This window comes from Blastococcus sp. SYSU D00695 (genome assembly GCF_054050555.1).
The window spans coordinates 1-110826 of record NZ_JBJGZP010000009.1; the positions used below are offsets into that span (position 1 = coordinate 1).

Sequence of the window (110826 nt, forward strand, 5' to 3'; positions counted from 1 at the left end):
CCCCGGCCCGCCGGCACCCCCACCCCCACCCCCCCCCCCCCCCCCCCCCCCCCCCCCCCCCCGCCCCCCCCCCCCCCCCCCCCCCCCCCCCCCCCCCCCCCCCCCCCCCCGGCGAGCTGCGCGTGGTCGTTGACGACGGCGACGGCGTCGCGGTCGACGTCGAGGCGGTCGCCGCGGGTCACCTGCCGCATCCACCCGCTGCCGTACGGCGTGCCGATCCACAGCGCCCGGTCGATGCCCATGGCGTCCAGGCCGAGGGTTCCCCAGTGCAGGAACACGTCCTGGCTGGTGTGCGCGCCGAGGCTCTCGCCGAACAGCACCACGCGCGGCCGCGGGCCCGGGCGGTCCCGCAGCCCCTCGAGGACCCGCAGCCACAGCAGCCGGTTCTGCTCCCGGGCCCGGCGCACCATGCCCAGCGACAGCGGCGACGGACGCCCGGAGTACTGCAGCGTCACCGTGGCGACGTCGCCCAGGGCGAGGTACTGCAGGGCGGCGGTGGCGACGTAGTTGACGTAGCCGGTGCCCGTGGGGGAGACGAGGACGAGCAGCGACCGGTCGAGGGCGCCGGTGCGCTCGATCTCGGCCATCGCCAGGTCCACCCGCGCGCGGGGGGTCGGGGCGTTGTCCAGCCCGACGTACACCTGCACCGGCTCGGAGCGGGCCGGCTCGCCCATGACGGTCTCGACGGACAGGTCGGGCACGCCCTCGGGGCGGACGGCCAGCGGCCGCGGGCGGACGGACGCGAGGGCGTGCAGCCGGCCGTCGCGGCCCAGGCCCGACCAGGACACCAGGCTGCCGGGGCCGCCGCTCACCGTCGCCGGCACCAGGCTGTCGTCGGCGCCGCCCTCGAGGACCGGCACGCTGGCCGAGGTCAGGGCCTCCACGCGCCGCATCGCCCGGTGCCAGACAGCGGTGGCCGCCGACCCCAGCCCGGCGAGGACGCCGGCGTGACCGGCCAACCGCCAGAGCGCGGGCGGCCCCGGCAGCACCGCGGCGAGCCGGCGGGCGGCCCGCCCGGTCAGGGCGTGCTCGCCGTAGGCGGCGCCGGCCAGCCCGCCGACGACGGCGCCCGCGACGCCCAGGGACGACAGCGCCGGCGCGGCCACCGGACCGCGTCCTCCCGCCCCGGCGCCCGCGTGCGCCCGGTCCACCACGGCGGCGACCCCGAGGCCGACGGGCACGGCGAGCGGGACGGCGGCCAGCCGGCCGCCGAGCCGCAGCCGGGCGTCGAGGGCCCGCACGCCGGCCTCGGCGACGCCCAGCGCGGCCCCGCCGAGCCCGGTCGCGCCGAGCCGCCACGCGGCCTGGCGGACGGCCCCGCGCAGCGGGTCGTCGGTCCGCGGCGGGAGGGCCCGCAGCACGGCCAGTCCGAGCGGCACGGCGGCGGCGTCGACCGCGACCGCGAGGGCGCGCGGCACGGCCGTGGACGGCGAGGCGCCGGCGAGGAACCGCGCGGTGGCCTCCAGCACCTCCTGCGCCCCGACCGCCAGGAGGTAGTGGGTGCCCGTGGCCAGCCCGGTCACCAGGCCCTGGTCGACCGCGCTGCGGGCCGACAGCGAGGGGGCGAACGTGCCGGGGACCGTCGCCGCCGCCACCACCAGGCCGACGCCGGGGGCGGTGCTGCGGGGTGGGGACCCGTGGTCCTGCCGTCGTCGCGCGTGTCGCATCCCGGGATGGTCGGACCGGACCCGGGCGGCCCGACTCATCCCGGCGAGGGGAATCCGGGCCGCCCGGACGACCCCTAGGCTCGGGCCGGCGACGAGGGGAGCGGGCATGACGGTCGACCCGACGGCGAGGTCCCTGCCGGCGGATCCGGACGCGGCCCCCGCGCCGCGTGCGGTGACCACGCCGCCGGAGTCCCCGCCCGAGTCCCCGCCGGAGTCCCCGCCCGGCCCTCCCGCGCCGGCCGCGTCCCCCGGGGCGTCGCCGCGCCGTGCCGGGTGGCGGCGCTGGCTGCCGCGCTACACCTGGAGCGGCACGGTCGGGGCGCTGCTGCTGGGTGGCGCCTCCCTGACGCCGTCGCTGCTGCCCCGCGGCTGGGTGCTGCAGGGGCTGATCACCGGCATCACCGCGGCGATCGGCTACGGCGCCGGGGTGACCGTCGCGTGGTTCGTCGCGGAGGTCACCCAGAGCCGGCTGTCGGCCGGCTTCCGGCGCCGGGCCTGGCAGGTCCTCGCCGTCCTCGGCACGGCCTTCGCGCTCGTCATGCTGTGGCTCGGCGCCAGCTGGCAGCGCGAGGTCCACGAGCTCATGGGGGTGCCCCCGCAGGCGCGCGCCTCGTCGCTGGGCATCGTCGTCGTGGCCGCCGTGCTGTTCGCCGTCCTGGTCGGGATCGGGCGGGGCATCCGCTGGCTGGCGCGCGGGCTGGTGCGGCTGCTCGGCCGGTTCCTGCCGCGGCGGATCGCCCGGCCGCTGGGCGTCGTCGCGGCCGCCCTCCTGGTGGTCTTCCTGCTCAACGGCGTCCTCTTCCAGGGCCTGGTGGACGCGATGAACTCCGCGTTCAGCGTCCGCGACGACGGCACCGAGTCCGGCGCCGTCGAGCCCGCCGCCGCCGAGCGCTCGGGCAGCCCCGCGTCGCTCGTGCCGTGGGACGACCTCGGTCTGCAGGGCCGCAACTTCGTCGGGAAGGGCCCGACCGCGGCGGAGCTGTCCGCCTTCTCGGGCGAGCCGGCGCTCACCCCGGTCCGCGCCTACGCCGGGCTCGCGTCGGCCGCGGAGGTCGACGACCGCGCCGCGCTCGCCGTCGCGGACCTGCAGCGGGCCGGGGGCTTCGACCGCGCGGTCCTCGTGGTGATGACGACGACGGGCACCGGCTGGGTGGACCCGGCGGCCAGCGACGCGCTGGAGTACGAGTTCAACGGCGACACCGCGATGGTGTCGATGCAGTACTCCTACCTGCCCAGCTGGATGTCGTTCCTGGTCGACCAGGCGAAGGCGCGCGACGCCGGCCGCGCGCTGTTCGACGCGGTCTACGGCGTGTGGGCGCAGCTGCCGGCCGAGACCCGGCCCGCGCTGTACGTCTTCGGCGAGAGCCTCGGCACGTTCGGCGGCGAGGCCGCGTTCAGCGGGATCGCCGACATCGTCAACCGCACCGACGGGGTGCTGTGGGCCGGTCCGCCGAACTTCAACGACCTGTGGCGGCGGCTCGTCGGGGACCGCGACGAGGGCTCCCCGGAGTGGCGGCCGGTCTACGAGGACGGCCGCACCGTGCGTTTCGCCGACGAGGCCGCCGACCTCGGCTCGCCGCCGGACCCGTGGGGCGAGCCGCGGGTCGTCTACCTGCAGAACGGCTCCGACCCGATCGTCTGGTGGTCGCCGCAGCTGATCCTGGGACGCCCCGACTGGCTGGAGGGCGAGCGGGCGCCCGACGTCTCCGACAGCATGGTGTGGCTGCCGTTCGTCACCTTCTGGCAGGTCACGGCGGACATGGCGTTCTCCACCGGCGTGCCCGACGGGCACGGGCACAAGTACGAGGCCGACTACGTCGACGCCTGGGCGGCCGTCGCCCAGCCGCCCGGCTGGACCGACGCCGACACCGCCCGGCTGCGCCAGCTGATCGGTGAGCGCTGACCCGGCCGGCGGGGCCGCTCCGGCGACGGCGTCCCCGCCCACCCCGGCGCACTGCCGGCGGGTGTCCGGCGGCCTGGTCGCCGTCCTCGCGGCGGTCAACGTGGTCGACAACGTGTGGCACCCGCCCTGGTGGGTCCGCGCGCTGGAGGGGGCCGCTCTGCTCGCCTGGGCGCGCTGGTGGGAGGGACTGACCTGGCCGCAGCTCGGTCTGGGCCGCGCCACCCTCCGCGCCGGCGTCCGGTGGGGGCTCGGCGTGGTCGCCGTCGTGGCGGGCGTCTACGTGGTCGGTCTCCTGCTGCCGGTCACCCGCCCGGCGTTCCAGGACGTCCGCTACGACGTGTCGCTCCCGGAGGGGCTGTACACGGCGTTCGTCGTCATCCCGCTGGGCACCGTCGTGCTCGAGGAGCTCGCCTTCCGGTCGGTGCTGTGGGGCGTGCTCGCCCGGCACCTGCGGCCCTGGCAGGTGCTCGTCGGCACCTCGGTGCTGTTCGGGCTGTGGCACGTCCTCCCGTCGCTGCACCTGGGCGAGAGCAACCGCGGCGTCTCCGACGCGGTCGGCGGCGCGGGCACCGCCGTCGTCGTCGCCGGGACCGTCGCCTTCACCGCGATCGGCGGTCTCGTCTTCGGCGAGCTGCGCCGGCGCACCGGCAGCGTGCTGGCCAGCGCGGCGGCGCACTGGGCGACGAACGCGCTGGGGGTGCTGTTCGGTCTCGCGGCCTGGCGCCTGGACCGGGCGGGCTGAGCCGAGCGGCCCCGGCCGGGTCCCCGGCCCGACCTCAGCCCTCCCGGGACTCCGACGTCGGCTGCCGCTCCTCGGGCGCCGGCGTCCGGGGTGCGGGGGCCGGGGGAGCGGGGGCCGGGGGAGCGGCGCCCGCCGGCCGGGACGGGGCGGGGACGGCCGCCGGCGCCGTCCGGCCGACGGCGAGCGCCCACAACCCGGCCCAGTGCACCCGCGGCTTCGGCGGGCGCACGCCCGGCCGGTCCCGGGGCAGCCGCACCCGCAGGACGCCCGGCCGGATGGCGCACCGCACCGGGGTGGTCATCCGCACCGTCTCGCCGTCGATGCCGACGGGGACGTCGGCGGCGTCCGCGGTCACCACGACCTCCGCCGCCTCCACCAGCCGCAGCCCCTGCTGGTGCGCGCCGTTGAGCAGGCCGACGGCCTGCCGCGCGCTGTCCACCCGGACGGCGACGACCCCGAGCACCCCGAGGTCGAGCCGGGCCCGCCGCCCCGCCTCGGCGAGGTCGGGGGCCGCGTACGGGTTGTTGCTCACCAGCAGGGCCTGCGGCGCGTCCAGCGTCACCCCGGCCGCCTCGGCGACGAGGTGGGCGCCGCGCCGGCGGGCCAGCAGGTCCGGCAGGGCGTCCAGCGTCGTGCGGCGCTTCTCCTCGCGGTAGCCGGGGGTCTCGACGATCTCCGCGTACGCGCCGAAGGAGGCGTTGTTCACGAAGGTGCGGCCGTTGATGTCGCCGAGGTCGATCCGCGTCTCCACCGCGTCGCGCAGCCCGTCCAGGCAGCGGGCGGGGTCGTCGCGGTCCAGGCCGAGGTCGAGCGCGAAGTGGTTGCGGGTGCCGGCGCTGATCACCAGGAACGGCACGTCGTGCTCGGCCGCGACCTGGGCGACGAGGGCCTGGGTGCCGTCGCCGCCGGCGACGCCGAGCAGGTCGGCGCCGCGGGCGAGGGCCTGCCGGGCGAGTTCCTGGACGTCGGTGTGCGGCCGGTCCAGCAGGGCCACCTCGGCACCGAGGGCCTCGGCGCGCTCGCGCAGCCGGAAGCGGTCGACCTTGCCGCCGCCGGAGCGCGGGTTCATCACCAGGAACGGGTGCCGCGGGTCCGGGGCGTCGGCGACGGCCATCGTCCAGCGCGAGCGGTCGGGCAGCAGCGCCACGCGCGCGGCCGCGACCGCGGCGGCGACCAGCAGCGCGGCGACGACGGCGACCCAGAGCAGGTCGGCGACCGCGAACGTGACCAGCAGCGCCACGGGCACGGCCACGGCGAGCGCGGTCGCCAGCCAGCGCACGGGGCCGCGGTGGAGCAGCGCCCAGTAGGCGGCGGCCACGACCACGCCGGCCGCCACGACGGTCAGCAGCACCAGCCACAGGCCGCCGTCCCCGGCGAAGGAGAGCAGCAGCACCACGGCGGCCGCGACGAGCAGCAACGACAGCCGGGCGGACCACCGCCGGGCACGCATCGAGTCCACGGCACCCTCCCAGCGCACGTCCGAGGCGTCGCCGATGGTGGTCCTCCCCGGCCGCCCGGGGGATCACCCCTGCCGGACGGTCACTCCTCGCGGGGCCGGCGGGGCGCCGGGACCAGCTCGCCCGGGGAGTCCGTGGTCGCCACCGGCCCGCGGGCGACGGGGGGCGTCGCCGGGTGGGCGAGCCCGAGGTCGTCCATGGCCCGCTCGAAGCACTCGTGCAGGACGGTCAGCCGCTCCACGAGGCGCCGCGCGTAGGCCCGCGGGGTGGCCGGCGAGGCCGGCTCGGCCATCGAGTCCCAGAACAGCTGGGAGAGCGCGCCGCTGCGGCCGGACCACGTGCCCGCGCCCAGCGAGCGGGCCGGCCCGACCGTGGCGACGAACCGCCGCGTCGCCGCCCGGCGGAGCGTGGCGGTGCGCTCGCGGTGGGGCGCCAGCACCTCCCGGCGGTGCCGCAGTGCCCCGCGGCGCAGGCCCCGCGGACCGGGCGGCGGGGGCTCCACCACGAGCCCGATCGCGCGCCCGAGCAACGGGACGAGGAGGGGACGGTCGGCGTCGGACAGCCTGTCGTTGGCGCTGCGCAGCACGTCGCCGAGCTCCGCGTCGACGCAGCGGGGCCGGTCGCTGAAGGGCTCGCCGGCCAGCAGGGACGTGTACTCCATGAAGCACGCGCCCCGGGAGGGGTTGGTGTGCTGGCCACGGCTGAGCACCGGCATCGCATCCGGCACCGGCGTCGCTGCGGTGCGGCGGGGCTCGAGTTCGCTCATGGTCTCCGCTCCTGTTCACGAGACGCTGTGGCGGCCGCCCGGTCCATCGGGACCGTCAGCGTCGTGCAGCCGGCACCGGCCTCCCTCATCCGCCACGGGTGAGTCGGCCCGCGGGGCGGGGGCTCCCACCGAGCGCGCCGCTCAGCGGACCGGACCCGGCCGTCGCTCGTGCAGGACGTGCCCCACCACGGGGCCGCCGAGCAGCACGAGGCTGTACCAGGTCAACCAGGACATGAGCACGAAGACGACGCCGATGGGCCCGTACCGCTCGGCGTTCCAGACGACCGCGCGGGACAGGTACAGGCTCGAGGCCACGCTGGCCGCGGCCAGCCCCGCGACGGTGACGACGGCGCCCGGCAGCAGCGCCCGCGCGGGCACCCGCCAGGCGAGCAGGAACCCCTGCATCCACCAGGCCCACAGCAGCAGCAGCGGCGAGCAGAGCACGGCGGTCACGACCGCGCCGGAGACCCCGCCGGCGAGGGTGCTGACGGCGCCGACGACGACGACCGTCACCAGGAGCGTGGCCAGCCAGACCAGCGGGCGCCACAGGTGCCGCCTGCCCAGGCGTGGCACCCCCCACACGGCGGCGTAGAACCGCTGCAGCTCGGCCGGCCAGGCGAAGGCGGCGCACACCGTGACGACGGCGCCGGCGGCCGTCGTCGGCGTGTGGACGACGTCGGACGAGACGAACAGCTGCCGCACCACCGTCCGGGCCTCCTCGGAGAGCGCCAGGTGGTGGGCCATCCGGTCGGCGAGCCCGCGCTCGCGGCCCAGCGGCAGCACCGCGGCCAGGGTGATCACGGCGGGGACGAACAGGACCATGCCCAGCGCGGCGAACACCAGTGCGTGGTGGCGCACGTCCAGGTCCCGCACCCGCGTCTGCACGGAGCCGACCGTGCCCGCCCGGACCCGGGCCGCGCGGGCCCGACCCCACGCGGCGGCGGCGTCGGCCGCCCGCACCCGGCGGGCCGGCCGCGGAGGGGGGACCGCCGGGGTCTCGCGCGGTGTCTCCGTGCGCACGGCCTCGTCGCCCGCCGGGGCGGCCCCCGCGGCATCGCCCGGCCGTCCGCCGGGACCGGCGCTCCCCATGGGCCGCAGCCAAGCCCAGCGGGACGCCGCTGGGATCCCCCCGGTGGGAGGACCGCGACCGGGATCTCCCCGGCGCCGAACTCACTCGGGGGGGACGATGCCCGGCCCCCGGGCCGGTCCGACGCTGGGCCGGCAGCCACCACGACCCGCGGAGGGACAGGCCATGACGAACACCTCGGACCAGAGAGCCGCGCAGACCCGCGCCCGCTACCCCGAGCCGATGTCGGCGTGGGCGGGGTGGGTGGTCTTCGGCGGCGTGATGCTGGTCCTGCTCGGCGCCTTCCAGATCATCGAGGGACTGGTGGCGCTGTTCGACGACGGGTTCTACGCCGTGTCGTCCTCGGGCCTCGTCGTCGACGTCGACTACAACACCTGGGGCTGGGTGCACCTGGTCATCGGCATCGTCGCCGTCCTCACCGGCCTCGGGCTCCTGGCCGGCAACATGCTGGCGCGCGTCGTCGGGGTCGGCATCGCGATGCTGGGCGCGATCGTGAACCTCGCGTTCCTCTCCGCCTACCCGATCTGGTCGACCCTCATGATCGCCCTCAACGTGGTGGTGATCTTCGCGATCGTCGTGCACGGCCGGGAGCTGAAGGACCGCTGACGGTCGCCCGGCCCTCCCGGGAGCCGGCACCCGCCCGGACGGCACGCCGTCCGGGCGGTTGCCGGCGTGCGCGGCGGCCGCCGGCGACGGGGACCCGACTCCTCCGCCGCGGGTGACGTGCGGCGGCGCGCGGGCGGGCAGCGTCGGCGGCGTCCGCTCTCGATCCTCGTCCGTTGGGGGACCCATGTCCGCAGACCTCGAGCAGGCCGCCGCACTCGACCAGATGGGCCCGATCGACTACGTCGTGGTGGCCTTCCCGACCGACCGCACGAACGGCGAGGCGCTCCCGCTGCTGGTCGACCTCGTCGACCGGGGGATCATCCGGATCCTCGACCTGGTCTTCCTGCGCAAGGACGACGACGGCGTCGTCACGACGCTCACCCAGGTCGACCTGGAGCGCATGCAGCTGCTGGAGGCCGCGCTGTTCGACGGCGCCGCCACGGGTCTCCTGGACGCCGACGACGTCGCGGCGGCCGCGGCGGCACTCGACCCCGGCACCGCGGCCGGCGTGCTCGTCTACGAGAACACCTGGGCGACGCCCTTCGCCGCCGCGCTCCGCCGCTCCGGCGGCCGCCTCGTGGCCTCGGGGCACGTCCCCGTGCAGGACCTCGTGGCCGCCCTCGACGCCGCCGAGGCCGCGGAGGCGGAGGCCGCGGCCGCCGTGCCGCCCGCGCCCCGCACGCCCGGGAGCTGACCGGCGACCGACCGGGGCCCCGGCCGCCCGGAGCGGCCGGGGCCCCGGCCTGCGGTCCGGACGAGCCGCTCAGACGAGGGCGCGCCGCTTCAGCTGCTCGAACTCCTCCTGGCTGATGGCGCCCTCGTCGAGCAGGTGCTTGGCCCGCGCGATCTCCTCGACCCCGCGGAAGCCGGGGGCGGCGACGGCGCGGATGTGGGCGTCGTCGGCCTCCTGCTCCTGGCGGAGCCGCCGGATGTCGCGCCCGGCCATCCCGTGGCCCTGGGAGACGAAGTAGGTGAGCGAGCCGATCAGCGGCAGCACCAGGAGGAAGACGATCCAGCCGGTCGTGGCCCAGCCGGACAGGTCCCGCCGGCGGAACAGGTCGGTCAGGGCGACGACCAGCAGGAAGAAGCACAGCACCAGCGCGAAGAGCAGCACGAGGGTCCACAGCAGGTCCAGCAGCGGGTAGTCGACGTCCTCGGCAGCCGTGCCCATGGCCCACCTCCGGGGGTCGGCGGTCGCGTCCAGGGTGGCGGGCCGGACCGTCGCTCCCCATCCCCCTCCCCGGATGACCGGGGGCGCCGCGCCGGTCCTCTCCTCCCGGGGTCCGGCCGGGCCGGGGGCCCGGGTGGCGCGCGGACCGTGCCCCTCTCATCCGGCCGGGAGGAGGCCGGATCGCCTCCGGGCGGCCGACCCTCGGTGCGTCGGATCGGACCCGCCACGAGCCTGATCGGGCGCTGCGGCGCCCCGGCCGTCCGCGGGCTGCGGGACAGGGCCCGGCGGGCCGGTGTCCGGACCGAGCAGTGGGGAGCGCGCGGAGATGGGACCTCAGGTGTACGAGCTCAGGGTGCGTGGACCGGTGCCGGCCGAACTCCTGGAGGAGATCGGCGCGGAGGACCTCGGCGAGGAACCGCCGCTGACCATCCTGCGGACGGCGCCCACGGACCAGTCCGGCCTGCACGGGGTCCTCCAGCGGCTGCGCAGCCTCGGGCTGGACCTGATGGAGGTCCGTGCCGCGGCCGTCCAGGCGACGGACGCCGACTCGCCGTGAGCCGGCTCCCCGCCGGCAGCGGTCGTCCGGTGGCCCGGCCGCAGGTCACCCCGGCGGGGTGATGATCGCGGGCGCGGGGCTGACCAGGGTCGGGTCCACCATCCGCCCGGAGGAGGACCCATGCCCCTGCTCGACCTGTTCTGGACCGCGTTGATGATCTTCTGCTGGGCCCTGTGGTTCCTCCTGCTGTTCCGCGTGTTCGGTGACCTGTTCGGCCGCGACGACATCGGCGCCTGGGCGAAGACCGGCTGGGTCGTCGTCACCCTCCTGCTGCCCTTCCTCGGGGTCTTCGTCTACCTGGTCACCCAGGGCCGCGGGATGGCCGAGCGCTCCGCTGCCGCGGTCGAGCGGCGGCGGCAGGCGGCCGACGCCCACATCCGGGCCGTCGCCGCCGGGGCGGAGGCCGACCAGCTCGCGAAGGCCCGCGGGCTGCTGCGGGACGGCGCCATCACGCCCGACGAGTACCGCCGGATGGTGCCCTCCACGCACGCCTGACCGTCCGCCCGGCGCGGGGGGCCGGCGCGGTCACCTCCGGTCGGCGGACTCCTCGGTGCGGCGCCGTCCCCGGTCCACCGCACCGAGGAAGGCGCGCAGCACCAGCCCGACGAGCACCAGGTCGCCCACCATCTGGATCGTCGTGAGCACCCGCGCGGTGGAGCTCACGGGCGCGATGTCCCCGAACCCGACCGTGGCGAAGACGGTGACCACGAAGTACAGCCCGTCGACCCGGTCCACCGGCTCGGTGAACGCGTGGTCGGTGGACGCCGACAGCACGACGTACGCCGCGGCGAACAGCACCAGGAACAGCGGGAGGGACAGGCCGGCGGCCTCCACCGCCCGCAGCGCGGGGTGCGGGGCCCGCATGATCGCCCGGACCTGCCAGGAGGCGATCAGTCCGGTCGCGACCAGGCCCGCGGCGAGCAGCAGCCACGTCCGCCCGTCGAACGAGCCGTCCAGCGGCAGGACGGCGTAGAGGGCGAGCACGGCCAGGGAGGTCAGGACGGTGCGGCCGAGGGCGACGGTGACCGCCCGCCGGCCGGGGGCCGGGGGTTCGAGGGGCGGGACGTCCACCGCGCGATGCTCGGCCCCGGCGGGCGGGGTGGGCCTCACCCCGCCCGGGTGAGCCGGTCAGACGTCGAGCTCGGCCGGCACCCGGCCGCTGGACACGGCGTCCGCCAGCTGGGCGTGGTCGGCGTCGTTGACGTCGGCATAGGCCTCGCCGAACTCGGCGAGGGCCTCGTCGAAGGCGGTGGACGAACCGAGGTACCCGGCGATCGCGATGCGGTCCCCGGAGCGGGCGTGCGCCCGGGCGAGGCACCACGCGCAGAGCTCGCCGTAGCTCTTCAGCCCCGGCGGGCGCAGCTGGTCGACCTCGACCGTCCCCTTCCAGTCGCGCAGCTGCCGCACGTAGAAGTCGTGCTGGCCGCCGTCGACGCCGGTGGTCCGCTGCCAGCCGAGGAAGATGTCGGACGCCTGCTGCATCAGCCGCTGGCCGGTGACCACGCGCTGGCCCTGGTTGGCGTACCTGCTGCGGCCGACGTACTCCGCGTGCACCGACCGCACGGCCTCCTTGACCTGGAGCAGCAGCGGGTCGTCCGCGTCCCGCCCGACCAGGAGCACCACCCAGCAGCGGGTGCCGACGCTGCCCACGCCGACGACCTTGCGGGCCATGTCGACGAAGGCGTAGCGCTCCAGCAGGGTGCGCCGGTCGGCCTGCAGCGAGCCCCGGTACTGGCGGATGATCTCCGGGAAGGCCTCGGCGAAGTACTGCTCCTCGGCCTGGCTGACGAGCTCGCGCAGGGGGACCACCAGCGGCGGGTCGGCGCGGATCTGCAGCCTCCCGTCCGCCACGTCGGTGAGCTTGCCGAACGCCTGGAGGGTGTCGCGGGTCCGCGCCTTCTCCAGGGCCTGGGCCAGGCGCTTGCGGGGCTTGGGGTCCAGGTCGGGGGCCAGCTGGGCGTTGATCTCGTCGGCGTCGACGTGGGAGTACCAGACCTCGATGTCGCGCATGCCGGCGAACCGGGCCATGGCGGTCCGGTAGGCCGCGACGGCGCCGGCGGCGAGCGCGTGCCGCTGCCGGCGGCCCATGCCCTTGGCCCGCGCCGCGATCACGAGGCTGGCGACCAGCCGCTTGACGTCGTGCTCGAACGGGCCGGGCAGCGTCTCGTCGAAGTCGTTGGTGTCGAACACCAGCCGGCGCTCGGGCGAGGCGAACAGCCCGAAGTTCGACACGTGCGCGTCCCCGCACATCTGCACGGTCAGCCCGGACCGGGGCGCGCCGGCCAGATCGGCGGCCATGACCCGGGCCGCGCCGCGGTAGAAGGCGAACGGGGACTGCAGCATGCGCCCCCACCGGATGGGCAGGAGCTCGGGGACCCGGTCGGCGCCCTGCTCCTCGAGCAGCGTCAGCGGGTCCTTCGCCCCCGGCCTCCGGGTGAAGGCGGCCTGCGCCTCCAGCGGGACCTCCTTGCGCAGCGCCTTGCCCGCCGCCCGCCGCTCCTGCGGGGACGGCCGGGGGGTCGCCGTCACCGCGACGGTGGGGGCCTGCGCCCGTTCCTCGGTGGTCAGCACGTCGAGGTCACCTCCTGCACCAGCGAGTCGGCACCGCTCAGGAAGTCCCCGACGGCGGTGGCCACCGCGCTCAGCGACGCGGCGGACGGGCTGGCCGTCGCCGCGCTGAGCGAGCTCTGGACGGCGTCGGCGTCGCTCTGCACCGCGTCCACCTCGTCGCCGTACTGGTCGCGCGCGGCGTCGGCGACGCCGGACCAGGCGTCCTGCACCGAGTTCCAGGCCGTCTCGACGGCGGCGGTGCCCTGCCGGACGACGTCGACGTCGGTCAGCCCGGTCAGCGACGTGCGGAACGCGTCGGCGGCGCTGCACAGGTCACCGCCGGTGGTGCTCGTCGCCGAGCCCGAGCCGGTGGCCGTCGAGGTCCCCGCGGAACTGGCCGACGAGCTCGCCGACGGGCTCGCCGCGGCGGAATCGGAGTCCGAGTCGGGGTCCGAGGAACACGAGGCGAGCGCGAGAGCGGCGAGCGCGGCCACCGCGGCGAACGTGCCTGCGCGATTCGACATGGGCCCGACGGTGCCGGTCGCGGTCGCACCCCGGCGTCATCCGCTGGGGGTGAGGACGCCCCCGGCCCGGCGGCGGGAGGGTCGGCGCCGACCGATCGGTCCGCATGAAGGAGCCGGCATGACCGCGAACGTCTCGCGTCCCGCCGTGGGCGCGACGCCGAGCCGGCACGCCGGCGCCCGCACCGCGGTGGGCCTGCTCGGCCTCGTGGTCCTCGTGCTGGGCGTCGTCCTGCTGTTCCAGCCGGTGGCCGCGGCCCGCACCCTGGCCCTGCTGGTCGGGATGTCGTTCATCGCCGGTGGCCTGCTCGAGGTCGCCGTCGGCTCGGCGGGGAGCGGCGGGCGGCGGGGGAGCTCCGTCGTCCTCGGCGCCGTCCTCGTCGTCGGCGGGGTCCTGGCGATCGCCTGGCCCGGGGTCACGCTCTGGGCGCTGGCGCTCATCACGGGGCTGTCGCTGATCGTCCACGGCGCGGTGCGGGCCGGTCTCGCGGTCGTCGCTCGGCACGAGGTCCCCGGCTGGGGCTGGCTCGCGCTCGCCGGCGGGGTGAACGTGGTCCTCGGCGTCCTCGCGATCGCCTGGCCCCAGGCCACCGTCCTGGTCCTGTCGCTGGTCCTCGGCATCCAGATCGCCGTCTTCGGGCTGCTGCTGGTCCTCGCCGCGTTCTGGCACCCGACGGCCCGCGAGGCCGCCCTCGCCTGATCCCACCCCGCGGCGCCGCCCGGCGCCGCCCGACCCCCTCAGGAGTCGTCATGCCCCTGCTCCGCGGGATGGCCCGCACCGCCGTCATCGCCGGCACGGCCACCGCCGTGTCCAACCGGGTGTCCCGTCGCCAGGGCAACCGCTGGGCGCACCAGGAGGCCCAGCAGCAGGCGCAGTACGCCGAGCCCGCCCCGGCCCGCACCGACACGAACACGAAGCTCGCGCAGCTGCGCGAGCTGGGGCAGCTGAAGGACTCCGGCGTGCTGGACGAGGCCGAGTTCGAGCTCCAGAAGAACCAGATCCTCAACTCCTGACCCCGCCCCAGACCCCGGACCGACCGGCTCCGGCGCCGCAACCCGAGGAGAGATCGATGGCCACGATGACCGTCTGGAAGTTCCCCACGCCCAACGGCGCGGCGATCGCCGAGGAGACGCTCAAGGACCTGCAGCGCAGAGAGCTGATCACCATCCACGACGCCGCCGTCGTGTCCTACCCCGAGGGCGCGAGGAAGCCGAAGACCCGGCAGCTCACCAGCCTCACCGGCGCCGGGGCCCTGGGCGGCGCGTTCTGGGGGATGCTCTTCGGGCTGATCTTCTTCGTGCCGCTGCTCGGCATGGCCGTCGGTGCGGGCATGGGCGCCCTGTTCGGCAGCATGACCGACGTCGGCATCGACGACTCGTTCATCAAGCGGATGCGCGAGGAGATCCAGCCGGGGACCTCGGCGCTGTTCGTGCTCTCCTCCGGCGCGGTCGTCGACCGGGTGCGGGAGGCCTTCGAGGGCCAGCACATGGTCCTGGTCGAGACCAACCTCAGCAACGAGGAGGAGAGCAAGCTGCGCGAGGTGTTCGCCGAGGACGAGCCGGCTCCCACGACCGCCGGCTGACACCGCCACCGGCCGACACCGCCACCGGCGGACCGGGGCCCGCTGCGGCAGCGGCCGGCCCCGGTGCCCGCCCGGTGCGGGGGAGGGGGAGAGGGGATGGTCCCCGTCCTGGCGGTCGTCGGCGCGGCCCTGGTGGCCGCGGCGACGACCGTCGTCCTGATGGTCTGGGGGCGCCTGCGGTACGCCCGCCGGTTGCCGTCCTTCCGCTGCCGGGTCGGCTCCGCCGGCCCGCCCGGCTCCCGCCGCTGGTCGCGGCGGCTGACCCGTGCCGCGTGGGCCGGGGACGTGCTGCTGATCCGCTCCGGGCTGCTTCGGCTGTGGCTGACCCCGGTGCCCGCGGGCGTCGCCGAGGACTCGACGGTCCGCCGGCTGCAGCCCGACGAGGTGCGCGGCCTGGGCCTGCACCCGGTGGTGCTGCGCATCTGCGGGCCGGACGGCCGGCCCTGGGAGGTCGCCGTCGCCCGGCAGGACGCCGACCGCCTGATCGGCCCGTTCCTGACCACCGCCCTGTCCGGCCTGCCGCGGGCGCCCCGGGAGCGCGGCGCGCCCTGACGGCGGGCGTCGCACGGGGCGTGCATGCGGACGGGCGCGACGGGTACCGGACGTCCGTCACGCCCAGGCCTCGAGCGTGCCGCCGGCGCCGTGCGAGGAGAGGGCGACGTGCCAGGGAAGAAGGACGACGGGCGGGCCGCGGCGATCGCCGCGGAGCTGGAGCCCGACGAGTGGCGAGGGCTCACCGGCCCGATGCTCGCCCGCCGCGCGGTGGGCGCGGTCGACCACGACGGCGTGCTGCGCCTGGTGGCCGCGGTGCCGGGGACACAGGTCGGGCCGTTGCACCCGGTGGAGGCCGCCGAGCGGGGCGACCCGCGGGTCGACGCGCTGGTGCAGGTCCTGGAGACCCGGCGCTGGCGCTCGTCGTCGCTGCACCGGCTGTGCGCCGACCTGGTGCTGGCCCTCGACGCCTGGGCGGTCGGCCGGCTCTCCGCCGGACGCGGTCCCGGCGACGGCTGACCCGCCCGTCAGGGCGCGGTGCCGTCCGGCGGCACCGCCGGTGACGCCGCCGGCGGGGTGGCGGGCGGTGCCGTGCGGCCGGCGTCGCGCTCGGGCAGCCAGTCCTCGCCCAGCGTGCCCTGGGCCGCGTCCCGGCCGCTGTGGCCGCCGCCGGTCCCGCGGAGCACGAACGCGAACGCCACCGCGATGATGGCGCCGACGAGCGGGCCGAGCAGGTAGGCCCACCACGACGTCCAGTCCGTCAGGACGAGGGCCGGGCCGAGCGACCGGGCGGGGTTCATCGACGCGCCGCTGACCGGCGACCCCCACAGCCCGGCGAGCGCGATGTAGCTGCCGACGCCGAGGGCGGCGATCGGCCCCAGCTGCTGGGCGCCGGAGGAGACCCCGAGGATCGTGCTGACCAGGCCCGCCGTGAGGACGATCTCCCACAGCATCGCCGTGGTGGTCGAGATGCCGGGGCCGGGCAGGGTCAGGCCGGCGTCCCCCTGCTCCCCGATCAGGCCCCGCAGCAGCAGGGTGGCCAGGACGGCGCCCAACAGCTGCGCGACGACGTACGCGGGCACCCGGCGCCACGGGAAGTCGCCCCGCAGCGCGAACGCCACGCTCACCGCGGGGTTCAGGTGGGCGCCCGAGACCGCGCCCATGAAGAGGATGATCGCCGCGACCATGAGCGCGGGGGAGACCACGAGCGCGCCGTAGGGCACGGCGGAGCCGCCGAAGCGCGCGTTCACCATGCCCCCGCCGACGGCGACGAGCACCAGCAGGAAGGTGCCGAACAGCTCGGAGAACAGGCGCCGCCCCTCGTAGCGGCCGTCCCAGAAGTCGAACTCGTGCAGCACCGAGTTCGGCGTGCCCAGCGAGCGCATGAGCCTCCGGCGTTGCGCGTCGGCGCTCCTGGTCGCGATGTCGGGCGTGGTGTCGTGCGCCATGGCCAACCTCCGGACGTCGGCATCGGGCCGGACCCCGGCACTGTGGACCGGCGCGTGCCGCGGCACCCCACCCCGGGCGGATGAGGGCCGCCGCGCCGGGCCCGCGCCGTGCCGCGGTCCCGCTCAGCTGACGATGAGGTAGAGGCCGTACCCGACGACCAGCCCGGCGGCGAGCAGGCAGAGCGCGGCGACGGCCGTGCCGACGGCGGTGTGCCCGCCGTCGGCACCCACCGCGCCGGGGGCCCGCCGCGCGGGGCGGCCGGACCAGCCGACGAGCGCCAGCGCGACGAGCAGCACGACGGTGAGCGCGGCGGCGGCCGCGACGACCACGATCTCGGCGAGGGTGCCCCAGTCGACGTGCACGGCGGTCCCCTCCCGCTCAGGCGGCCATGTCGGGAACCGTGGCGGCCGGCGCCGGGCCCGGGACGTGGGTGACGTTCGCCGCGCTGACCCCGTCGCTGCGGGAGGCGGCGTAGATGCCCGCCGCGAGCGCGATCGCGACCACCGCGACGACGACGACCCCCGCCGTGCCGGTGGCGGCGCACCACGAGGCGCCGGCGCCGACGAGCGCGGCCGAGGGCAGGGTGAAGGCCCAGGCCAGCGCGATCCGGCCGGCCACCCCCCAGTGCACGACCGCGAGCCGCCGCCCCGCCCCGGCGCCGAAGATCGAGCCGGTGCAGACCTGGGTGGTCGACAGCGGCAGTCCCAGGTGGGTGGAGGCGAGGATCACCGCGGTGCTCGTCGTCTCCGCGCTGAACCCCTGGGGAGGCTCGATGTCGCTCACCCGCGTGCCGAGGGTGCGGATGATCCGCCAGCCGCCCATGTAGGTGCCGGCCCCGATGGCCAGCCCCGCCGAGACGACCACCCAGGTCGGCGGGCCCGAGCCGGGGGCCAGGCTGCCCCCGGTGATGAGGGCCAGCGTGATCACGCCCATGGTCTTCTGCGCGTCGTTGGTGCCGTGCGCCAGCGCCAGCATGGAGGAGGAGATCCGCTGCCCGGCGCGGAAGCCCGGGGTCACCCGGCCGGGCTCGACCGGGGCGGTCAGCCGGTAGGCCAGGAACGTCGCCGTCAGGGCGATGAGCGCGGCGATCACCGGCGCGAGGACGGCGGGGAGCACGATCTTGTTGAGCACCGCGTCGAAGTCGATCGCCCCGGCCCCGCCGGCCACCCAGACGGCGCCGATCAGCCCGCCGAACAGGGCGTGCGAGGAGCTGGACGGCAGCCCGAGGTACCAGGTCACCAGGTTCCACAGGATCGCGCCGACCAGGCCCGCGAAGATCACGACCGGGTCGATGAGCGAGTCGTCGACCAGGCCGCCGGAGATGGTCCGTGCCACCTCGACCGACAGGAAGGCCCCGAGGACGTTCAGGCAGGCCGCGACCACGACGGCGGTGCGCGGCCGGAACGCGCCGGTCGCGATCGCCGTGGCCATCGCGTTCGCGGTGTCGTGGAAGCCGTTGGTGAAGTCGAACAGCAGCGCCGTCAGCACGACCACCACGACGATCAGCGATGCGTCCATGGACCGTGCCTCCGATCCGTCGGCGGGGCCGGCCGGGTGGGGGCCGACGGGGCGCCGCTGGTGATCGCTGCAGGGTGGTGGCCCGCCGGCGGGGCGGCATCATCCGTCCGGGACGACCGCGCCGGTCCGCGGGGGATCGGCCGCCGGCGCGGCGTGCGGCGCCGGCGCGCCCGCCCTCCCCGCTCGGCGGGCCAGGGCCACGAGCAGCCCGGAGCCGGAGACGGCGAGGTGGGCGGTGACGACCGCGACGGCCACGGGCGCGAGCTGCAGCGCCCCGATCTGCGTGGTGAGGCCGGCCAGGAGGATCAGCGTGAACGGGGCCGCGATCAGCGCGCCGAGGATGGCGGCGAACATGGTCGCGAAGGCGAGCCCGGCCGGGATCCCCGGGATCAGCAGGTGGGTGACCGTCCCGGCGGTGCCGCCGATGAACAGCATCACCAGGATCGGGCCGCCGATGAAGCCGGTGGCCTGGCAGAGCGCGAAGACCAGGATCTTCGCGAGCAGGACCGCGATGAGCAGGCCGGCCCCGAGCGCGGCGCCGTCGTGGATCACGGTCGTGAGCTGGTCGGTGCCGGTGAACATGGTGAGCGGCAGCGCGACGGCGACCAGCCCGAACGCGATCCCCCCGAGCGTGGCGCGCAGGACGGTCCGCGCCGCGAGCGGCGCCAGGAGCTTCCGCACGAGCCCGGTGACGGCCATGGTGAGCAGCGCCAGGACCCCGGCGGCCAGGCCGAGGGGGACGGCGGCGGCCAGCTGCCAGTCCTCGTACTCGAAGGACGGCAGGGAGTAGAGCCCGAGGAAGGTGCTCCCCGCGACGGGGAAGTAGACGGCGAAGGCCACCGTCGACGACACCAGGGCCGCGACGAGGGCGGTGGTGGGACGCGCGCGCCTCGGGCGGCCGATCTCGACCACGATGGCCGTCGCCAGGATCGGGGACGACAGCAGGCCGCCGTACGCCGCGGACATCCCGCTCAGCGCGTTCGTCGCGCTGGTGCTCTCGTCGAGGTGCCGCCGCGCGGAGATCCAGGTCCCGAAGCCGCCGCCCATCTTGCCCAGCGCGTCCTCGGGTCCGAGGCTCGCGCCGCCGATCAGGGACACCAGCGAGACGGCGACCGCCTTCGGCACCGTCGACGGCTCGACCCGCTCGTCGTGGAGCTCGTCCAGGACGCCGGGCAGCCGGGGTGGGAGCCGGGAGAGACGCCGCAGCAGGCCGACGAGCAGCCCGGCGCCCGCCGTCACGCCCACCCACCAGAGGCTGCCGGAGAACCAGTCCGGGTGGTCGGGCAGCGTGAACCACAGGTCCGACCCGCCGTCGACGGCGCCCAGGAACAGCAGGCTCACGACGGCCAGCAGGACCCCGGACGCGACCGCGAGACCGATGCTCGTCCAGAACCCCGGGGACCGGTCCGGTGCCCCGGGCGCGGGGTCACCGCCGTGCACGCCGGGGGGACCGGCCGGAGGGGCGGTGCCCCGGCCGGTCTCCGCCCGGGCGCTCATGCCCCACGGTCGGTGCGCCCGGGCGGCGCCCGCATCGTCTGGTCAGGGTGATCCGGACGGCACGCCGGGGCGGGTCGGGGGACCGCTCACGGAGCGGGGGTGCCGCGCCCGGCCTCAGCGCCCCGTCAGGCCCCGGCGCGTCAGCACGCGCCGCTCCAGCGGGGCGAAGACGAGCAGCTCGATCGCGATGCCGACGGCGAGGATCAGCGCGATCGCGGTGATCACCAGCGACATCTGGGACAGCTCGCGGCCGAGGTTGAGCAGCTGCCCCAGCCCCTGGCCGAGCTGGGGCGCGTAGGTGATCAGCTCGGCGGCCATCAGCGACCGCCACGCGAACGCCCAGCCCTGCCGCAACCCGCCGAGGTAGCCGGGCAGCGCGGCCGGCAGCAGGACGTGCCGCGTCCGCCCGAGGGCCGACAGCCCCAGCACCCGGCCGACCCGGTCGAACAGCGGCGGGACCTGCCGCATCCCGCCGAGCAGCCCGTTGGCGATCGAGGGGACGGCGCCCAGCAGGACCACCGTGTAGATCGCGGCGTCGGTGAGTCCGAACCAGATGATCGCCGCCGGCACCCAGGCGACCGAGGGCAGGCTCTGCAGCCCGCTGACGATCGGCCCGATCCCGGCGCGCAGCCAGCGGCTCCACCACATGGCCAGGCCCAGCAGCGTGCCGATGACGACGGACAGGCCGAAGCCGACGGCACCCCGGCTCACGCTCGTCCAGATCGCCTCGAGCGCCCGGCCGTCGGTCACCGAGTTCCAGAACACCTCGGCGACGTCGGCGGGGGAGGGCAGTGCGTACGACGGCTTGATCCCGGCCGAGTACGCCAGCTGCCAGGCCCCGACCAGGGCGGCCAGGAAGACCACCGGCGGGAGGACCGAGCGCACGAAGCGCTTCGCCGGGCCCGGGCCGGGCGGCAGCGTCGCCGCGGTGTCGAGCGCGTCCAGCCCGGCCTCCAGGGCGCGGGTGCGCTCGTGGGACCCGCCGGCCGGCCGGCCCCCGGGCGCCTGCGTGCTAGTTGCCATGGCGGCTGATCTCCCGGTGCAGTTCGGCGGTGATCTCCGTGGCCAGCTCGCCGACCCCCGGCGACTCGATGGTCCGCGGCTGGGGCAGGTCGACCGGCCACTCCCGGACGACCCGGCCGGGCCGCGAGCCCATCAGCACCACCCGCGTCCCCAGCCGCACCGCCTCGCGGACGTTGTGCGTCACGAAGACGACGGACAGCTGCTGCTGGGCCCAGATGCGCGCCAGCTCCAGGTGGAGGACGTCGCGGGTGATGGCGTCCAGCGCGGCGAACGGCTCGTCCATCAGCAGCACCGAGCTGTCCTGGGCCAGCGCCCGGGCGAGGGCGACCCGCTGGCGCATGCCGCCCGAGAGCTCGTGCACCCGCTTCCCCCGGTGCTCGGCCAGGTTGACCAGCGACAGCAGCCGGGCGGCCTCCGTCCGTCGCGCGGCCCGTCCCACGCCCCGCGCCCGCAGGGCCAGCTCGACGTTGCCGCTCGCGGTCAGCCAGGGCAGCAGGGCCGGCTCCTGGAACATCAGCGCCGGCCGGCGGGCGCTGACCGCCACCTCGCCCGCGGTGGGCTCGATCAGCCCGGCGAGCAGGGTGAGCAGCGTGGACTTGCCGCACCCGGAGGCGCCCACGAGGCAGACGAACTCCCCGGGCGCCACGGTGAGGTCCACGCCGTCGAGCACCGGCGGGCGGCCGCGCTCGAAGACCTTGGAGACCCCGGTCACCCGCACCGCGGCGGGCCGGGAGGGGGCGGGCCTGCCGGGCCCCCCGGGGGTTCTCCGGGGGGCCTCGGCGGTCGTCGGTTCAGCGGTCACGGTGGCGCTCCCTGGTGGGCGGGTCAGGCCTGGCCCAGGCCGCCGGCGTCGACCGGCTCGAGGCCGAGGCCGGTGAGGACGGCGTTCAGCGGGCGCAGGTCGTAGATGCCGTCGATGTCGACGAGCTCCTGGGTGGTGCCGGCGTCGAAGCCGTGCTGCGCGGACTCCTGGAGGGTGGCGGCGAGCGGGTCCCAGGTGACGGTCAGGTTGCCCCACGCCCGGTCGAGGACCGCCGCGTCGAGCGCGGAGCTGCCGGCGTCCTCGAGCCCGGCGTTGACGGCGGCCTTCGCGGCGGCCGGGTCGTCGGTGGCCTCCTGGACCGCCGCCACGTGACCGCGCAGCAGCGCCTCGACGGTCTCCGGGTGCTCCTCGAGGTAGTCCGTGCGGACGATCAGGTTCGTGGTCACGAACTGTCCGTCCGGCCACAGGTCGCGCTCGTCGACGAGGACCTGCGCACCGGCCTCGAGCACCAGCCGCGAGGCCCACGGCTCGGGCAGCCACGCACCGTCGAGCTCCCCGGAGCGGAACAGCGCCAGGGTGTCGGCGTTCGCGGTCGGGGCGATCGTGACGTCCCCGCCGCCGTCGATGCTGTTCTCCAGGCCCTGGTCGGTGAGCCAGGTGCGCAGGGCGACGTCCTGGGTGTTGCCCAGCTGCGGGGTGGCCAGGGTCGTGCCGCGGAGGTCCTCGGGCGAGTCGATGCCGTCGCGGACGACCAGCTGGGCGCCGCCGGACGCGGCGCCGGAGACGATCCGGACGGCCTCGCCGTCGCTCTGGCCGTAGGCGTTGATCGCGGGGCTGGGGCCGATGTAGGCGGCGTCGAGGGCGCCGGCGAAGACGGCCTCGACGACGTCCGGTCCGGCGTTGAACACCTGGGTGGTCAGCTCCGTGTCGCCGAGCTCGTCGGCGATCAGGCCCTCCTGGACGCCGATCAGCGCCGCGGCGTGGGTGACGTTGGCGAAGTAGCCCAGGCGCAGCTCGGCGGCGGGGCCGGAGCTGCCCGGGTCGGCCGAGCCGCTGGAGTCGTTGGAGTCGTCGCCGCAGGCCGCGAGGGCGAGCGCGAGGGGCACGAGGGCCAGCAGTGCGGTGGTGCGGCGGGTCCTGCGGGAGGTGGTCATGGGTCCTCGTCTGGATGGAGGCGCACGCCGACGACGCAGGGGGTACGGGCGCGCGTCGTCGGACCGCGCGCCCGGGATGGGTCAGGGAGCGGCGGCGTCAGGCCGCCGTACAGAGGGTGCTGCTCAGCCGACCGTGGTCGACGTGGCGGCAGGCCACCAGCAGAGGGAGGGGAGGCATGCGCGCAGGTTAGTGCACCAAGTCCACCGGGTCACTAGGGTATGGCGCGCGGTCGACCCGCGCACCCCGGCCGGGGCTGGACCCGCGGCGGTCAGTCGCCGGCGCCGAGCGGCGGGTGCTCGAGCACCCGCGGCCGGTACTCGGTCATCTGGATGCGGCCGTCGAAGAGGCGGTGGTCGACGACGTCGAGGGCGACGTCCGGGTAGCCGTCGTAGATCCGCTCCTCGCCCGTCACGCCGGTGATCACCGGGAACACCCCGACCCGGAAGCGGTCGACGAGACCGGCGCGCAGCAGTGACCGGCACAGGCTGAGGCTGCCGATCGTGGCGAGGACCCCCGGGCCCTGCTCCTTCAGCGCGCGGACCGCCGCGACGGCGTCACCGCGGACGAGGGTGCTGTTCGCCCAGGTCAGCGGCTCCTCGAGCGTGGAGGAGAACACCACCTTCGGCGCCCGCGTCAGGTCGTCGACCGACGCCTCCTCCTCGGGCCGGAACTCGTCCTGGCCATCCGGGACCGCGCCGGCGGCGAAGCCCGACATCAGCCGGTAGGTGGTCGCGCCCATGAGGTGGGTGACGGGGGGCTGCTCGCCGAGCCAGGCGAGGTACTCCGGCCCCTCCAACCCCCAGAACCCGGGCCAGCCCCTCCCCGAGGCGCAGCCGTCGAGCGAGGTGATGAGGTCGACGAGCAGCTCGGCCATGGCGGTGTCCCTTCGTCCGTCGTCCCGAGGTCCGACCGGCCGCGGGCACCGAACTCATCGGCCCGCGCGCATCCCCGGGGGACAGGTACGACCGGAGCCACCGGGGGACGCCGCCGGCGACGGCGCCCGCCCCGCTGCGTGCGGCGGACATCGGGAACCCTGCCGTGCTCGAACCGCGTGACCGGGGTCGTGCCCTCTCCTATGCTCTGCCCGGTCGTGACGTCGTCGACGCCAGCAGCGCTCGCCACGGACACGGGTCCCACGACGAGTGCTCGGCCGGCGCGTCGCGCCGACCGGTGACCTGCGTCCGCCAGGAGGGTGCCGTGAGCACCACGACCGTCGCTCCCACGCCCGCCACGTCGGCTTCCCCCGGGGTGCACTCCGAGGTCGGGGTGCTGCGCAAGGTCCTGGTCTGCGCCCCCGGCCTGGCGCACTCCCGGCTGACGCCCCGGAACTGCGACGACCTGCTCTTCGACGACGTCCTGTGGGTGGACAACGCCCGCCGGGACCACGCCGACTTCGTCGCCGGGATGCGTGACCGCGGGGTCGAGGTCCTGGAGCTGCACGACCTGCTGACCGAGACCATGGCGGTCCCCGGGGCCAAGGACTGGCTGCTGGACCGCAAGGTCACCGCCGACCAGGTCGGCCTCGGCCTGGTCGACCCGACGCGTGCCTTCCTGGAGTCGCTGGACGACCGGCGGCTGGCCGAGTTCCTCGTCGGCGGGCTGGCGACGGTCGACCTGCCCGGGGACTACCGGCCCGGCTACGTCGCCCTGGCCCGCGAGTCGACCGGCGTCCGCGAGTACCTGATGCCGCCGCTGCCCAACACGCTCTACACGAGGGACACCACCTGCTGGGTGTACGGCGGGGTGACCCTCAACCCGCTGTACTGGCCGGCGCGGCACGACGAGACCCTGCTGTACAAGGCGGTCTACGCCTTCCACCCGGACTTCGCCGGGTCGACGGTCTGGTGGGGCGACCCCGAGCGGGACCACGGCATGGCCACCCTGGAGGGCGGCGACGTCATGCCGATCGGCAACGGAGCCGTCGCCATCGGCATGAGCGAGCGCACCTCCCGGCAGGCCATCACCCAGTTCGCCGCCGCCCTGTTCGAGCACGGCGCGGCCAGCCGGGTGGTGGTGGCCGGCATGCCGAAGCTGCGCGCGGCGATGCACCTGGACACGGTGTTCACCTTCGCCGACCGCGACGTCGCCACCGCCTACCGCGAGATCGTCGACGGCATCCACACCTTCAGCCTGCGGCCCGGCGACAGGGAGCCGGTCGAGGTGACCGAGGAGAAGGCGTCCTTCCCCGACGTCGTCGCCGACGCGCTCGGCCTGACCGAGCTGCGGGTGCTGGACACCGGCGGGGACGCCTACGCCAACGAGCGCCAGCAGTGGGACAGCGGCAACAACGTCGTCGCCGTCGAGCCCGGGGTGGTGTTCGCCTACGACCGCAACACCCACACCAACGCGGTGCTCCGCGAGGCCGGCATCGAGGTGATCACCATCGTCGGCGCGGAGCTGGGCCGGGGGCGGGGTGGCGGCCACTGCATGACCTGCCCGATCGTCCGCGACCCCGTCACGTCCTGAGGCCGGGGCCGACGATGGTCGACACGATCCCCCCGCAGCGGGTCGCCGACGCCCCGGCCGACCGGGCCGCGGCCGCGGCGCCGGGGAAGATGAGCCTGCCCACCCTCACCGGCATGGTCGTGGGCAGCATGGTCGGCGCGGGTGTGTTCTCGCTGCCGGCGCGGTTCGGCGTCGCCACCGGCGTCCTCGGCTCGCTGATCGCCTGGGCGATCGCGGGCACCGGCATGCTGATGCTCGCCTTCGTCTTCCAGAACCTGGCCATCCGCAAGCCCGAGCTGGACTCCGGGGTGTTCATCTACGCCAAGGCCGGCTTCGGCGACTACGTCGGGTTCAACTCCGCGATCGGCTTCTGGGCCAGCGCGGTCGCCGGCAACACCTTCTACTGGGTCTTCATCAGCGCCACCCTCGGCGGCTTCGCCGGGGTCTTCGGCGACGGGGACACCGTGCTGGCCGTCGCGGTCTCCACCGTCGGCGTCTGGTTCTTCCACGCCCTGATCGCGCGCGGGGTCCGGGACGCCGCGGTGATCAACCGGATCGTCACCGTCTTCAAGATCCTGCCGATCCTGACCTTCATCGTCGTGCTGTTCGTGTCGTTCGACGCCGGGGTCTTCGCCGACAACTGGATCGCCACCGGTTACGGCGACCTCGGCTCGCTCGACGAGCAGGTCCGCAACACGATGATCATCACGACGTTCGTGTTCATCGGGATCGAGGGCGCCAGCGTCTACTCGCGCTACGCGAAGCGGCGCGCGGACGTCGGCCGCGCCACCGTCCTGGGCTTCCTGAGCGTGCTGTCGATCTTCGCCCTCGTGACGCTGTCCAGCTACGCCGTGCTGGCCCAGCCGGAGCTCGCCGCGACCCGGCAGCCCTCGATGATCGGCGTGTTCGAGTCCGTGGTCGGTGAGTGGGGGAGCTGGTTCATCAGCGCGGCCGTCGTCGTCTCGGTGCTGGGGGCCTACCTGGCCTGGACGCTGATGGCCGCCGAGGTCATGTACATCCCGGCCCGCAACGAGGACTTCCCGGCGTTCCTCGGCCGGGAGAACGACAAGGGCACGCAGATCACTGCCCTCGTCGTCACCTCGCTGGCGGTCCAGGGCCTGCTGGCCGCGACGCTGGTCCTGACCGACGCGCTGAACTTCATGCTCGACCTGAGCACCAGCCTGGCGCTGATCCCGTACCTGCTCGCGGCCGCGTACGCGCTGAAACTCTGCCTGACCGGAGAGTCCTACGAGGGCGTCCCGGCGCGGACGCGGCGCCGGGAGGCGATCGTCGCGGGGGTCGCCACCGCGTACACGCTCTTCCTCTTCGAGGCCGCCGGCCTCGAGTTCCTGCTGCTCGCGACGGTGCTCCTCGCGCCGGCGACGCTGCTCTACGTGAAGGCGCGCAGCGAGCGGGGCCGCCGGCTGTTCAGTCCCGTGGAGATGGTGCTCTGCGGCGTGATCGTGGCTGCCGGGATCACCGGCGTCGTCGGCCTGTCGACCGGCTTCATCGCCCTCTGACCGGGAGGTCGGCATGCACCGCACCAGAGTCGTCGGCACGCTCCTGCTCGCCCTGCTGGTGGTCGCCGGCTGCGCTGTCGGGCAGACGGGCTCCCCGGACCTGGACCGGGCCCGGATCGGGCTCGACAGCGTGGACGGGCGGGTCGGCCCGCTCCGGTTGCTCAGCGTGTCCGTCGCCTCCCCCGGGACGCGCGGCAGCCTGCGCGTCGCCGGGGACAGCGCCGCGCTGCTGCTGACGATCGCGAACGACGGCGAGGAGGACGACGTGCTCACCGGGGTGACGACCGACGTCGCCGACGAGGTGGTCCTCCGGGACGGCGACCGGGACGACGACGAGTCGACCGCGAGCGGGGAGGTCTCCGTGCCGCCCGGCGAGGTCGCGGTGCTCCGCGAGGTGTCGGGACCGCACCTGGAGCTGGCCGGGCTGCACGAGGTCCTGCGCAGCGGCTTCAGCGTCCCGGTCACCTTCGACTTCCGCGGCGCCGGCACGGTGACCCTCCAGGTCCCCGTCCGCACCTACACCGACGTCCGCCCGGACAGGTTCAGCACGACGAGGTGACGCCCCGCCGACCGGTGCCGGACCTCGGCCCGGGGAGGTCGGAGCGCCGCCTCGCCGGGTGGATCCGCGATCGTGACCGGTGGGGCGGGTGGGGCTCGAACCCACGACCCAGGGATTATGAGTCCCATGCTCTGACCGGCTGAGCTACCGCCCCGGGCGCCGGCGCGCGGCCGTCGCGCGGACAGCCTGCCACGGCGGTGGGCGGGCCCGGTGCGGAGGGCAAGTCGGCGACAAGCCCGTGACAAGGGCCCGGCGGGACGGTCCCCGGCATGACAGCCACCACCGCCCTGCCCTTCCCCGTGACCCCGCGCCGCACCCCGGACGAGCCGGAGGCCGACCTCTTCGGCTTCGCGCTCGTGCACCGCTCGCTGCGGTCGGGCTGCCGGCTGCTCGCCGACGCCCTCACCTCGGTCGCCGCCGGCGCCGCGTGCGACGAGGCCCGCCGCCGGGCGATCGTCGCCTTCGCCGGCCACATGCTGCACGAGGTGCACGTCCACCACTCGCGCGAGGACGACGTGCTGTGGCCGGTGATCGCGGCGTCCGCGGGCGCCCACGTCGACCTCGCCCCGCTCACCGACGACCACGTCGCCCTGCAGTCGGTCCTCGACCGGTCCGAGCGCCTGCTGGGCGACTTCGCCGCCCGGGGCCCGGCCGCGGCCGGACCGCTCGCGGCCGTGCTCACCGAGCTCGCCGACTCCCTCGACGAGCACATCGAGGAGGAGGAGCGCGACGTCTTCCCCGTCGTCCGCCGCTACGTCTCCGCCGGCGACTTCACCCGGGTGGAGACCCGCTTCCGCAAGGGCACCAGCCTCCGGCACATGGTGTTCGTGCTGCCGTGGGTCGTCGACTCCTGCCGCACGCCGGAGGAGCGCGCCCGGCTGCTCGGCTCGGCGCCGGCTCCGCTGCGGCTGCTGCTCCGCGTCGTCCACACCCGCTGGGTGCGCCGCCGGGACCTGGTCCGCGGTCCGTGACCGGCGTCCGGGACGGCGACGTCGTCGGGGCGGCGGCTCAGTCCAGGGCCCGGCGCGCCGCGGCCGCCCAGCCGGGGTGGCCGAGGCGCTCGGCGAGGGCGACCGCCTGCTGCCGGTACGCCGCGGCCGCCGCGTCGTCCCCGCGGTGGGCGGCCAGGCGGGCCAGCAGCGTCGCCGTCGGGCCGGCGGTCACCGAGCCGCTCTCGATCCCGCAGAGGGTGTCGGCGTACGGGGCCAGCCCGGCCAGCGCCTCGGCCACCCGCCCGTCGTCGCCGATGCCCAGCCCCACCAGGCCGCGGTTGTAGAGGAACAGCGGCCCGAACGGGTCCCGGCCGTAGCGCGGGCGCGGGGGGCCGACCTGCCGCGCCTCCTCGACCCGGCCGGCCACCACCAGCGTCGCCGCCCACATCTCCCGGAGGTCGTCGGGCGCCGCGGAGGAGACCGCCGACACCCGCTCGGGGATCCCCGGGTCCGGGACGCCCGCGGCCAGCGCGAGGCAGAACGCGCCGATCACCCGGAACGACTCGCCCACGTCGCGGTACCAGCCGGCGGCCACCAGCGCCTCGACCGCCTCGTCGTAGGCCTCCTGCGCCTGCGCCGGCCGGTCGGCCAGCAGGTGCCGCAGCCCGCGGTAGGCGTGCGCGATGCCCTGCAGCAGCCGCAGGCCGTGGCTGCCCGCCAGCCGCTCGGCCTCGGCGGCCTGCACGTCCGCGTCGGTGAAGTCCATCCGGCCGCACGCGTCCTGCAGCAGCACCAGCCGGGCGACCGTCTCGAACGCCCCGAGTCCCTCCCGGCGGGCCAGCTCCAGCAGCTCGGCGCCGATGGCGGCGCGCTCGCCGCCGTCGGAGTCGCGGTGGGTGTGGATCGCCCGCGCCGACAGGGCGTGCGCGAGCGTGCTCGGGTCGCCGGCCGCCCGCGCGATGCGCACCGCCTCCCGCGACGCCGCCGGGCCGCGCGGTTCGTGCCGCTCCTCGAACTCGGTCGCCAGCGCGGCCAGGAGCTGGGCCCGCAGCGGGTCGGCCGAGGGGAGGGCGTCGATCGTCGTCTCCAGCCGGGCCACCACGGCGTCGTCCACCGGGTCCACCCGGGCGTTCCAGAAGGTGGGGACGTCGGAGCAGAGCAGCACTCGCGCGACCTCGCGCGGGTCGGCGTCGTCGGGCAGCAGGCCCAGCGCCTCGGCCCGCAGGGCCCGGGCCGGGCCGCTCGCGCCGGCCAGCGCGGTGGCCCGGGCCTGGGCGGCGAGCAGCCGCGCGGTGCCGGGGGAGTCCTCCGCCGGCAGCGAGCGGGCGGCGAGCACCGCCCGCCGCCACCACCGCGCGGCGTCGGCGTGCGCGAACCGGCGTTCGGCCAGCCCGGCCGCCGCCCGGCACCACCGCAGCGCCGCGGCCGCCGAGCCCGGGCCCGCGGCCGACGTGTGGTGGGCCAGCCCGGTGACGTCGCCGGGGCGCACCCGCTCCAGGACGGCGGCGACGCGACCGTGCAGCCGCGTGCGGCGCAGCGACGACAGGTCCTCGTAGAGCGTGTCGCGCACCAGCGCGTGCACGAACCGCAGCCGCCCCGGCCCGGGCTCGACCAGCAGCCCGCTGACCAGCGCCGTCTCCAGCGCGTCGATCGCGGCCTCCTCGTCGGTGGCGCCCCCGTCGGCGGCGGCCAGCAGCACGTCGACCTCGACGTCGCGCCCGCAGACGGCCGCCAGGCGCAGCAGCGACGCCGTCGTCCCCGGCAGGGTGCCGACGCGCTGGCGGACGACGTCGCGCACCGTGCTCGGCACCTCCGCGACGTCGGCACCCGAGTCGACCAGCCGCAGCAGCTCGCGGACGTAGAAGGGGTTGCCGTCGGTGCGCTCGGCGATCGCCGCCCGCGTCGCGGCGTCGACCGGGCCCAGCGCCCACCCGTCCACGAGGCGGTCCACCCCGGCGGCGTCCAGGCCGCGCAGCCGCAGCGACACCGGCGACCGGCGGGCCAGCCCGGCCAGGACGTCGGTGAGCCGGCCGGTCTCCTCGACGCGGTGCCCCACGACCACCAGCGCCGGCGCTCCCGACAGCGCGCCCACCAGGTCGGTCAGCAGCGCCGCGGTCTCCTGGTCGGCGCGGTGCAGGTCGTCGACGACCAGGAGCAGGGGCGCGCGCCCGGCGACGGCGGCCAGCCAGCGGCCGACGGCCTGGTGCAGCCGGAAGCGGTTGCCCGCGGCGTCGCCGTGCCGCTCGGCGGTGGTGCCGTCGGCCAGCAGCGGCGCCAGGGGAGCGGCGTCGTCGGGCGGCGCGACGGCGGCCAGCGCACCCAGCGCCTCGGTCCACGGCCAGGCGGGGGGAGCGCCGTCGCTCTCCGGGCAGCGGACGCCGACCGCCGTCCACCCCTCGCCGGCCAGCCGGGCGCTCAGGTCCTCCAGCAGCGTGGTCTTGCCGCTGCCGGCCTCGCCGGACACGACGGCGACGCGCAGCTCCCCGCGGGCGGCCTCCCGCGCGGCCTGCAGCAGGGCCGCCCGCTCCCGGTCGCGGCCGACGAGCGCCTCGGCCCGGCCGGGCGACGGCTCGGGCGCCGGCCGGCCGACCGCGGGTGCCGGCAGCCGCACCGGGTCCAGGGACGGCGCCTGCGCCAGCACGTCGGCCTCCAGGGCGCGCAGCGCCGGGCCGGGGTCGGTGCCGAGCTCCTCGGCCAGCCGCGCCCGCGCCTCGCGCAGGGCCGCCAGCGCGTCACCCTGGCGCCCCGCCCGGTACAGCCCCAGCGCGAGCAGCCGCCAGCCCTCCTCGCGCAGCGGGTGCTCGGCGACGTGCGCGCGCAGCCCGAGGAGCGGGTCCCGCCCGGACGGGACGGCCAGCGCCGCCGCGGCGCGCCGCTCGACGGCGATCAGCCGCAGCTCCTCCAGCCGCGCGGCCTCCGGCCGCGCCCACGGCTCGTCGGCGTAGTCGGCGTAGGGCGGTCCCTGCCACAGCTCCAGCGCGGCGCCGTAGCGCTCGCCGGCCGCCGCCGGGTCGCTGCCCACCAGCCGGTCGCCCTCGTCCAGCAGCCGGACGGCGACGGCGGCGTCGACCGAGTCCGCGTCGGGGCGCAGCGCGTAGCCCGGCGGGGAGGTGACCAGCACCCGGGCGGCGGTGCGCGGCGGCCGGTCGGGCTCCAGGGTGCGCCGCAGGTGGCTCACGTGCGCCTGCAGGGAGCTCATCGCGCTGGGCGGGGTCTCGGCGTGCCACAGGTCGGCGATCAGCACCTCGACCGGCACCACCCGGCCGGCGGCGACCAGCAGCCGCGCCAGCACCGATCGCTGCCGCCAGCCGCCCAGCTCCAGCGGGACGCCGTCCCGGGTGGCGCCCACGGACCCCAGGACGCGGAAGGAGAGCTGGCCCATCGCGGCCCGAGCATAGGTGCCGCCGGCGACCCGCACCGCTCACCCGTCCGGGCAAGGAGGCGCGCCGGAGGTGTTACCCGACCGTGACCGCGGCGGTGCGTCCCCCGTACCGTCGTCCCCGGCCCTGCCGGGCCGCGCCCCGCCCCCGGGGACCCAGCACCCCCGGCCCGCTCGACCCCCGAGAACGGAGCGCCCCAGCGTGGCGAGACCGCACCACCCTGCCCGACCGCGCCGCGGCGGGCTGCGCGCCGTCCTGCTCGCCGGCGTGGCCGCGCTGACCGTCGTCGGCCTGCCGGCCGCCCCCGCGCTGGCCGACACCGCGGACGACGTCGCCGCGGCGCAGGCGGCCCAGGACGCGGCCGCCGAGCAGGTCGCCGCCGTCTCCGCCGAGGTCCGGGCCGCCGAGGAGCAGCTGCAGCGGATGACCGTGGAGGCCGAGGCGGCCGCGGACGCGGCCCTGGTGGCGCAGGCCGAGCTGGCCGCCGCCCAGGCCGCCGCCGACGAGGCGGCCGCCCGGCTCGACGCGGCGCGGGCCGCCGTCGCCGAGGCGCAGGACGAGGTGGCCGACGTCGGCCGGGAGGCCTACATGGGCGCCGGCGACGTCTACGGCGGGGCCGCGGTGCTGCTGGACTCGGCCGGTCCGGAGGACCTGCTGCAGCGCGCCGCGACCCTCGAGCTCCTGGGTGACCAGCGCGCCGCGGTGCTCCGGGCGCACGAGGACGTCGAGCTGGCGCAGACCCGGGCCGACGCCGAGGCGCGCGCCGCGGTCGCCGAGCGCGACCGGGCCCGGGTGGCCGCCGACGCCGCCTCCGAGGCCGCCGCGCAGCACGTCACCGGCGCGCAGGGCGAGCTGGACGCCCTCGCCGCCCGCCGGGCCGAGCTCGACGCGCAGTTGCACGCGGCCAACGTCGAGTTCCTGCGCCTGCAGGGCGTGGCCGACGCCGAGGCCGCCTACGCCGCCCAGGTGGCCGCCGCGGGCGCCAGCACCGTGTCGGCCGCCCCGGGTGCCGTCGCACCGGCCACCGGGCGGATCAGCTCTTGCTACGGCAGCCGGTGGGGTGCCATGCACTACGGCGTCGACATCGCCGCGCCGATCGGCACCCCGGTGTACGCGCCGGCGGGTGGCGTCGTCCTGCAGGCCGGGCCGGCGAGCGGCTTCGGGCTGGCCGTCTACGTGCAGCACCCCGACGGCTCGATCACCGTCTACGGCCACGTGAACCAGTTCTTCGTCGCGGCCGGGGACGTCGTCGCCGCGGGGCAGCGGATCGCCGAGGTGGGCAACCGGGGCCAGTCGACCGGCCCGCACCTGCACTTCGAGGTCCACCGGGGCGGGCTGTACGCCAGTCGGGTCGACCCCGTGCCGTGGCTGTCGGCGCTCGGGGTGTCCCTGGGCGGCGCCTGCTAGCCGGTCGCCGTCCCGGGACCACCGGATCGATCACCGAGCGTGACGGCTCAGCCGGGCGTGCTGCCTCGGCGTGTCGGCGTGCTGACACGCCGTGTCGGTGGCACCTTGGGCGTGCGGAGTCGCGCGGGGAGCCGGTGGACTCCGCCGTGGAGGGCGTGGTATGGCCGCTGACCTGCGACGAGTGCGCAATCCGGTCACGAACAGTCACATGTGACCCAACCTCCCCACCCGGGCTGGCGCGACCGGGGGCCCGTCGTGCACACTGGACGAGGAAGCCCTGAGTCGCCGCTTCACGAACACAGCCAGTCACCGAGTCGATCGTCCGTTGGGGAAGACGAGACCGATCGAGTCGATGGAGGTGCCCCGTGCAGCGACGGTCTACCCAGGGTGTCGTCTTCGTGCACGCGTGCCCGAAGGCGCTCTGCCAGCACGTCGAGTGGGCGCTCGAGCGCGTCGTCGGCGCGCCGGTCTCCCTGTCGTGGGCCGACCAGCCCGCGGCACACGGTTCCTACCGTGCCGAGGTCGCCTGGACGGGTGCCCCCGGCACCGGAGCCAAGCTGGTCGCCGCGCTGCGCGCGTGGCCGATGCTGCGCTTCGAGGTGACCGAGGAGGCCAGCCACGGCAACGACGGCGAGCGCATGTCCTACGTGCCCGGGCACGGGGTCTTCCGCGCGCCGACGAGCGCCAACGGCGACCTGATCGTCACCGAGCAGCAGCTGCGCCACCTGGCGGCCACGGCGACCTCCGCCGAGGCCTTCCGCCACGGTGTCGACCAGCTCCTCGGGGCCGCGTGGGACGCCGACCTCGAGGTCTACCGGCACGCCGGCGACGGCAGCCCGATCACCTGGCTGCACCAGGTCGTGTAGCCGGTCACGATCCGGTCGCGACGGCGTGAGGTCACCGGCCCCGCCGTCGTAGGCTCGGCACAGACCGTTCGGGCGTCGTCGGGGAAGCGGCGCCCGGACGGTCTTCGTGCGTCCGCGCCCTCCCGCTGCGCCCACGTCCCGCCGCGATCATGGTCTCGTTGCCGTCGACACGCGCCGACGCGCCGTCGGGAGCGGCAACTCGCCCATGATCGCGGGGGAGGGCCCGCCGACCCGGGTTACAGCGGGATGTTGCCGTGCGCGCCGCGCCCGGGGCGGGCCTCGGCCAGCGCCCGCACCAGCCGCCGCCGGGTCTGCGCCGGCTCCACGACCTCGTCGACGACGCCGATCTCCAGCGCGCGGTTCACCCCGCCGGCGATCCGCTCGTGCTCGGCGGCCAGCTCGGCGTGCAGGGCCTCGCGCTCGGCCGGGGGCACCGCCGCCAGCTTCTTGCGGTGCAGGATGCCGACCGCGGCCTTCGCGCCCATGACGGCGACCTCGGCTCCCGGCCAGGCGTACACCGCGGTGGCGCCCAGCGAGCGGGAGTTCATGGCGATGTAGGCCCCGCCGTAGGACTTGCGGGTCACCAGGGTCACGCGGGGGACGACGGCCTCGGCGAAGGCGTGCAGCAGCTTCGCGCCGCGGCGCACGACGCCGTCCCACTCCTGGCCGACGCCGGGCAGGTAGCCGGGGACGTCGACCAGCACGACCAGCGGCAGCCCGAAGGCGTCGCACATCCGCACGAAGCGGGCGGCCTTCTCCGCCGACGCGGAGTCCAGGCACCCGCCCAGCCGCAGCGGGTTGTTGGCGATCACGCCGACGCTGCGCCCGGCCAGCCGGCCCAGCACGGTCACCACGTTCGGGGCCCAGCGGGGGTGCAGCTCCAGCCCCGGCTCGTCGAGCACCGCGGTGACCACGGGCTTGACGTCGTAGGCGCGCTGCTTCTGCTCGGGCAGGAGGGCGGCGAGGTCGACGTCGGGGGCGTCCTCGGCGGGGGCGAAGGCGCCCGGGCGCGCCAGCAGGTCGACGGCCTGGCGGGCCGTGGCCAGCGCCGCCGGCTCGGTGTCGGTGACCACGTGGACGACGCCGCTGCGCCGACCGTGGGTGTCCGGGCCGCCGAGCGTCTCCTGGTCGACGTCCTCGCCGGTGACCGAGCGGACGACGTCCGGACCGGTCACGAACACCCGGCCCGCCGGACCCATGATCACCAGGTCGGTGAGCGCGGGGCCGTAGGCGGCGCCACCGGCGGCCGGGCCCAGCACCACGGAGATCTGCGGCACCCGGCCGGAGGCGCGCACCATCGCGGCGAACACCTCGCCGACGGCGTGCAGAGCTGTGACGCCCTCGGCCAGGCGCGCGCCGCCGGAGTGCCAGATCCCGACGACCGGCACGCGCTCGCGCAGCGCGGTGTCGATGGCGTCGACGATGTGCCGGCAGCCGTCGAGCCCCATCGCGCCGCCCATGACGGTCGCGTCGGTGCAGAAGGCGATCGCGGGCGTCCCGGCGACCGTGCCGCGCGCGGCCAGGGCGCCGGAGGTGTCGCGGGCGGCGAGCAGGCTCATCGACCCCTCGTCGAAGAACCGCTGCAGGCGGTCCTCGGGGTCGCGGGGATCGGGGACGGTCGGGGTGGGAGCGGCGGAGAGCGTCGTCACGGGATCCCCCTGGTGAGTGGATGGAACGGCCCGGTCGCGGCGGCCCGCCGCGGACGCGGCGGGCCGGCGACGGTCCGTCTACGTGGTGAAGACCAGCGCGATGTTGTGGCCGCCGAAGCCGAAGCTGTCGTTGACGGCGGCGGAGAAGGTGGCGCGCCGGGGCTCGCGGCGCACGATGTCGAGCGCCTGCACCGCCTCGTCGTCGTCGGGGTCGTCGAGATTGGCCGTCGCCGGCACCACCTGGTCGCGCAGCGCCAGGATGGTGAAGACCGACTCGAGGGCACCGGCGGCCCCGAGCAGGTGGCCGGTCTGGCTCTTGGTGGCCGTCACCAGGACGTGCTCGCCGAGGGCGCCGCGGATGGCCGCGGCCTCCGCGGTGTCCCCGACGGGGGTCGAGGTGGCGTGGGCGTTGACGTGCCCGACGTCGCCGGCGGACAGGCCGGCGTCGCGCAGCGCGGCGGCGATGGCGCGGCCGGCGCCCTCGCCCTCGGGGTGCGGGGCGACGAGGTCGTAGCCGTCGGCGGTGGCGCCGGCCCCGGCGAGCCGGGCGTGGATCGTGGCGCCGCGGGCGCGGGCGGCCGACCCGCGCTCGAGCACGAGGGCGGCGGCGCCCTCGCCGAGCACGAAGCCGTCGCGGCCCTTGTCGAACGGGCGGGAGGCGCGCTCGGGCTCGTCGTTGCGGGTCGACATCGCCCGCATCGCGGCGAAGCCGGCCATCGGCAGCGGGTGGACGCAGGCCTCGGCGCCGCCGACGAGGACGACGTCGGCCCGGTCGAAGCGGAGCAGGTCCAGGCCCCAGCGGATGGCCTCGGCGCCCGAGGCGCAGGCGCTGACCGGGGCGTGCACGCCGGCGCGGGCGCCGATCGCGAGGCCCACCGCGGCCGCCGGCCCGTTGGGCATGAGCATCGGGATGGTGAAGGGGGAGACCCGCTTGGGGCCCTTCTCCTCCAGGACGTCGTCCTGGCCGAGCAGGGTCAGCGCCCCGCCGATGCCGGTGCCGAAGACGACGGCGACCCGCTCGGGGTCGACACCCGCGTCGGCCGCGCCGGAGGAGCGCCACGCCTCCTCGGCCGCGACGACGGCGACCTGCTGGCTGCGGTCGAGGCGGCGGGCGCGGACGCGCTCGAGCCGCTCGGCCGGGTCCTCGGCCAGGCGGGCGACGAGCTGGGCCGGGAACTCGGTGACCCAGTCGTCGGTGATGCGGCTGATCCCCGACCGCCCGGCCAGCAGCGCGTCCCAGGTGCTGGCGACGTCGCCACCGAGCGGCGTCGTGGCGCCGAGTCCGGTGACGACGACGTCGTCGGTGGTGCTCATGGACGGTTCCTCCCTGGGAGCGTGCGGGTCGGGCGGCCGGGGGACCGGCTCAGCCTCGGTTGGCGGTGATGTAGTTGATGGCGTCGCCGACGGTCTTGATGTTGGCGAGCTCGTCGTCGGGGATGGCGACGCCGAACTTGTTCTCGACCTCGGTCGCGATCTCGACCATCGACAGCGAGTCGACGTCGAGGTCCTCCGTGAACGACTTCTCGGGGGTGGCGTCGGCGGGGGCGACCCCGGCGACCTCCTCCAGGATCTCGGCCAGACCAGCCTGGATGTCCTCGCTCACGCTGAGGTCCTCTCTCTCGTTCGTGCGTCGGCGTGCGGGTCCGCGTCGCCGGCCCGGGGTGTCCGGGGGTCAGTGGGTGCCGGTCGGGGACCGGTCAGGGGAGGCGCAGCACCTGGCCGGCGAAGGTGAGGCCGGCGCCGTAGCCGAGCACCAGGGCCAGGTCGCCGCTCTTGGCCTCGCCCGACTCCAGCAGGGCCTCCAGCGCCAGCGGGATGGACGCGGCCGAGGTGTTGCCGGTGCGGACGATGTCGCGGGCGACGACGGTGCGGTCGCCGAAGCCCAGCCGCTTGTGCATGAGCTCGATGATCCGCAGGTTGGCCTGGTGCGGCGCGAACACGTCGATGTCCTCGGGCCCGACGCCGGCGGCCTCCATGGCCTCGGTCAGCGTGGCGGTCAGCCGCGTGGTCGCCCAGCGGTAGACGGCCTGGCCGGCCATCACCATCTTGCCGGTGCCGCCGACGATCTCGATCGCGGAGTACTGGTCGCCGTCGCTGCCCCAGGCGACCGGGCCGATGCCCGGCTCGTCGGCGGCGCCGACCACCGCGGCCCCGGCGCCGTCGGCGAAGATCACCGCGGTGGCCCGGTCGTCCATGTCGGTGACGTCGGTGAGCCGCTCGGCGCCGACGACGAGCACGTTGCGCGCCGCGCCGGCCCGGATGGCGTTGCTGGCCATCTCCAGGGAGTAGCAGAACCCGGCGCAGCCGGCGTTCAGGTCGAAGGCGCCGGGGCGGGGGATGCCCAGCCGGTCGGCGACCTGCGGGCCGATGCCCGGGATGGGGTGGCGCAGGCTGGCACTGGCCAGCACGACCATGCCGACCTCGTCGGGGGCCAGGCCGGAGGCGGCCAGCGCCTTGCCGCCGGCCGCGACGGCCATCTCGACGAGCGTCTCGTCCTCCGACGCCCAGCGGCGCTCGGCGATGCCGACCCGGGTCTGGATCCACTCGTCGTTGGTGTCCATGACCTGCGCCAGCTCGTCGTTGGTGACCCGGCGCCGGGGGCGGTAGCCGCCGAAGCCGAGGATCCGGGCCCCGGGGGCGCCGGTCTTCAGGCGGATGGTGGTCATGCCGGCACCTCCGGGTACAGACGGGCGATCGGGTCACCGGCGTCGACGAGGTCGCCCTCGTGCACCAGCCACTCGGCGAGGACACCGGCGTAGCCGGCGGAGACCCCGACCTCCTCGCGCCGGCTGCGGATGCAGCCCAGCGGGGCGCCGGCGGGCACGTGGGTGCCCTCGGCGATCTCCGCAGGGGCGACGGTGCCGCGGGCGGGGGCGACGACGACCCGCCAGTCCGGGGCGTACTGGGCCTCGGCGCGGCCGCGCTCGGCCGCGATGAGCTCCCGGGCGCGGTCGAGGTCGGCCGGGCCGCTGACGGCCAGCACCTCGATGCCCGAGCCCTTCCACTCGCGCTTCGCCAGCCCGGCCAGCGCGCCGGCGGGCGGGAGCTCGATCGCGGCGGTGACGCCGAGGTCGCGCATGGTGGCCAGGCAGGCGTCGAAGCGCACCGGGCTGGTGACCTGGCTGACCAGCCGCGCCAGCGCGTCGGCGCCGGTGGTCACGGCCGCGCCGTCGGCGTTGCTGAGCAGCAGCCGGCTCGGGTCGGCCGGCCGCAGCCCGCCGACCAGGCCCTCCAGCTGCTCGCGGGCCGGGGCCATGTGCTCGGTGTGGAAGGCGCCGGCGACCGACAGCGGCATGACCCGGGCCTTGGCCGGCGGGTCGTCCCGGAGGGCTGCCAGGCCCTCCAGCGGGCCGGCGACGACGGTCTGCCCGGCGCCGTTGAGGTTCGCCGCGACCAGGCCGTGCCGCTGCAGGGCCGCGGCCAGCTCGTCGGGGTCGCCGCCGAGGACGGCGGACATGCCCGTCGGCGTCAGGGCGCAGGCGGCGGCCATCGCGCGGCCGCGGACGGCGGTCAGCGCGATCGCGGCCTCGACGCTCAGCACGCCCGCCAGCGCGGCGGCGGTCAGCTCGCCGACGCTGTGGCCGGCGATGACGACGTCCCGCCCGGCGTGCGGCGTGTGCTGCACCGGGCCGGGCAGCCCGCCCAGCTCGCGGGCGACGAAGAGGCTCATCGCGACGACCAGCGGCTGGGTCACCGCCGTGTCCTTGATGGCCTCGGCGTCCCCGGTCGTGCCGAGGGTCAGGAGGTCGGCGTCGGCGATCGCACCGGCCCAGCGGAAGAAGGACTCTGCGCCGGGGAGCTCGAGCCAGTCGGTCAGCATCCCGGGCTTCTGCGCACCCTGTCCGGGGGCGAGGACGGCCAGCACGCCGTCCACCGTGCCAGGCCGGGGCCCCCGGCGCGGGTGAGGACCGGCACGAAACCACACGGGCGCTCTTTGGAGGATTCCTCCAAAGAGGCTGCCGCGACAGGCCCCGAGGAGGGGTGCTCGGTGGTGGCACCACACTGTGCGCGCCCGGGCGGCGGGGCGAGGCGCGCCCCCGCCCCGCGGCACCGCCGCCCCGTCGGGGCGGGTGCCGGGCTGCAGCACGGCACCCGCGCCCGGGCGGCGGCACCGCTGCGGGAGGTCCCCTCCGGGCGCGCCTCAGTGCCAGAGGGAGCGCTCGCCGCCGAGACGGGAGAGGGCCAGCGCCACCTGCAGGGTCCAGCCGCCGCGGGGGTCGGTCGCCCAGGAGCCGGTCAGCTCGGCGGCCCGCTTGAGCCGGTAGCGGACGGTGTTGGGGTGCACGAACAGCGCCCGGGCGCTGGCCTCGAGGTTGCCGCCGCTGGCCAGGACGGCGCCGACGGTCTCCAGCACCTCCCCGCCGGCGGCCTGCAGCGGGAGGGCGATCCGCTCCTCCAGGGTGGCCCGGGCCAGCGGGTCACCGTCCAGCGCCCGCTCGGGCAGCAGGGCGTCGGCGTCCACCGGCCGGGGCGCCCCGGGCCAGGCCGGTGCGGCACGCAGCCCGGCCAGCGCGGCGGCGGCGGACTCCGGTGCCCGCGCCAGCCCCTCGACGACCGGCCCGACCACCACCGGGCCGGGGCCGAACTCCTCGGCGACCCGGTCGGCGACGCCGGGCAGGTCCTCGGCCCCGCCGAGGACGACGACCAGCTGCTCGGCGTGCACCCCGACGAGCACCTCGCTGCGCATCGAGCGGGCGGCCCGGCGGGCGGCGGCGTGCGCGTCGCGGTCCGACGGCGCGGCGCCGACCAGCACCGTCACCGGGGTCGTCGCCGACCAGCCCAGCGCCGCGGCGCGGCCGGGCAGCTCCTCGGACCGCTCGCCCCGGACCAGCGCGTCGACCACCAGCGCCTCCAGCCGCGCGTCCCAGGCGCCGCGGTCCTCGGCGAAGGTGGCGTACACGTGTGCGGTGGCGAAGGCGACCTCGCGGCTGAAGACGAGCACGGCCATCCGCAGCGCGTCGGCGTCCCCGGGCTCGGCGACCTCGCGGACGTGGTCGTCGATGACCTCGACGACCACCTTGACCAGGTCGACCGTCTGCTTGAGCGGGACCGCCCGCACGAGCTCGCGCGGCGCCGCCCCGAACACCTCGCCGGTCAGCCGCGGCGGGCGGGCGGGGTTGCGGCACCACTCCACGAGCGAGGCGATGCCGGCCTGCGCGACGAGCATGACCCAGGAGCGCTGGTCGGCCGGCATGGTGCGGAACCAGGGGAGCTGGTCGTCCATGCGCGCGACGGCCTGCGTCGCGATCGCCCCCGACGCCCGCTCCAGCCGGCGCAGGGTGCCGGGCGAGGGCCCGGTCACGGCGGCGGGGTCGTCCACGTCGGCCAGCGTGTCACGCCCAGCCACGTCGGGGAGAGTGGGGCCGTGCAGCAGCTGACCACCGGTGTCGCCCCGCGGACCCGCGCCCGCGCGCTGGCCGCGATCGCCGCCGGCCTGACGGTGCTCCTGCTGCTCGGCGCCGGCGTGGTCACCGGGCTCGACGCGCAGATCCGGCTCGACGGTGCGGTCAGCCGCGCGCTGTACGCCGGCGACGACCGGTCGGTGGCGCTGGACCGGCTGCTCGAGGTGCTCACCGCTCCGGGGACGACGCTCGTGCGGGTCGTCGTCGCCGCGCCCGTCGTGCTGTGGCTGGTGCTCCGGGGCCGCTGGCGCCCGCTGCTGTGGGTGGTGCCCGCGCTGTGGCTGATCGGCCCGGTCACGCACGGTCTCAAGCAGCTCGTCGGACGCGCCCGGCCGGCGTTCGAGGGCGGCGGGCTGGAGTACGGCGGGTCGAGCTTCAGCTTCCCGAGCGGGCACTCCTCCGGGATCGCGACCCTCGTGACCGTCGCGCTCGTCCTCGCCTGGCCGCGGCTCACCGCGGCCGCCCGGCGGATCGCGCTCGTCGCCGGCGTCGCCCTGGTGGTGCTGGTCGGGCTGACCCGCATGTGGCTGGGCGTGCACTTCCTCTCCGACGTCCTCGGCGGGTGGGCGCTGGGCGTGGCCTGGTCGCTGGGGCTGGCGCTGCTGCTGGGCGGCCTGCCCGGCGGTCCGGCCGCGCTGGAGCCCCGGCGGTGACGGCGCTGTCGTCGCGGGTGCTGGTGGAGAACGCCGACGGCGCGCTGGGGCCGCTGCTGCGGATCGCCGACGACCGGCTCGCCCCCGGCGCCGGCTACGGGGTGCACGAGCACCGCGCGGTCGACGTCGTCGCCGTCGTCCTGGCCGGGTCGCTGCGCCACCGCTGGGTCGGGGAGGCGGAGCTGACCGAGGGGGACGTCGCCGTCCTGCGGGCGGGGGCGGGGTTGTCCCACGACGAGGTCGCCGGCGACGGCGGCGCGCGGGTGCTGCAGTGCTACCTGCGGGCGGCGGACCCGGCCGCCCCGCCGTCGCACGCGGTGGTGCGCGCCGCGGCCGGCTGGGTGGACCTCGGTCGCCCCGACGCGCGGCTGTGGCTGGGCGCCGGGGCGCCGCCGCCGGGGCTGCGGCTCGCGGTGGGGGAGGAGCCGGCCGTCGTCGGCGGGTCCGGGGGGCGCAGCGTCGTCTGGCGGCTGGACACCGGCCGTCCCGCCTGGGCCGAGTGACCCCACCTGCCGCCGAGATCGGCGATCTCGGCGGCATCAGGGCTCGATGCCGCCGAGACCGCCGATCTCGGCGGGGCGGGGCGGGTGCTCAGGTCGCCGGCGAGGGGTCGGTGCGCTCCTCGGCCGGGGCGGCCTGCACGTCGCGCACCTGGTACTTCTCCACCGCCTGGCGGACGACGTCGCCGTCCACCTCGCCGCGGCGGGCCAGCGAGGCCAGCGTGCGGACGACGATCGACTCGGCGTCGACGTGGAAGTGCCGGCGCAGCGCCGGGCGGGTGTCGGAGAGGCCGAACCCGTCGGTGCCCAGCGTCGCCATCCCGCCCGGGACGAAGGGCGCGATCAGGTCGGGGACGGCCTTCATCCAGTCCGACACCGCCACGACCGGCCCGGGCGCGTCCTGCAGGCACTGCGTGACGTAGGGGGTGCGGACCTCCTCGCCGGGGTGCAGCAGGTTCCACTCCTCGCACTCGTCGGCCTGGCGGCGCAGCTCGTTCCACGAGGTCACCGACCACACGTCGGCCGACACCCCCCAGTCCTGGCGCAGCAGCTCCTGCGCCCGCAGCGCCCACGGGACGGCGACGCCGGAGGCCAGCACCTGCGCCCGCGGGCCGTCCCCGGTGCCCGGCGCGTACCGGTACATGCCGGCCAGCAGGCCCCGGACGTCGAGGCCCTCGGGCTCGGCCGGCTGCACGAACGGCTCGTTGTAGACCGTCAGGTAGTACATGACGTCCGGCGACCGGTCCCCGCCCAGCGGGGCGCCGGGGTCGGTGCCGTACATCCGCAGCAGCGCGTCGCGGGTGATGTGCGCGACCTCGTGGGAGAACGCCGGGTCGTAGGCCACTACCGCCGGGTTGGTCTGCGCCAGCAGCAGCGAGTGCCCGTCCTCGTGCTGCAGGCCCTCGCCGTTGAGCGTCGTGCGCCCGGCCGTGGCGCCGAGGACGAAGCCGCGGGCCATCTGGTCGGCGGCGGCCCAGAAGCTGTCGCCGGTCCGCTGGAACCCGAACATCGAGTAGAAGATGTAGATCGGGATCATCGGCTCGCCGTGGGTCGCGTACGAGGTGCCGACCGCGGTGAACGACGCCGTCGAGCCGGCCTCGTTGATGCCCTCGTGCAGGATCACGCCCTGCTCGGACTCCTTGTAGGCCAGCATCAGCTCGCGGTCGACCGAGGTGTACCGCTGCCCGGCCGGGTTGTAGATCTTGTGCGACGAGAACAGGGAGTCCAGGCCGAAGGTGCGGGCCTCGTCCGGGATGATCGGCACGAAGCGCGGGCCGAGCTCGGGGTCCTTGAGCAGTTCCTTGAGCAACCGGACGAACGCCATCGTCGTGGCGACCTCCTGCTTGCCCGAGCCGCGGCGCAGGACGTCGAGGGCCTTGTCCTCGGGGGCCTTGAGCGGCTTGGACTCCGAGCGCCGCCGCGGCACCGCCCCGCCGAGGGCCCGGCGCCGCTCGAGCATGTACTGCATCTCGTCGGAGTCGGGGTCGGGCCTGAAGTAGGGCGGCAGGGTCTTGTCCAGCGCCTCGTCCGGGATCGGCAGGTAGAGGCGGTCGCGGAAGCCGGCCAGGTCCTCGGCGGTCAGCTTCTTCATCTGGTGCGTGGAGTTGCGGCCCTCGAAGTGGCTGCCCAGCGTCCAGCCCTTGATGGTCTTGGCGAGGATGACCGTCGGCTGGCCCTTGTGCTCCATCGCGGCCTTGTAGGCCGCGTACATCTTCCGGTAGTCGTGCCCGCCGCGGGAGAGGTCCCAGACCTCCTTGTCGCTCAGGTCCTCCACGAGCCTGCGGGTGCGCGGGTCCTGGCCGAAGAAGTGCTCGCGGACGAAGGCGCCGTCCTCGGCCTTGTACGTCTGGTAGTCGCCGTCGGGCGTGGAGTTCATGAGGTTGACCAGCGCGCCGTCGCGGTCGGCGGCGAGCAGGGCGTCCCACTCGCGGCCCCAGATCACCTTGATGACGTTCCAGCCGGCCCCGCGGAAGAAGGACTCCAGCTCCTGGATGACCTTGCCGTTGCCGCGCACCGGGCCGTCGAGCCGCTGCAGGTTGCAGTTGACGACGAAGGTGAGGTTGTCCAGCTCCTCGCGGGCGGCCAGGCCGATGACGCCGAGCGACTCGGGCTCGTCCATCTCGCCGTCGCCGAGGAACGCCCAGACGTGCTGGTCGGAGGTGTCCTTGATGCCGCGGTCGTGCAGGTAGCGGTTGAACCGGGCCTGGTAGACGGCGTTCATCGGGCCCAGGCCCATCGAGACGCTGGGGAACTCCCAGAAGTCCGGCATCAGCCGCGGGTGCGGGTAGGAGGACAGGCCGCCGCCGGGGTGGCTGACCTCCTGGCGGAAGCCGTCCAGCTGCTGCTCGGTCAGCCGGCCCTCGAGGAAGGCGCGGGCGTAGATGCCGGGGGAGGCGTGCCCCTGGAACCAGATCTGGTCGCCGCCGCCGGGGTGGTCCTTGCCGCGGAAGAAGTGGTTGAAGCCGACCTCGTACAGGGAGGCGGAGGACGCGTAGGAGGAGATGTGCCCGCCGACGCCGATCCCCGGCCGCTGCGCGCGGTGCACCATGATCGCGGCGTTCCAGCGGATGTAGGCGCGGATGCGCCGCTCGATGTGCTCGTCGCCGGGGAACCAGGGCTCCCGCTCGGGCGGGATCGTGTTGATGTAGTCGGTGCTGCGCAGCGCGGGCACGCCCACCTGCTGCTCCCGGCTGCGCTCCAGCATCCGCAGCATCAGGTAGCGGGCGCGGCCCCGGCCGGCGTGGTCGACGACCGCGTCCAGCGACTCCAGCCACTCCTGCGTCTCGTCGGGATCGGTGTCGACCAGCTGGCTCGGGAGCCCGTCGGTGATGACCGCGCGGGCACTGCCGGGGACGGGACCTGCATCGCGGGCGGGGTCGCCGCCCGACTGCTGCGGTGCGCTCATGGACCCATCCTCCGCCGCGCGCCGGTCGCCGTCACGTACACGCCCAACAGACGGGACGGCGTCGTGTCGCCCGCCGCCACCCGCGTGGGGGTCGCCGTCCGACCTTGCGCTGGACCCGGCATGCCCTACGCTTCCGCCCACGTGGCCCGACACCCCGGGTCCACGCCCGGCCGAGGGACGACAGGGAGGTGACATGGCCAGGCTGCGGGGATCCGTCCCGCCGGTCGTGTCCGTCCCGTGGCGCCCGGCCGCCACGCCTCCCGCCCTCGCCATCGCAGGGCGGCCCCCCACCACACCCATGGAGGAACAGCAGGGATGAGCGTCGACTCGGGCAGCGCCGGCATGGCGGCCCGGCTGGGCATCAAGCCGGGCATGGTCGTGCAGGAGCTCGGCTGGGACGAGGACGCCGACGACGACCTGCGCGACTCCATCGTCGAGGTCTCCGGCAGCGAGATGGTCGACGAGGACACCGACGAGGTCGCCGACGTCGTCCTCCTGTGGTGGCGCGAGGACGACGGCGACCTGTTCGACGCCCTCACCGACGCCCTCACCTCGCTGGCCGACGACGGCGTCGTGTGGCTGCTGGTCCCCAAGTCGGGCCGGCCCGGGCACGTCGAGCCCGGGGACGTCACCGAGGTGGCCCCCACCGCGGGCCTGCAGCAGACCAGCAGCATCTCCGCGGCCAAGGAGTGGTCCGGCATCCGCCTGGTCACCCCCAAGGCCGCCCGCAGCCGCCGGTAGGCCCCCCGTCCCGCACCCCTCGCGGGCCCCCGCGAGGGGGTCTGTCCCGGCCCCCGGCCCGGGGTGCGGCACGATCGGGGACATGAGCCTCTCCGTCGGTGACCGCGCGCCCGAGTTCAGCCTCCCCGACCAGGACAAGCAGGTCGTCTCCCTCGCCGGGCTGCGGGGGAAGCCGGTCCTCGTCGTCTTCTATCCCTTCGCCTTCTCCGGCATCTGCACCGGCGAGCTGTGTCAGCTGCGCGACGAGCTCGCCGACTACACCGACGCCGGCGTGCAGGTCGTGGCCATCAGCACCGACCCGGTCTTCAGCCTCAAGGCGTTCAAGGAGCAGCAGGGCCTGCCCTTCCCGCTGCTGTCGGACTTCTGGCCGCACGGCACCACCGCGCAGGCCTACGGCGTGTTCAACGAGAAGGCGGGGATGGCCGTGCGCGGCACGTTCCTCGTCGACGCCGAGGGCGTCGTCCGCTTCGCCGAGGTCAACCAGCCCGGGGACGCGCGCGTCCAGACCGGCTGGAAGGACGCCGTCGCGGCGCTGTGATCCCGGGGTCGCCGGGGCGCAGCGTGCTCCGGCGACCCCCGTGCGCCCGGCTCCCTAAGCTGGGGGCGCGGGGCGCGTAGCTCAGCGGGAGAGCTCTCGCCTTACAAGCGAGCGGTCGCCGGTTCGATCCCGGCCGCGCCCACAGGACCCGCCCGGTCGCGGTGGCGGCTGCCCGTGACCGCGCCGGGTCAGGCCGCGGAGGCGGCCAGCGGCGAGTCGGCGACGGGCACGTCGGGGCGCGGGAAGACCGGCCGCAGCACCGTCGGGGCGCGGAACGGGGTCCAGCTGCCGTCGGGCTGGGCCAGCCGGTCGGCCACCGCGTAGACGACCGCGGGGTGGTGCCCCAGACCCAGGTGGCTGGCGTGCACGGCGATGTTCTCCGCCCGCGGGCCGGGCGTCTCCAGGCAGGTCTGCCAGTGCACGATGCCGTCGGCGTGCGAGTAGATCGACGTCGTCGGGACCGGCAGCGGGGTGCACTCGCTCTCCAGCGGGAACGACACCGAGTCCACGTGCAGGTGCGCGAAGCGGTTGAACACCTTGGCCGCGCGGGTCTGCGACTCGCACGTCAGCCGGAACGGGCTGCCCATCGTGACGACCTGGCGCACCGAGTCCGGCGTCGCCCGGGCCAGCTCGCGGGCGAAGATCCCGCCCAGGCTCCAGCCGATGAGGTTCACCGGCCGGCCGTAGCGGTCGGCGAGCTCGTCCAGGCGCCGGCGCATGCCGTCCACGCAGGTCGGGGTCGGGCCGATGTTGCGTCCCAGCCGCCAGCCGTGGACGCGGTGGTCCAGCCGCCGCAGCGTCGCGCGCAGGGTGCGGGTGGAGGCGTCGTCGGCCAGCAGGCCGGGGATCACGAGCACCGGGTCGCCGTGGCCGTGCGGGAGGGCCTGCAGCAGCGGCCGCGCGGCCAGGTACAGGCCGTAGTCGGCCACCGCCCGCCCTGGCTCGCTCAGGTAGAGCGGGAGCGCGGGGCCCCCAGTGCGCTGTCGTGCCACGGTTGCGTCCTCCTCGTCGACCGGCGCTGGTCGGGGTCCGGTTACCCGCGGGCCACCTGACCGCACACCCGCCGGGACCCACCGGTTTCCTCGGCAGGCGGGTGTGGCGGCCGACACAGTGTCGTCCCACCGGCCCCAGCTGCCCCGCGCGCTCGCGCGGGCGGGACCGGCGGCGGCGTGCCACGGTGGACGGGTGGACGAGACGCCGGGCCCCGGCCGGCCGGGGACCCTGGACCTCGACGGCCCGGTGCACCACGTCGACTACGGCGGGGCCGCCGGTCCGACCGTCGTCCTGGTGCACGGGCTGGGCGGCTCGCACCTCAACTGGGACCTGCTGGCGCCGCTGCTGACCCCGCACGCCCGCGTGCTGGCCCTGGACCTCCCCGGCTTCGGCCGCAGCGAGCCGGGCGGGCGGCGGGCGAGCGTCCCGGCCAACGTGCTCGTCCTCGACCGGTTCCTGCGGGCGGTGGCCGACGGGCCGGTCGTGCTGGTCGGCAACTCGATGGGCGGGATGGTGTCCGCCTTCGCCGCCGCGCGGTCACCCCAGCGGGTGCGCGGCACCGTCCTGCTCGACCCGGCGCTGCCCGGGCCGCGGCGCGCCGTCGACCCGGCGGTCGCCCGGCAGTTCGCCGGGTACGCCGTTCCCTTCCTCGCCGAGCGCCTGCTCTGGCTGCGGCGGGTGCGCACCACGCCGCTGGCCCGCGTGCGCGGCATGCTCGAGCTGAGCGGCGTCGACCCCGACACGCTGCCGCCGGAGCTGCTCGACCGGTCGGTGGCTCTGCTGGAGGAGCGCCGCGACGTCGCGGGCATGGACCGGGCGTTCCTGGCCGCGGCGCGCTCCCTGCTGGGGGTGCTCGCCGACCCCCGCCGCTACCGGGAGGCGATGGCGTCGATCTCCGGTCCGGTGCTGCTCGTGCACGGCGACCGGGACCGGCTCGTGCCGGTCGAGGCGGCACGCGAGGCCGCCCGACGGCACCCGGGGTGGCGCTACGTCGAGCTGGCCGACGTCGGGCACGTGCCCCAGCTGCAGGTCCCGGAGGTCACCGCGGGCCACGTGCTGGCGTGGCTGCGCGACACGGGACTGGCCGCCGCCGGCTGACCGGCCTCCCGGTCACCGCCCGGACGCCCCCGAGCTCGCCGACCGGGCCTTGGCGGCGAGCTCGTCGATGCCGCGGCGGATGCCGGAGGACAGGACGTCGACGTCCGGGAAGCCGTCGAAGTCGGCGTTGACCCCGAAGGTCATGGCGTCGAGGTAGCTGAAGATCCCGATCGACACCCGCGTGCCGCCGGCGATCGGCACGTAGGCGTACGCCGAGCACATGCGCCGGCCGAGCACGTACAGCGGCACGCGCGGGCCGGGCACGTTGGTGGTGACCGCCTGCGCGTAGAACTGGCCGGCCTGCAGCGCCGCCCGGACACCGAGCGACAGCAGGGTCGGCGCGACGTAGTCGCCCATCGCGATGATCGACCGGGCGTCGACCAGCTGCATCGTCCGCTTGTACTCGTCCATCTGGGCCCGCACGGACGCCAGCCGGGCGACCGGGTCCCGCTCGGCCACCGGCAGGTCGACGAAGACCGCGGAGATGCGGTTGTCCATCCGGCCGCGCTCGCTGGCCCGGCGCATCGACACCGGCACCATCGAGCGCACGACCAGCCCGTCGCGCAGCGACCCCCGGCGCTCCAGGAGGTCCCGGAACCCGGCCGTGATCGCCGCGAGGACGACGTCGTTGACCGTGCCGCCCAGCGCCGTGCGGATCCCCTTCAGCTCGTCGAACTGCGCCTGCGTCCACGCCCAGCGGCGGTGCGGGCCGATCGGGCCCGACAGCGAGCGGGCGACCGGTGTCGTGAGCTGCCGCGCGACCGCCGGCACGGTCCTGGCCAGCGACCGCCCGCTGCCGAGCACCGTCTTCGCCATGCCGCCGAGGCCGGGGCCGCCCGCCCCCGAGGCGAGCTGGCGCAGCGGCGCGGTGAGCGCGTCCTGCACGGCGCCCGCGAGGACCTCCGCCCCGGACGGCGGCCGCTGCGGGCTCCAGTCCTGCGGTTCGGGGTGCGTGGCGTCGGGGGTCAGGTCGAACATCAGCTGCATCAGGTCGGTCCCGGCGATGCCGTCGACCATGCAGTGGTGGACCTTGGAGATGAGGGCCCAGCGGCCGTCGGCCAGTCCCTCGACCAGCCACAGCTCCCACAGCGGCTTGGCCAGGTCCAGCCGCTGGCCCAGCACCCGGCCGGCCAGGTTGCGCAGCTGCTCGTCGGTGCCGGGACTCGGCACCGCGGTGTGCCGCACGTGGTAGAGCACCTGGAAGTGCGGGTCGTCCACCCACACCGGCCGGCCCAGCTGCAGGGGCACCGGGCGCACCCGCTGCCGGTACCGCGGCACCAGCGGCAGCTTGCCGAGCAGCAGCCGGATCACCTCGCCGTAGGTGGGGGCGGGGCCCTCGAACACGGAGACGGAGCCCACGTGCAGCGGGGTGTTCTCGCTCTCCGCGAAGTAGAAGCCGGCGTCCGTCGGGCTCATGCGGTCCACGGGGCCTCCTCCCGCCCCGGTGGGGGCGTGCCGGTGTCAGCTGTGCGGCGAGCCAACCGCTGATCGCCGGTGCCCGCAATCGCAGCCGGGCCGCCACCCGGGCGCGGGCGTCAGCCGGTCCGAGCGCCGCGCAGCCGCTCCTCGACGCGGTCCAGCAGTCGCGCCAGCGCCCCGTCGACGACGTCGGGCCGGGTGAGGTTCACGCTGTGCCCGGCGCCGGGGACGACGACCAGCTCGGCGTCGGGCCCGAGCAGCCCGGCCAGGCGGCGGCCGTGCTCGACGGGGGTGAGCCGGTCGTCGGTACCGGCGACGACGGTGGTCGGCACCCGCCCCAGCACGGGCAGGGCGGCGCTCTCGTCGTGGTCGAGGAACGTCGACCAGAACGCCAGCGTCACCGTGTACGGCGTCTCCTCCAGCAGGTCGGCGACCAGGCGGACGTCGGCGGGGTCGGCGTCCTGGCTGCCGAACAGGTACCGGCGGGTGACCCAGCGGCCCAGCGCCGTCCCGCGGCGGCGGGTGCGCTCCAGCAGCGGCGCGACGACCTGCAGCCAGCGCAGCCACGGGCCGAGCAGGTGCAGCCGCCGGACCACGGCGAGGAACCGGCCGACCGCGCCGGTGCGCGCCAGGCCGCCGGCGGAGGTGGCGAGCAGGAAGGCGCCGACCACGCGGGTGCCGAACAGCTCCGGGCGCTGGCGGGCCAGCGCCATGACGCTCATCCCGCCCATCGAGTGCCCGGCCAGCACGACCGGCCCCCGCGGGACGACCGCGTCCAGCACCTGCCCGAGGTCGCGGCCGGTGCGGTCGATGGTGGCGGCGGTGAGCCGGGTCCAGCCGGAGCGCCCGTGGCCGCGCTGGTCCCAGAGCACGAGCCGGGCGCGGTCGCGCAGCGCGGCCCGCTGCCCGTCGAACTCCGCGAGGCGGGCGGTGAAGCCGTGCGAGAGGACGACGGTGAGCGGGGCGGTGCCGCCCCCGCCCGCCCCGCCGTCCGCGGGGCCGTCGACCTCCACGTGCAGGTCCACGCCGTCGTCGGTGCGGACGGTGGTGGACCCGGGCGGCGGGGGACCGGGCGGGCCGGGGACGGGCGCGTCGACGCCGGGCGGCAGGGGCACGCGCCGGTGCTGCCCGGGACGGGCGTCGGCCAACCGGGGCCGGCGCGCTCAGGCCGCCGCGCGGCGCCCGGGAGCGGCCTCCCGGACCAGCCGTCTGGCGGCGTCGACCTCGCGGGCCAGCGGCGCGAGCACGCCCTCGGCGAGGATCTCCGCGTCGTCGGGCGCCCGGTCGGCGCGGACGTCGTCCCGCAGGCGGGAGATCGCCCGCCGGACCGCGGCCACCTGCCCCGGGTCGGGGGGCGGCTCGCCGGTACGCACCGCGATCACGCCCTCGGTCACGGCGTCGGCGGCGCGCTCCAGCTGCACGATCACCGGCCACCAGGCGGCGGCGCGGGTGCTGATCGGCGGCGGCTCGGCCAGCCGCCGCTGCAGCTGCGTCTGGACCTCGGTCAGCGCCCGGTAGGTGCGCCGGCGGGCGCGGCGGGCCTGGGCGGCGTCGCCGCCGAACGCCGCCCCGGCGAAGGCCTCCAGCGCGGTGGTCGCGTCGCGCAGCGCCTCGTCCAGCGGCGCCCGCCAGGTCTGCGGCCACAGCGCGTAGCCGACGACCAGCACGATGAGGCAGCCGACGAGGGTGTCGAGCACCCGGGCGGCGACCAGCCCCGGGCCGCCGGCCAGCGCGAGGTCGAGCAGCAGGATGATCACCGGCGTCTGGAACACCGAGAACAGGCCGAAGTTGGCGGCGCGGGCCCAGGGCAGCAGGCCCGCCGCGACGGCCATCGCCACCAGCACCCAGGCGTCGCGCGGCAGCACCGCGAGCAGCAGCGAGCCGATGAGGACGCCGAGCACGGTGCCCACCCCGCGCTGCACCGCCCGCGTGAACACCGATCCGAAGTCGGGTTTGAGCACGATCGCGACGGTGAGCAGCACCCAGTAGGGGCGCTCCAGCGGCAGCAGCTGCCGGGCCACCTCCGCGGTCGTCATGCACAGCGTCAGGCGGAGGGCGAACGAGCGGCTGTCGGGGCTGGCCACCGTGCGGTCGGCGAGGTCGCGCAGGCGGGTGCGCCGGTCCAGCGCGGGCAGCTCGACGGCCGCGCCGGCCCGCTCCTCGGGGTCCCCGACGACGTTCCACGCCAGCCGCAGGCCGTGCCGCACCGCGCGCCGGGTCGGCGGCCCGTCGTCCAGCGGCGCCGGCCGCTGCGCCGGCAGCTCCCGCGCGCCGGTGACGGCGGCGGCCAGCGCGTGCACCGCCGTGACGTCGTGCGGGTCGGCCGGCGCCCCGGCGCGGACGGCGGCCACGGTGCCCTCCACCAGCGGGGCGGCGGCGTTGAGCACCCCGGCCAGCTCCGACAGCTGGCGGCTGCGCCCGGCGGTCGAGCTGCGGCTGCGGATGACCCGGTCGTAGGCCGCGTTCAGAGCGGCCGTCAGCCGTCGGCGCGCCTCGTCGGTCCGCTCGCCCTCGGCGGTGCCGGCCAGCGCCAGGAGCTCGCCGATGCGGCCGAAGACGGCGGCCACCGCGGTCCGGTCGGGGTCGTCGCGCTCGACCGCGGCCTGCACGAGCGTGGTGAGCAGCGCCCAGCCGGCCCCGGCGAAGAAGAACCCGATCTCCGCGGCGGTCGACAGGGGGCTGACCAGCCCCGAGGCCAGGGCGGTGTAGACCAGCAGCTGCAGCGAGCCCAGCGACAGCGCCGCGTTCACCGTGCTCAGCAGCGCCGCGACGGCCGACACCAGCGCGATCACCAGGATCGGCTGCCAGCCGTCGCCGACCGCGTACTGCCCGACCAGCAGCCCGGCGGCGCCGCAGGCGGTGGCCGCCAGCGTGCGCCGCAGCCGGTCGCGCAGCGGCCCGCCCATCGGGGCCAGGCAGGCGGCCAGGGCGCCGGTCGTGCCGAAGACGCCGGCGCCGAGCTCCGGGCCCGCCGTGACGCCGCCGGCCACGAGCACCGCGACGGCCAGGGGCATGGGCACGGTCACGGCGAACCGCAGCACGTCGGGCCAGGGGATCGCCGGGGGAGTGGTGCGGACCAGCTCCTCCAGCCACGCCGGTGCCCGCAACGACCGCTCCGCCACGGGGTGCCCATCCCCGGGCCCGGCCCGCTCCAACCACCGCCGGGAGGGGGTGGACGAAACCGGGCGACGAGCGGGCCGGGCCCTGGCAGGGTGGCCGGCCGTGGACCCCGACGTGCGGCTCGCCGAGCCCGCCGACCTCGCGGCGCTGCCGGGGATCGAGGCGGCCGCGGACACCCTCTTCGAGGCGCTCGGCATCACCGACCTGCCCGCCCCCGCACCCGCGGAGGAGCTCGCCCGGGCGTGGCGGGTCCTCGTGGCCGGGCGGCCGCCGCGGGGGCTGGCCGTCCTCTCCCGGCTGGACGGCGACGTGCACCTGGACCAGCTGTCGGTGCACCCCGCCGCCATGCGCCGCGGGCTGGGTGCGGCGCTGCTGACCGCCGCGCTCGACCAGGCCCGGGAGGCCGGTGCCCGCAGGCTCACCCTGACCACCTACGCCGACGTCCCGTGGAACGCCCCCTGGTACGCCCGGCACGGGTTCGTCCCGGCGACGGAGGTCGGCCCGGGGCTGGCGGCCGTGGTCCGCGCCGAGGCCGCTCTGGAACGGCACGGGCGCCGGGTGGTGCTGGCGCGCTCGGTTAACGTCCGGCGGTGACCGCAACGCTGGGCGAGGTCGTCGCCGCGCTGGAGGCCCGCTACGACCCGGCGCTGGCCGAGGACTGGGACGCCGTCGGGCTCGTCTGCGGCGACCGGGACGACCCGGTCGAGCGGGTCGTGTTCGCCGTCGACCCGGTCGCCGCCGTCGTGGACGAGGTGGTGGCCTCGGGCGCGGGCCTGCTGGTCACCCACCACCCGCTCTTCCTGCGCGGCGTGCACGGGGTGCCCGCCGACGACCCCAAGGGCCGGCTGGTGCACCGCCTGGTCCGCGCCCGCGCCGGCCTGTTCGTGGCGCACACCAACGCCGATCGCGCCCCGGGCACCGGGGTGAACGACGCGCTCGCGGAGGTGCTCGGCCTGGTGGACGCCGTCCCGCTGGAGCCGGCGGGGTCCGACCCCCGCGCCGGGCTGGGGCGGGTCGGCCGGCTGCCCGCGCCGCTGCCGCTGGCCGGGTTCGCCGCCCGCGCGGCCGCGGCGCTGCCGGCCACCGCGGGCGGCGTGCGGGTGGCCGGCGACCCGGAGCGGCCGGTCACGACCGTGGCGGTGTGCGGCGGCAGCGGCGGCTCGCTGCTGGCCGCGGCCGCCGCGGCCGGTGCCGACGTCCTGCTCACCAGCGACCTGCGGCACCACCCCGTCTCCGAGGCCGGCGAGGCCGCCGCGCTCGCCCCCGGTTCCCCCGCCCTGGTCGACGTCGCGCACTGGGCGACCGAGTGGCCGTGGCTGCCGGTCGCGGCGCGGACGCTGGCCGCGGACCTCGGCGGCCGGGTCGAGGTCCTGGTCTCCCGGGAGCGGACCGACCCCTGGACGGCGCACGTCGCCCAGGACGGGGCCCCGGGACCGGTAGGTTGAGCCGGTGAAGGCCGACCACTTCGACCAGCAGAAGCTGCTGGCCCTCGCCGCCGAGGACGTCGCGCTCACCCAGCTCGCGCACCGGCGGCGCACCCTGCCCGAGGCGGCGGCCGTCGAGGCCGCGGCGGAGGCCGAGCGGGACACCGCCGGCGCCGTCGTCCGCGCCGAGACCGAGGTCCGCGACCTGCAGCGGGAGGTCGCCCGGCTCGAGGCCGACGTGGAGACCGTGCGGGCCCGCGCGGCCAAGGACCAGAAGCTGCTGGAGTCCGGCAGCGTCTCGGCCAAGCAGATGACCGACCTGCAGCACGAGCTGGAGTCGCTGCAGCGGCGCCAGTCCGACCTGGAGGACTCCGAGCTCGAGCTCATGGAGCAGGTCGAGACCGCCGAGGCGACGCTGGCCCGGGCGCAGGAGGCGCACGGCACCGCCCGGGAGGCGCTGGCCCGCGCCGAGCAGCTGCGCGACGACGCCCTGGCCGACGTCACGGTCCGCACGTCCGACCACGAGGGCACCCGCGCCTCGGCCGCGGCCGCCGTCTCCCCGCCGCTGCTGGCCCTCTACGACCGGATCCGCGCCCAGACCGGCACCACCGGTGCCGCGCTGCTGCAGGCGCGCCAGTGCCAGGGCTGCCGGATCGAGCTCAACGGCCGCGACCTCGCCGCCGTGCGCAACGCCGACCCGCACGAGGTCGTGCGGTGCGAGAACTGCGGTCGGATCCTCGTCCGCACGGCCGAGTCCGGGCTGTGAGGACGGGCGGGGGAGCGGCGGGCGCGGCCGGGCGGGGGCCGCGGTGAGCGGCCGGTTCGTGGTGGAGGCCGACGGCGGGTCGCGGGGCAACCCGGGCCCGGCCGGGTACGGCGCGCTGGTCCGCGACGCCGCCACCGGCACGGTGCTCGCCGAGCGGGCGGCCAGCGTCGGGCGGGCCACCAACAACGTCGCCGAGTACGGCGGCCTGGTGGCCGGCCTGCAGGCGGTGCTCGACCTGACCGGCGCCGGCGCGGGGACCGCGCGGGTCGAGGTCCGGATGGACTCCAAGCTGGTCGTCGAGCAGATGTCGGGGCGCTGGAAGGTCAAGCACCCGGACATGCAGAAGCTCGCGGTGCAGGCGCAGGCGATCGCCCGGCAGCTCGGCGAGGTCCGCTACACGTGGGTGCCGCGGGCGCAGAACGCCGCGGCCGACGCCCTGGCCAACAGCGCGATGGACGGCCGGCCGGTGCACCGCGACCTGGCCGCGGAGCCCAGCCGCACCGAGGACGACGTCCAGCCCGCCGCTCCCGAGCGCGAGCCCGCCGTCACCACCGTGACGCACCTGCTGCGGCACGGGCAGACCGAGCACACCCCCGAACGCCGGTTCAGCGGCCGCAACGAGCTGCCGCTGTCGGCGATCGGCCGTGCGCAGGCCGAGGCCGCCGCCGAGCGGGCCGCGGGGCTGGGGATCGACGTCGTCGTCGCCTCGCCGCTGCGTCGGACCCGCGAGACCGCGGAGATCGTGGCCGCCCGGGTGGGGCTGCCGGTCCTGTTCGACGACGACCTCGTCGAGATGGACTTCGGCGACCTGGAGGGGCTGACCGCCGACGAGGCGCGGCGCCGGCACCCGCTGGCGGCGCGGCGCGTGTTCAGCGAGGTCGACGTCCCCACGCCGGGCGGCGAGTCGATCGCCGACGTGAGCCGCCGGGTCGCCCGCGCCCGGGCGCGCGTGCTGCACGAGCACCGCGGCCGGACGGTGCTGCTGGTCAGCCACGTGACGCCGATCAAGCTGCTGCTGGCCGCCGCGCTCGACGTCGACGACGCGGTGGTGCACCGCGTGTTCCTCGCCGCGGCGTCGCTGTCGACGGTGGCCTGGTCCACCGACGGCCGGCACTCGGTGCGCCTGGTCAACGACGTCTCGCACCTGCCCTGATCCCGGCGCGCCGGCGGCCCGGCCGATGAGCCGGCCGCCCGCGAGCCGTCCTACCGGCGGACGGCCCCACCGGGGCCGGGGACGAGGAGGTGCGCCATGGGCGCGGTGGTGCTGTTCGCGGCGGTGTCGCTGGACGGGTTCGTCGGCCGGGACGACGACATGCCCGGCCCCCTGTTCGACTGGTACGGCAACGGCGACGTCGAGGTGACGTTCACCGACCGGGCCCGCCCCTTCTCCGTCACGGCGCCCACCGCGGAGTTCCTGCGCGAGTTCGCCGGCCGGGTGGGGGTCATGGTGTGCGGCCGCCGGCTGTTCGACCTCACCGACGGCTGGGGAGGGGTCCCGCCCAACGGCGAACACGTCGTCGTCGTCACCCACCGGCCCGCGACGGACTGGGCGCACGCGGGCACGGCGCCGTTCTCCTTCGCGCCCGACGTCCGGACGGGCGTCGAGCGGGCCCGGGAGCTCGCCGGGGACCGCGACGTGACCGTCTCGGCCGGCGACGTCGGCGGGCAGGCCCTGCGGGAGGGACTGGTCGACCGGGTGGTGCTCGCCCAGGTGCCGGTCGTCCTGGGCTCGGGCCGGCCCTACTTCGGCGCCGGCGGACCCCCGGAGGTGCGGCTCGCCGACCCGCAGGTGGTGCAGGGCAGCCGGGTGACGTTCCTGACCTACGACGTCCTGCGCTGAGGGAAGGCGGCCGCGGGCGGCGGGCGTTGCACCTGGTGCCCCGGCCGCGGACCCCGCCGCGGTCCCGGGGATCATGTGGCCACCGCCCGACCCCCTGGAGACCGTGTGACCCCGACGATCGCGCCCGCCACCCCCGCCGTCACCGGCGACGAGCGCACCCTCTCGCCCGCCGAGTACGAGAGCTGGGCCGCGGAGGTGCGGCGCCTGGCCGACGAGCGCGGCGCGGTGGTCCTGGCGCACAACTACCAGGTCCCCGAGATCCAGGACGTCGCCCACCACACCGGTGACTCGCTGTACCTGTCGCGGGTCGCGGCGCAGACCGACGCCCGCGAGATCGTCTTCTGCGGCGTCCACTTCATGGCCGAGACGGCGAAGATCCTCTCGCCGGACAAGACCGTGCTGCTGCCCGACCACGCCGCCGGCTGCTCGCTGGCCGACAGCATCACCGCCGAGCAGCTGCGCGAGTGGAAGGCCGAGCACCCGGGCGCCGTCGTCGTCAGCTACGTGAACACGACCGCCGCGGTGAAGGCCGAGACCGACATCTGCTGCACCTCGTCCAACGCCGCCGACGTCATCCGCTCGATCCCGGCCGACCGGGAGATCCTGTTCCTGCCCGACCAGTTCCTCGGCGCGCACGTGAAGCGGGTGACCGGGCGCGAGGACATCCACGTGTGGGCGGGGGAGTGCCACGTGCACGCGGGCATCAGCCCCTCCGACGTCCGCGCGCAGGTCGCCGCGCACCCGGACGCCGAGATCCTGGTGCACCCCGAGTGCGGCTGCACCACCTCCGTGCTGGACCTGGTGAGCCACGGGGACCTGCCCGCCGACCGCACCCGGGTGCTGTCCACCGGCGGCATGGCCGAGGCCGCGGCGCGGACGACGGCCGGCCAGGTCCTCGTCGCCACCGAGGTCGGGATCCTGCACCAGCTCCGGGCCCTCAACGCCGGCACCCAGTTCATCCCGATGAACGACCGGGCGGCCTGCCGCTACATGAAGATGATCACGCCGGCGAAGCTGCTGGACACGCTGCGCACCGGCGAGGGCGCCGTCGACGTCGACCCGGAGACGGCCGCGCGGGCGCGCCGCGCGGTCGAGGCGATGATCGCGATCGGCGAGCCGGGCCGCGGCGGCGAGTAGCGGTGCCGTCGGGTCGGCCCGGTGTGGCCGGCCCGGTGGTCAGTACCGGGAGCGGCCCGACGGCACCCGGCGGGCGGCCAGCCAGGTCTCCAGCGCGGCGGCCGGCAGCGGGCGGGCGTGCAGGTAGCCCTGGCTCTCGTCGCAGCCGAGCGCGGCCAGGCGGGCGAGGGTCCGCTCGTCCTCGACGCCCTCGGCGACCACGCGCAGGCCGAGCCGGTGGGCGAGCTCGACCGTGCTCACCACGATCGCCTCGGTGCGCGCGTCGGCGACCAGGTCGGCGGTGAAGGAGCGGTCGAGCTTGAGCTCGCTGACCGGCAACTCGCGCAGGTAGGCCAGCGAGCAGTAGCCGGTGCCGAAGTCGTCGATGCTCAGGCCGACGCCGAGGGCGCGCAGTGCGGCCAGCACCGCGTGGCTGCGGTGGGGGTCGCTGAGCAGCACCGACTCGGTGACCTCGAGGACCAGCGACGCCGCGGGCACACCGTGCACCAGCAGCAGCTCGGTGACCCGCTGGGGGAGCGCGGTGTCCAGCAGGTTGCTCGCCGACAGGTTCACCGAGACGCGCAGGTCCAGGCCGTCGTGGCGCCAGCGGGCCAGCTGCGTCACCGCCGCGGCCAGGACCCGGTCTGTCAGGGGCCCCATCAGCCCGTGCGCCTCGGCGGCCGGCAGGAAGTCGGCCGGGCCGAGCAGCCCGCGCCGCGGGTGGTCCCAGCGCACGAGGGCCTCCACGCCGACGGTCTCCCCCGTGGCGACGTCGACCTGCGGCTGGTGCACCAGGACCAGCTGGCCGGAGTCCAGGGCGGTGCGCAGCTCCTCGACGAGGGCCAGGGTGGTGGCGCCGCCGGCGTGGACGTCGTCGTCGTACAGCGCCCAGCCGCGGCCGGTGCGCTTGGCGTCGTACATGGCGGCGTCCGCCTCGCGCAGCAGCCGGGCCGGGTCGTCGCCGGTCCCGGAGGTGCCCGCCGTCGTCACGCCGATGCTGGCGCCGACGTGCACCGGCATGCCGGCGACGGTGAACGGCTCGGTGAGGTCGGCGGCCAGCCGGGCGCACAGCGCCTGCGCCGTCACCTCGGGACGGACGCCGGGTTCGACGACCGCCACGATCGCGAACTCGTCGCCGCCCAGCCGACCGAGCAGGTCACCGGCGCGGACGACGCCGGTGAGGCGGCCGCCGACCAGCCGCAGCAGGTCGTCGCCGGCGCCGTGGCCGAGGCCGTCGTTGACCTCCTTGAACCGGTCGAGGTCCAGCAGCGCGAAGACGAACGGGACCCCGCCGTCGACCAGTTCCTGAGCCCGGCGCTGGACGGCGCGGCGGTTGGCCAGGCCGGTGAGGTCGTCGGTCAGCGCCTCGCGCCGGCTGACGGCGAGCGTCGCCAGCTCGCGGACGTTCACCAGCAGCCGGAGGCTCGCGCCGGCGGCCGCGAGCGCGGCGCACCAGACGGCGGCGGGGACCGGGCGTCCGGTGGCGGCGACCGCGAGCACGCCGACGGAGGAGGTGATGACGACGAACGCCCCGATGGTGGAGGACGCGGGGTCGGTGGCCCGCGGGACGGCGGCCGAGGGGCGGAGCGCGGCGGCGACGGTCAGGAGGAGCGCGCCCATGGCCGTGGCGGCCGGCGCCCAGGCCGGCCGCTCGCCGGTGGCCACGGTGGCGAGGGCGCCGGCGAGGACCGTGAGGAAGAAACCGGCCACCAGCCATGGCCTCGCGTCCCGGCGCATGGCGCCCAGGAAGGCCGCCGAGGCGGCGGTCCCGGCCAGCACGAAGGTCGCCGCCACCTGCGCCAGCAGCGGCAGGAGGTGGGGCTCGGTCAGGGCGGCGGCCGCCCAGCCGGTGCGGTGCAGCACCAGGGCGAGCACCGCCACGACGGCGAGCAGCGCCGAGATCCCGTTGAGGAGGTCGTCGGGGTCGGCCAGGCCGGTGCTGTACCGGTTCCACAGCACCAGCCCGCCGTAGAAGAAGGGGAACGCGGCCACGGGCGCCCAGGGGAGGAGGGTCCCGGCCGGCTCGGCGAGCGCGGGGACCAGCGTCGCGACGATCCCGACGGCGAGGAGACCGGCGACGGTGGCGCCGCCCAGCGCCAGGCGCAGCCACACGTCCCGGTCGTGCGGCACCCGGCGGGCACGCCACAGCAGGACGGCGGCCGCGCCCAGGTGCAGCGGGAGGGTCAGCAGCACGCGGCCCGTCGTCCCGGCGGGCGGCATCGCGTCGGCCGCGGAGACGACGAGCTGCACGGTGGTGCCGGCCGCGACGGTGGCGAGAGCCCAGCGCGGCACGCCGGGCAGCAGCCGCGGACGCGAGAGGGCGGGCATGCCTCCCCATCGGCCGGTGCGCGCCCGGGCTGGAGCCGCCTCCCCCCGGCGGGTCAGGGCCGGAGCGTGGGCGGTCGCCGCTGCGGGTGGCGCCCGTCCCGATCCCGCTCGGGTGGCAGGCGGCCGCTGACCGGGCAGGATGGAGTCCCATGACCGACGCCGCCCCCGAGCCGCTGCCCGACGACTGGGAACGTGTCCTGGTGGTCGCCGCCCACCCCGACGACGTGGAGTACGGCTGCGCCGCCGCGGTCGCGGTGTGGACGGCGGCCGGCCGCGACGTCCGCTACGTCCTGGCGACCAGCGGCGAGGCCGGCATCGCCGGGTGCCCGCCGGAGGTCGCCGGGCCGGTCCGCGAGGAGGAGCAGCGCCGGGCGGCGGCCGCGGTCGGGGTGTCGGTGGTCGAGTTCCTGGGCCACCCCGACGGGCGGCTGGTCGAGGGGCTGGAGCTGCGCCGCTCGCTGGCCGCGGCGGTCCGGCGGCACCGGCCCGAGCTCGTCGTGACCATGCACTGGGGCGAGACGTGGACGCCGCCGGGAGCCGCGCCGGGGGCGTGGAACAGCGCCGACCACCGGGCGCTGGGCCGGTGCGCGGTCGACGCGGTCGCCGACGCGGCCAACGAGTGGGTCTTCCCCGAGCTCGCCGACCCCGAGCCGTGGCAGGGGGTGCGGTGGATCGCCGTCAGCACGCCGGTCGGCGTCACCCACACCGTGGACGTCACCGACGGCGTCGAGGCCGCCGTCGCCTCGCTCGCCGAGCACCGCCGGTACCTGCAGGCGCTGTCGGACGACCCTGTCGACGTGCAGGCACGTCGACAGGTCGACATGGTGACGCCGGTGGGTGCGGACGGCCGGCGGACGGCGGGGTTCGCCCTCTACGCGGGCTGACCGCGTCGCCGGTCTGTCTTTCGCCGCCCGGCCGCTGGGCTGCGCGAACTGTCGTACCTGCGGCCTGGCGTGCGGGTCATGACGACGGCGGTGGGGAGGGGCGTGGCGGTCCCGGTGCTGCCGTCGGAGGTGGTGTCGGCGGCGGTGGGGGACGTCGATCTGGTGGCCGACATCTGGTCCACCGATGCGCGGATGGCCAAGGAGTTCGCGGTGCAGGCGGCGACGGTGGCCGAGTTGGCCCGCCGCCGCGGGGTCGGGGGTGCGCGTGCTGCGGGCCGGGTGGGTGCGGTGGCGCCGGCGGAGGAGTTCGTGGCCGAGTTGGCGGTGGTGCGCGGCTGCACGGAGCCGGAGGCGGCGCGGTTGCTGGCGCAGTCGTTGCTGCTGACCGGCGCGTTGGCGGCGGTGTGGTCGGAGTTGTTCACCGGCGCGCTCAGCGTGCGCAAGGCGCAGATCCTGATCGACCTGCTGGGGGATGCGAGCGGGGAGGTGGCGGCCGGGGTGCTGGCGCGGGTGCTGCCCGCGGCCGCCGACTGCACGCCGGATCGGTTGGCCGATCGGGCCCGCTACCACCTGTACCGGCTGGATGCCGCCGCGCGCGACCGGCGCCGGCGGCGCGCCGAGGCCCGCGCCGACGTGCACGTGGAGCGCACCCCGGAGGGGTTGGGCCGGTTGGTGATCGACGGGCCGCTGCCGCAGGTGCACGCCGCCCGGGACGCGGTGGACCAGTACGCCCGCTGGCTGCGCGCCGACGGGGACCGGACGCCGATCGGGCGGCTGCGCGCGCAGGTGGCGCTGGATCTGGTGCTGCGCCCCTGGGACACCCGCCGCCCGCCGGTCACCGCGCAGCTGACCGTGCACGCCGCCGTTCCCGGGCTGCGCCCGGACGGGGTGGCGCCGGGCGAGCTGGACGGGCAGGTGATCACCGCCGCGCAGTGCCGGCAGGTGCTCACCGACCTGGACGTGCTGGACCTGCAGCCACCGCCGGCGGGCGGGTCGATCCTGATCGCCCTGGACGACCCGGCCACCGGCCAGACGATCGCCGTGGCCACCCGCGCCGAACTCGCCCGCGCCGCCGGCACCGGCCGCCGCCGCACCCGCCGCGACCCCCTCAACCGCCGCACCGGAGCGCAGCCCCACCCCGCCACTCACTCCGCCACCGGCACCCGCACCGCTGACCGCGACTGGGCCGGGTCACCGCCCGACGACCCGCCGCCGGACGGGCCGGGGCTGCGCCCACCCCCACCCACCGGCGCCTACCGGCCCACCGCCGCCCACCGCCGCCTGGTCCACGCCCGCGACCGGCGCTGCCGCATGCCCGGCTGCCGCCGCCGACCCGGCCGCCAGGACCTGGACCACGTCACCCCACACGTGGCCGGCGGAGCCACCGCCTGCCACAACCTGTGCTGCCTGTGCCGCCGTCATCACCGCATCAAGACCCACGCGCCGGGCTGGACCTTCACCCTCCACCCCGACGCCACCCTCACCGTCACCACACCCGCCGGCGCCACCCGCACCACCCGCCCACCCGGCTGGTGCCACGACCCCGAACCCGACCCACCCTGGCTCGACCAGACCGCACCACCCGACCCCACCGACGCCTGACCCGGCCGGTGCGGTGGGGACCTGCGGGGTGGCCGCACCGCTAGACTCCTCGGCACGACGGACGAGTCGGCTGGGCGGTCGCGTCGGCGGGGGAGACCCCGCCGCCGAGGAACGTCCGGGCTCCACAGGGCAGGGTGGTCGTTAACGGCGACCCGGGGTGACCCGCGGGACAGTGCCACAGAGAACAGACCGCCGGCAGCTCCTCTCCGGAGGCGCGGCCGGTAAGGGTGAAACGGCGGTGTAAGAGACCACCGCACACCGGGTGACCGGTGTGGCTCGGTAAACCCCACCCGGAGCAAGGTCGAGAGGGACGGCGGCTGGGCGACCGGCCACCGTCCTGCGCAGGCGTTCGAGGGCTGCCCGCCCGAGCCTGCGGGTGGACCGCTCGAGCCTGCCGGCAACGGCAGGCCTAGATGGATGACCGCCCATCGGGACGCCGCGAGGCGCCCGGGGACAGAACCCGGCGTACAGGCCGACTCGTCCGTCGCCCACCCCTGACCAGTTGAAGCACGGTCAGAGGTGGGCGTCGGTCCGCACAGAGTCCGGAACTCGTCCGAGGACGGCGTCCATCGCGGCCTGTGTCACGCCCGGGCTAGGCCTGAACGATTGTCACCGCCTCGCCGTGCCGGAGGAGCAGGCTGGCGTGGAAGTGCCGGAGAGCGTGCATGGTGACTTGGCCGGCGGCGAGGTGCTGGCGATGCAGTTCAGCGCGCTGCCACGCGCCAGCCGCACTGCGCGAGGAGTGTGTTCGCGGGGTTTCAGTCGTGCACAACTGGCTGTAGCGTCCGCGCATGGTCAGCTCGCGACCACGGGGGTACGACGACCGGGAGGCTGCGCTGTGAGCGCGCCGACCACGACCGGTCACCGGGTGCCGGTCGAGCACCGGTTCCTGGGCCTGGACAGACGCACGTTGCCCTTCGCCGTCGTGGCCCTGGCGGTCTGGCTGCTCTGGTCCGTCGTGCTTCCGTGGGTCAACCGCCAGGTGGACTACACCAACCCTGTCCAGGCTGGTGACGAAGTGCTGGTCAGCGCCAGCGGGGTCACCTTCACGCCCACTCCCGGCTGGGACCTGCAGCAGGGGATACGGACCACGGAGGCGACGCGCAGCGGCGCCGTTCCCTCCGCCGTCGTCCTCGTCCAGGACGGCGTGACCTTCGCCGTCCAGCCCGGCCCCTGGACCGGCACGGCCGGCGAGCTGCTCGCTCGAGTGGACGAGTTCCCCACGGTCGGCACCTTCGGGGACACGGAGGTCGACCTGGTGGGAGACCCGACCACGATCACCACCATCGACGGTGACGTCGGGGTCGGGCAGGGCTTCACCACCAACCGTGGCAACGGCGTCTCCGCTGCCTACGTCTTCGGCGAGGTGGGGATCCTCATCGAGGTCCTCGGCACGCCCGAACAGATCGGCCAACGGTCCGATCAAGTCGTCGACATGATCGCCAGCTTCACCGACGAGGACGCGGCATGACCGCCACCGTGGACCCGGCTGCCACGCCGCCGGCCGACGAGCTGGAGCGCCGGCGAGCGGCGATCGCGGTGAGCGGCTGGGGAGCCCGCTTCCGCTTCGTCCAGCCGCGGAACGCCTGCTTCTGGGTGTACCTGGCCATCCTCGTCGCCGGCAGCTGGTACGTCGTGGGCACCGTCGCGGACACCGCCACCGCGTTCGCCCAGGCCTACGTGGCCGCCGTTCTGTCCACCGGGCTGTTCGCGCTGGTCTTCCTCTACTTCCTGCACCGCTTCGACCGGTTCGAGCGGACACCGGGGAAACTGGCGCTGGCGGCCTTCCTCATCGGCGGCTTCGGGGCGCCGTGGGCGATGGCCCTCTCGGGCAACGCTGCTCTCTCCTCCCTCTACGTCAAGCTGTTCGGCCAGTCCTGGGCCACCGACTGGCAGGCCGGGTTGACCGCGCCGTTCGTCGAGGAGACGGCCAAGGGTGCGGCCTTCCTGCTCGTCTGGGGACTCGCGCCGCGGGTGATCCGCACCGTCTACGACGGCCTCATCGTCGGCGCCTACGTCGGCCTCGGCTTCCAGATCCTCGAGGACATGCTCTACGGGCAGAACGCCGCCGTCGAACACTTCGGTGCCGATCAGGCCCCGAGCGTGCTGCACACCTTCATCGGACGCTCCCTCAGCGGCATCGCGTCACACGCCCTCTACACCGCGCTGTTCGCGGCCGGGCTCATCTACCTCGTCGGCACCACGGCCCAGCCACGCCGCGTGGGCCGCGGCATCGCCTTGATGCTCGCCGCGATCCTCGTCCACGGCGTCTGGGACGCCACCTCGGCACTGGCTGCCGGGTCTCTCCCGGTCGCGCTCCTGCTGATGGTCACGCTCACCGTCGCCAGCGTTCTCATCCTCTTCACCGCCCTGCGCTGGGCACGCGACCGCGAACACGGCTGGATGCACGACATCCTCGCCCCCGAGGTCACCAACGGCACGATCACATCGGACGAGCTGGCAGCAGTGGCCGGCCGCCGCCACGACCGCAAGACAGCCGTCCGGCAGCGCGACGAGGGGATCAGCCGGCACCGCGAGAAGCATCTGCTCCGAGCCACCCGCGATCTGGCCCAAGACCTTGCCCGAGCACACGGCGACGACAGTCCCGAGGTCCAGCACTCGCGCGCCGAGATCATCCGGCTCCGGACCCAGGCGGTCTGACCACTCGCTCGAGCGCAATCGCTCTCTCCCTGCCCCTCCGGCCGGGGTGCTCCTCCCTCGCCGTCGCCTCGAGGACCCGCCATGCGAGCCCTCGTGCAGACACCTGCCGGTTCGCCCGGTGATCGGCAACGTCGTCCAGTCGTTGGCCCGTGATCGCCGGCGGCCATGCCGGGCCGGCCCGCCGCCCCCGCCAGAGGGACGCCTCGTCCTGCCGCGGGGCGCCCGGACTTGACGTCGCACTTGCATTTTGCAAGTGTCATCCGCATGACCCTCTTCATCACCTGCCCGGTCGAGGACGTCGCGCGGGCGACCGCCTTCTACAAGGCGCTCGGCTGGACCCTCAACGCCGATATGTCCGACCACAACGTCTCCTGCTTCGCGATCGCGCCCGAGCAGTACGTCATGCTCGGCAGCCGCGAGATGTACGCCAGCGTCGGCGGCGTCGAGGAACTGGTCGGCGGACCCGGCACGCCCTCGAAGGTCACGGTCTCGTTCGACCTGGGCAGCCGCGAGGCGGTCGACGAGCTCGTCGAGCGCGCCGCCGCCGCGGGGGGCCGGGTCGGGGACACCGACGACTACCCGTTCATGTACCAGCGCCAGTTCGACGACCTCGACGGCTATCACTACTCGCCGTTCTGGATGAAGCAGGACGCCGACCCGACCGCGTGAGCCACCTCGCCGCGGCCCTCGACGTCGTCGGGGCCCGGTGGGCTCTCCTGATCGTGGAACGGCTGCTCGGCGGGCCGCAGCGGTACGGCGACCTGCAGCGCGACCTCGGGGTGCCCACCAACATGCTCGCGACCCGCCTGCGCGAACTCGAGGCCGCCGGCGTGCTGACCCGCCTGCCGTTGCGGCACAACACCCGGGCGTACGCGCTCACCGATCGCGGGCTCGCGCTCAGCGAGGCGATCACCGCGCTCGCGCGCTGGGGCGCCGAGGGGCCGTAGGTGCGCGCCCGTCGGCGATCGGGAGCTCAGTCCGCGTCGAGGCGTGTCTCGAGCGCCTCGTAGCCGCCGCCGGGCCACTCCCAACGCCCCGTGATCGTGCCGGCCTCACCGTCGATGGTGCCGCTGAACCGCGCGGGTGAGCCCCGGGTGCCGTGCCAGATCGTGAGCTCGGCCCCCTCGATCTGCCAGAAGTACTCGAGGGCGAAGGAGCAGAACGGGCCCGGGCCCTCGTCGCTGAACAGCAGGGAACGCAGCGTCTGCCGGGCGTGGTCGTAGCCGATGTACTCGGCTCCTTCCTTCTCCTCCCCGTCGATCCGCATCCGCTGCACGAGGAAGTGACCGCCCGGCAGCCAGCGTCGGGTGACCGTGCCGGTGAAGAGGGGGCCGCCGTCCAGGCCGCGGCCCTCGAGCCGCCACACACCCTCCAGGACGTCGAGCTCTCGCAGTCTCGGGTGCGGCCGGGGGGCCTGGGGCACGTCCCCGGGGTCGGCGCCGGCGGGATCGGTCATCACGGTGACCTCCGAGCGGTGAGGGCCTGCAGGGTCGCCAGGACGGACCCTCGAGCGCCGCGGAAGTCATCGCCCGTCGCGGTCAGGACTTCTTCCCGCCGCCCTTCTTCCCCTTCTTCTTGCCACCCTTCTTCCCGCCCTTCTTGCCCAGCTCGCTCTGCGCGGCCGAGCTGGTGCGCGGGTTCTTCTTGCCCTCCTTCTGCGCCTTGGCGTTGGCCTTCCTCGCCGTGTCGCTGCCCTTGCCGCTCTTCTCGGCCATGTCGACCTCCGTCTCGGGTCGCCGCCCGGGCTCGGACGGTCGGGGCGGGGCACTACCCGCCGCGGACCAGCGCATGCACCGGCCCTGGCAGCATCGCCGGGGTGACGGTCGCCCGCTCGGTCCTGCTGTTCGTGCTCGCCGCGCTGGCCGAGATCGGCGGGGCCTGGCTGGTCTGGCAGGGCGTGCGCGAGCACCGCGGCCTGCTCTGGATCGGCGCCGGCGTGGTGGCGCTGGGTCTCTACGGGCTCGTGGCGACCCTGCAGCCCGACGCGCCCTTCGGCCGCATGCTGGCCGCCTACGGCGGCGTCTTCGTCGCCGGCAGCCTCGCCTGGGCGATGGTCGTCGACGGATTCCGTCCCGACCGCTGGGACGTCGTCGGCGCGCTCGTCTGCCTGGTCGGCGTCGCCGTGATCATGTACGCGCCGCGGAGCGCGTGACCGCGACCGGGACGGACGACGACTCACGGGGTGCGCGTGGATGTGATGTGGCGCACCATGGGGACGACGTCGTCACGCCGCTGCGACGCCGTGCCACGCCCACCCGGGTGGAGGGGGAACTCCTCGGGTGAGCACCGGGCCAGGTTCCGAGCTCCGCTCCCTGGCTCGGTCACGGCCGGAAGCCCTCCGCGCGGGGGAGGGGCTCCTCAGAGGCGGGCGTGGTCGACCACCACCTCGACGGTGACCACGTCCCCGTCGCCCTTGCCGGCCCGGATGCGCGCGGGGACCGGCAGCAGCCACCCCGACCGGCGGTCGCGCCAGACGCTGGTGGACCAGGACCGGCCGTCGACCGTGGCGGTGACGGGCACGCGGCCGAAGGCGCCGGCGGACCCCGGGGCGGACTCCGCGGGGACCGGCGCGAACACCCAGCCCCCGGGTCCGGGCGAACGGGTGAGCGTCGCGGTGAACGGCATGCGGCGCAGCCTGCCGGACGGGGCCGACGATCCCGGCCCGCAGGCGCGCGGGACCCTTCGACGTGACCGGTGCAACCGCGGTTGGATCACCCCCGTGACGGGCGAGTGGGTGATGCTGAGCCACCGGCTGCCCCGGCAGCCCGCGGGGCCGCGCACCACGCTGTGGCGGCGGCTGCGCCGGCCTGTGGCTGGCCTCGCCCACGACGGCGGCGCAGGAGCGGGAGCTGGCCGCCACCATGGCCGCCGCGCGCGCCGCCGAGTACGCCGACCTGACCGCCGCGGCGCGGGAGGCGCTGGCGGACGCCCCGGAGGCCCGCGGCTGCACGCTGCGCCGGCTGCGGTCGGACTGGCGGGCCGTCGGCCGCCGCGACTTCTTCCTCCCGCCGGAGCGCGAGGAGGCCGCCACGGCTCTGCGCGCGCTGGCGACGGTCGTGGGGGAGCCGGTCCGATGAGGTGGCCCACCCGCGCCGGCGTGCACATCGACCGCGCCGCGTGCGCCTGGCTCATCCGCCGTTTCCTCGACGCTTCCGCGGAGTTCGTGTTCGTCGCCGACCCTGCGCAGGTGCCCTCCGACGCGACCCCCTTCGACATGCGCGGCGCCGCGCTCGGGCACGTCGGCGGGGACTGCAGCTCCGAGACGATCCTGCGCGTCCACGAGCTCACCGACCCGGTGCTGTGGCGGATCGCGGAGATCGTGCACGAGGCCGACCTCGACGACGGCCGGTTCGACGCCCCCGAGGCCCCGGGCCTGGACGTCCTCCTCCGCGGCCTGTCCATCACCGGCAGCGACGAGCGCACCCTCGAGGTCTCCCGGCCGCTGTTCGACGGCCCCCACGAGTTCCACGAGCGGCGCCTGCTGCTCGGCCGCGAGCCCGCGTGACCCCGCCCACCCGACCCAGGAGACCCGTGTCCGACGACGTGGCGGCGGCGCCCGCGCCCGCGATCCCGTTCCGGACCGCGGTCCGCGCGTGGTTCCTGATCTCCCTGCAGACCTTCGGCGGCCCGGCCGGCCAGATCGCGGTCATGCAGCGCACCCTCGTCGACGAGCGGCGCTGGATCGGCCAGCGCCGGTTCCTGCACGCCATGAACTACTGCATGCTGCTGCCCGGCCCCGAGGCCCAGCAGCTCGCCACCTACGTCGGCTGGCTCCTGCACGGCACCCGGGGCGGGCTGGTCGCCGGCGGCCTGTTCGTGCTGCCCGGCGTGGTCGCCCTGCTCGTCCTGTCGGCGGTCTACGTCGCCTTCGGGACGACGACCGCCGTCCTCGCCCTCTTCGCCGGGCTCGCGCCGGCCGTGGTCGCGATCGTCGTCCAGGCCGTCCTCCGGGTGGCGCGCAAGGCCCTGCACACGCCCGCGCTGGTGGCGATCGCGGTCGCCTCGTTCCTGGCGCTGGCCGTCGGCGGGGTGCCGTTCCCGGTCGTGATCGCCGTCGCCGGCGTCGCGGGATGGGCGCTCGGCCGGCTGCGTCCCGACGCGTTGCCGGAGCGCGCCCGCGATGAGACGGGCAGCGGCCCGGCCCCGGTGGTCTCCGACGACGTGCTGCACACCGAGGCGCCGTCCGGGCGCCGCACCCTGCGCGTCCTGCTCGCGGGCCTCGCCCTGTGGGCCGCGCCGGTCGCCGCCGTCGCGGTCCTGCTCGGCCGGGACGGCGTCCTCACCGAGCAGGGCCTGTTCTTCTCCGGCACCGCCGTCGTCACGTTCGGCGGGGCCTACGCCGTGCTGGCGTTCGTCGCGCAGCAGGCGGTCTCGGTGTACGGCTGGCTGGCGCCGGGGGAGATGGTGCGCGGCCTCGCGCTGGCCGAGACGACCCCCGGGCCGCTGATCATGGTCGTGCAGTTCGTGGCGTTCGTCGGCGCCTACCGCGACCCCGGCACGCTCGACCCGTGGGTGGCCGCCGTCCTCGCCTCGCTGCTGGTCACCTGGGTGACCTTCGTGCCCAGCTTCCTGTTCGTGCTGCTGGGCGCCCCCTACATGGAGCGGCTGCGCGGCAACCGCTCGCTGTCGGCGGCCCTCACCGGCATCACCGCCGCCGTGGTGGGCGTCATCGCGAACCTGGGCCTGTACTTCGCCGTGCACACGCTCTTCGCCGACAGCAGCCGGCACACCTGGGGACCCCTGGGGCTCGAGCTGCCCGACCCCGGGTCGGTGCGCTGGCTGGCCGTCGGCATCAGCCTGCTCGCGGCGGTGCTGCTGTTCCGGCTGCGCTGGTCGGTGCTGCGCACCCTCGGGGTCTGCGCCCTCGTCGGCCTCGCGGCCGGACTGGCCGGGGCCACGGTCACCTGACCGTGCCGGACCCGCCCGGCGCGGGCGGGTCCGGTGCGGCGGCAGGTCAGCGGGGCTGGCCGGGGTTCGTCGGGTCGCCCTGCGACGGCGGGTTCACGGGCGGGCCGCTGGTGGCCTCCGAGACCTTCGACCCGGTGCTCGCGGCGACCGGGTCGTCGGCGCCGGTCGCGGCCGGGTCCCCGCCCGACGGCTGCGCGCCCGCCTTCACCGAGCTCAGCCGGTGCTGCATCGCCTGCACCACCTGGATGCGGTTGGCGTGCGCCTTCTCGTAGGTCAGCAGCGTCTGCAGGCCCTCGGCGTCCAGGGTGCGGATCCGGGAGACCAGCGCCCCCGTCTGCAGGTGGTCGTAGTCGGGGATCGGCAACTCGTCGTGCTGAGGCATGGACGGCGCCTACCCCGGCCCCGGCGCGACGACACGGGGTGTGAGGCCGGGGCCGGTGGGTAGGCGGCTGGCCACGAGCGGAGCCGTCCAGCAGCCGGCGGCCAGGTCCGACCGAGGAGACCCCCCACCGTCATGGACGTGTCCTTCCTGCAGCCGGTGTTCGCCGCCGAGGGCCCCTACGCCACGGTCTGCGCCGATGTCACCCACACCACCGAGAGCGCCGCCACCGAGCTGGACCTGCGGGTGCGCGCCGTCGCCGAGCGGCTCACCGGGCAGGGGGCGCCCGAGGCGGTCGTCGAGGCCGTGCGCGCCCGGCTGCTGGAGGCCGACGACGGGGGCGACGTCGCCACCCTGCGCGGCCGCGCGCTCGTCGTCGCCGCCGACGGCTCCGTCGTCCTGGACCAGGCGCTCACCGACGCGCCGCGCGCCGAGGTCGCCGAGTGGGCGCCCCACCCCGACCTGATGCCCGTGCTGCGCCAGCTGCCCGGCCGCGTGCCCCACGTCGTCGCCGTCGTCGACCGCGTCGGCGCCGACCTCTCCTACCTCGGCGCCCCCGGCCAGGTCGGGGAGGAGGAGACCGTCGAGGGCGACGGGTTCCAGGTGCACAAGTTCTCCGGCGGCGGCTGGGCGCACCACCGGTACCAGAACAGCACCGAGAACACGTGGGTGCACAACGCCGATGGCGTCGCCGACCGGATCACCTCGATGGCCCGGCGGCTCTCGCCCCGGTTCGTGCTCGTGGCCGGGGACGTCCGCGCCCGGCAGATCCTCACCGACCGCGCGAGCGACGTCTGGTCCGGCCTGGTCGTGTCCATGGACGAGGGCGGCCGAGCCGCCGGCGCCGACCGGGAGCCCGTCGAGCGGCGCGCCGCCGAGCTCGTCGCGGAGCACGAGGCGCACGAGGAGGCCGAGACCGTCGAGAAGATCGCTTCCGCCGGCGCCCACGGCCTCGCCGTCACCGGGACTGCGGCGGTCGTCGAGGCGATGCGCAAGGGGCAGGTCGAGACCCTGGTGCTCGCCGACCGGCCCGACGAGGAGCAGCTCCTGGTCGGCGACGCCCCCACCGCGCTCGGCGTGCGGCAGGGCGACATGGACGCGCTCGGCACCACCGGGACCGCCGTCCCCGCCGACCGCGCCCTGGTCGCCGCCGCCGTGGCCTCGGCCGCCGCCGTCGTCGTCGTGCCGCGGGCGGCGATGCCCGACGACGTCGGCGTGGCCGCGATCCTCCGATACACCGACGACTCCACGCCGTCGACCCCGTGACGCGCACCGACCCGAGGAGGGGATCGCCGTGAGCGACCCGCACCAGCCCGCCACCGCGCCCGGCACCGACCCGGCCGGCATCGAGCGCCGCGCCGCCATCGCGGAGGCGCTCGGCAAGGAGGTCTGGCCGGCCGACCGGGACGCGCTGCTGGCCCGGGCCCGGGAGGCCGACGCCGCCGACCCCGTGCTCGGTGACCTGCAGCGGCTGCCGGCCGGCCGGACGTTCGACAACGTGCAACAGGTCGCCGAGGCGCTGGGCCTCGGCACCGAGCAGCAGCGGTTCTGAGGAGGACGCCGTGGCCACCATGAAGGAACCCAGCGCCGAGGCGCTGGCCAACGTCCCCGAGCACAACGTCGAGACCCGCGCCCAGTTGCTGCCCGAGGAGGAGGCGGTGAAGGGCAGCGGCATGGAGGAGGTCGCCGCGGAGGTGATCCTCGCCGAGTCCGAGGAACGCACGCTGCACGCCGACGCCGACGACGCCCAGGGCGGGCACCGCACCTCCGAGGAGACGGCGGACCTGCCCTGACCCACGGCGGAACCGCCTTCGCCGGCTTCGACGAGCGGCGGGTCGCCGTCGCCGACGACGTCACCCTGCGGGTCCGCGTCGGCGGCGACGGCCCGGCCGTCGTCCTGCTGCACGGCCACCCGCGCACGCACACCACCTGGCACCGCGTCGCGCCGCTGCTGGTCGACGCCGGGCACACCGTCGTCTGCCCGGACCTGCGCGGCTACGGGCGGTCCACCGCACCCGCACCGCGGCCGGACCACGCGCAGGCGTCCAAGCGGGCCCTCGCCGCGGACGTGCTGGCCCTGATGCAACGGCTCGGCCACGAGCGGTTCGCCGTCGTCGGGCACGACCGCGGCAGCTACGTCGCCCTGCGCCTCGCACTCGACCACCCCGCGGCGGTGTCCGCCCTGGCGGTGGTCGACTGCGTCCCGATCGTCGAGCACCTCGACCGGGCCGACGCCCGCTTCGCCACCGCGTGGTGGCACTGGTTCTTCTTCGCGCAGCCGGACAAGCCCGAGCGCGCCATCGGCGCCGACCCGGTGGCCTGGTACGGGTTCGGCGCGATCGGCCGGGCCGAGGCGATGGGGGAGGAGAACCACGCCGACGTCGTCGCCGCCGTGCGGGACCCCCTCACCGTGCGGGCCATGCTCGAGGACTACCGCGCCGGGCTCACCGTCGACCGCGCCGACGAGGAGGCCGACCGGGCCGCTGGACGGCGGGTGCGCTGCCCGACGCTCGTGCTGTGGTCCGCCCGCGACGACCTCGAGGAACTGCACGGCGACCCCCGCGCCGTCTGGGCGTCCTGGACCGAGGACCTGCGCGGCGGGCACGCGATCGACAGCGGCCACCACGTCGCCGAGGAGGCGCCGCGCGAGCTCGCCGCGGCGCTGGTCCCCTTCCTGGGGGACATGTGATCGCGCACCCCCCGCCCGGGTAGGGAGCGCCCATGCCGAAGACGACGAAGAGCGGGAAGGCCCGCGACAGCGAGATCCCCAGCACCCTGCGCCGGTCCGACGACAAGGCCAAGCGCACCTTCGCCAAGGCGCACGACGCCGCGATGGACTCCTACGCCGACGAGGAGCGGGCCAACCGGACGGCGTGGGCCGCGGTCAAGCACACCCACGAGAAGGTCGGCGACCACTGGCAGCCCAAGGCGGGCGGCCGGAAGGGCCCCTCCGACGCCCAGGCCGCCGGCGGCCGCGGCACGCGCCGGGAGACCAAGGGCGGCGTCAACACCAACGCCACCAAGGAACACCTGCTCGGGCTCGCGAAGGAGCTCGGCATCCGCGGCCGCTCGGACATGAAGAAGAAGCAACTCGTCGACGCCATCCAGAAGGCGAACGACAAGGAGACGGCGAAGGCGGGCACGAAGAAGGCGTCGGGCGGGAAGAAGGCGTCTGGGAAGAAGAAGGGGTCGGGGAAGAAGAAGGCGTCGGAGAGGTGAGGCCCTAGCCGACCAGCAGCAGCTCCCGCTGCCGCTCCCCGAGGTACTGCACGCCGGCGGCGGTGAGCGCGACGCCCTCCTCCAGGCCCATCCGCACGCACTGCCCGCCCCACTCCGGCACGGCCGCGCGCACCGCCAGCTCCAGGGCGAACGCGGTGTCGGCGTGCAGCCTCGCGCGCCCCGGCCCGGGGACGCCGTCCTGCTCGTCCCACAGGCCGATCGCCGGCCCGGCGCCGTGCCCGTGCACGCCCACCGGGTGGCAGTACACCTCGCCGTCGATGCCCTCCGCCGCCGCGGCGGCCCGGGTGGCGGCCAGCACCTCGTCCCCGGTCGCGCCGGGCCGCATCCGCTCGGTGGTGAGGTCCTGCAGCCGGCCGCCCAGCGCGAACGCGCGCGCCAGGCCCTCCGGGGCCGCCGTCTCACCCGGCCGCAGCACATAGGCCGTCCGCTGCAGGTCGCCGGCGAGGCCGAGGGTGGCGGCGCCGACGTCGCAGTGCAGCAGGTCCCCGGGCGCCACCGGCTCGTCGTAGGGCACCACCGGCAGCAGCGTGCCGCGCTCGGCGACCGGCGGCACCCCCGCCCGCTGCAGGTCCACGATGGGCTGGAACCACGGGTGCAGGCCGAGGTCGGCCAGGCGCTGGCGCAGCCACCAGGCCAGGTCGGCGGCCGTGGTCTCGCCGACCCGCAGGACCGCGGGGGACCAGGCCTCGGCGACCACCTGCTGCAGCCGGGCGTGCAGCGCCGCCATCGCGGCGACCTCCTCGGGCAGCCGGGTCTCCAGCCAGCGCACGGCCAGCGGCTCGGCCGGCACCAGCCGGTCCGCCCACGGTCCCAGCGCCTGGACCAGCAGTCCGTGGTCGGTGTGCGACAACCCGTCGGCGCAGGCGAAGTCCGCGGAGACGTCGACGCCGATGGCCGCCGGGGCCGCCTGCTCGACGAACCGCCGCAGCGCCGTCCACTGCGACCGCTCGTAGGACCGGTCGGGCAGCTCGTCGTCCGACCACGCGGGCAGGAACTGGCCCACCGGGTAGCGGGACACCGCGACCGGCGTGACGCCGTCGTCGCTGCGGTGCAGCACCAGCACGGTGCGCCGCCGCGCCCCCAGCCAGGACGCCGGCAGCAGCGTCCCCAGCACGGGGTCCTCGGCGTTCTCCCGCCCCGACACCACCCACAGGTCGATGCCGGCCTCGTCCATCAGCCCCGGGAGCACGTCCAGCAGCCGCTGGGTGAGCCAGCGGTCGCGCACGTCGGCCTGGTCGCGCAGCGGCAGGGGGACCGTGCCGGCCGGGTCGGCTCCCGGCGCGGACCCGGGGGTGCTGACGCGGACCACACGCAACAGGGAAGCAGAGATCCGCCGTCACCACTCGTCGGACCGATCGGTCCGGGCCGCTACCCCGCGCGCGTCTCCGGCTCCGCGGCCGCCTCGGCCGGCAGCGCCGGCCGCGGGCGGGGCGTGAGGACGGCGACCACCCGGTCGCGGCCGGCCTGCTTGGCCTCGTACATGGCGACGTCGGCGCTGTGCAGCAGCCGCCACAGGCCGTCGAGGGCGTCCTCGCCGTCGGCCGGGCGGACCACGGCGATGCCGATCGAGGCGGTGACGGCGTGCCCCGTCCCGCGCCGGACCCCGGCGACGGCGGCGCGCAGCCGCTCGGCCAGCCGCTGGGCCTCCGCGGCGTCGGCGACCAGGCCGAGGACCGCCATCTCCTCGCCGCCGAGGCGCGCCAGCACGTCGGTCGGCCGCACCCCGGCGGTGAGCGCGTCGGCCACCGCGCGCAGCACCGCGTCGCCGGCGGCGTGCCCGTGGGTGTCGTTGAGCTGCTTGAAGTGGTCCAGGTCGAGCACCAGCGCCGCCACCCGGACGCCGTCGCGGCGGGCCTGGCGCCACACCCGAACCGCCTGCTCCTCCAGGTGCCGGCGGTTGCCCAGCCCGGTCAGCGGGTCGCGCAGCGACAGCTGCTGGGTGGCCACCAGCAGGCGCTCGATCCGGCGCCGCAGCAGGAACACGCCGCCGGCCGCGAGGTCGAGCACCCCCGCGTTCACGCACACCTGTACGGCCAGCCCGGCCATGGTGTCGTAGCTGTCCCACAGCGCCGCGGCGACGACGACCGGCGTGACCACCAGGTGCAGGCCCAGCATCCAGCCGTCGAGGAACCAGGCGGCCACGAACGCCGCCAGCAGCATCATCAGCGGCGTCGCGTAGCGCGTCGGGTCGGTGATCGACAGGGCGACCACGAGGTACACGAGGTCGCCGAGCAGGACCAGCCCCAGCACGGTCCAGCGGCCGATCCGCCGGCGCACGAGCAGGACCGCGGCGACGACCGCCAGCAGCGCCATCGTGCCGGCGTACACCCAGCGGGACGTCCCCGGCCGGATCACGCCGTCGACGAGGAGGTTCACCGACCCCATCGACGCACCGGCGACGAGCAGGACGGCGATCGTCACCGCCGCGACCCGGTGCTCGCCGCTGCGCACCGGTGGCGGTGCCGCGGTGCCCCCGTCCCCGTGCCCCCGTCCTGCTCTCACCCCAGCAGGATGCCCCACCTGCGCGGACCGCCGGGACGTCGCCGCCGCCGGTCCGCCGCCCGGGGGTGGTGACGACACCCGATCGGGGCCAGGCTGGGAGACGTGAGCCACATCGACCCCCGCCACGTCGACCCCGGCCACGTCGACCTGCGCGCGGTGGCCGACCACCCGATGACCGCGACCGGAGCGGGGGCCCTGCGCATGGTGGCGCCCGGCGCCGTCACCGCCGGCCGGTACGGGCTCGTGGAGTACCGCCTCGCGCCGCGGTCGCCCGGGGCCGCGCCGCACTACCACCGGACCTTCTCCGAGTCGTTCTACGTCCTGTCCGGCGAGCTGACCGTGTACGCCGGGGACCGCTGGCGGCCCTGCGGCGCCGGTGACCTCGCCATCGCCCACGAGCGGGGCGTGCACGGCTTCCGCAACGACTCCGCCGAGCCGGCGACGTTCCTCATCCTGTTCACACCGGGCATCGCCCGGGAGGAGTTCTTCGCCGAGCTGGCCGAGCTGCGGCGCAGCGGCCGGCGGCCCACGCCCGAGGAGATGACCGCCTTCTACGCCCGGCACGACCAGGTGATGGTCGACGTCTGAGCCGGGCGACGCGCGGGAAGGACGGAGGACCTACCGTCCGTTGCAGTGGGCGCCCCCGCCGGGGGCCCGTGACCAGGAGGTGCGCCGTGCCCGAGGGCCCGTGGTTCTACTGCATCAAGCACCACACCGTGGAGGACCGCGACGGCTGCGCCGAGCGGCACCGGCTCGGCCCGTACGCCACCCGCGAGGAGGCCGAGCACGCGCTGCAGTCGGTCGCCGACCGGGAGCAGCAGCTGACCCGGGAGGACCGCGCCTGGGAGGGCGACTGACCCTCGGGGGATGATCGGCGCGCGACGCCCGGAGGGGCCGGGCTCGCCGAGGGAGGCACCGTGACGGACGGACGCGCCGTGGAGGACCTGGTCGTCGGGGTGCTGGGCGGCACCGGGCCGCAGGGGCGGGGCCTGGCGGTCCGCCTGGCCGCCGCCGGGCAGCGGGTCCTGCTCGGGTCGCGGGACGCCGACCGCGCCGCGGAGGTGGCCACCCAGGTCGCCGGGCGCGCGTCCACCGCCGGCGGCCGCGAGGCGTCCGTGCAGGGCGGGGGCAACGCCGACGTCGCCGGCGCCGCGGACCTCGTCATCGTCGCCGTGCCCTTCGCCGGGCACGCCGCGACCCTCGCCGAGCTCGCGGAGCCGCTGGCCGGCAAGGTCGTCGTGGACTGCGTCGTGCCCATGGGGTTCGACGAGCTCGGCGCCTACGTGCTCGACGTCCCCGAGGGGTCGGTGACCCAGCAGGCGGCGGCGCTGCTGCCGGACTCGCACGTCGTCGGGGCCTTCCACCACCTGTCCGCCGTCCTGCTCGAGGACCTGTCGCGGCCGACGCTGGACGGCGACGTGATGGTCGTCGGCGACGACCGGCCCTCCACCGACCTCGTGCAGGCGCTGGCCGGCCGGCTGCCCGGCATGCGCGGGGTCTACGCGGGCCGGCTGCGCAACGCCCGCCAGGTGGAGGCGCTGACGATCAACCTGGTCTCGGTGAACCGCCGCTACAAGGCCCACGCCGGCGTCCGCATCACCGACGTCTGACCCGGCGGGCGGGCCCGCCCCGCCCGGCCCGGCGGGGTCGGGCGGGCCGGTGACTCTGCCGGCGGTCTGCTGACTCCGCCGGCCCGATCCGGCCGGCAGGGTGTCGAAGCCGCCGGCAGAGTGGCCGTCCACAGGGGCGCGCCTCGTCCACCGACCGGGCCGCCGCCGTCTCGATCGCCTCGGACGTGACGACGGTCGTCGCATGACCTCCTGGGAACCGCCCGACCTCGTCCTGCGCCGGACCGCCCTCGCCGAGGGCTGGTCGGACGAGGAGTTGTCGCGGCGCATCCGTCGCGGCGAGCTGACGCGCGTGCGGCCCGGCGCCTACGTCCTGCCGGACGTCGCCCGGGACGCCGGACGACGGCACCGCAGGCTGGTCGACGCCACGCTGGCCGCCCTCCGCCGGCCGGCTGTGGTGAGTCACCAGTCCGCCGCGGTCGTCCACGGCCTCCCGCTGTGGGGTGCCCCGCTCGGCCGGGTGCACGTCACCCGCACCCCGCCGGCGACGGCCGAGGTCGGTCGGGCGCTGCACTGCCACGTCGCCCGCCTGCGCGAGGACGACGTCGTGGTCGTCGACGGGATCGTCGTGACCGTTGTCGTGCGCACCGCTCTCGACCTGGCACGCACGCTCCCCTTCGAAGCGGCGGTCGTGACGCTCGACGTGGCCCTGCACCAGCACCGGCTCACCCCGGCGGACCTGACCGAGGGCCTGGGGCAGTTCGGACGGGTGCCCGGCGTCCGGTCGGCGGCGCGCGCCGTCCGGTTCGCCGACGGCCGCAGCGAGAGCGTCGGGGAGAGCCGCAGCCGGGTGCTCCTGCACCAGCTCGGGCTGGCGCCCTCCACGTTGCAGCACGACGTCGTCACCGCCGGCGGCGTCCTCCTCGGCCGGGCCGACTTCGCGTGGGAGGCCGAGCGGGTGGTCGGCGAGTTCGACGGGCGCGTGAAGTACGGCCGGCTGCTGCGGCCGGGTCAGGACCCCGGCGACGCGGTCTTCGAGGAGAAGCTCCGCGAGGACGTGATCCGGGACGAGGACTGGGGCGTCGTCCGCTGGACCTGGCCCGACCTGACCCCTCAGGTCCTCGGCCCACGGGTGCACCGCGCCCTGGAGCGGGGCCGCCGACGCCGCGCGTGACCAGCGGGACCGGCGACTCTGCCGGCGGTTCACCGACGTTGCGGCCCCGATCGCGCCGGCAGGGTCCCGGAACCGCCGGCAGGGTGCCGGGTGCGGAGCGCTGCGCCCCACCCGCCCGCGGCGGCTACTCGAAGCCGTGCTCGGGGCCGGGGAAGGTGCCGGCGCGGACCTCGTCGGCGTACTCCCGGGCGGCGCGCAGCAGCTCCCCGCGCAGCTCGGCGTACTTCTTCACGAACCGCGGCACCCGCCCGCCGGTCAGGCCGGCCATGTCGGGCCAGACCAGCACCTGGGCGTCACAGTCGGGCCCGGCGCCGATCCCGACGGTCGGGATGCGCAGCTCCTTCGTCACCTGAGCAGCGACCGCCGCGGGGACCATCTCCATGACGACGGCGAAGGCGCCCGCCTCCTGCACCGCCCGCGCGTCGGCCAGCAGCTGCTCGGCCCCCGCGCCGCGGCCCTGCACCCGGAAGCCCCCGAGGGTGTGCTCGCTCTGCGGCGTGAACCCGATGTGCGCCATCACCGGGATGCCGGCCTCGGTGAGCAGCCGGATCTGCGGCGCCACCCGGACCCCGCCCTCGAGCTTGACCGCCTGCGCGCCGCCCTCCTTCATCAGCCGGACGGCGGTGTCGAACGCCTGCTGCGGCCCGGACTCGTAGGAGCCGAACGGGAGGTCGGCGACGATCAGCGCCCGCTTCGTCGACCGGGTGACGGCCCGGGTCATGAAGAGGATGTCCTCGACCGTGACCGGCACGGTGCTGTTCAGCCCCATGACGACGTTCCCGGCGGAGTCCCCGACCAGCATCACCGGGATGCCGGCCTCCTCGAACACCGCCGCGGCGTAGGTGTCGTAGGCGGTGAGCATCGCCCACTTCTCGCCCCGCTCCTTGGCCTGCTGCAGGTGGTGGATGCGCACCCGCGCGGTCGACGTCCCGCCGTACAGCGGCGACTCGCTCATGCCTGGGCTCCCTCGCGGACGGTCGGCAGGGTCTCCCGCCAGCGGTTGGTGACGGGCAGCCGGCGGTCCCGGCCGAACGCCTTGAGGCTGATCTTGGTGCCGGGCGCGGACTGGCGGCGCTTGAACTCCGCGGTGTCCACCAGCCGCAGCACCCGCGCGACGACCTCGGGGTCGTGGCCGCGCTCGAGCAGGTCGGCCATCCCCAGGTCGCGGTCGACGTAGTCGGCGACCACCGCGTCCAGCTCCTCGTAGGAGGGCAGCGAGTCGCTGTCCTGCTGCCCGGGGGCGAGCTCGGCCGACGGCGGCTTGTCGATCGAGTTCTGCGGCACCGGCTCGGTCTCCCCGCGGCCGCGGGCGTACGCGTTGCGCCACCGGGCCAGCTCCCAGACCAGCGTCTTGGGCACGTCCTTGATCGGCGCGAACCCGCCGGCGGAGTCGCCGTACAGCGTCGAGTAGCCGACGGCGACCTCGCTCTTGTTGCCCGTGGTCAGCAGCAGGTGCCCGTGCTGGTTGGACAGCGCCATGAGCAGGGTGCCGCGCACCCGCGCCTGCAGGTTCTCCGCGGCCACCCCGGACAGCTCGACCGAGGACTCGTAGGCGTCGACCATCGGCGCGATCGGCACCACCGAGTAGTGCAGCCCCGTGCGGCGGGCCAGGTCCTCGGCGTCGGCCAGCGAGTGCTCGCTGGACCACCGCGACGGCAGGCCGACCCCGTGCACCCGGTCGGCGCCCAGCGCGTCGACCGCCAGGGCCGCGACCAGCGCCGAGTCGATGCCGCCGGACAGCCCCAGCACCACCGACGGGAAGCCGTTCTTCTCGATGAAGTCCCGCAGGCCGAGGACCAGCGCCCGCCACACCTCCTCGACGTCGCTCAGCGGCTCGGCCACGGTGCCCGGCCGGGCCGCGAACGGCGCCACCGGCCCGGTGGAGACGACGTGCCGGGTGACCGTCATCGGCCCGATCCGGCCCTCGCGCCGCTCGGGCACCGCCGCCGGGTCGATCGCGAGGTCGACGGTGAGCAGGTGCTCGACGAACTGGGGCGCCCGCGCCAGCAGCGTGCCGTCGGCCGCCACCGCCATCGAGTCGCCGTCGAACACCAGCTCGTCCTGGCCGCCCACCTGGTTGCAGTAGACGACCGTCGCCCGCGCCTCGGCGGCGCGGCGGCGGACCAGCGGCAGCCGGACGTCGTCCTTGGCCCGCTCGTAGGGGGAGGCGTTGGGGGAGAGGACGACGTCCACCCCGGCCTGCCCGGCCACCCCGCACGGGCCGCCCTCGACCCACAGGTCCTCGCAGATGGTCAGGGCGACGTCCACCCCGTGCAGCCGCACCACCGGCAGCTCCGTGCCGGGCACGAAGTAGCGCGCCTCGTCGAAGACGCCGTAGTTGGGCAGGTGCCGCTTGTGGTAGCGGACGACGACCTCGCCGCCGTGCAGCAGCGCGGCCGCGTTCCGGGGCGCGCCGTGCCGGGGGTTGGCGTCGGCCGGGCGGTCCTCCTCGGCCGTGGGCGGCTCGTCGACGGCGGCCGGGCCGGGGCCCTCGGTGTGCGCGAGGTAGCCGACGACGACGGCGGTGTCGCCCAGGCCGCGGCGGTCGAGCTCCGCGGCGAGCTCCTCCACCGCGCGCTCGCTGGCCCGCGCGAAGGACTCCCGCAGGACCAGGTCCTCGGGCGGGTAGCCGGTGAGCGTCATCTCCGGGAAGACGGCGACGTGCGCACCGGCCCGCGCCGCACGCTCGGTCCACTCGAGGACGAGCGCGGCGTTGCCGGTGATGTCGCCGACCCGGGTGTCGACCTGGGCGAGGGCCACTCTGAGCTGCAGCTGTTCTGCCACGCGCCCATCCAACTCCGCCGCCGACGGCCGGTCCACGCGGGTCCGCCGTCCGGGGCGACCGCGCCCGTTGACAGCGGGGGGAACCGGGTCTGTGCTCCTCGGCATACCCACGGGGATCGCCCGACCGGAGGTGCGTCGATGTCCCCATCGGATCCGTACGTGGTGGTCGGGGGCGGGCTGGCCGGCGCGAAGGCCGCCGAGACCCTGCGCGCCGAGGGGTTCGCGGGCCCCGTCGTCCTCGTCGGCGCGGAACCCGAGCCGCCCTACGAGCGGCCGCCGCTGTCCAAGGGCCAGCTGCTCGGGACGGCCGCGCGGGAGGACGCCCGCGTGCACCCTCCGGGCTGGTACGGCGAGCACGACGTCGAGCTGCGCACCGGCACCCGCGCCACCGCGCTCGACCCGGTGGCCCACCGGGTCACGCTGGACGGCGGGGAGGAGCTGCCCTACGCGCGGCTGCTGCTGGCCACGGGGTCGTCCGCCCGCCGGCTGCCGGTCCCCGGCGCCGACCTCGCCGGGGTCCGGTACCTGCGCACGCAGGCCGACGCCGACGGGCTGCGGGCCGACCTGGCCGGCGGCGGGCGGCGGGTCGTGGTCGTGGGCGCCGGCTGGATCGGCATGGAGGTCGCCGCGGCCGCCCGGGTGCTCGGCAACGACGTCACCGTGGTCGAGCCGCAGCCCGCCCCGCTGTACGGCGTCCTCGGCCCGGAGCTGGGCGACGTCTTCGCGCGGCTGCACCGCGACCACGGGGTCGTCGTGTCCACCGGCACCGGGGTCCGGGAGCTGCGCGGCGACTCGGGCCGGGTGACGACGGTGGTCACCGACGGGCCGGAGCTGCCCGCCGACCTGGTGGTCGTCGGTGTCGGGGCCGTACCGGAGGTCGGGCTGGCGGTGTCCGCGGGCCTGCAGGTCGACGGCGGGGTCGTCACCGACGCGGCGCTGCGCACGTCGGCTCCCGACGTCCATGCCGCCGGCGACATCGCCTCGGCGTTCCACCCGCTCTACGGCCGCCCCGTGCGCGTGGAGCACTGGGCCAACGCCCTCAACGGCGGCCCAGCCGCCGCCCGGTCGATGCTCGGCCGGCCGGTCTCCTACGACCGCGTGCCCTACTTCTTCACCGACCAGTACGAGCTCGGCATGGAGTACTCCGGTCTCGCCGGTCCGGGGGACGACGTCGTGTGCCGCGGCGTCCCGGGCGAGGGCCCCTTCTCGCCTTCTGGCTCCGCGACGGCCGGGTGCAGGCGGGGATGAACGTCGACGTCTGGGACGTCACCGAGCCGATCCAGGCGCTGATCCGTTCCGGGCGGCGGGCCGACCCGGGGCAGCTCGCCGACCCCGACGTCCCGCTCGCCGACCTGGCGGGCGCCGCGAGCTGACGCGACACGTCCGCGGCGAGCGTCCGGGGTCGTGTGCGAACGCCGGTGACCGGGCAGGCTGGAGTCGCCGACACATCCCGGAAACGAGCGGACTGGATCATGGCGAGCATGGACCGACAGCAGGAGTTCGTCCTGCGCACCCTGGAGGAACGCGACATCCGCTTCGTGCGGCTGTGGTTCACCGACGTCTCCGGCTACCTCAAGGCCGTGGCGGTGGCCCCGGCCGAGATCGAGGCGGCCTTCGCCGAGGGCATCGGCTTCGACGGTTCGGCGATCGAGGGCTTCGCGCGGGTCTACGAGTCGGACATGCTCGCCAAGCCCGACCCCGGCACCTTCCAGGTGATGCCCGCCCGCGAGGGCCGCCCCAGCGACACGGCGCGGATGTTCTGCGACATCACGCTGCCCGACGGCACGCCCTCGTGGGCCGACCCGCGGCACGTGCTGCGCCGGGCGCTGGCCAAGGCCGCCGACATGGGCTTCACCTTCTACACCCACCCGGAGGTCGAATTCTTCCTGCTGGAGGACCTCCCCACCGACGGCAGCCCGCCGCGGCCGGCCGACACCGGCGGCTACTTCGACCTGTCCACGCACAACGTGGCGCACGACTTCCGGCGCGAGGCGGTCTTCGCCCTGGAGGCGATGGGCATCTCGGTGGAGTTCAGCCACCACGAGGTCGCCCCGGGCCAGCAGGAGATCGACCTGCGCTACGCCGACGCCCTGTCGATGGCCGACAACATCATGACGCTGCGGCACGTCGTCCGGGAGGTCGCGCTCGGGCAGGGCGTGCACGCCACCTTCATGCCCAAGCCGTTCACCGAGCTCGCCGGCTCGGCCATGCACACCCACCTGTCGCTGTTCGAGGGCGACCGCAACGCCTTCCACGACCCGGCCGACCCGATGCGGCTGTCCACCACCGGCAAGCAGTTCATCGCCGGCCTGCTGACCCACGCCCGCGAGGTCACCGCCGTCACCAACCAGACGGTGAACTCCTACCGGCGGCTGCTGGCCGGCACCGAGGCGCCGACCGCCGCCACCTGGGGCCGGGCCAACCGGTCCGCGCTGGTGCGGCTGCCCAGCTACAAGCCCAGCAAGGCCCAGTCGGCGCGGGTGGAGGTGCGCTCGCCCGACAGCGCGTGCAACCCCTACCTCACCTTCGCCGTCCTGCTGGCCGCCGGCCTGCGCGGGATCGAGAAGGGCTACGAGCTGCCGCCGGAGGCCGAGGACGACGTCTGGTCGCTGACCGACACCGAGCGGCGGGCGGCCGGCTACGAGGACCTGCCGGTGTCCCTGGGCGAGGCCCTGACGGCCATGCAGGGCAGCGAGCTCGTCGCCGAGACCCTCGGCGAGCACGTGTTCCAGTTCTTCCTGCGCAACAAGTGGGAGGAGTTCAACTCCTACCGGCGCAACGTCACGCCGTTCGAGCTCACCCGGTACCTGCCGGGGCTGTGACGGCGGCGCTCAGCGCACCCCGGCGTCGCCCACCCGGCCGGCGGCGACGCACAACTGCAGGCCGGGCGTCTGCGGGGTGACCCGCAGCGCCCGGCCGTCGCCGGACAGCCGCACCCAGACGGTGTGCCGGCCGGCGGTCACTTCCACCCGGACCGGTTCGCCCGAGGGCAGCGCGACGGTGAGCTCGCCGTCGCGGTCGGCCACGTAGGTCACCTCCGCCGTCCACTCCCAGTCGAACAGCGGCGTCGCGAGGGGGACGGCGGTGCCGGTGCGGACGGGCCACCCGCAGCCCGGCACCGGCCCCGGCGTCACCCGCGGTCCGGCGACGACGCCCGCCGGTCGCAGGTGCCCGTCGTCGTCGAGCATCCGCAGGTCCGGTGTCCAGTCGGCGACGGGCGGCAGGTCCTCCAGCGGGGACAGCGCGTGGGAGAGCAGGTTGTCGGGGTACAGCAACGGCCACAGCACGTCGCCGGGCAGCCGCTGGTCGAGCACCGGGGTGTCCCCGGCGGCGGCCAGGGACTCCCGCGCCGCCGCGAGGTACGCGCCGGTGCGGTCGGTCTGCCAGGCCCGGGCGTGCTGGAGCGTCGACAGCAGTGCGACGACGACGAACGCGGCCGTCGCGGCCGCGGTCGCCACCACCGGACGGCGGGCCGGGCCGATCGCTGCGTGCGCCGGGGCGCGGCCGGTGACCGGCAGCGTGGCCAGCAGGGCGCCGGCCACCGGGAGCAGCACCGCCTCCACGGCGTAGTAGCGCGCGGCCAGCGGCAGCAGGTGCCCCAGCCCCAGCGCGCCCCGCCCAGCCGCGGCGAGCACGAGGCCCACGGTGACCTCGGCCGCCACGAGCGCCCACACCAGCCCGGCACCGCGGCTGCGCCGGCAGGTGGTGACGCAGGCGGCGACGACGACCAGGGCGCCGGCGACGACGCTCCACCAGGGGATCCGCGCGTAGGGCGTCTGCGGTGCGCCGCCGACCCAGCCGAACGGGCCGCCGACGGCCGCCGTCAGCAGGGCCTGCCACCCGGTGAGCACGGTGACGGCCAGGTCCCCCAGGCCCCCACCGGCGACCGGCGCGTGGCTGCGGGTGACCAGGTAGGCGACCGCCCACACCGCGGTCACCGCCAGGGAGCCCAGCCACAGCGGCCGGCCGCGCCGCCAGGTCGTGGCCAGCGGGGTTCGCTCGCCGTCGCGCAGCAGGACCAGCGCGGCGACGGCCACGCCGAGCCCGGGCAGCAGCACCGCCTTGAGGTAGAACAGCAGCGTCCCCGCCAGCGTCGCGGCGCCGCGCAGCGCGTGCCGGCGGCCGCCCGTGCGCGCCGCCTGCACGGCCTCGGCGAGGAACGTGGCCAGGCCGATCTGCAGCGGCAGCGAGTTCAGCGCCGCGGCCCACCAGGTCACCGAGCCCAGCGTCAGCGGGGTGAACAGCCCGAAGGCCAGCGGGACCAGCAGCAGCGGGCGGTCGCCGACGAGCAGCCGCAGCAGCCGCAGCAGGGCCAGCGACGCGAGCACCTGCAGCACGACGATCGTGGTCGCGGCCGGCCACCAGTCCAGCCGGCCCAGCCGCTCGACGACGCCGGCGACCAGCAGCGAGCCGGGCATGAACTGCCCGTCGTAGTCCTGGAACAGATAGGCGGGCGACAGCAGCGGGCTGGTGTCGGCCCGGTGCAGGATCTTCAGGTCGTCGCTGAACAGCCCGCGGCCGGCGACCAGCCAGGCCCGCACCAGCACCGAGGCGGCCACCAGCAGCAGCGCCGCGGCGCGGACCCGCCGCTGCACCGCCATCGCGCCTCCCCGCCCCGCGACCGGGCACCGCGGCGGCCGCGTGAGCGTAGGCGCTCGGGCGGCACGCCGGCATCCCGCACCACCGGGCCGGTCGTCCTCCCGGCGCCGTCGGGACGGCCGTCCCCGGCCGCCGCCGCGGCTAACCTGACGGCGTGCCCGACCGTCCCGGACGCCTGCTCGTCGTCGTCCCGAGCCCGACCGACCCGCCGGCCCGGCTGGGGGAGTGGCTGCGCGACGCCGGCCTGCACCTCGACGTCCGCTCGGTGCGCGAGGGCGACGCGCTGCCCGCCGACCTGACCGGCCACGACGGGCTGCTCGTGATGGGCGGGCCGCAGTCGTCGCTGGACGACGCGGAGACCTCGCCCGAGCTCGTCGGCGTGCGGCACCTGCTGGGCCAGGCGGTCGCCGCCGACTCGCCCGTGCTGGGCGTCTGCCTGGGCGCGCAGATGCTGGCGATCGCCGGCGGTGGGCGGGTGCGGGCGGGCGTCGCCGGCCCCGAGGTCGGGGTCTCGCTGGTCGCCAGGCGCGACGCCGCCGACGCCGACCCGCTGTTCCGCCCGCTGCCGCTGTCACCCGACGTCGTCCAGTGGCACCACGACGAGATCTGCGAGCTGCCGCCGGGAGCCACCCTGCTGGCGAGCAGCCCGGTGTACCCGCACCAGGCGTTCCGCGTCGGCCGGCGCGGCTACGGGCTGCAGTTCCACGTCGAGACGACCCCGGCGATGGTCCGCGCCTGGGCCGACAGCGACCCGGTCGGCGTCGCCGCGTCCCCGTCCGACCCCGCCGGGCACGAGGCCCGCGCATCCGCGGCCGCCGACGACCTCGCCGCCGTCTGGGCGCCCTTCGCCGCACGGTTCGCCGACCTGGTGCGCGGGTCCGCCGCGTGACCTCCGCCCGCGAGGTCCCGCGGCCGGCCGTCGCCCGGCTGGTGCGCTTCGGCTTCGCCGACGGCGAGCGGGCGGCGGAGCTGCTGTCGGACCCGGCCCTGGGCCTGTGGGACCTGGAGCGCAACGAGCCGGCCGACCCCGAGGCCGGGCCCGTCGTCTCCGCGCTCGCCCGCGCCGGCGACCCCGACCTGGCGGTCCTCTCGCTGAGCCGGCTGGTGGAGTCCCTGGACCGCGACGACCCCTCCGGCGGGTCCGCGGCCACCCTCCTGGCGCGGCTGCGGGGCTCGGCGCTGCTGCGCAGCCGGCTGCTGGCGGTGCTGGGCGCGAGCGCGGGGCTGGCCGACCACCTCGCCGCACACCCCGGCGACTGGACGGTGCTCGACGGCGAGGGTGAGGGCCGCGGCGCCAGCCGGCCCACCGCGCTGGCGCTGCAGCGGGAGATGCTCGCCGCGGTCGGCGCCGACCCCGACGACCCGCCCTGGGGGGTGCGCCTGGGCCGGGCCGCGCCCGACGCGAGCCCGCAGCGGGTCGCCGACCTGCGGCTGGCCTACCGGCGGGCCGTCCTGTCGCTGGCCGGCCGGGACCTCGGCGACGGGCTGGCCGCCGAGGAGGCCGCGGCCGAGCTCGCCGACGTCGCCGCCGCCGTCCTGCAGGCCGGGCTCGCGCTGGCGGTCGCCGAGCAGCCGGCCTCCGCCGCGGCCTGCCGGCTGGCGGTCATCGCCCTCGGCAAGACCGGCGGCCGGGAGCTGAACTACGTCAGCGACGTCGACGTGGTGTTCGTCGCCGAGCCGGTGGACCCCACCGACCCCGAGGCGCCGGCGCTCGGCAGCGCCACCCGGGTGGCCGCCGCCCTCATGCGCATCTGCCGGGAGGCGGCCTGGGAGGTGGACGCCGCGCTGCGCCCCGAGGGGAGGGCCGGCGCCCTGGTGCGCACCCTCAACGGGCACGTCGGCTACTACCGGCAGTGGGCGCACACCTGGGAGTTCCAGGCGCTGTTGAAGATGCGCCCGGTGGCCGGCGACCCCGACCTCGGGCGCGCCTACGTCGACGAGCTGTTCCCGCGGGTGTGGGAGGCCGGCGACCGCCCGGGCTTCGTCGCCGAGGTGCAGGCGATGCGCCGCCGGGTGGAGGCCACCGTCCCCGCCCAGCAGGCCGGCCGGGAGCTCAAGCTCGGCCGCGGCGGGCTGCGCGACGTCGAGTTCGCCGTGCAGCTGCTGCAGCTCGTGCACGGGCGCAGCGACCCCACGCTGCGCGTCGGCGGCACCCTGCCGGCCCTGACGGCGCTGTCGGCCGGCGGCTACGTCGGGCGCGTCGACGCCGCCACCCTCATCGCGTCCTACCGCTTCCTGCGCACCGTCGAGCACCGGCTGCAGCTGCTGCGGCTGCGGCGCACCCACCTGCTGCCCACCGACGACCAGCAGCGGCGCTGGCTGGCCCGGTCGCTGGGCTACAAGCCCGACCACCGCGGCGACGCGGTGGCCGTCCTCGACGCCGAGCTGGGCCTGCACACCCGCGAGGTGCGCCGGCTGCACGAGAAGCTCTTCTACCGGCCGCTGCTGTCGGCCGTCGCCAAGGTGCCGGCCGAGGCCGCGCACCTGCGCACCGAGGCGGCCGGCGACTGGCTGCGGGCGCTGGGCTTCGCCGACCCCGAGGGCGCGCTGCGGCACATGGGGGCGCTGACCGGCGGGCTGTCCCGGTCGGCGTCGATGCAGAGGTACCTGCTGCCCGTCGTGCTGCAGACCCTGGCCTCCTGCCCCGACCCCGACGCCGGGCTGCTGGCCTACCGGCAGGTGAGCGAGGCCCTCGGCGGCAACCAGTGGTTCCTGCGGCTGCTGCGCGACGAGGGGCAGGTCGTCGAGCGGCTGGCCCAGCTGCTGGGCTCCAGCCAGTACGTGGCCGGCCTGCTCACCCGCGCGCCGGAGGCCCTGCGGCTGCTCGCCGACGACGACGAGCTCGAGCCCCGCCCCGCCGACGTCCTCACCCGTGCCTGGGGGCAGGCCGCCGGGCGGGCGGCCGACGCCGAGGCCGGCGTGCGGGTGCTGCGCGGCCTGCGCCGGCAGGAGCTGCTGCGGGTCTCCTCGGCCGACCTGCTCGGCCGCCTCGACGTCGTCCGCGTCGGCCGGGCGCTCACCGACGTCGCCGTCGCCACGCTGCGCGTCGGGCTGGACCTCGCCGTCCGCGCCCACGCCGCGCAGGCCGGGATCGCGGTCACCGACGTGCCGGTGGACCTGGCCGTCATCGGCATGGGCCGGCTGGGGGGCGCGGAGATGGGCTACGGCTCCGACGCCGACGTGTTGTTCGTGCACCGGGCGCGGCCCGGCGCCGACGAGTCGCAGGCGACCGCGGCGGCGAACGCGATCGCCCACACGCTGCGGCGGCTGCTCGCCGAGCCCGCCCCCGACCCGGCGTTCGAGGTGGACGCCGACCTGCGCCCCGAGGGCCGCCAGGGCCCGCTCGTGCGCAGCCTCGACGCGTTCCGCGAGTACTACGAGCGCTGGGTCGCGGTCTGGGAGGTGCAGGCACTGGTGCGGGCCGCCCCGGTGGCGGGGGACGAGGCGCTGGGGGCCGCGTTCGTCGAGCTCGTCGACCCGCTGCGCCACCCGCCCGCCGGGCTGGGCGCGGAGCAGGTGGCCGAGATCCGGCGGATCAAGGCGCGGGTCGAGCGGGAGCGGCTGCCCCGCGGCGCCGACCCGGCCACGCACACCAAGCTGGGACGCGGCGGGCTGGCCGACGTGGAGTGGACCGTGCAGCTGCTGCAGCTGCAGCACGCCGCGGCCGACCCCGCCCTGCGGGTGACCGCCACGGTCGACGCCCTGACCGCGCTCGAGGCCGGCGGGTACCTGGACGCCGAGCAGGCCGGGGCCCTGCGGGCGGCCTGGGAGCTGGCCACCCGGGCCCGCAACGCGGTCTTCCTCGTCCGGGGCCGGCCCAGCGACCAGCTGCCGCGTCCCGGCGCGGAGCTGGCGGGCGTGGCGCGCGCCGCCGGGGCCGGACAGGACGTCGACCCCGGCCAGTTCCTCGACGAGTACCGCCGCACCACCCGGCACGCGCGATCGGTCGTCGAGCACGTGTTCTACGGCCAGGCCGCGGCCGGCTGAACCGGGGAGGCCGGCGGCGGGGGTCTGGCGTGTCGCCGGCCGGTCGCGCGAGGCTGGCGCGCACGGGGGCTCCCGGTCGGTCGGCCGGGGGTACTGGCACCGGAACGCGCCCGGAGGTCCACCGTGCCGCCCATGTTCGTCCGCTCGCTGGCCGCCGAGTTCCTCGGCACCGCTCTGCTGGTGTTCGTCGCGGTGGGGTCGGCCGTCGCCGGCATCGACTCGATCGGACCCACCGGGGTCGCCTTCGCCTTCGGCCTGACCCTCCTCGCGCTCGCGTACACCCTGGGCCCGGTGTCGGGCTGCCACGTCAACCCCGCGGTGACCCTCGGTGTCCTGCTCTCCGGTGGGATGGCCGCCCGCGAGGCCGTGGCCTACTGGGTCGCGCAGTTCGCCGGCGGCATCGCCGGTGCCGCGCTCCTACAGCTCCTGACCAGCGGCTTCGGTGACGTTCCCGACCAGACCGGCGTCCTCGGCAGCAACGACTGGGGCGCGACGATCAGCATGGGCGGCGCGTTCGTGCTCGAGGTCGTGCTCACCGCCGTGCTGGTCCTGGTCGTCCTGCTGGTCACCGGCAAGGCGGCCGCCCCGGGGTTCGCCGGGCTGGCCATCGGCCTGGTGCTGACCGCCGTCCACCTGATCGGCATCCCGCTCGACGGCACGTCGGTGAACCCGGCCCGCTCGCTCGGCCCCGCGCTGTTCGCCGGCGGCGAGTCGCTGGAGCACGTGTGGTTGTTCATCGTCGCGCCGTTGATCGGCGGCGCCGTGGCGGTGGGGCTGGCGCGGCTGCTGCAGACGGCGCCGTTCGACCGGGAGCCGGCGCCGCTGCCCGGCGAGCCGGTCGACCGCACCGGGGTCGCCCTGCCGCCGGAGCCGCGCGCGGGGGAGCCCCGGGACGGCGGGGCGCGGGGGGCCGACCGGCCCTCGGCCGCGGAACGGTAGCCGGGGAGCCGCTCCCGGCCCTCCCCGCGGGGGACCCGACGTGTGGCTCCGCGGCGCCCGGGGCAGGGGAGGGCGGTGAGCAGCCCGCAGCCGGAGGACGACGCCCCGCCCGCCCCCGACCGGGGGGCGACGATCACGCCCTACCGGGACGGGCCGCTGATCGTCCGCGGGGACTTCCGGCTGGTGGACCAGGACGGCGCGGACATCGACCCCGGCCGCGGCACCGTGGCCCTGTGCCGCTGCGGGAAGTCCGGCATCAAGCCGTTCTGCGACGGCACGCACAAGCGCGCGGGGTTCAGCGCGCCGAGCGCCCCGAGCCGGCCGCGCCCGGCCGCCCGCCTCGTCCGCGAGGGCACCGCGGACGCCGACCCCGCGGACGGCGGGGCCGGCTGAGGAGGGTCAGCCGCGGTTCTCGAACGCCCTCGCCATCTGGACCTGCTGCTCCAGCACCTCACCCATCCGGCTCTGCACGGCGTCCAGCTGGCGGATGACCTCGCTGGTGGCGAGGATGCCCGCCGACACCTGCTCGCTGCTGGACTGGATGCCCGCGATCTGGTCGGAGACCCGCTTGGTCGCCGCGGCGGTCTCCCGGGCCAGGTCCTTGACCTCGCTGGCCACGACGGCGAACCCGCGGCCCAGCTCCCCGGCCCGGGCCGCCTCGATGGTGGCGTTGAGGGCGAGCAGGTTCGTCTGGTCGGCGATGCCCGAGATGATCCGGATGACGTCGCCGACGGCGGCCGAGGCGGTGCCGAGGGCCTCCACCTCGGCCGTCATGGACGACGCCTGGCCGACCGCGCCCTCCGCGACCCGGCCGGCCTCGTCGGCCGCCTCGCGCAGCAGCGAGACGGTCTCCAGCAGCGCGCGGGAGTTGACCGCGTCGGTCTCGGCGCGGCGCAGGATGTCCAGCCGCTGGGAGACCAGCTGCTGCACGTTGCGCAGCGCCGCGGCCCGCGACTCCGACAGCTCGATCGTCTCGGTGACGAAGAAGTCCATCGTGCCGATCACCCGGCCGTCGCTCATGACCGGGAAGCAGACGCCCGACTTCACCCCGGCCCGCTGGGCGGCGGGGCGGCGGACGCAGTCGGTGACCTCGGCCAGGTCCCGGACGAAGACGAGGTCGCGCTTGCGCCACGCGCGGCCGGACAGGCCCACGCCCTCGGCGAAGCTCGCCGAGAGGGTGACCTGGCGGAACTCCTCGCCGGCCGAGCCCGACTCGACGGAGAAGCGCAGCACGCCCTCCTGCTCGTCCAGCGCCCAGAACGAGCCGTAGGCCCAGCCGAACGCGGTGCGGACGGTCTCCAGGGCGGTGCGCATGGCCGTCTGCTCGTCCCGGGCCTCGCCGACCCGGCGCACGACGGTCGTCACGGCCTCGCGGTCGTTCAGCGTCTCCCGCAGCTGCGCCGCGGTCAGCGCCGACCGGCGGGCGTGCGCGGCCACCCGGCCGATGGCCTTCCACTTCTCGGCCCGGCCGCCGAAGAACGGCAGCTCGCTGCGGGAGTAGTACTCCTGCAGCGCGACGACCCGGTTGTCCTCGACGATGGGCAGGACGCAGCCGTGCCGGGCGCCGGCGGCCGAGGCCGTCGCCCACCGCAGGCAGTTCCCGGTCGGGGTGGTCGGGTCCATGAGGACCACGCGCCGCTCGCGCATCGCCTGGCCGCCGAGGCCGTCCTGCGGGCCCATGACCGTCTCCTGCTGCCAGCGGGCGGCCATCGCGGGCGCGAGCTCACCCTGCTCGGCGACCAGGCGGAAGCCGCCCTCGACCGGCATCCAGACGCCGCCGTAGGACAGCCCGAGCGCCTCGCCCAGCGTGGCGGTCACGGCGACGTGCGCCTCGGTCTCCGAGCTGACGCCGGCGTCGAGGGCGGTGAGGACCGCCTCCAGGGCCTCGACGTCGCGGGGCATCGGCGTCGTCGTCGTGCCGGACGGGGTGGGGTCGGTGCGTCGCCACATGGGGTCCTCCGGCGGTCGGGAAGCGGCCCCTTCCTATCGGCAGCCGGCGCCCGATGTGCAGTCCGGACCGTGGACGTTCCGCAACGGTCCCGGCCGGCCGTCAGGCGGCGAGTGGTCGCGCCCCCCGCAGTGCGGACCGCCCGGCCTCCCAGGCGCCCAGCAGGTGGTGGGCGGTGAGCCCGTCGAGGGCCAGCGAGCTCGCGGCGCCGAACAGCACGTCCGGCGCGAGGGCCGGCTCGGCCGCCACCAGGGAGCCGCACATGTCGACCGCGGCGATCTGCTCGTGGACGGCGTCGGCCTCCACGTGCTCGTCGTAGAAGACGGTGGTGTCCGGGCCGAACCCGAGGCGGCGCAGGCCCGACGAGTAGCGGCGGCTGGGTTCCGACGACGTCATCTCCACCGCCGCCAGGTGCCCGAGCGCCGCGCCCCGCCACCGCCGGTGCAGCCCGAACAGCGACATGGTGTTCACCGACGTGAAGGCCGGGGCCGGGGCGTCGTCCCAGAGGGCGCCGTAGGCGTCGTCCAGGTCGAGGTCGCGCATCAGCCCGCGGAAGAGCTCGCTGTGCATGCGCGCCGGCGTGCCCCCGCCGTACTCGTCGGCCTGGATCTCGACCATCGCGGACTTGGTGCGCCCGCTCAGCCGGGGGACGGCGAAGGTGTGCGGGTCGCCCTCCTTGAGGTGGTAGACCGAGCGCAGCGTCAGGTACTCCCGCCACTGGTCCAGCGACCCCGACCGGGCCAGGTACCGCGACAGCGAGGGGCCGTCGTCGGCGGCGATGAGCGCGGCGAGCTGCCGGTCGACCGGTTCGTCGGAGAGCGGCAGCGGGCCGATGAGCTCGCGCAGGGCCGCGGTGTGGGCGCGCTCCAGGTGCGCCCGCAGCCGCAGCAGGGCCGGGTCCCACTCGAACGTCTCGGCCACGCCGTCCAGGCCCCGGTAGTGCAGCTCGTAGCAGGCGGCGAGGGAGATCTGCAGGTCCTCGTCGACCAGGGGGGCGGTGGCGGCCTCGGCCACGGCGGCGGCCAGGTCGATCGTCGCCGGGGAGACGTCGCCGGCGAGCAGGTCGGCGCGCAGCGCGGCACTGAGGGGCCCCCGGGCCTCGGGAAACTGCATGTCGTCGGCCATGCCCACTCCGCCCGCGCTCGATGCGCCGTGTGGGAGATGTCGCCGCGGGGAGGTCGTCCCGTTCGCCCCACCGACCCCACCGGCAGCGGGCGGGGTGCCGACCGCGTCCGGGCCTGCCGACTCCTACGACAGCGACCGCCGTCGAGGAGAGCGCCATGGACCTGCCCCGCCCCCTGACCACGTCCGGACGTGCCCGGTGAGCGCCGGCGCGCACCGCCGCACCGAGCTGCGGGCCGGGGCCTCCCTGGTCGCCGGCGCCGGCGCCGACCTCGGCTGCGGCGAGGCCCCCGAGGTCCGGGTGCTGCCCGACGGCCGGCTGTGGCTGGCCGACGTCGGCGTCGCCGTCTCCGCCGCCCAGCTGTACCGCGCCGCCCGAGGCGTGCTGGCCGCCCAGATCGGCGCGCTGGCCGAGGTGAGCGGCCAGACCGCCGAGGAGGTCACCTTCGGCTGGCTGGTCGGCCTGCAGATGGACGACGTCCTGGCCGCGCTGGAGGACGGGTCGCCGGAGGCCGCCTGACCGACCGCCGGGGACCGGCCGGCCGGGCCGTCAGCTGCGGACGCTCTCCGCCGCCGCGGCCGGCAGGTCCCCGCCCTGCGGCGGTTCGGGCTCGTCCGGGCGGGAGGCCAGCCGGCTGGGCCACCACATCCGCCGGCCGACGTCCAGGTTCAGCGCCGTGACCAGCACCGACCGCACGACGAGGGTGTCCAGCAGCACGCCGAGGGCGACCGCGATCCCCAGCTGGGTGAGGAACGTCAGCGGCAGCGTGCCGAGGACGGCGAACGTCGCGGCCAGCACCAGCCCGGCGGAGGTGATGACGCCGCCGGTGGCCGCCAGCCCGATGAGGGCCGCCCGCCGGGTGCCGTGGTCCACGGCCTCCTCGCGGACGCGGGTCATCAGGAAGATGTTGTAGTCGATCCCCAGGGCGACCAGGAACACGAAGACGAACAGCGGGAACGAGCTGTCGGTGTCGGTCACGCCGAGCACCCAGTCGAAGATCCACGCGCTGAGCCCGAGCGCCGCGCCGAAGGACAGCACGACCGTGGCGATCAGGATCAGCGGTGCCACGACCGCCCGCAGCAGCAGGCCGAGCACCACCAGGACGACCAGCATGATCAGCGGGATGACCACCCGGTTGTCGCGCTGCGAGGCGTTCTGGACGTCGAGGTTGAGCGCGGTGTTGCCGCCGACCAGCGCCTCGCCGTCGCCGACGTCGTCCAGCGAGGCCCGCAGGTCCTCGATGGTCGTGGCGGCGGCCGGGCTGTCGAACGGGTCGGCCAGGGTGGCCTCGATCAGCGCGGCGTCGCCCTCGACCCGCGGCGGCGCGACCTCGGCGATGCCGCTCTCCGCGGCGACGGCGTCGGCGACCTCGTCGGCGTCCGCGGCCGTCGTGACCACGTACACCGGGTTGCCGCCGACGGCGGGGTAGTGCTCCGCGGCGACCTCGTCGCCCTGGATGGACTCGGGGGTGTCGCGGAACCCCTCGGCCGCGGTGAGGCCGTCGGGGTCGAGCTTGACGACGCCGAGGCACGCGACCAGCAGCAGCACGCTGGTGACCACCCAGGTGGCCCGCGGCCGCGGCTTGATCCGCCGGCCGACCCGGGCCCACAGCCCGGTGGCGGTGGGCTCGGTGCTGCCGAGGCTGGGCCGCACCGGCCAGAACACCCAGCGCCCGCAGATCACCAGCAGCGCCGGGAGCAGGGTCATGAGGACGCACAGCGTCACCGCGACGCCGATCGCCGCGACCGGGCCGAGCCCGGCGGTGGAGTTCATCTCCGCGGCGATCAGGCACAGCATGCCGAGGACGACGGTGCTGCCGCTGGCCAGCACCGCCGGGCCGGCCCGGTGCACGGCCTCGGTCATCGCCTCGTGCCGGTCGGCGTGCAGCCGGAGTTCCTCGCGGTAGCGGGCCACGAGCAGCAGGGCGTAGTCCGTCCCGGCGCCGACCACGAGGACGGTGAGGATGCTCGCGCTCTGCGCGTTGACCGTGAGGTCGGCGTAGCGGGCCAGCAGGTAGATCAGGGCCTGCGCGCAGACCAGCGCGATGACGGCCGAGAAGATGGGCAGCACCCACAGGACCGGGCTGCGGTAGGTGAACAGCAGGATCACGATGACGACGCCGAGCGCGGCGAACAACAGCGCTCCGTCGATGCCCTCGAATGCCTCGGAGGAGTCGGCGGCGTTGCCCGCGGGACCGGTGACGTAGGCCGCCAGCCCGTCGGGGCCGTCCTGGGCCTCGGCGCGGATGTCGTCGACGAGCGGGGCGATCGCCTCCCAGCCGTCCGACCCCACGTTCAGCGGCACGATGAGCTGCAGGGCCTCGCCGTCCTCGGACGGGATCGGGCCGGTGATCTCGCCGTCGAGGGCGTCGAGCTGCTCGAACTGCGCCCGGTCGTCGGCCACGGCGGCGGCGTCGGCGTCGGTCAGCCCGCCGTCGCGCTCGTAGACGACGACGGCGGGGATGACGTCGGGGTCCGAGCCGAGCTCCGCCTGCGCGTGCAGCGCGCGCGTGGACTCCGCCTCACCGGGCAGCCACGCCGCGATGTCGTTCTCCTGGACGTCGGTGAGCTTCCCGGCGAGGGGCCCCGACGCCGCGGCGAGCACCAGCCAGCCGACGAGGACCACCCACTTGAGCCGTGGGGAACTGACGCGGGACGCGAACGACCGACCCATGGGATCGCCCTCCGACGGGCGCCGCCCCGCACCGGCGCGCGAACAGTGCGGGAGACGCTAGCGAGGCCCGGAGCGCTCTGTCACGGTCTTTGCCGACGGTCGGGACCTCCGTCCCCGTTCCTCCCCGGGCGCGCCATAGCCGTCGTCGTGCGGGGGACCGGCCCGGGCGGGTGTCAGCGACCCGGCGGCGGGGGAGGGGGCGGCGGCAGGACCGGCGGGGCCGGTGAGGTCAGCTCGCGGTAGGCGTCGGTGTGCGCCCGCAGGGCCGCGACGGCGTCGGCGACGTCGCCCGGCAGCCGGCCGGTCACGGGCTGCACGCGCTCGGCCTGGCGCACCGCGTCGGCGACGTCGCCGAGCATGTCGAGGTGGGCGCGTGCCTCGGTGAGGACGTCGGCGCAGCCGGGGGACGGCGCGAGCGTCTGCTGCCGCAGGCACTGCTCGAGACGGGACCCCTCGGCCTCCAGCGCGGGCAGCAGCGCCGGGACCTCGCCCAGGTGCGCCCCCGAGGCCTGCGCGGCCTCGACCTGGCGGCGCAGCTCCGGCCGGGCCCGCTGCAGCTGCAGCTGCAGCTCGGCGGCCTCCCGCCGCTCGCCGGGCGGGAGGCGGCGCGCGGCGAGCGCGGTCGCGCCCTGCGCGCCCAGCTCGCCGGCCCGCGCGGTGACCTCCCGCGCCCGCGCTGCCAGCGGGCTGCGGCGGACCCGCCGGACCACCAGCCACCCGGCCAGCACGGCGAGCAGGAGCAGCAGGACCACGCCGCCGCCCAGCACGGCCAGCAGCCCGGGGTCCAGCGTCGTCACCCAGGTCAGGCCGTCGTCGTCCATCGGGCTCCTCGTCTCGCGGCGGCGGTCCTCCGAGGGTAGGCGGCGGACCTGGGAGGTCCCTGGGAGCCGGGGGCGCGGGGACCGGAATCCGGTCGCGGCCGCCGGCGCGGGGCGCTACCGTCCCGGCGCCGGACCGGAGAGCGAGGGGGTGGTACCCGTGGACACGCAGTCGACGTGGGTGCTCCCCGCAGGGGTCACGGTCGGGCGGTAGGTCGCCCGGGAGCGCCGGCCCAGCCCTCCCGGAAGGCACTCCCGTGCACCTCACCTCCTCCCAGCGCCTCGACGACGACGTCCTCGAGCGCCGCCTCACCCTCGACGGCGTCCCCGGCATCCTCTGGACGTCGGCGTCCGCGGACCCGGCGGCGCCCGCGCCGCTGGTCCTGCTCGGCCACCCCGGGGACCTGTCGCGCATGCACCCCCGGCTCCTGGCCCGCGCCCGGCACGCCGTGGCCGCCGGGCTCAGCGCCGCGACCCTCGAGCTCCCCGGCTGCGGGGAGCGGCCCCGCATCCCCGCCGCCGAGCGGGCCCGCGCCGACCTCCGCCGCGCGCTGGCCGCTGGTGAGCCGGTCGGTGAGGAGCTCGTCGACCGGCTGGTCCTCCCACTGGTCGACGCGGCGGTCCCGGAGTGGCGGGCGGCTCTCGACGCGCTCCTCGCGCTGCCGGGGGTCGGCGGTCCCGTCGCCGTCTCGGGCGGCGTCGTGTCGATCGCCGTCCGGCTCGCGGCGGTGGAGCCGCGCATCGCCGCGGCGGTGCTGTTCGCCGGGAGCCTCGTGCCGCGCGCCGTGCTCGAGGAGGCGCGGCGGGTCACCGTGCCGCTGCTGGTCCTGCTGCAGTGGGACGACGAGGGCAACGACCGGCAGCGGTCCCTCGAGCTCTTCGACGCCCTCGGCTCGGTGGAGAGGACGCTGCACGCCAACACCGGCGGGCACACCGGCGTCCCGGCGTTCGAGGGGGACGACGCGACCCGGTTCCTCGTCCGTCACCTGCGCTGACACCGGTGGCGCAGCCGGCCTGGCCTGCCCGCAGGAGGTGCCCCGTCCCCGAGAGGCCGAGCCCGCCCGCTGGTCGGGGTCGAGGAGCTGCGGGCCGCCGGGGTGGGCGTCAACGGTCTGGCGTGACCGCCGGACCGGCCCCGGCGGCCTCCGTCAGCGCAGGGCGCCGGCGGCCACGAGGTCGAGGGAGGTGACCTCGCCGACCGCCGATCGGGCCCCGGCCCGGTTGGGGCCGTCGATCTCCAGCACCCGCGCGAACGACGGCGCGCCCCACCGGACGGTGGTCCCCGCGGCGATCTCGAGCATCGTGCCGGCGCCCGCCGCGGCGGTCTGGCCGTCCGAGGTGCCCAGCAGGGTGCCCTCGAGGACGAACACGAAGTGGACGAACGGGTGGGTGACCTCCTGCTGCTGCGCGCGCAGCTCCCACTCGCCGAGGACCAGCGAGTCCCACGCACCGGTCGCGGTCGCGTGCCCGAAGCGGTACCGGGGTGCCGCGCCGGGCAGCTCCACCCGCTCGAGCAGCTCCGGGGGCGCCTCGCGCACCGCCGCCGGGGCCGACGCGGCGTCCACCGTCAGCGGGGCGGCGTCGATCGACCGGACGCCGAAGAAGGTGGACGGCCCGGCGGTGTGGTTCGGCCCGCCGAGGCTGATCATCCGGACGTGGCCGGGCGTCCGGTAGCAGCCGATCGACCCCTCGGGCACCATGCCGACCTGGCCCGGCCCGACCTCGACGGAGCGGCCCGCGCTCTCCATCACCAGCGTGCCTTCGAGGACGTACGCGAACTCGTCGTAGGGGTGGACGTCGCAGGCCTCCTGCCGCAGCAGCGTCCAGTCGACGATCCGGGCGCTGGGGAAGTAGGACTCCTCGTCGTCGTAGAAGGCGTCGAGGGTGCGGCGGAGCGGTACCCGGGGGCGGACGGTGACCGGCATGCGGATCTCCTGGGGCTCGGGGCGGCGGGTCAGTACGACGCGAAGACGGGGGCGGCCGAGGAGAGGACCACCGGCGGGCCGACGATCATGTGCTGCGTGATGCCGTGGACGTCGCGCAGCAGCTTCTCCAGCGGGTTCGGCGTGCGCAGCGCCCGCGTGCCCGACCACCCGTAGGCGAACTCGACGGCGTCGCGGGCGACCCGGGTGGCGTGCGCGGTCGCCTGGTACAGCCGCGCGACGAGCAGCTCCGACGCCGCCTCACCGCGCTCGACCACGGCCTGGGCCTCCGCGGCGACCTCGAGGCAGAACGCGCGGGCCCCGCGGTAGGCCGCCTCCAGCCGGATGAAGTCGTACATGAAGTGCGACTGCTCGGTGAGCGGGGTCCTGCCGGGCTTGGCGGCCTCGATGCGGGCCGTCGCGGTCAGTTCCTCGAACGCCCGGCGGCCGACGCCCAGGGCGATGCCGGCGTGCATCACCGGGCCCAGCTGCAGCACGCTCAGCCGGTGCATCGCCGGGCCGCGGCGCGGGCTGCCGCTGATGTCGAGCAGCATCTCCGGTGCCACCGGGTAGTCGGTGACCCGGTAGTCCTGGCTCCCGGTGCCGCGCAGCCCCAGGACGTCCCAGTTGCCGACGAACTCGACGTGGCTGCGGGGGACGATCACGGTCACGCGCTCGCCGTCGCGGGTCGCGCCGGTGAGGAACCAGTCAGCGTAGGCGCTGCCCGAGGCGAACTGGAACTCACCGTTCAGCCGCATCGCGCCGTCGACCTCGGTGACGACCCCGGCCCCGGCGCGGGCCAGGGAACCGGCGAAGACCGGCTTCCCGTCGCCGAACACGACGTCCCGGGTGGCGTCCGAGCAGTGCGCCGACACCAGACCGGTGAGGTCGATGTTGACCATCATGCTCCAGCCGGTGGACGTGTCGGCCGCGGTCACCTCCTCGATGACCTGCACGGTCTCGACCAGGCCGGCGTTCCCGCCGCCCAGCTCGTCGCTGGCGGCCAGCCAGAAGAGCTCGGCGTCGGACAGCAGCTTCACCACGTCGTCGGTGAGGCTGCCCTGCGACTCGACGTCGGCGGCGGCCGCGCGGATCGCCGGGGCGATGCTCCGCGCGCGCTCCACCGGGTCGGCGATCCCGAGGGGGCTGGCAGCGTCCGATCCGCTCACAGTGCTGTGGTCCTCTCGGTGGGTCCCGGTCGGCTCTCCGGGGGCAGGCAGGGACGGCGGCCGCCGTCGCTGTGTGAGCCCACTCTCACCGCGGCCGTCCCGCCCTCGATTGCCGACCGGCGCCCTCCGATTGCCGGCCTGCGTCACCCGGTCCGGCCGCCCGGGGGACGTGCGGAGTGGGATGCGGACGTCGGAGCTCGCGCCGAGGGCGCAGCGCCCCCGGGATCTCGCCGGCCACGAGGTCGGTGGCCGGGCTCCTCACCGCGCGCGGCGGACCTCCTGCACGGCGAGGACGATCGTGCCGGTGAGGAACAGGGCGCTGCCGGCGAGCATCATCGGGGAGCCTTCCACCAGGCTGGAGACCAGGAAGACGCAGCTGCCGATCCCGTAGCACGCGTAGGCCAGGATCCGGTACCTCATCGGCTCCCGGTCTGCTCGGGGACTGCGCCGCCGTCGACCGGCCCGACGGGGGCCGGCGGTCGTTCTCCGTGCAGCGCCTTCGTCAGCGAGACGAGGACCAGCAGCAGGACGATGGCGAAGGGGAACGCCGCGACGATCGAGGCGGTCTGCACGCCGCCGAGGCCACCGCTGACCAGCAGGACGGCGGCCGACGCGGCGATCACCAGGCCCCACACCACGGTGACGCTCCTCGCCGGGTCGCGGCCCTCCCGGGTGCTCAGCGACCCGAGCACGAAGGTCGCCGAGTCGGCACTGGTGACGAAGAAGGTGACGATCAGCACCATCGCACCGACGCCGGCCACGACGCCCCAGGGCAGCGTGTCCAGCAGGCCGAACAGCTGCGACTCGGTGCGCTGCCCGGACAGTCCGGCGCCGTCCTGCTCGGCGAGGATGCCGGCTGCACCGAAGACCGAGAACCACAGCCCGCTGAGCAGTGTCGGCACCGCCAGCACGCCGACGACGAACTCGCGGATCGTGCGGCCGCGGGAGATCCGCGCGATGAACGTGGCGACGAACGGCGACCAGGAGATCCACCAGGCCCAGTAGAAGATCGTCCAAGCGTTGATCCACTGCGAGCGGGCGGGGTCGAAGGGTCCGGTCTGCAGGCTCATCGTGGGCAACTCGGTGACGTAACTGCCCAGCGTGGTGGTGAACGCCCCCACGAGCCGGCCGGTGGGCGCGGTGAACAGCACGAAGAGGAGCAGGCCGACCGCGAGCAGGACGTTGGCCGACGACAGCCACTTGATGCCCCGGTCCAGTCCGGACATCGCCGAGGCCAGGAAGAGCACGGTGACGACGGCGATGACGGCGAGCTGAGTCCCCGAGTAGAGGTCGATACCGCTGACCAGTGTGGCCAGGCCGCCGTTGACCTGCGCCGCACCGAGCCCCAGCGAGGTGGCCACGCCGAAGACGGTGGCCACGACGGCGACCACGTCGACCACCGTGCCCAGCCAGCCGTCGACCCGGTCGCCGAGGAGCGGCCGCAGGGCGCCGCTGATCGTGGCCTTCCAGCCACGGCGGAACCGCGCGTAGGCCAGGGCCAACGCCAGCACCGCGTAGACCGCCCAGGGATGCAGACCCCAGTGGAAGAACGAGTAGCGCAGGGCGTCCCGGGCCGCCTGGGTGGTGCCCGGCTCGGCCGTCGACGGTGCCAGGTAGTGCGACACCGGCTCGGCGACACCCCAGAACACCAGTCCGATGCCCATGCCGGCGCTGAACAGCATCGCGAACCAGGCCCCGGTGGAGTACTCCGGCCGCTCGTCGTCCCGCCCCAGCCGGATCCGGCCGAAGCGGGAAGCCGCCAGCGCCACCACCGCGACGAGGAGGCCGCTGGCGGTCAGGAGGTAGAACCAGCCGAACCGGTCGACGACGAAGGAGCGAGTGGCCTCCGCGGCGACGGCCAGCGATGCGGGGGCCGCCGCTCCCCACGCCACGAACGGCAGGACGACGGCCAGCGAGGCCCAGAAGACGACGGAGGTTCTCCGCACGGATCGGACTCCCGGTGCAGATCGGGGATGGTCGGACGTGGTCGGTCGATAGGTGTCGAAACCAACCACCCAACGGTAGCGAGGCCACGGCCTCCTGCCACCGTGAGGACGCCCACGGTTCCCGGCCCCGACGCGTGGCGGCATGGCACGGCCCCCGCCGGGGGGAGTCCCTGGCGGGGGCCGTGCGGACCGGCAGATCGGCGTCGGGGCGCCCTCCGACGATCAGATGTCGTAGTACATCGCGAACTCGTGCCGTGGAGTTGGGCGGTCGTGACCCGGCATTGATATGCGGTCTGACCAGGCATTTCACCGTTGACTTCGGTGGGGCGTCGTTGGCAATCCGCGGACGAGTTGCGGACTTTCTGCGGACTGGAGAGCCGAGGTGCACTCCTGCAGTCAGACCGCCAGGGCGGACAACCGGAGCCAACCCCGCAGGACCATCGGACTCAAGGTTCTCGAGCCGATGGCCGTCCGCACCATGAGGTCGCTGTGGCGAGTCGCCTCTCAGGCGCCGTCGGCGGCTTGCCGTTCGGTGAGCCAGCGGTCGACGTCACCGCGCCGGTAGACGACACGACGGCCGAGCCGGAAGCCGGCCGGCCCGAGGCCCAGGTGTCGCCAGTAGCGCAAGGTGGCGACCGGGGTCCTCAGGTAGGCAGCCGTCTCCGCCAGGGTCAGGAGGTCTTCTGCGGAGCGGGGCTGATCGACGTTTGTCATCTGGTCCTCCAAGAGGGCTGAGAGGGAGTCGTCGGTGACGGCGTCCAACGCCGGTCAACCAGACTCAGTCGAAGCCCAGCGTCAGGGCGCTTCTCCAGTTGCCCTGCAGTCGCCACCACGGGGGCGTTCGTTCAGCCGAACCGGTTCATGCGCGCGGCTGTCGAGCGCGCGCCTGGCGCTGATAGTCGACCGATCCACTGCGGACGTACGCCCTGCGGCGGTACGCCTCGAGGACGAGGCCGAGGCCGTCTGACAGGTCGAGCAGGTCACGGTCGTACATGCGGCCGTCGTCAATCTGGCGGGCGAGCTCGGTGAGCAGGTCCGGCCAGTCGCGGCGTGCCGGGGTGACGGGTACGGGGACCTCGATGCGCCGCTCGACCACCTCGACGGCGGATCGGCCGGAGGCGGCGGCTCGGGTCTGCTCCCACGCGCGATGTCGGCAGGTCGCCGAGCACCACTTCGGGACCGGCCCGCGCCTGTTCGGGGTGATCGTTCCGCCGCACCAGGCGCACTGGGCGGCCGCGGCTCGTCGCGCCGGTGCCGAGGCCTCGCCGCTGTCGACGTCGTGTGGCCTCGGCTCCCGCGTCTTCCTCTCAACCTGTCGGCGTCGTCGGCGCTCGGCCTCCTGGCGGCGCCGGCGGTAGTCCGCCGTCCCCTTGGTGCCCATGCCACTAAGCGTCCCGACGGACCTCCAGTTACTCGTCACAACGAGTCCGTCGCCGGCCGGTGCAATAGGTGTGAGGCCCAGTGATCTTGATGAGCTCCAGTGGAGTCGTGGGTTCCTCGATGTCCTGCTCAGCGGCAGTCGTCACGGTCGTCGCGCGGTGCCGGCGACGTGGTGATGTCGGTATCCCTGAAGGCGGCTTTAAGGCGATAGCTGTCAAGCCTTGATTAGGGTGCCTGGATGGCCCACGACCTGGATCTTCGAAATCCGGCAGAGGTCCGCCGTCGGGTCGCCATGCCAGTCGCCAGAAGCCTGCTTCGTGCTGACGAGCTTGAAGACGTCGTCGTTGAGATCGGCCCTGACCACTTGCCGGCGGTCGGTCGCGTGAACGCGCTCAGAGTGGCGGTAAGGGCGCGTGGTGAGTGGCTCGAAGTGCCACGTCGCTGGTTCGTGACTGACTCTCCGTGGGACGCGGAGTGGTTGGCCGATGAGCTGTACGGCCTCCTTCAGGACGAACTCGCCGAGAGCCGGTTGGCTTGGGGGGAGCTGCGCGAGGGGACGTTCGAGGTGCTACCCCCAGAGCGTCCGTAACCCTGACCGCAAGCCTCGTCGATATCCAGGGCCGGCCCACTTAGGGACACCAATCGAGCCATCGCCGCAATCGCCGAAGGCCGCCATGAACCGTCATGCTCGGTCGTGAAGATTGACGACCACGCCGCGGCGCTTTCGTCTGTCCTCGCGGATCAACTTGAGGGTGCCAGCGCCGATGACCCAAGTGGTCGCCACCCCCGTAATGACGAAGAAGGGGACAGTCACCGCGGCGTACCCGGCTCTGGCTGTGAGGACCGACGAAACGACCAAGCCCGACAGGAGCAGGACCAATAGCAGCGAGCCGCCGATGCTGAGCGGGAGCAGCCAGCCCCACCGGTATCGCCCCTGTCTGACCAGCCAGTCGATAGTGGCCTCCAGTTTGGGCCGGTAGGGAACGAACTGATCGCTGCTCCCGAACATCCCGACCACCCCAGCCTGATCACCGCGAGGGAAGTCGATACTCACACCGGGACTAGCGCTCGAGAGATTCAAGACGCCGTCCTGGAGGGTCAAGCCGTCGGTTGCCATGAGACGGACCCCATCTGCGTATGACCGTCCTGGGGCGAGGTCCTGACCGCGTTCTACGCGCGAGTAGGCCGGGCCGCCCATGTAGCTGGTTCCGTTGGCGGTGAAGACGCTCGCTGGCTGGCCCATGTCCTCCGCCATGCGATCTGCCAGCTTCCACAGCGTGCGAAGAGAGATGCTCATCGACGGCAAGAACCAGTTGAGTCCGCCATCGGTCTTCAGCCGCGAGTCGGGAAGCCATGAGTGAGAACGCACGGTCAGCACCCTGCCTGACGAGACGCATGGGTCCGGTGCGACCCTCAGGGACGGCAGGTAGAAAGCTCACTCTTCGGAGGCTTTCTTGTGCCGTGCAGCGAAGCTCGCCTGAAACCGCTTCGAGACGTAGGCGCGCGTCGCCCATAGCGGCCCGCTATGGGGATACGTCCGCCACCGTCCTGTAGTGGGCTGTGCGCTACCGCCGCTTCAGGCCCTTCAGCTCCTTGGCGACCTCGACCACAGCCTTCTCCACCCGCGCAAGCGTGCCTGGGCCTGCCGCCACGTGATGCCGAAACGCCTCAAACGAGAACGTGTATCGCAGAGGTTCGACCGGCCCGAACGGCCCTTCGCAGGTCACGGTGACTTCACGATCCGGCTCCGACCTGTCCCCGTCGAAGTAGCTATGGCCGACGCCGAGGTGCCAAGTCATCGCGCGCCCCGGTGGCAGATAGGACACACCGTTGTCGAGTGCTGTGAAAGGTCCGTCCTCTGAGAGGCCTACCTGCTGCAGAGGGGGGTCGAAGATGACCCGCACGTTTCGCGCGATGGTGCTCCCTCGGTTCTCCAAGGTCACCTGGAACAGTTGGCCCTGTCCGAGATCCGGCCGAATGTCGGCTACGACGTACGGCTCTGCCTGGTCACGCCACATCTGCTCTTGCAGCTCGTTCTGCCTGTGTGCGGCAGCCACCTGCTCCCGAGCGGCGGCCACGGAGTCACGGGCTGCAGCCGCCTGCTCCTGTGCACTGGTGGCCGACTGCCTCGCGCTTCTAGCCTGCCTGAAGGCGAAGTAGATGCCGATGCTCGAAACCACCGCCGACACAGCGATCGCCACGATTGCGACAGTCACCTCGTCGCTCATGCTCGTCCCCCTGCAGTCCATCCCGCCCACGCCTGAGTGGGTCGCATTTTCACAGGACGTGACCGCTGCTTACCCAAAGCCCCAGTCGACCGTGCGGCTCACCGCTCTTAGGTGACTGGGCCCGGGTGTCTCTGAGCGGCCCACTATGAGTAACGCCTTCCCGGGCCGGGGCGGCGCTCTCAGCAGTGACCGGTCAGCACCACCAGGGGCCGACCTTCCTCGTCCTCCCAGCGCCCGGCAGTCCACTCGACGTCGCCTTTACGGCGCGGTTCTTCCGAGGTGACATGAGGGCGCACAATCCGCCACTCACCGCGGGCGTCAGCGCCGTCGAGCCAGTCGAGCTGCTCGCCGCCCCAGTAGAAGAGGACCAGCGGCGCACCGCCTACAACGAGTTGCTCTGCTTCCTTCCGCTTCGTCCGGGTGGCGCGCCGGGAGTACCGACGTCCATCCGGGCCGCGGAGGAATCCTTGGTCGACCTGAAGCCAGTGCTCTTCGGTCAGTCGTTCACGCACGGCGTCATGGTGCAGCACTGGCGCCAGGAGGCGCGTCGCCCTAAGCGGCCCATTGAGGGACAGGCGGGATGTGGCCCACCTGGTGTGCCATGCCATCCGCGTCATCCCGAACTAGGACGCCCACCGGTGTGGCGTAGGCAAGAGCGATGCCATCTCGAAGCCAGGCGGCGTCGATGAGGCCGTCCAGCTGCTGCCGCTCGAGCACGTCCGCGTCATCGGACAGACGGAGGAGCTCGTGGTGCACGTCGTCCTTCCGGTCGACTCGGCTGATCGCTCGCCAAGTGCCCGTGCCGCCCTCGTACGCGACCGCGACGACGCGGCCACCGGGCACCAAATGGGTGGCGCGCTCGACTCCCGCGAGAGTCAGAATTCGCAGGGGCCCGCCGGCCTCGGCAACGGCGACGCGCTCGGCGCTGGCAGCGGCGTCGAGGACACCGAAGGACCGGAGCGAGATGCGGTCACCGACGAGCTGAAGATTGCCGTCGGCCAACTGCATGTATCCGCTCCCTTCCAGCAGCGACAAGCTAGGGGTCAGCGCGTGGACGCCTCTGACACCGGGCAGTGCGCTCACCTGCTCCCCGGAGGGAGCGTCCAGCACGACGGCCGGCCCCTTCTCGTACGCGACGGCGACCGAGCCCGCTGCCAGGGCAGTCACATGCTGCACCCCTGACCGCGATTTGTTCTGCCAGAGCTGCACGCCGGCCAGCGAGTAGCCGCAGACGCCATGTCGCGCCCACGCGCCCGCCACGATCACCGGATGCTCGCCCGCAACTAGCGCCAGGCGGCGCCCGCCGTAGTCCAGGACCGTTTCCACGCTGGCCAGCACGGCTGCCTTGCTCACGGACAGAACGTGCGCCATCCGCTCGGACTCCCCGACAACGAACAGGTCCTGCTCCCACGGCGACGCAGAGACCTGTCGGATGTCCGTCATGCCAACACCCTTGCGCAGGCCAACACTGCGTCTCCTAGCGGCCCACTTGAGGACACCCGCCGGCATCGGGTCAGTCCTCAAAGGACGCGAGCGGCTCCGCATTCAGCGACGCGACGAGAACCCTTCGGCTGGCCGGGACGCGCTCGCCAGGACGGAGGTCGGCGTCCAGTGGGGCGATTGGCCGTACCTGAACCGTCGCCAAGCTCAGTTCGGGTCCGGCGGCCGCCTAGCAGGTTGGAACAGCTTCCAGGCGACGCGTGCGCTCAGCAGCGTCAGCAGCAGGCCGCCAACCCAGGCGATCCAGATCGCGAAGCCATAGCCGGACGCGCTCTTCGGTGGCTGCAACGCGTACGGGGCTGTAACGACGAGCGAAAGCACTGAGACGCCCGGAAAGGCGATCAGGAAAGGATGCAGGAACTCGAGCTGGCGGACGCTTTCGTTAGCCTTTCCCACCCATCGCTCCCAGCCGAGGCCGCCAGCTACCTGATCATGCAGTACGGTGTCAATGTAAGTCGCTGCTTGCCGCATCACCCCATGCAACTCAAAGAAGCTGGCTGCGAATAGGTAGCTCGTGACAGGCAGTATGAACAGGACTGGCATTGTGGCGCGGTTGGACAGGACGAAGCCAAATACCGCGCCAGCCGTTGTCAGCTGCAAAACGTAAACGTTGTGCTGCAACCCAATGCGAGTAGCGATCTCCTGTCGCAGTGCGTTGAACTCCGCAACTGGCCCTTCGCTAGAGCCTCGGTCAGATGAGGCCCGCGAGAGTCTTCCACGTCTCGTTCACGCTCCTATCGCCGGAACGCACCTGCCGAGCTCGACAGTCGAGAGACTGCATGACGTGGCGCGTCTTCTCGGCACGTCGCTTGAGGAACACAAGGCCGAATGCCCAAGTGGCCTTTGGTCACGGACCAACACCGCCGTTAACTTCCCGGCATAGATAGTCCGATGCTCAAACTCCCATGGCGCTACCACTAGCGCCACCTGGGGATGTGCTGGCTTTTGCTCGACCTGCTTACTGCTAAGTCGAATTGCAGTGCGACTGATGGTCCATCCGAGTCTTGTCCCTCACTGCTCGCCAGAATCCAGGGAACGGTCCGGCAACCCGTCCACCGTTCCAGCCTCAAGAGCCTGGGTGACTCCTCCCTCAGGTGTGTCTTGCTCCGCCGCGTACTGCCGAACCTCCTGAAGGAGCGGCCACTCATCCCACTCGCTCTGGCTGATCTCATTCCGCTCCACCAGAATCCGAGCCAGCTTGTAGGCCTCTAGATTGTCATCTAGCAGAGCCAACCGAGCAAGCTGTAACCGCGGCGCCAGCGCCGACACCTGCCATGCCTCCACCTCTTGGCGGATCGCCTCGATACCGTTCTGCCGCTTGCGCGCGAGCCACCCGTTCACCTGCATGACGTACCGGGTGTAGTCGGACGCACATTCATCAACCATCGCCGACGTGAGGGCCACGACGACCCGCCAGCGCCCCAAGCGCAAGAACTGATAGGCGGAATTGCTGATCAGGGAATCGGCCGGATGGTCGTGATCTATCACAGGAACAAGCTTTCGAAGGACAAGGGCGGTCAGCAGTGCTCCGGTTGCGGTCAAAGAGTCCACAGCCGATGAGAGATAAGCCCCGTCCACGACCAGCTCGTCATCGATTGCGGGCGGATCCCTCAATTCCGTTAGTTTGCTAAGGTAAAGGCGATTCACGCGGCCGCCGTTATGTACGAAAAGGTGGCGCCTTTGGAACACTTCCCGCAGCGCCGCGGGGTCCGATGCCACCTGATCGAGCTTGACCTTGAGTTGCTTATCAAACCAGTTCATCCAGTCATCAAAGCTACCTCGCAGGATTGACTCCACGTAACGATCGGCAGTGAAGTCTCTGAACTCATCTAGCGTCTCAAAGGCAGAAATCTCGGCAAGAGAATATCTGGCGTCGTCGCTGCGGACTGCTTGTGGCCGCTCGACCAGGAATTGCTTGATGAGACTTGAGACAAGGACCTCGAAGTTGCTGACTGCAGTGGTCAACAGGGATGAATTGAGAACGGAAAGCCGAGCAACCCGCACTCGGTTTTGACCGTAGGCCCGCAGATAGTCGAATAGTGCTCGAGGGTCGCCTGTGATCTCAGCAATTTCATGAACGGCAGCCTCAAGTATGGGCTCATAGCTCGCGACTACGGCGTCTTCATCGTCGTGAGCGTCTACATCGCTCTTCCGTGTTGAATCATCGCTAGCGCCATCGCCTCCCGTAGGGGCGCTTTTGTCGGTGGCGCTACTTAGATCTTCCATCATCTTCTCAATGACCATAATTGCGGCGCGATGCTGTTCGGCCGAGGCAGTTACTCTCGGGGACATCGCTTGCTCGAGTACCCGATCTTCATCGTCTAACGGGCGAGCATGCTCATGCGCAAATACAGCTAGCTCGTCGACCGCTTCCATCCCGGCAAGGAAAAGGTCCAGCGCTCGCTTGAATCTGGCCGCCGTCTTCTCGGCATCCTCATGAGGGGGCATTCCGACACTCTATGGACTTGCAGAGACGACCCTGGCGGCGCCTTGGCGGGACCCACACGACCAAGCCAACCGGGGAGCCACCCGATGGGGCGGCCTGGCAACTAGTCAGTGGCTCGGCGACGTTCACCGGGCGCCTCCCTCGCTGCCCGGAATCGGGAGCGGCCTGACGTGCGTAGCCCCTTGGAAGGTGTGGTCCGAGAACCCGTTGGGAACCCGCCTTGGAGCTCGGACCGCAGCCAGGGGTCGCCGATGGTCTGCGCTAATCAGCCACGGCGCAGGGGAGCTAGGTGACGCGGCAGCCGCCGGGTGTCACAGGGGTGTCCCATAGGCCGCCTTT

General features: G+C 75.3%; 111 protein-coding genes, 2 tRNA genes and 1 other RNA gene. 59 read left to right on the top strand and 55 right to left on the bottom strand.

The features are described 5' to 3' along the window. On the bottom strand, positions 1-1667 hold a 1667-nt coding region (locus ACI781_RS07995), incomplete at its 3' end, for an alpha/beta-hydrolase family protein (protein ID WP_456565552.1). 106 nt (positions 1668-1773) lie between these two features. Between ACI781_RS07995 and ACI781_RS08000 the strand changes: the two genes are divergently transcribed. Both ACI781_RS08000 and ACI781_RS08005 read left to right on the top strand, forming a co-directional pair. Then, positions 1774-3570 (top strand): alpha/beta hydrolase, encoded by a 1797-nt coding sequence (locus ACI781_RS08000; protein ID WP_456565553.1) that lies wholly within the window; start codon positions 1774-1776, stop codon positions 3568-3570. Continuing rightward, a complete protein-coding gene (locus ACI781_RS08005; RefSeq protein WP_456565554.1) occupies positions 3560-4312 on the top strand; it encodes a CPBP family intramembrane glutamic endopeptidase in 753 nt (250 codons plus the stop codon). The genes ACI781_RS08000 and ACI781_RS08005 overlap by 11 nt, the downstream gene beginning before the upstream one ends. A gap of 34 nt (positions 4313-4346) precedes the next feature. On the opposite strand, the gene ACI781_RS08010 is transcribed toward ACI781_RS08005, so the two are convergent. From ACI781_RS08010 to ACI781_RS08020, 3 genes are all read right to left on the bottom strand, one after another. Then, the gene (locus ACI781_RS08010; RefSeq protein WP_456565672.1) at positions 4347-5762 is read right to left on the bottom strand and encodes a diacylglycerol/lipid kinase family protein; all 1416 of its coding nucleotides are present in this window, start codon (positions 5760-5762) and stop codon (positions 4347-4349) included. 89 nt (positions 5763-5851) lie between these two features. Continuing rightward, the gene (locus tag ACI781_RS08015; protein ID WP_456565555.1) at positions 5852-6535 is read right to left on the bottom strand and encodes a hypothetical protein; all 684 of its coding nucleotides are present in this window, start codon (positions 6533-6535) and stop codon (positions 5852-5854) included. A 141-nt stretch (positions 6536-6676) separates the two neighbouring features. Then, a complete protein-coding gene (locus ACI781_RS08020; RefSeq protein ID WP_456565556.1) occupies positions 6677-7420 on the bottom strand; it encodes a YhjD/YihY/BrkB family envelope integrity protein in 744 nt (247 codons plus the stop codon). A gap of 367 nt (positions 7421-7787) precedes the next feature. Here ACI781_RS08020 and ACI781_RS08025 point away from each other — a divergent pair, with 367 nt between their 5' ends. Then, a complete protein-coding gene (locus ACI781_RS08025) occupies positions 7788-8228 on the top strand; it encodes a DUF7144 family membrane protein (protein WP_456565557.1) in 441 nt (146 codons plus the stop codon). Between the two features lie 184 nt (positions 8229-8412). Then, positions 8413-8922: a DUF6325 family protein gene (locus ACI781_RS08030; RefSeq protein WP_456565558.1), complete on the top strand. Its 510-nt coding sequence runs from the start codon at positions 8413-8415 to the stop codon at positions 8920-8922. A gap of 69 nt (positions 8923-8991) precedes the next feature. On the opposite strand, the gene ACI781_RS08035 is transcribed toward ACI781_RS08030, so the two are convergent. Further along, positions 8992-9399 (bottom strand): SHOCT domain-containing protein, encoded by a 408-nt coding sequence (locus tag ACI781_RS08035; RefSeq protein ID WP_456565559.1) that lies wholly within the window; start codon positions 9397-9399, stop codon positions 8992-8994. A 364-nt stretch (positions 9400-9763) separates the two neighbouring features. Here ACI781_RS08035 and ACI781_RS08040 point away from each other — a divergent pair, with 364 nt between their 5' ends. Together ACI781_RS08040 and ACI781_RS08045 are read left to right on the top strand one after the other, a co-directional pair. Continuing rightward, entirely contained in the window at positions 9764-9955 is a 192-nt protein-coding gene (locus tag ACI781_RS08040) for a hypothetical protein (RefSeq protein ID WP_456565560.1), read from the top strand. A 120-nt stretch (positions 9956-10075) separates the two neighbouring features. Further along, positions 10076-10450 carry a PLDc N-terminal domain-containing protein gene (locus ACI781_RS08045; RefSeq protein WP_456565561.1) on the top strand — a complete coding sequence of 125 codons (375 nt, stop codon included), beginning with the start codon at positions 10076-10078 and terminating at the stop codon, positions 10448-10450. A gap of 30 nt (positions 10451-10480) precedes the next feature. On the opposite strand, the gene ACI781_RS08050 is transcribed toward ACI781_RS08045, so the two are convergent. The 3 genes from ACI781_RS08050 to ACI781_RS08060 are packed head-to-tail and all read right to left on the bottom strand — an operon-like array spanning position 10481 to position 13029. Then, positions 10481-11026 (bottom strand): potassium channel family protein, encoded by a 546-nt coding sequence (locus tag ACI781_RS08050; RefSeq protein ID WP_456565562.1) that lies wholly within the window; start codon positions 11024-11026, stop codon positions 10481-10483. A 57-nt stretch (positions 11027-11083) separates the two neighbouring features. Continuing rightward, positions 11084-12526 (bottom strand): DUF2252 domain-containing protein, encoded by a 1443-nt coding sequence (locus tag ACI781_RS08055; protein ID WP_456565563.1) that lies wholly within the window; start codon positions 12524-12526, stop codon positions 11084-11086. Beyond that, positions 12520-13029: a hypothetical protein gene (locus ACI781_RS08060; protein WP_456565564.1), complete on the bottom strand. Its 510-nt coding sequence runs from the start codon at positions 13027-13029 to the stop codon at positions 12520-12522. The genes ACI781_RS08055 and ACI781_RS08060 overlap by 7 nt, the downstream gene beginning before the upstream one ends. 118 nt (positions 13030-13147) lie before the next feature. On the opposite strand from ACI781_RS08060, the gene ACI781_RS08065 reads away from it, so the two are divergent. From ACI781_RS08065 to ACI781_RS08085, 5 genes are all read left to right on the top strand, one after another. Further along, positions 13148-13726, top strand: a complete 579-nt coding sequence (locus ACI781_RS08065) for an HdeD family acid-resistance protein (RefSeq protein WP_456565565.1) — start codon at positions 13148-13150, stop codon at positions 13724-13726. A 50-nt stretch (positions 13727-13776) separates the two neighbouring features. Further along, complete coding sequence (locus ACI781_RS08070) at positions 13777-14040, top strand: SHOCT domain-containing protein (protein WP_456565566.1); 264 nt, start codon at positions 13777-13779, stop codon at positions 14038-14040. Between the two features lie 56 nt (positions 14041-14096). Beyond that, a complete protein-coding gene (locus ACI781_RS08075; RefSeq protein WP_456565567.1) occupies positions 14097-14609 on the top strand; it encodes a DUF1269 domain-containing protein in 513 nt (170 codons plus the stop codon). 96 nt (positions 14610-14705) lie between these two features. After that, positions 14706-15161, top strand: a complete 456-nt coding sequence (locus ACI781_RS08080; protein ID WP_456565568.1) for a hypothetical protein — start codon at positions 14706-14708, stop codon at positions 15159-15161. 108 nt (positions 15162-15269) lie between these two features. After that, the gene (locus ACI781_RS08085; protein WP_456565569.1) at positions 15270-15620 is read left to right on the top strand and encodes a hypothetical protein; all 351 of its coding nucleotides are present in this window, start codon (positions 15270-15272) and stop codon (positions 15618-15620) included. A gap of 8 nt (positions 15621-15628) precedes the next feature. On the opposite strand, the gene ACI781_RS08090 is transcribed toward ACI781_RS08085, so the two are convergent. The 8 genes from ACI781_RS08090 to ACI781_RS08125 form a co-directional block, all read right to left on the bottom strand. Continuing rightward, positions 15629-16549, bottom strand: a complete 921-nt coding sequence (locus tag ACI781_RS08090; protein WP_456565570.1) for an MIP/aquaporin family protein — start codon at positions 16547-16549, stop codon at positions 15629-15631. A 123-nt stretch (positions 16550-16672) separates the two neighbouring features. Further along, the gene (locus tag ACI781_RS08095) at positions 16673-16912 is read right to left on the bottom strand and encodes a hypothetical protein (protein ID WP_456565571.1); all 240 of its coding nucleotides are present in this window, start codon (positions 16910-16912) and stop codon (positions 16673-16675) included. A gap of 16 nt (positions 16913-16928) precedes the next feature. Further along, the gene (locus tag ACI781_RS08100; protein WP_456565572.1) at positions 16929-18068 is read right to left on the bottom strand and encodes an anion permease; all 1140 of its coding nucleotides are present in this window, start codon (positions 18066-18068) and stop codon (positions 16929-16931) included. A 99-nt stretch (positions 18069-18167) separates the two neighbouring features. Beyond that, on the bottom strand, positions 18168-19565 hold the full coding sequence (locus ACI781_RS08105; protein ID WP_456565573.1) for a chloride channel protein: 1398 nt from the start codon (positions 19563-19565) through the stop codon (positions 18168-18170). A 114-nt stretch (positions 19566-19679) separates the two neighbouring features. Continuing rightward, a complete protein-coding gene (locus ACI781_RS08110) occupies positions 19680-20588 on the bottom strand; it encodes an ABC transporter permease (protein ID WP_456565574.1) in 909 nt (302 codons plus the stop codon). Beyond that, entirely contained in the window at positions 20578-21390 is an 813-nt protein-coding gene (locus ACI781_RS08115; protein WP_456565575.1) for an ABC transporter ATP-binding protein, read from the bottom strand. Before ACI781_RS08115 ends, ACI781_RS08110 begins: the two co-directional genes overlap by 11 nt. A gap of 23 nt (positions 21391-21413) precedes the next feature. Further along, the gene (locus ACI781_RS08120) at positions 21414-22505 is read right to left on the bottom strand and encodes an ABC transporter substrate-binding protein (protein ID WP_456565576.1); all 1092 of its coding nucleotides are present in this window, start codon (positions 22503-22505) and stop codon (positions 21414-21416) included. Between the two features lie 269 nt (positions 22506-22774). Next, the gene (locus ACI781_RS08125) at positions 22775-23380 is read right to left on the bottom strand and encodes a dihydrofolate reductase family protein (RefSeq protein WP_456565577.1); all 606 of its coding nucleotides are present in this window, start codon (positions 23378-23380) and stop codon (positions 22775-22777) included. A 323-nt stretch (positions 23381-23703) separates the two neighbouring features. Between ACI781_RS08125 and ACI781_RS08130 the strand changes: the two genes are divergently transcribed. From ACI781_RS08130 to ACI781_RS08140, 3 genes are read left to right on the top strand one after another with little or no spacing between them, the layout of a single operon-like run. Continuing rightward, positions 23704-24972 carry an arginine deiminase gene (locus ACI781_RS08130; protein ID WP_456565578.1) on the top strand — a complete coding sequence of 423 codons (1269 nt, stop codon included), beginning with the start codon at positions 23704-23706 and terminating at the stop codon, positions 24970-24972. Positions 24973-24986: 14 nt separating this feature from the next. Next, positions 24987-26471, top strand: a complete 1485-nt coding sequence (locus tag ACI781_RS08135) for a basic amino acid/polyamine antiporter (protein WP_456565579.1) — start codon at positions 24987-24989, stop codon at positions 26469-26471. Between the two features lie 13 nt (positions 26472-26484). After that, positions 26485-27030: a copper chaperone PCu(A)C gene (locus ACI781_RS08140; protein WP_456565580.1), complete on the top strand. Its 546-nt coding sequence runs from the start codon at positions 26485-26487 to the stop codon at positions 27028-27030. An 80-nt stretch (positions 27031-27110) separates the two neighbouring features. Here ACI781_RS08140 and ACI781_RS08145 read toward each other — a convergent pair. Then, positions 27111-27184 (bottom strand) — tRNA-Ile (locus ACI781_RS08145). A gap of 115 nt (positions 27185-27299) precedes the next feature. Here ACI781_RS08145 and ACI781_RS08150 point away from each other — a divergent pair. Next, positions 27300-28001 (top strand): hemerythrin domain-containing protein, encoded by a 702-nt coding sequence (locus ACI781_RS08150; protein WP_456565581.1) that lies wholly within the window; start codon positions 27300-27302, stop codon positions 27999-28001. A 37-nt stretch (positions 28002-28038) separates the two neighbouring features. Here ACI781_RS08150 and ACI781_RS08155 read toward each other — a convergent pair whose 3' ends face one another. Further along, a complete protein-coding gene (locus ACI781_RS08155) occupies positions 28039-31344 on the bottom strand; it encodes a BTAD domain-containing putative transcriptional regulator (RefSeq protein ID WP_456565582.1) in 3306 nt (1101 codons plus the stop codon). Between the two features lie 199 nt (positions 31345-31543). Here ACI781_RS08155 and ACI781_RS08160 point away from each other — a divergent pair, with 199 nt between their 5' ends. Beyond that, positions 31544-32749: a M23 family metallopeptidase gene (locus ACI781_RS08160; RefSeq protein ID WP_456565583.1), complete on the top strand. Its 1206-nt coding sequence runs from the start codon at positions 31544-31546 to the stop codon at positions 32747-32749. A gap of 365 nt (positions 32750-33114) precedes the next feature. Next, positions 33115-33615: a DUF3145 domain-containing protein gene (locus ACI781_RS08165; protein WP_456565584.1), complete on the top strand. Its 501-nt coding sequence runs from the start codon at positions 33115-33117 to the stop codon at positions 33613-33615. A gap of 236 nt (positions 33616-33851) precedes the next feature. On the opposite strand, the gene ACI781_RS08170 is transcribed toward ACI781_RS08165, so the two are convergent. From ACI781_RS08170 to ACI781_RS08195, 6 genes are all read right to left on the bottom strand, one after another. Continuing rightward, positions 33852-35264, bottom strand: a complete 1413-nt coding sequence (locus tag ACI781_RS08170) for an acyl-CoA carboxylase subunit beta (protein WP_456565585.1) — start codon at positions 35262-35264, stop codon at positions 33852-33854. A gap of 78 nt (positions 35265-35342) precedes the next feature. Continuing rightward, on the bottom strand, positions 35343-36578 hold the full coding sequence (locus ACI781_RS08175) for a beta-ketoacyl-[acyl-carrier-protein] synthase family protein (RefSeq protein ID WP_456565586.1): 1236 nt from the start codon (positions 36576-36578) through the stop codon (positions 35343-35345). A 49-nt stretch (positions 36579-36627) separates the two neighbouring features. After that, positions 36628-36867: an acyl carrier protein gene (locus ACI781_RS08180; protein ID WP_223220373.1), complete on the bottom strand. Its 240-nt coding sequence runs from the start codon at positions 36865-36867 to the stop codon at positions 36628-36630. Positions 36868-36961: 94 nt separating this feature from the next. Continuing rightward, entirely contained in the window at positions 36962-37930 is a 969-nt protein-coding gene (locus tag ACI781_RS08185; RefSeq protein WP_456565587.1) for a beta-ketoacyl-ACP synthase III, read from the bottom strand. Next, on the bottom strand, positions 37927-39129 hold the full coding sequence (locus ACI781_RS08190; protein ID WP_456565588.1) for an acyltransferase domain-containing protein: 1203 nt from the start codon (positions 39127-39129) through the stop codon (positions 37927-37929). Before ACI781_RS08190 ends, ACI781_RS08185 begins: the two co-directional genes overlap by 4 nt. A 276-nt stretch (positions 39130-39405) precedes the next feature. Beyond that, positions 39406-40611, bottom strand: coding sequence for a PucR family transcriptional regulator (locus ACI781_RS08195; RefSeq protein WP_456565589.1), 1206 nt, complete (start codon positions 40609-40611; stop codon positions 39406-39408). A gap of 18 nt (positions 40612-40629) precedes the next feature. On the opposite strand from ACI781_RS08195, the gene ACI781_RS08200 reads away from it, so the two are divergent. Further along, on the top strand, positions 40630-41319 hold the full coding sequence (locus tag ACI781_RS08200) for a phosphatase PAP2 family protein (protein ID WP_456565590.1): 690 nt from the start codon (positions 40630-40632) through the stop codon (positions 41317-41319). Continuing rightward, a complete protein-coding gene (locus ACI781_RS08205; protein WP_456565591.1) occupies positions 41316-41822 on the top strand; it encodes a pirin family protein in 507 nt (168 codons plus the stop codon). Before ACI781_RS08200 ends, ACI781_RS08205 begins: the two co-directional genes overlap by 4 nt. An 88-nt stretch (positions 41823-41910) precedes the next feature. Here the strand turns inward: ACI781_RS08205 and aceE are convergent, their stop codons facing one another. Further along, complete coding sequence (gene aceE, locus ACI781_RS08210; RefSeq protein ID WP_456565592.1) at positions 41911-44724, bottom strand: pyruvate dehydrogenase (acetyl-transferring), homodimeric type; 2814 nt, start codon at positions 44722-44724, stop codon at positions 41911-41913. Positions 44725-45039: 315 nt separating this feature from the next. Between aceE and ACI781_RS08215 the strand changes: the two genes are divergently transcribed. From ACI781_RS08215 to ACI781_RS08225, 3 genes are all read left to right on the top strand, one after another. After that, the gene (locus tag ACI781_RS08215; protein ID WP_456565593.1) at positions 45040-45465 is read left to right on the top strand and encodes a DUF3052 domain-containing protein; all 426 of its coding nucleotides are present in this window, start codon (positions 45040-45042) and stop codon (positions 45463-45465) included. Between the two features lie 82 nt (positions 45466-45547). After that, positions 45548-46003, top strand: coding sequence for a peroxiredoxin (locus tag ACI781_RS08220; protein ID WP_456565594.1), 456 nt, complete (start codon positions 45548-45550; stop codon positions 46001-46003). A 70-nt stretch (positions 46004-46073) separates the two neighbouring features. Continuing rightward, positions 46074-46145, top strand: a tRNA-Val gene (locus ACI781_RS08225). A 46-nt stretch (positions 46146-46191) separates the two neighbouring features. Here ACI781_RS08225 and ACI781_RS08230 read toward each other — a convergent pair. Further along, positions 46192-46995, bottom strand: a complete 804-nt coding sequence (locus ACI781_RS08230; RefSeq protein WP_456565595.1) for an esterase/lipase family protein — start codon at positions 46993-46995, stop codon at positions 46192-46194. A gap of 193 nt (positions 46996-47188) precedes the next feature. Here ACI781_RS08230 and ACI781_RS08235 point away from each other — a divergent pair, with 193 nt between their 5' ends. Next, the gene (locus ACI781_RS08235; RefSeq protein WP_456565596.1) at positions 47189-48094 is read left to right on the top strand and encodes an alpha/beta fold hydrolase; all 906 of its coding nucleotides are present in this window, start codon (positions 47189-47191) and stop codon (positions 48092-48094) included. 12 nt (positions 48095-48106) lie between these two features. Here the strand turns inward: ACI781_RS08235 and ACI781_RS08240 are convergent, their stop codons facing one another. The 3 genes from ACI781_RS08240 to ACI781_RS08250 all read right to left on the bottom strand — a co-directional run bounded on the left by ACI781_RS08240 (position 48107) and on the right by ACI781_RS08250 (position 52635). Beyond that, positions 48107-49510, bottom strand: coding sequence for a WS/DGAT/MGAT family O-acyltransferase (locus ACI781_RS08240; protein WP_456565597.1), 1404 nt, complete (start codon positions 49508-49510; stop codon positions 48107-48109). Between the two features lie 119 nt (positions 49511-49629). Then, positions 49630-50628, bottom strand: a complete 999-nt coding sequence (locus ACI781_RS08245; protein ID WP_456565598.1) for an alpha/beta fold hydrolase — start codon at positions 50626-50628, stop codon at positions 49630-49632. Between the two features lie 48 nt (positions 50629-50676). Then, a complete protein-coding gene (locus ACI781_RS08250; RefSeq protein ID WP_456565599.1) occupies positions 50677-52635 on the bottom strand; it encodes an FUSC family protein in 1959 nt (652 codons plus the stop codon). A 100-nt stretch (positions 52636-52735) separates the two neighbouring features. Here ACI781_RS08250 and ACI781_RS08255 point away from each other — a divergent pair, with 100 nt between their 5' ends. From ACI781_RS08255 to nadA, 6 genes are all read left to right on the top strand, one after another. Continuing rightward, on the top strand, positions 52736-53227 hold the full coding sequence (locus tag ACI781_RS08255; protein ID WP_456565600.1) for a GNAT family N-acetyltransferase: 492 nt from the start codon (positions 52736-52738) through the stop codon (positions 53225-53227). Beyond that, the gene (locus ACI781_RS08260) at positions 53224-54078 is read left to right on the top strand and encodes a Nif3-like dinuclear metal center hexameric protein (RefSeq protein WP_456565601.1); all 855 of its coding nucleotides are present in this window, start codon (positions 53224-53226) and stop codon (positions 54076-54078) included. Before ACI781_RS08255 ends, ACI781_RS08260 begins: the two co-directional genes overlap by 4 nt. A 4-nt stretch (positions 54079-54082) precedes the next feature. Then, positions 54083-54823, top strand: a complete 741-nt coding sequence (locus tag ACI781_RS08265) for a zinc ribbon domain-containing protein (protein WP_456565602.1) — start codon at positions 54083-54085, stop codon at positions 54821-54823. 43 nt (positions 54824-54866) lie between these two features. Next, positions 54867-55976, top strand: a complete 1110-nt coding sequence (locus ACI781_RS08270; protein WP_456565603.1) for a bifunctional RNase H/acid phosphatase — start codon at positions 54867-54869, stop codon at positions 55974-55976. A gap of 96 nt (positions 55977-56072) precedes the next feature. Further along, the gene (locus ACI781_RS08275; protein ID WP_456565604.1) at positions 56073-56663 is read left to right on the top strand and encodes a dihydrofolate reductase family protein; all 591 of its coding nucleotides are present in this window, start codon (positions 56073-56075) and stop codon (positions 56661-56663) included. A gap of 105 nt (positions 56664-56768) precedes the next feature. Continuing rightward, positions 56769-57800 carry a quinolinate synthase NadA gene (gene nadA / locus ACI781_RS08280; protein WP_456565605.1) on the top strand — a complete coding sequence of 344 codons (1032 nt, stop codon included), beginning with the start codon at positions 56769-56771 and terminating at the stop codon, positions 57798-57800. A gap of 39 nt (positions 57801-57839) precedes the next feature. Here nadA and ACI781_RS08285 read toward each other — a convergent pair whose 3' ends face one another. After that, positions 57840-60107, bottom strand: coding sequence for a putative bifunctional diguanylate cyclase/phosphodiesterase (locus ACI781_RS08285; protein WP_456565606.1), 2268 nt, complete (start codon positions 60105-60107; stop codon positions 57840-57842). 149 nt (positions 60108-60256) lie between these two features. On the opposite strand from ACI781_RS08285, the gene ACI781_RS08290 reads away from it, so the two are divergent. From ACI781_RS08290 to ACI781_RS08320, 7 genes are all read left to right on the top strand, one after another. Further along, positions 60257-60991, top strand: a complete 735-nt coding sequence (locus ACI781_RS08290) for a PIG-L deacetylase family protein (RefSeq protein ID WP_456565607.1) — start codon at positions 60257-60259, stop codon at positions 60989-60991. Positions 60992-61093: 102 nt separating this feature from the next. Beyond that, positions 61094-62593: an HNH endonuclease signature motif containing protein gene (locus tag ACI781_RS08295; RefSeq protein WP_456565608.1), complete on the top strand. Its 1500-nt coding sequence runs from the start codon at positions 61094-61096 to the stop codon at positions 62591-62593. Positions 62594-62655: 62 nt separating this feature from the next. Then, positions 62656-63077: RNase P RNA component class A (gene rnpB / locus ACI781_RS08300), an RNA gene on the top strand. Positions 63078-63431: 354 nt separating this feature from the next. Further along, positions 63432-64064 carry a hypothetical protein gene (locus tag ACI781_RS08305; protein WP_456565609.1) on the top strand — a complete coding sequence of 211 codons (633 nt, stop codon included), beginning with the start codon at positions 63432-63434 and terminating at the stop codon, positions 64062-64064. Continuing rightward, the gene (locus ACI781_RS08310; RefSeq protein ID WP_456565610.1) at positions 64061-65254 is read left to right on the top strand and encodes a PrsW family intramembrane metalloprotease; all 1194 of its coding nucleotides are present in this window, start codon (positions 64061-64063) and stop codon (positions 65252-65254) included. The genes ACI781_RS08305 and ACI781_RS08310 overlap by 4 nt, the downstream gene beginning before the upstream one ends. Positions 65255-65518: 264 nt before the next feature. Further along, positions 65519-65923: a VOC family protein gene (locus ACI781_RS08315; RefSeq protein WP_456565611.1), complete on the top strand. Its 405-nt coding sequence runs from the start codon at positions 65519-65521 to the stop codon at positions 65921-65923. Continuing rightward, positions 65920-66201, top strand: a complete 282-nt coding sequence (locus ACI781_RS08320; protein WP_456565612.1) for a winged helix-turn-helix transcriptional regulator — start codon at positions 65920-65922, stop codon at positions 66199-66201. The genes ACI781_RS08315 and ACI781_RS08320 overlap by 4 nt, the downstream gene beginning before the upstream one ends. 26 nt (positions 66202-66227) lie before the next feature. On the opposite strand, the gene ACI781_RS08325 is transcribed toward ACI781_RS08320, so the two are convergent. Beyond that, positions 66228-66710: a hypothetical protein gene (locus ACI781_RS08325; RefSeq protein ID WP_456565613.1), complete on the bottom strand. Its 483-nt coding sequence runs from the start codon at positions 66708-66710 to the stop codon at positions 66228-66230. A gap of 82 nt (positions 66711-66792) precedes the next feature. After that, on the bottom strand, positions 66793-66969 hold the full coding sequence (locus ACI781_RS08330) for a hypothetical protein (RefSeq protein WP_456565614.1): 177 nt from the start codon (positions 66967-66969) through the stop codon (positions 66793-66795). Positions 66970-67070: 101 nt separating this feature from the next. On the opposite strand from ACI781_RS08330, the gene ACI781_RS08335 reads away from it, so the two are divergent. Next, the gene (locus tag ACI781_RS08335) at positions 67071-67406 is read left to right on the top strand and encodes a YnfA family protein (RefSeq protein ID WP_456565615.1); all 336 of its coding nucleotides are present in this window, start codon (positions 67071-67073) and stop codon (positions 67404-67406) included. A 206-nt stretch (positions 67407-67612) separates the two neighbouring features. Here ACI781_RS08335 and ACI781_RS08340 read toward each other — a convergent pair whose 3' ends face one another. After that, a complete protein-coding gene (locus ACI781_RS08340; protein WP_456565616.1) occupies positions 67613-67879 on the bottom strand; it encodes a DUF1905 domain-containing protein in 267 nt (88 codons plus the stop codon). Positions 67880-68115: 236 nt separating this feature from the next. On the opposite strand from ACI781_RS08340, the gene ACI781_RS08345 reads away from it, so the two are divergent. From ACI781_RS08345 to chrA, 3 genes are read left to right on the top strand one after another with little or no spacing between them, the layout of a single operon-like run. Then, on the top strand, positions 68116-68331 hold the full coding sequence (locus tag ACI781_RS08345; protein ID WP_456565617.1) for a hypothetical protein: 216 nt from the start codon (positions 68116-68118) through the stop codon (positions 68329-68331). Beyond that, positions 68328-68759: a chromate resistance protein ChrB domain-containing protein gene (locus ACI781_RS08350; RefSeq protein ID WP_456565618.1), complete on the top strand. Its 432-nt coding sequence runs from the start codon at positions 68328-68330 to the stop codon at positions 68757-68759. Before ACI781_RS08345 ends, ACI781_RS08350 begins: the two co-directional genes overlap by 4 nt. 26 nt (positions 68760-68785) lie before the next feature. Next, positions 68786-70162, top strand: a complete 1377-nt coding sequence (gene chrA, locus ACI781_RS08355; protein ID WP_456565619.1) for a chromate efflux transporter — start codon at positions 68786-68788, stop codon at positions 70160-70162. A 46-nt stretch (positions 70163-70208) separates the two neighbouring features. Here the strand turns inward: chrA and ACI781_RS08360 are convergent, their stop codons facing one another. Next, positions 70209-70544, bottom strand: a complete 336-nt coding sequence (locus ACI781_RS08360) for a hypothetical protein (protein ID WP_456565620.1) — start codon at positions 70542-70544, stop codon at positions 70209-70211. A 132-nt stretch (positions 70545-70676) separates the two neighbouring features. Between ACI781_RS08360 and ACI781_RS08365 the strand changes: the two genes are divergently transcribed. The 5 genes from ACI781_RS08365 (at position 70677) to ACI781_RS08385 (ending at position 73760) form a co-directional block, all read left to right on the top strand. Beyond that, positions 70677-71807 carry a baeRF2 domain-containing protein gene (locus ACI781_RS08365; protein ID WP_456565621.1) on the top strand — a complete coding sequence of 377 codons (1131 nt, stop codon included), beginning with the start codon at positions 70677-70679 and terminating at the stop codon, positions 71805-71807. A gap of 28 nt (positions 71808-71835) precedes the next feature. Then, positions 71836-72093 (top strand): DUF2795 domain-containing protein, encoded by a 258-nt coding sequence (locus ACI781_RS08370; RefSeq protein WP_456565622.1) that lies wholly within the window; start codon positions 71836-71838, stop codon positions 72091-72093. Positions 72094-72112: 19 nt separating this feature from the next. After that, on the top strand, positions 72113-72334 hold the full coding sequence (locus ACI781_RS08375; RefSeq protein WP_456565673.1) for a hypothetical protein: 222 nt from the start codon (positions 72113-72115) through the stop codon (positions 72332-72334). A gap of 104 nt (positions 72335-72438) precedes the next feature. Continuing rightward, on the top strand, positions 72439-73230 hold the full coding sequence (locus ACI781_RS08380; protein WP_456565674.1) for an alpha/beta fold hydrolase: 792 nt from the start codon (positions 72439-72441) through the stop codon (positions 73228-73230). Between the two features lie 32 nt (positions 73231-73262). Continuing rightward, the gene (locus ACI781_RS08385; RefSeq protein WP_456565623.1) at positions 73263-73760 is read left to right on the top strand and encodes a ChaB family protein; all 498 of its coding nucleotides are present in this window, start codon (positions 73263-73265) and stop codon (positions 73758-73760) included. A 4-nt stretch (positions 73761-73764) separates the two neighbouring features. Here the strand turns inward: ACI781_RS08385 and ACI781_RS08390 are convergent, their stop codons facing one another. Both ACI781_RS08390 and ACI781_RS08395 read right to left on the bottom strand, forming a co-directional pair. After that, positions 73765-75090 (bottom strand): M24 family metallopeptidase, encoded by a 1326-nt coding sequence (locus ACI781_RS08390; RefSeq protein WP_456565675.1) that lies wholly within the window; start codon positions 75088-75090, stop codon positions 73765-73767. A gap of 59 nt (positions 75091-75149) precedes the next feature. Beyond that, positions 75150-76283: a diguanylate cyclase gene (locus ACI781_RS08395; RefSeq protein WP_456565624.1), complete on the bottom strand. Its 1134-nt coding sequence runs from the start codon at positions 76281-76283 to the stop codon at positions 75150-75152. A 102-nt stretch (positions 76284-76385) separates the two neighbouring features. On the opposite strand from ACI781_RS08395, the gene ACI781_RS08400 reads away from it, so the two are divergent. The 4 genes from ACI781_RS08400 to ACI781_RS08415 all read left to right on the top strand — a co-directional run bounded on the left by ACI781_RS08400 (position 76386) and on the right by ACI781_RS08415 (position 79025). Further along, positions 76386-76871, top strand: coding sequence for a cupin domain-containing protein (locus ACI781_RS08400; RefSeq protein WP_456565625.1), 486 nt, complete (start codon positions 76386-76388; stop codon positions 76869-76871). Between the two features lie 86 nt (positions 76872-76957). Continuing rightward, entirely contained in the window at positions 76958-77140 is a 183-nt protein-coding gene (locus tag ACI781_RS08405; protein WP_456565626.1) for a hypothetical protein, read from the top strand. 60 nt (positions 77141-77200) lie between these two features. After that, positions 77201-77893, top strand: coding sequence for an NADPH-dependent F420 reductase (npdG, locus tag ACI781_RS08410; RefSeq protein WP_456565627.1), 693 nt, complete (start codon positions 77201-77203; stop codon positions 77891-77893). A 202-nt stretch (positions 77894-78095) separates the two neighbouring features. Further along, entirely contained in the window at positions 78096-79025 is a 930-nt protein-coding gene (locus tag ACI781_RS08415) for a type IV toxin-antitoxin system AbiEi family antitoxin domain-containing protein (RefSeq protein ID WP_456565628.1), read from the top strand. A 124-nt stretch (positions 79026-79149) separates the two neighbouring features. Here ACI781_RS08415 and panB read toward each other — a convergent pair whose 3' ends face one another. Beyond that, the gene (gene panB / locus ACI781_RS08420) at positions 79150-79980 is read right to left on the bottom strand and encodes a 3-methyl-2-oxobutanoate hydroxymethyltransferase (protein ID WP_456565629.1); all 831 of its coding nucleotides are present in this window, start codon (positions 79978-79980) and stop codon (positions 79150-79152) included. After that, a complete protein-coding gene (locus ACI781_RS08425; RefSeq protein ID WP_456565630.1) occupies positions 79977-81809 on the bottom strand; it encodes an NAD+ synthase in 1833 nt (610 codons plus the stop codon). The genes panB and ACI781_RS08425 overlap by 4 nt, the downstream gene beginning before the upstream one ends. Positions 81810-81947: 138 nt before the next feature. On the opposite strand from ACI781_RS08425, the gene ACI781_RS08430 reads away from it, so the two are divergent. The 3 genes from ACI781_RS08430 to ACI781_RS08440 all read left to right on the top strand — a co-directional run bounded on the left by ACI781_RS08430 (position 81948) and on the right by ACI781_RS08440 (position 84631). Beyond that, a complete protein-coding gene (locus ACI781_RS08430; RefSeq protein ID WP_456565631.1) occupies positions 81948-83057 on the top strand; it encodes an NAD(P)/FAD-dependent oxidoreductase in 1110 nt (369 codons plus the stop codon). After that, positions 83054-83182 (top strand): hypothetical protein, encoded by a 129-nt coding sequence (locus ACI781_RS08435; protein WP_456565632.1) that lies wholly within the window; start codon positions 83054-83056, stop codon positions 83180-83182. The genes ACI781_RS08430 and ACI781_RS08435 overlap by 4 nt, the downstream gene beginning before the upstream one ends. Before the next feature lie 108 nt (positions 83183-83290). Beyond that, positions 83291-84631 (top strand): glutamine synthetase family protein, encoded by a 1341-nt coding sequence (locus ACI781_RS08440; RefSeq protein WP_456565633.1) that lies wholly within the window; start codon positions 83291-83293, stop codon positions 84629-84631. 9 nt (positions 84632-84640) lie between these two features. On the opposite strand, the gene ACI781_RS08445 is transcribed toward ACI781_RS08440, so the two are convergent. Beyond that, entirely contained in the window at positions 84641-86410 is a 1770-nt protein-coding gene (locus tag ACI781_RS08445) for a hypothetical protein (RefSeq protein WP_456565634.1), read from the bottom strand. 152 nt (positions 86411-86562) lie between these two features. Here ACI781_RS08445 and ACI781_RS08450 point away from each other — a divergent pair, with 152 nt between their 5' ends. The 4 genes from ACI781_RS08450 to ACI781_RS08465 all read left to right on the top strand — a co-directional run bounded on the left by ACI781_RS08450 (position 86563) and on the right by ACI781_RS08465 (position 91727). Continuing rightward, a complete protein-coding gene (locus tag ACI781_RS08450) occupies positions 86563-87297 on the top strand; it encodes a type 1 glutamine amidotransferase (protein ID WP_456565635.1) in 735 nt (244 codons plus the stop codon). After that, the gene (locus tag ACI781_RS08455; protein WP_456565636.1) at positions 87294-90395 is read left to right on the top strand and encodes a bifunctional [glutamine synthetase] adenylyltransferase/[glutamine synthetase]-adenylyl-L-tyrosine phosphorylase; all 3102 of its coding nucleotides are present in this window, start codon (positions 87294-87296) and stop codon (positions 90393-90395) included. Before ACI781_RS08450 ends, ACI781_RS08455 begins: the two co-directional genes overlap by 4 nt. Before the next feature lie 132 nt (positions 90396-90527). Further along, on the top strand, positions 90528-91334 hold the full coding sequence (locus ACI781_RS08460; protein WP_456565637.1) for an aquaporin: 807 nt from the start codon (positions 90528-90530) through the stop codon (positions 91332-91334). 75 nt (positions 91335-91409) lie between these two features. Then, on the top strand, positions 91410-91727 hold the full coding sequence (locus ACI781_RS08465) for a CDGSH iron-sulfur domain-containing protein (protein WP_456565638.1): 318 nt from the start codon (positions 91410-91412) through the stop codon (positions 91725-91727). A gap of 6 nt (positions 91728-91733) precedes the next feature. Here ACI781_RS08465 and ACI781_RS08470 read toward each other — a convergent pair whose 3' ends face one another. Continuing rightward, positions 91734-93284, bottom strand: coding sequence for a methyl-accepting chemotaxis protein (locus ACI781_RS08470; RefSeq protein ID WP_456565639.1), 1551 nt, complete (start codon positions 93282-93284; stop codon positions 91734-91736). 100 nt (positions 93285-93384) lie between these two features. Beyond that, positions 93385-94395 (bottom strand): iron-containing redox enzyme family protein, encoded by a 1011-nt coding sequence (locus ACI781_RS08475; RefSeq protein WP_456565640.1) that lies wholly within the window; start codon positions 94393-94395, stop codon positions 93385-93387. 208 nt (positions 94396-94603) lie between these two features. Between ACI781_RS08475 and ACI781_RS08480 the strand changes: the two genes are divergently transcribed. Then, on the top strand, positions 94604-94924 hold the full coding sequence (locus tag ACI781_RS08480; RefSeq protein ID WP_456565641.1) for a hypothetical protein: 321 nt from the start codon (positions 94604-94606) through the stop codon (positions 94922-94924). Between the two features lie 30 nt (positions 94925-94954). Here ACI781_RS08480 and ACI781_RS08485 read toward each other — a convergent pair whose 3' ends face one another. Next, positions 94955-97078 (bottom strand): MMPL family transporter, encoded by a 2124-nt coding sequence (locus tag ACI781_RS08485; protein WP_456565642.1) that lies wholly within the window; start codon positions 97076-97078, stop codon positions 94955-94957. Between the two features lie 173 nt (positions 97079-97251). Then, positions 97252-97899, bottom strand: coding sequence for a hypothetical protein (locus tag ACI781_RS08490; protein WP_456565643.1), 648 nt, complete (start codon positions 97897-97899; stop codon positions 97252-97254). Between the two features lie 254 nt (positions 97900-98153). On the opposite strand from ACI781_RS08490, the gene ACI781_RS08495 reads away from it, so the two are divergent. Beyond that, the gene (locus ACI781_RS08495) at positions 98154-98891 is read left to right on the top strand and encodes a hypothetical protein (RefSeq protein WP_456565644.1); all 738 of its coding nucleotides are present in this window, start codon (positions 98154-98156) and stop codon (positions 98889-98891) included. Between the two features lie 153 nt (positions 98892-99044). Here ACI781_RS08495 and ACI781_RS08500 read toward each other — a convergent pair whose 3' ends face one another. The 6 genes from ACI781_RS08500 to ACI781_RS08525 form a co-directional block, all read right to left on the bottom strand. Further along, a complete protein-coding gene (locus ACI781_RS08500; RefSeq protein WP_456565645.1) occupies positions 99045-99821 on the bottom strand; it encodes a cupin domain-containing protein in 777 nt (258 codons plus the stop codon). Between the two features lie 29 nt (positions 99822-99850). After that, a complete protein-coding gene (locus ACI781_RS08505; RefSeq protein ID WP_456565646.1) occupies positions 99851-100987 on the bottom strand; it encodes an acyl-CoA dehydrogenase family protein in 1137 nt (378 codons plus the stop codon). Positions 100988-101245: 258 nt separating this feature from the next. Then, positions 101246-101407, bottom strand: coding sequence for a hypothetical protein (locus ACI781_RS08510; RefSeq protein WP_456565647.1), 162 nt, complete (start codon positions 101405-101407; stop codon positions 101246-101248). Further along, positions 101404-102933 carry a BCCT family transporter gene (locus ACI781_RS08515; RefSeq protein ID WP_456565648.1) on the bottom strand — a complete coding sequence of 510 codons (1530 nt, stop codon included), beginning with the start codon at positions 102931-102933 and terminating at the stop codon, positions 101404-101406. The genes ACI781_RS08510 and ACI781_RS08515 overlap by 4 nt, the downstream gene beginning before the upstream one ends. 504 nt (positions 102934-103437) lie before the next feature. Further along, positions 103438-103647 carry a helix-turn-helix transcriptional regulator gene (locus ACI781_RS08520; protein ID WP_456565676.1) on the bottom strand — a complete coding sequence of 70 codons (210 nt, stop codon included), beginning with the start codon at positions 103645-103647 and terminating at the stop codon, positions 103438-103440. A 145-nt stretch (positions 103648-103792) separates the two neighbouring features. Further along, positions 103793-104314, bottom strand: coding sequence for a hypothetical protein (locus tag ACI781_RS08525; protein ID WP_456565649.1), 522 nt, complete (start codon positions 104312-104314; stop codon positions 103793-103795). Positions 104315-104551: 237 nt separating this feature from the next. Here ACI781_RS08525 and ACI781_RS08530 point away from each other — a divergent pair, with 237 nt between their 5' ends. Further along, positions 104552-104902 carry a hypothetical protein gene (locus ACI781_RS08530; RefSeq protein WP_456565650.1) on the top strand — a complete coding sequence of 117 codons (351 nt, stop codon included), beginning with the start codon at positions 104552-104554 and terminating at the stop codon, positions 104900-104902. Positions 104903-104995: 93 nt separating this feature from the next. On the opposite strand, the gene ACI781_RS08535 is transcribed toward ACI781_RS08530, so the two are convergent. From ACI781_RS08535 to ACI781_RS08560, 6 genes are all read right to left on the bottom strand, one after another. After that, positions 104996-105691: a hypothetical protein gene (locus ACI781_RS08535; protein WP_456565651.1), complete on the bottom strand. Its 696-nt coding sequence runs from the start codon at positions 105689-105691 to the stop codon at positions 104996-104998. 187 nt (positions 105692-105878) lie between these two features. Beyond that, positions 105879-106541, bottom strand: a complete 663-nt coding sequence (locus ACI781_RS08540) for a hypothetical protein (RefSeq protein WP_456565652.1) — start codon at positions 106539-106541, stop codon at positions 105879-105881. 179 nt (positions 106542-106720) lie between these two features. Further along, positions 106721-107053, bottom strand: coding sequence for a hypothetical protein (locus ACI781_RS08545; protein ID WP_456565653.1), 333 nt, complete (start codon positions 107051-107053; stop codon positions 106721-106723). A gap of 40 nt (positions 107054-107093) precedes the next feature. Then, complete coding sequence (locus ACI781_RS08550; protein ID WP_456565654.1) at positions 107094-107984, bottom strand: hypothetical protein; 891 nt, start codon at positions 107982-107984, stop codon at positions 107094-107096. Between the two features lie 204 nt (positions 107985-108188). Then, the gene (locus ACI781_RS08555) at positions 108189-108641 is read right to left on the bottom strand and encodes a hypothetical protein (protein WP_456565655.1); all 453 of its coding nucleotides are present in this window, start codon (positions 108639-108641) and stop codon (positions 108189-108191) included. 411 nt (positions 108642-109052) lie between these two features. Then, a complete protein-coding gene (locus ACI781_RS08560; protein ID WP_456565656.1) occupies positions 109053-110489 on the bottom strand; it encodes a hypothetical protein in 1437 nt (478 codons plus the stop codon). Positions 110490-110826 lie beyond the last annotated feature (337 nt).

Bases quoted from the DNA above. Each gene is read 5' to 3' on its own strand.
- ACI781_RS08090 (WP_456565570.1), bottom strand. From the start codon at position 16,549: ATGGCGCACGACACCACGCCCGACATCGCGACCAGGAGCGCCGACGCG.
- ACI781_RS08135 (WP_456565579.1), top strand. From the start codon at position 24,987: ATGGTCGACACGATCCCCCCGCAGCGGGTCGCCGACGCCCCGGCCGAC.
- ACI781_RS08485 (WP_456565642.1), bottom strand. From the start codon at position 97,078: ATGGGTCGGTCGTTCGCGTCCCGCGTCAGTTCCCCACGGCTCAAGTGG.
- ACI781_RS08155 (WP_456565582.1), bottom strand. From the start codon at position 31,344: ATGGGCCAGCTCTCCTTCCGCGTCCTGGGGTCCGTGGGCGCCACCCGG.
- ACI781_RS08240 (WP_456565597.1), bottom strand. From the start codon at position 49,510: ATGAGCCCGACGGACGCCGGCTTCTACTTCGCGGAGAGCGAGAACACC.
- ACI781_RS08025 (WP_456565557.1), top strand. From the start codon at position 7,788: ATGACGAACACCTCGGACCAGAGAGCCGCGCAGACCCGCGCCCGCTAC.
- ACI781_RS08030 (WP_456565558.1), top strand. From the start codon at position 8,413: ATGTCCGCAGACCTCGAGCAGGCCGCCGCACTCGACCAGATGGGCCCG.
- ACI781_RS08435 (WP_456565632.1), top strand. From the start codon at position 83,054: ATGAACGTCGACGTCTGGGACGTCACCGAGCCGATCCAGGCGCTGATC.
- ACI781_RS08110 (WP_456565574.1), bottom strand. From the start codon at position 20,588: ATGGCAACTAGCACGCAGGCGCCCGGGGGCCGGCCGGCCGGCGGGTCC.
- ACI781_RS08275 (WP_456565604.1), top strand. From the start codon at position 56,073: ATGGGCGCGGTGGTGCTGTTCGCGGCGGTGTCGCTGGACGGGTTCGTC.
- ACI781_RS08285 (WP_456565606.1), bottom strand. From the start codon at position 60,107: ATGCCCGCCCTCTCGCGTCCGCGGCTGCTGCCCGGCGTGCCGCGCTGG.
- ACI781_RS08340 (WP_456565616.1), bottom strand. From the start codon at position 67,879: ATGCCGTTCACCGCGACGCTCACCCGTTCGCCCGGACCCGGGGGCTGG.
- ACI781_RS08175 (WP_456565586.1), bottom strand. From the start codon at position 36,578: ATGAGCACCACCGACGACGTCGTCGTCACCGGACTCGGCGCCACGACG.
- ACI781_RS08100 (WP_456565572.1), bottom strand. From the start codon at position 18,068: ATGGACGCATCGCTGATCGTCGTGGTGGTCGTGCTGACGGCGCTGCTG.
- ACI781_RS08010 (WP_456565672.1), bottom strand. From the start codon at position 5,762: ATGCGTGCCCGGCGGTGGTCCGCCCGGCTGTCGTTGCTGCTCGTCGCG.
- ACI781_RS08365 (WP_456565621.1), top strand. From the start codon at position 70,677: ATGGACGTGTCCTTCCTGCAGCCGGTGTTCGCCGCCGAGGGCCCCTAC.
- ACI781_RS08350 (WP_456565618.1), top strand. From the start codon at position 68,328: ATGAGGTGGCCCACCCGCGCCGGCGTGCACATCGACCGCGCCGCGTGC.
- ACI781_RS08000 (WP_456565553.1), top strand. From the start codon at position 1,774: ATGACGGTCGACCCGACGGCGAGGTCCCTGCCGGCGGATCCGGACGCG.
- ACI781_RS08385 (WP_456565623.1), top strand. From the start codon at position 73,263: ATGCCGAAGACGACGAAGAGCGGGAAGGCCCGCGACAGCGAGATCCCC.
- ACI781_RS08120 (WP_456565576.1), bottom strand. From the start codon at position 22,505: ATGACCACCTCCCGCAGGACCCGCCGCACCACCGCACTGCTGGCCCTC.
- ACI781_RS08530 (WP_456565650.1), top strand. From the start codon at position 104,552: ATGGCCCACGACCTGGATCTTCGAAATCCGGCAGAGGTCCGCCGTCGG.
- aceE (WP_456565592.1), bottom strand. From the start codon at position 44,724: ATGAGCGCACCGCAGCAGTCGGGCGGCGACCCCGCCCGCGATGCAGGT.
- panB (WP_456565629.1), bottom strand. From the start codon at position 79,980: ATGAGCGAGTCGCCGCTGTACGGCGGGACGTCGACCGCGCGGGTGCGC.
- ACI781_RS08470 (WP_456565639.1), bottom strand. From the start codon at position 93,284: ATGTGGCGACGCACCGACCCCACCCCGTCCGGCACGACGACGACGCCG.
- ACI781_RS08070 (WP_456565566.1), top strand. From the start codon at position 13,777: ATGCCCCTGCTCCGCGGGATGGCCCGCACCGCCGTCATCGCCGGCACG.
- ACI781_RS08045 (WP_456565561.1), top strand. From the start codon at position 10,076: ATGCCCCTGCTCGACCTGTTCTGGACCGCGTTGATGATCTTCTGCTGG.
- ACI781_RS08150 (WP_456565581.1), top strand. From the start codon at position 27,300: ATGACAGCCACCACCGCCCTGCCCTTCCCCGTGACCCCGCGCCGCACC.
- ACI781_RS08325 (WP_456565613.1), bottom strand. From the start codon at position 66,710: ATGACCGATCCCGCCGGCGCCGACCCCGGGGACGTGCCCCAGGCCCCC.
- ACI781_RS08375 (WP_456565673.1), top strand. From the start codon at position 72,113: ATGAAGGAACCCAGCGCCGAGGCGCTGGCCAACGTCCCCGAGCACAAC.
- ACI781_RS08360 (WP_456565620.1), bottom strand. From the start codon at position 70,544: ATGCCTCAGCACGACGAGTTGCCGATCCCCGACTACGACCACCTGCAG.
- ACI781_RS08075 (WP_456565567.1), top strand. From the start codon at position 14,097: ATGGCCACGATGACCGTCTGGAAGTTCCCCACGCCCAACGGCGCGGCG.
- ACI781_RS08015 (WP_456565555.1), bottom strand. From the start codon at position 6,535: ATGAGCGAACTCGAGCCCCGCCGCACCGCAGCGACGCCGGTGCCGGAT.
- ACI781_RS08550 (WP_456565654.1), bottom strand. From the start codon at position 107,984: ATGACGGACATCCGACAGGTCTCTGCGTCGCCGTGGGAGCAGGACCTG.
- ACI781_RS08520 (WP_456565676.1), bottom strand. From the start codon at position 103,647: ATGACAAACGTCGATCAGCCCCGCTCCGCAGAAGACCTCCTGACCCTG.
- ACI781_RS08060 (WP_456565564.1), bottom strand. From the start codon at position 13,029: ATGTCGAATCGCGCAGGCACGTTCGCCGCGGTGGCCGCGCTCGCCGCT.
- ACI781_RS08290 (WP_456565607.1), top strand. From the start codon at position 60,257: ATGACCGACGCCGCCCCCGAGCCGCTGCCCGACGACTGGGAACGTGTC.
- ACI781_RS08330 (WP_456565614.1), bottom strand. From the start codon at position 66,969: ATGGCCGAGAAGAGCGGCAAGGGCAGCGACACGGCGAGGAAGGCCAAC.
- ACI781_RS08345 (WP_456565617.1), top strand. From the start codon at position 68,116: ATGGCCGCCGCGCGCGCCGCCGAGTACGCCGACCTGACCGCCGCGGCG.
- ACI781_RS08220 (WP_456565594.1), top strand. From the start codon at position 45,548: ATGAGCCTCTCCGTCGGTGACCGCGCGCCCGAGTTCAGCCTCCCCGAC.
- ACI781_RS08560 (WP_456565656.1), bottom strand. From the start codon at position 110,489: ATGCCCCCTCATGAGGATGCCGAGAAGACGGCGGCCAGATTCAAGCGA.
- ACI781_RS08035 (WP_456565559.1), bottom strand. From the start codon at position 9,399: ATGGGCACGGCTGCCGAGGACGTCGACTACCCGCTGCTGGACCTGCTG.
- ACI781_RS08510 (WP_456565647.1), bottom strand. From the start codon at position 101,407: ATGAGGTACCGGATCCTGGCCTACGCGTGCTACGGGATCGGCAGCTGC.
- ACI781_RS08475 (WP_456565640.1), bottom strand. From the start codon at position 94,395: ATGCAGTTTCCCGAGGCCCGGGGGCCCCTCAGTGCCGCGCTGCGCGCC.
- ACI781_RS08215 (WP_456565593.1), top strand. From the start codon at position 45,040: ATGAGCGTCGACTCGGGCAGCGCCGGCATGGCGGCCCGGCTGGGCATC.
- ACI781_RS08500 (WP_456565645.1), bottom strand. From the start codon at position 99,821: ATGCCGGTCACCGTCCGCCCCCGGGTACCGCTCCGCCGCACCCTCGAC.
- ACI781_RS08460 (WP_456565637.1), top strand. From the start codon at position 90,528: ATGTTCGTCCGCTCGCTGGCCGCCGAGTTCCTCGGCACCGCTCTGCTG.
- ACI781_RS08065 (WP_456565565.1), top strand. From the start codon at position 13,148: ATGACCGCGAACGTCTCGCGTCCCGCCGTGGGCGCGACGCCGAGCCGG.
- ACI781_RS08140 (WP_456565580.1), top strand. From the start codon at position 26,485: ATGCACCGCACCAGAGTCGTCGGCACGCTCCTGCTCGCCCTGCTGGTG.
- ACI781_RS08415 (WP_456565628.1), top strand. From the start codon at position 78,096: ATGACCTCCTGGGAACCGCCCGACCTCGTCCTGCGCCGGACCGCCCTC.
- ACI781_RS08490 (WP_456565643.1), bottom strand. From the start codon at position 97,899: ATGGACGACGACGGCCTGACCTGGGTGACGACGCTGGACCCCGGGCTG.
- ACI781_RS08525 (WP_456565649.1), bottom strand. From the start codon at position 104,314: ATGGGCACCAAGGGGACGGCGGACTACCGCCGGCGCCGCCAGGAGGCC.
- ACI781_RS08445 (WP_456565634.1), bottom strand. From the start codon at position 86,410: ATGGCGGTGCAGCGGCGGGTCCGCGCCGCGGCGCTGCTGCTGGTGGCC.
- ACI781_RS08185 (WP_456565587.1), bottom strand. From the start codon at position 37,930: ATGACCACCATCCGCCTGAAGACCGGCGCCCCCGGGGCCCGGATCCTC.
- ACI781_RS08430 (WP_456565631.1), top strand. From the start codon at position 81,948: ATGTCCCCATCGGATCCGTACGTGGTGGTCGGGGGCGGGCTGGCCGGC.
- ACI781_RS08310 (WP_456565610.1), top strand. From the start codon at position 64,061: ATGACCGCCACCGTGGACCCGGCTGCCACGCCGCCGGCCGACGAGCTG.
- ACI781_RS08080 (WP_456565568.1), top strand. From the start codon at position 14,706: ATGGTCCCCGTCCTGGCGGTCGTCGGCGCGGCCCTGGTGGCCGCGGCG.
- ACI781_RS08125 (WP_456565577.1), bottom strand. From the start codon at position 23,380: ATGGCCGAGCTGCTCGTCGACCTCATCACCTCGCTCGACGGCTGCGCC.
- ACI781_RS08540 (WP_456565652.1), bottom strand. From the start codon at position 106,541: ATGAGCGACGAGGTGACTGTCGCAATCGTGGCGATCGCTGTGTCGGCG.
- ACI781_RS08440 (WP_456565633.1), top strand. From the start codon at position 83,291: ATGGACCGACAGCAGGAGTTCGTCCTGCGCACCCTGGAGGAACGCGAC.
- ACI781_RS08315 (WP_456565611.1), top strand. From the start codon at position 65,519: ATGACCCTCTTCATCACCTGCCCGGTCGAGGACGTCGCGCGGGCGACC.
- ACI781_RS08105 (WP_456565573.1), bottom strand. From the start codon at position 19,565: ATGAGCGCCCGGGCGGAGACCGGCCGGGGCACCGCCCCTCCGGCCGGT.